The organism is Pedobacter sp. ok626 (assembly GCF_900100435.1).
In the GTDB taxonomy this organism is placed as follows: Bacteria; Bacteroidota; Bacteroidia; order Sphingobacteriales; family Sphingobacteriaceae; genus Pedobacter.
On sequence record NZ_FNEX01000005.1, the window covers coordinates 288,357 to 384,336 of the forward strand.

Genomic DNA, 95,980 nt, shown 5'->3' on the forward strand with positions numbered 1-95,980 from the left:
AAAATGGTGGATGACTGTTACAAAGCAGAGGATCAGCAAATGTTTATCAATGGCTTGAAGAAGTTCGATGCTTTTGCAAAGGGAAAAATAGGTAAGTCTTTTTTAGAAGCTTCAGTTCCCGAACGGGAGGAGGTGTTAAAAGGCATTCAGAAGGATAAGGAAAAGGATAAAGCCATTCATAAGTTTTATCAGATTACTAAAAGTAAAACCATTCAGGGCTATTTAAATTCAGAATATGTGATGACAAATCTGGTTAAGTATGAACTTGTACCGGGTCGTTACAATGGTTATTTCCCAGTTTAATCTGAAATTATGATTTTTTATAAAGAATAGATATATGGCGAACATCGCAATAGACAGTATAAAAGAAAGAACATTTGATGCTATAGTTATTGGTTCAGGTATCAGTGGGGGCTGGGCAGCTAAAGAGTTTACTGAAAAAGGTTTAAAAACATTGGTGTTGGAACGGGGTAGGAATGTAGAGCATATCAAAGATTATCCAACAACCAATAAGTTTCCGTATGAGTTTGAGCATCGTAACGAGATGCCATTTAAAGATAAAGAAGCAAACCCTATCGCCAATCGCTGCTATGCGTATGGTGAAGATTCACAACATTTTTTTGTAAAAGATAATGAGCATCCATATGTGCAGGAAAAGCCTTTTGATTGGATTCGTGGTTACCAGGTAGGCGGAAAGTCATTGCTTTGGGCAAGACAAACCCAGCGTTGGAGTGACTTTGATTTTGAAGGACCTGCCCGTGATGGTTTCAGTGTTGACTGGCCAATTCGGTATAAAGATATAGCGCCCTGGTATACTTATGTAGAGCGTTTTTCGGGTATTGCGGGTAATAAGGATGGACTAGCAGAATTACCTGATGGTGATTTCTTACCTGCATTTCCTTTGAATGCTGCAGAAAATCATTTTAGGGAAGTGATTAAGGGAAAGTATCCCAACCGTCATGTAATCAGTGCAAGATGCGCACATTTGTCTAAACCTAATCAAATTCATTTTGACCAGGGCAGAGGGCAGTGTCAAAATCGTATCCTTTGTCAGCGTGGCTGTCCCTTTGGCGGCTATTTTAGTAGCAATGCGTCAACCTTGCCCTGGGCTCAAAAGACGGGGAAACTAACATTAAGGCCTTTATCGGTAGTTCATTCTATTATTTATGATTCAAAAAAGGGCAAAGCTGTAGGGGTTAAAGTGATAGATACGACTACCAAAGAGGAAATTGACTTTTACGCTGATGTAATTTTTGTGAATGCTTCGGCGATAAATACGAACCTAATTTTGCTGAATTCAGTTTCTGATCGTTTCCCAAATGGCTTAGGGAATGACAATGGGTTGCTTGGTAAATACATGGCTTTTCATAATTATAGTGCGGCAATTACTGCTGAATTTGAAGGTCAGCTTCAATACAAAACTGATGGACGTAATCCTGCAAGCGGCGGTTATATCCCACGATTTAGAAATGTTTATAAACAAGAAACGGATTTTTTAAGGGGATATGCTGCTGCATTTAGTGCAAGGCGTAAGGAGTGGAATGATACTAATGGTGTTGGTGAGGATTTAAAAAAACACTTGATTAAAAAGGAACTGGGTCCTTGGAAAATAGGATCACATATGATGGGTGAAACCATTCCAAAAGAAAACAATCAGGTAAAGCTTGATTCTAGCTTGAAGGATAGCTGGGGGATCCCTCAATTAAGTATTTCTATTGATTACGATGAAAATGATCATAAAATGAGGGCAGATTATTTTGAACAGATGAAGGATATGTTTGAGTCTGCCGGATTTATAAATATTGAAACCCGTATTGTTGACAGAAGGCCGGGCAATGATATTCATGAGATGGGCGGTGTACGTATGGGGAAAGATTCAAATACATCGCTATTAAATGAATGGAATCAATTGCATTCTTGTAAAAATGTATTTGTAACTGATGGGGCATGTATGACATCCACTGGTACACAAAATCCGTCCTTAACCTATATGGCTTTAACAGCGAGGGCTTGCGATTACGCCGTAGCACAATTAAAAAAAGGCAATCTCTGATTAAACCATTTTATGAGCAGGATGTAACAAATATTTTCTTTAAACTTGAGCTTGCATATTTCTGTTTTTATGTAAATTAGGAACAACCAAATATAGAATGCTGACGAGCCAGGAATATGAAGACGATGAACTGCTGGAATTGCTCCGGGAGAATAGCCAAGTAGCTTTAAAGCGTATTTACAGTAAATATTGGAAGCGGCTGTATCTTTCCGCCTATTCGATTTTGAGGGAAGATGCAGCCGTTCAGGATATTGTGCAAGAGGTGCTGCTTCAGTTGTGGCTGCGGAGAAATGAAGCTGTCATTATCACCTTAAAACCCTACTTGTTTACATCAATACGTTATAAGGTTTTAACACATATTAAATCTGCTGCAAGTCGCAAAGTTTTTTTGGAACCCGGTGAGTTGGAATTGCTTGCAGGTAAAGAAGAACTGAATGATACCTTGAACGAAGATGACATTAACAATCTGCTGGATAAAGGTATCTCTGCTCTTCCAGATAGATGTAGACAGGTATTCATCATGAGCAGAAGGGAGTATCTTAGCAATAAGGAAATAGCCGAAAAATTGAATATTACAGTAAAGGCTGTCGAAGCTCAAATTACACTTGCATTAAAGCAGTTGCGGATTTCTATGGGCGAATTTCTGTTTTGGGCTTGTATCATTATCCCCATTTTTTATAATTAGCCAGATCCGAATTTTTGGCATTCATAAATATATTTTATTTTCTTACTAGGGTTAAGCTTATTTTATCAGACGTATAGGTATATAACCAAATATGACCAATAACGAATTTAAAGAGCTGGCCCGCAAGTGTCATGACAATACTGCTTCGGAAGAGGAAAGGATTGCGTTTGAGCAGGCTTATCATTTAATGTTGCGCAGGTATACAGAATGGGATAAAGAGAATATGCGTAACGAACAGACGGTTGAAAAGGAAATCTATCAGTCGTTGATGCAGAAGGTTGCCAACGATCAAAGCAATACATCCTCAGCCAAAAACAAACGTCACTTTTATATAGCTGCAGCTGTGGTCTTTATCATTGCTGCGGCCGGTATTTTTTACTTTTTCAAAAAAGACCAGCAAATACCCCACAAGTTTGCGGTTAATCAACAGGTTACTCCCGGCAAAGAAGGGGCAACGCTAGTTCTGGCAAACGGTAAAAAAATAATTTTATCGGCAGTGAATAAAGGCAAGCTTGCCCAGGAGGCTGGGGTGGTGATTACCAAAACAGCCGATGGACAACTGGTTTATGAAATTAAGGGGCAGGGCCAATCAGTAATCGGACAAATGAATACGTTATCGACAAATAACGGTGAAACTTATAGACTACGTTTGCCTGATGGGTCGTTAGTTTGGTTGAATGCCGCCTCGACAATTAAATATCCAGTGTCCTTTTACGGGCTTAAATCGAGGATGGTAGAGCTAAGTGGAGAGGCCTACTTTGAAGTAGCTAAAAACGCAGTATCTCCTTTTATAGTCCATACAGATAGAGAGGTGGTTCAGGTATTGGGTACACATTTTAACCTGAGTTCCTATAATGACGAAAGTGTTTCTCGGACCACATTAATTGAAGGGAAAGTAAGTCTGTCTCCAAATGCAAGCGAAGAAACAAAGCAAGCTAGAATTCTTAAACCAGGCGAGCAGGGAGTGATACAGTTTGGTAGTATGGAGGTGAAAAACGTAAACACAGAAGAAGTTCTGGCCTGGAAAAACGGGGAGTTTATGTTTAATAATGAGGATATAAAAAGCGTTATGAATAAGATTTCCCGTTGGTATGATGTAGAGGTCATTTATCAGTCGCCGAAAAAACACATACTGATATGGGGATCTATTTCCCGGTTTAAAAGCATTTCTGATGTCCTGAAATTAATAGAATTAACCGGCGATGTTCATTTCAAAGTTCAAGGAAGGAGGGTGATTGTTATGGAATGATTTTACGCCCTTCCTTAAAAACCAGGTGTAGGTAACCGGAGAAAGTTCGCAGCTTTCCCCGGTAAATGACCTGGTTTTCAGATAATAATTATGTGAACTACTCTTAAACTAAATCAATCAAAGGTAATGAAAAATTACATTTTCTATGGCTGGGGGAGAATAGCCTCTCCTATGTTAAAATATCTCGTTATAATGAAATTAATTGTGCTAATCGTTTTTGTCGCCGTTATTCAGGTAAACGCTTCCAGCTATGCCCAAACGATAACGCTATCCCAAAAAGACATTTCACTTGTAGATCTGTTCAGAGAAATTAAGAAACAGACGGGGTATAATGTGCTTTGCAATACTAAGCTCATCAAAGAGACACCAGCGATAAAGGTTAATCTTAAAAATACGGCTTTAAAAGCCGCGCTTGATTTGGTTCTGATACCCAATGGGCTAAATTATACCATTGAAAATAAAACGATTGTTGTACAAAGAATAGCATCGTTTTCAAATGAAGCAGTCTGGCGGGTTGAGATTAAAGGGAAGGTGGTTGATCATAATGATAAACCAATGCCTGGTGTAAGCGTAAAGCTTAAAGGGAGCAGTACTGGGACAATAACGGATGCGGAAGGAAACTTCACGATTCGCAATGCGAAAAGTACGGACATTTTAGTATTCAGTTACCTGGGCTATGAAACTTCGGAGAGAACCATAGGTTCACAAAAGAATATAAAAGTAATAATGGTTGATCAAGCGGCTTCATTAAACGAGGTTGTGGTGGTTGGTTATGGCACTGTAAACCGGAGCGACCTTACCGGATCTGTTGGCGAAGTTAAAATGGATGACTTGAAAAAGGCACCCGTAGCCACATTTGAACAAGCATTGGCGGGAAGGATTGCTGGTGTGCAAGTTAGCTCTAACGACGGACAGCCCGGTTCTACAATGAATATTGTAATCAGAGGTGGAAATTCTTTAACCCAGCAAAATTCTCCTCTGTATGTTGTAGATGGCTTTCCTATGGAAGAGTCTGTCAGTTCCATCTTAAACCCAAGCGATATCGAGTCTATCAATATCCTAAAAGATGCATCGGCAACCGCTATTTACGGTGCCCGCGGTGCAAATGGTGTGATTATTATCGAGACAAAAAAGGGGAAGATTGGAAAACCAGTTGTGGGGTATGATGGTTCATTGGGCTTTAACAATGTCACCCGTAAAATGGATTTGATGAATCCGTATGAATTTGTGAGGTATCAGCTTGAAATTAATCCGGCGATAGCGGAAAATGCTTATCTGACTGTACCTGGAAGAACGCTCGATGATTATAAAACTACACCTGCGATAGATTGGCAAGATAAAATGTTCGAGACAGGGTCTGTTCAAATTCATAATCTTTCCTTAACGGGGGGAAATGCGGATACTAAATATGCCGTATCGGGTTCTATTTTTGATCAGAAAGGCGTAGTTGTAAATTCAGGATACAATCGTTACCAGGGAAGAATCTTATTGGAACAGCGCATTAGCAATAAGGTTAAGGCGTCTTTTAATATTAACGTTGGTAATGAAACTAATTTTGGCGTATCGCCATCCTCTTCCAGATCTTCCAGTTCGCAACCTTATTCTACTTTTCTGATGTATCAGGTCTGGGGTGCGCGACCAGTTAATACCGGGTTAAATATAGAAGATGAACTGCTTGATCCTGATGCCAATGATGCCAGGTTTAATCCATATATATCAGCATTAAACGAAGTTAGGACTCGTACTACCAATACTTTGTTAGCCAATGCAAAAATAAGCTATGTCATTTCAAAGAAATTTGAGCTTACCGTAAGGGGGGGAATCAACAATAACTCCATTAGGAGTGAAGAGTTTTATAATGCTCAAACATCGCGAGGATATCCTTTCCCGGATAATAATTTAGGTGTTAACGGTTCAACTTATAATGCGGAAACAAACAGCTGGTTAAATGAGAACCTCCTTACCTATGATCACAAAATCAACAAAAACAATAAAATTAATGTAATTGGCGGCTTTACCTTGCAAAAGGTTTTAAACCGACGGAGTGGTTATCTGGCTAAAAATGTACCGAATCCTGATCTTGGTGTTAGTGGTATAGATGAGGGGGAATTGTCTTCATTAGCGTCTTCATTGTCTGACTTTACGCAGGTCTCTTTTCTTGGTCGAGTAAATTACAGTTATAAATCGAAGTATCTGTTTACCGCGTCAATGCGGGCTGATGCTTCTTCAAAATTTTCGGAAAATAACAGATGGGGATATTTCCCCTCCGCTGCATTTGCCTGGAATATGCTGCAGGAATCTTTTATGAAGAAGCTGCCATTTGTTTCTAATTCCAAACTGCGATTAAGTTATGGTATTACTGGAAATAATCGGGTAGGTGATTTTTCTTATCTTTCTTCTGTTACTTTTCCTTATGGCTCGTACTATTCGTTTAACAATCAAACCCCACAGCAAGGGGCATTGTTAAGCAACTATGGTAATTATGATTTAAAATGGGAGAGTACTGCGCAAACTGATATCGGTTATGACCTTTCTCTACTCAAAAATAGAATCAGTTTAACCGTTGATCTATACAGAAAAGTAACTTCCGACTTATTATTGAATGCAAATGTTCCTTATAGTACCGGTTATACCAAGATCCTGAAAAATGTTGGTAAGGTGAAAAATCAGGGAATTGAGCTCACACTGAATACGGTAAACATTAAAACCAAAAACTTTGAGTGGAGTAGTGATTTTAATATCGCCTTCAATTCCAATAAAATCCTGGCTTTGGCCGACGATCAGGAATCGATGATCTCTACTGTTGGTTTTCCAGCTCCCTTTAGTGCTGCACAATTGTACCTGGCAAAAGTTGGTGGCCCCGCAGCTGTGTTTTATGGTTACAAATGGTTGGGCAATTATCAGGTAGAGGATTTTGACCAGCAGCCGAATGGAAGCTATTTGTTGAAGCCAGAAATCTCGGGTAATGGCAGTGCAAGGGGGAATATTAAGCCGGGTGACATCAAATACGATGACATCAATGGTGATGGGATCGTAAACGAAAAAGACAGGGTGATTATTGGACGTGCTTTACCCAAACATATTGGCGGATTCAATAATAATTTCAATTACAAAGGATTGGCTCTGAATGTGTTTTTTCAATGGTCGTACGGCAACGATATTTTTAATGCCAACCGCGATATGTTTGAGGGTAATGCCTTTACCAGAAGTAATTTGAATCAATATGCTAGTTATGTGAATCGCTGGACGCCTGAGAACCAAAATAACGAATACTACAGGTTTGGTGGGCAAGGGCCTGCGGGCAGGTTTTCTTCCCGTACCATTGAAGATGGTACGTTTCTGCGTTTGAAAACGGTTTCTCTATCCTATAGTCTACCCTCAGCTTTTATCTCAAAATTAAAGATAAAGTCAGTTAATGTGTTTGCGACAGGGCAAAATCTGTATACCTGGACGAAGTATTCGGGAATGGATCCGGAAGTATCTGTGGCCAATACCATATTAACGCCAGGTTTTGATTATTCCGCATATCCAAGAGAAAGAACGCTGGTGTTTGGCATAAAAGCCTCTTTATAAAGCTAATCAAGAATCACAATATTAAATAGTTAAGATATAGATATGAAAAATAGGTATTTGATCATAATGCTGCTGGTCATAATTACACTGGCATCATGTAAAAAGTTTTTAGATACAAGTCCATCAGACTTTTTAAGTCCTAAAAACTATTACGAAACGGAAACACAACTTAATACAGGTTTAACAGGTGTTTATGTAACCCTAGCCAGCCAAAACCTTTATTGTAACAATATGTTGGCCAGAATGGGACTGGAAACTGATGAGGGATTTTGCAGCAATGCAGCGGAGCTTGTAGGTGTTGCTGGTTATAATGTATCCACAACGGACGCTAAGGTTTTAGGCTATTGGCAGGCACTTTATGCTGGCATCAATAGAGCCAATCTCGTACTTGAAAATATCAACAAACCTAAGATGGACGAAACTAGAAGAGGCAAGATAAAAGGAGAAACCTTATTCCTGCGTGCTTACTTCTATTTTATGCTGGTTAGTACATTTAATGATGTTCCATTGGTTTTAAAGACTCCGGTTACCGCTGCTTCCCAGGATATTCAACTGCCTCCAACGCCGGCCAAAGATGTGTATGTACAGATTTTGAAGGATATGGAAGAAGCATCTTTGCTGGTGGATGATATCAAAACCGTTAATTTTGGAGGGAGAGTAAGTAAATCTGCAGTTTGGGGCGTTATGGCAAGAGTATGTCTTTATATGGCTGGAAATCCGGTTAATGACCTTACTAAATATGCCGATGCAAAAAAATGGGCAGAAAAAGTAATGACTGAAGGCACGCACAGCTTAAATACTTCCTTTCAGGATGTATTTGTGAATTATGCACAAGATAAATATGATGTAAAAGAAAGCATTTGGGAAGTTGAATTTTGGGGTAATAATAGTACTGCCTATACCATTGGTGGTATGGTTGGACGTAATAACGGAATCCGCCAGAATGCTGGTGGGGATCCTTCGATAGGCTATTCGCCTGGGTATTTACACCCTACGTTGTGGATGTTTAATTTGTATGAACCAACTGGAGTCACGTACTCAAATGACTTGCGTAGGGATTGGTCTATTGCAGCCTTTTCTTATTCTGGAAATAACACCAATATCAAAGTCAACTGGGCCACCAATCAGATCTATCAACGTAATTGTGGTAAATGGCGTAGGGAAAATGAAATTATGCTTCCTAAAGCCGATATCCGTACGCCACAAAATTTCCCCTTATTACGTTATTCAGATGTGTTGTTGATGTATGCTGAAGCCGATAATGAGATAAACGGACCTATAAACGAGACCATAGCGGCTGTAAATACGGTGAGGAGAAGAGGGTATGGCAAATTCCTGAATGGTTATGGCGCCGTGTCCGAAAGTGTGAAAACAATTACGTTAGATAATGGAGGTAGCGGTTATACTTCAGTACCTACAGTAGTCATCGCAGGTGGTGAGGGCAGTGGTGCTACGGCTACAGCGACCATTTCCGGTGGAAAAGTTAGTGCCATTACCATTACCAATTCAGGTAGCAAATTTAAAACCATTCCAACAGTAACTATAACAGGTGGTGGCGGGACACTGGCAAGGGCCACTGCAACTTTAACTAGCATCACCGATGCAGATCTTAAGGCTAATAATACCGCATCCAAAGATGATTTTAGAACGGCGATACAGAATGAAAGAGCTAGAGAATTAAATTATGAATTGTTACGGAGGGGTGATCTGGTCCGCTGGGGGAAATTTATCGAAAGGTTAACCGCCATTAAAACAGAGGTAACCGCTTCATCAAGTTCGGTAGACCGGAACAATGCGCTGATCTGTTACAGTAATTTTTCTGAACGCGATGTGCTTTGGCCTATACCTTCTTACGAAATTGGTGTTAATCCCAATCTCATTCAAAATAAAGGTTGGTAACAAATGGTAATCTAAAAGAAAACTCTAATGAAAAGATATAATTTATTTCTGGCCATTTTGGTAATGGTCTGTATTTCCTGTACCAAAGATTTAGCTGTAGCGACGCCTGAATTTAATGTAGAGCTGCAAACACTGATGGTAAAGGCTGGTACGGCCGCTGTGTTTAATTTTAAAGGTAATCCGGATATGCTCTCCTTTTATTCTGGAGAAACCGGGCGTAGTTATGAGTTTGCGAATGCCAATAGGAAATTTGAATCGAAAATAACATTACTTTTTGATTCCCAGATTCTGGATGGTAGCCAGGACAACCAGTTTTCAGTACTCGCTTCTTCAGATTTTAACGGCGCCTATGATCTTGATAATATCCATGCTGCAACCTGGATAGATGTAACCAGCCGGTTCCGTTTGGCAAGTCCAGCTGATAATCGGGTACTGGTATCATCCGGAGAATCTCAGGTAACGGATCTGTTTGCGGGAAATAAACCCGTCTACCTTGCATTTAAATATATAACTAAGCCACAAACCCTAAATGGCAGGTATAACTTATGGCGTGTACAAAATATGTTGCTGCAATCGGAGGATGAAATCAATGGAAAAGTTTTGGTAATGAACCAGGCTGGCGGTGCCTGGAAAATGATACAATCCAGCAATTACGAAGCTAACCGAGGTTCCATCATAACCAATAACATCACATTTATGGGCAATGCGACCAACAAAGATGTAGAGACCGAAGCCTGGGCAATCAGTAAATCGGTTAGTGCGGTGACCAAAACGGATCTTGGTCCAGACCGTCCTACTTCTATTAAAACGCTGTCAGACCCCACTTTAAAGAACTACAGCTATGTCTATACAAAACAAGGCACCTATACAGCAACTTTTGTAGGTATAAATGCCAATCTCAATCAAACAAAAAAAGAAATTAAACAAGTACCAATTGTGGTTAGCCCTTAGTAAGGAGGCTGCGGTTATCAAAAATAAATACATGAAACGACATCAATTTATTCCATATATACTGGTTTTCCTATTGTACCTGATTTCTGGTGCTGTATATGGGCAAAGCCAGGTCCTGGCTTTTAAATTTACCAGTGCGGACAATGGCAAACAGCTTAGTAATACCTCAACCTCTACTCATGCTAACTTGGAAATCTCTACCTTAAGCAGGGGGGCAGGGGCCTCAGGGATCCATGCTACAGCCGGATCTGGTAGGTCTATGGTTGCTAATCTTTCGGTTAGTGCTACAAAGGCCGAGGCGATCAGTTCAGGAGCTTATTACGAATTTTTTATAAAAGCTAAATCTGGACATTTTGTTTCCCTGACCGAATTAAATGTAACGTTAAGGAGGCAAACCGAATCTGCTTATATTTATCGATGGAAGTATAGTATAGACGGGGGGACTACTTTTAAGGAATTAGGTACTGGTGATATTTCCATTCTCGATAATAATAATGAGGGAGTACAGCAGCCTGTTATTCAGCTTTCGGATTATAGTGATTTAAAAAATGTGCCATCCTCCACTACCATTATTTTCCGGATTTATGCCTGGGGTGGTGTAAATACGTCAAGTACGACCACTACAGCATTTGGTATTGGTAAATCGAGTTCTGCTGGAAGCAATGCTATTTCTGTTAAAGGATTTTTGAGTGATGTCGAAATTCCCGGAAAAGTATTGGGACATCGTGCAGCGTCGAGCCAGATCTATCTTGGTTCTCCGAGTATATGTATCCTGCCAAATGGTAATTATATCGCTGCATCCGACTTCTTCGGTCCTAATCCGGAAGCGAGAGTGGATGGTAAATCGGTTACGAGGATTTATCAGTCGACGGATGCAGGGGAGAGTTGGACAGTCCTTACCGATATAGTAGGGCAGTTTATGTCTAACCTCTTTGTGCATCAAAATAGCCTTTATATTTTGGGGCCAGCTGGTAATGAAGGCAATCTAATCATCAGAAAGTCTACCGATGGTGGTCTGAACTGGACATTGCCAACAGATAGTACGAATGGTGTATTAAAGACTGGTCGGTATCACACGGCACCTACTCCAGTAGTACAGCATAATGGCAGGCTTTGGCGAGCCATGGAAGATGCAGAGGGAGCTATACAGACCTGGCCGAAAAAATTCAGAGCCTTTATGTTGTCTGTACCTGAAAATGCCGATTTGTTGGTTGCGGCAAATTGGACAAGCAGTAATACTATGCCATACGATTCTACTTACTTAGGTGGGTATTTTTATGGATGGTTAGAGGGGAACGCAGTTATAGGGCCGGGCGGTAATATGTTAAATGTGATCAGAGTACATACTTTCGACAAGTTAAGAGAAAGAGTAGCGTTGATTAATGTCGATAGTACCGGTACTACAGCTACATTTAGTCCTACAACTGGATTTAAGGATTTTCCAGGTGGAGGGAAGAAATTTACGATACGTTATGACAGTATTTCTAATAAATACTGGACGCTTTCCAATTACGTACCGGAGATTTATCGTGGAGTTATTCCATTGGATCGGGTTCGCAATACGCTTGCGCTGTGCTCTTCAACAGATTTGCTAAGCTGGACTGTAGAATCTACGGTACTGCAGCATCCAGATACGCTTAAACATGGTTTTCAGTACGTAGACTGGCAATTTGCTGGGGAAGATATTATAGCTGTATGCAGAACCGCTTACGATGATGGTTTGGGGGGAGCAAACAGTTACCATAACAACAACCTGTTTACTTTCCATAGAATAAAAAAATATAGAAATCCTTGATGGTAAATAAAAATGCTTGTTGCTGATCTTATGAATCACATAAAATCAGCAACTCATTTAATTATTCTTCCCGGTCTAGGACATGCTTGATTTTGTTCGCATTCTCCATCAATTCCGTAAGATAAGCCCAGTTCTCTTTTTCAATACAGGATTTGAATTTCCTGAGTTGGGTAATGTGTTCATTTAGTACATCGAGCACATTTTCTTTATTCTGTTTAAATATGGGCATCCACATCGCAGGGCTACTTTTTGCCAGCCTTACTGTACTTTCGAAACCCGCACTGGCCAGTTCAAATATGGCATTTTCTTCTTTCTCTTTTTCCAGTACGGTATTGGCTAAAGCAAAGGAGGTAATATGGGAGATATGACTGACATAGGCCACATGGACATCATGATCTTTTCCTTCCATATAGACATTGTACATGCCTAATAAAGTATATAATTGTTCTACTGTTGTTAATGCATCCTTATCGCTTTCTGTAGCATTACAGATCACATTCGCGCGACCATCGAAGGCATCTTCGGTTGCAGCTTCCGGTCCACTGAATTCTGTACCCCACATTGGGTGTGTGGCAATGTATCTGCCTCTTTTGGCATGTCCTTTTACTGCATCCAATAAGGACATTTTAGTGGAACCTGTATCCAATACGATCTGGTGTTTTATTTGATCCAGTACCAAGGGTAATAGTGTTGCACATGCACTTACAGGGGCGCTTAGTATAATGAGGTCGCTATTAGCTATTGCGCTATTGAGGTCGGTTATTTCATCTACAATCCCAAGTTCCAATGCCTTCTGCGTATGTGCCTCTTGGTTGTCCACACCAAATACTTTTGTGGCAAAGCCTTTTTGCTTTAACACCAAAGCCATGGAACCACCAATAAGTCCGAGGCCGACTACTGCTATCTTCATTGTTTAAATATAATTATTAATGTAAGCGTTCTTTTATGTTATTTACTAATTCGACTTATTGCCTGTTCAAACCTCGAGAGATCGCCGCAGAGACTGATTCTAATGTATCGATTGCCTTGGCTTCCGAATATGCCTCCTGGGGTCAGGAAGACGTTTGATCCATAAAGGATTTCGTCGCTAAGGGCATAGGCATCTTTATAATGATCTGGAATTTTTGCCCAGACAAATAAACCAACTTGTTCAAGCGAATAGCTGCAACCCAGGATATCGAGTATACGGTAAACCTGCGCTCTTCTTTCAGCATAAATACTATTGATGTGACTGTACCATTCAGGGCCTAGACTTAAGGCCTTTGCTGCCGCCATTTGTAGGGGCTGGAACATCCCACTGTCCATATTACTCTTGAACCTTAGTACTTCTTCAATCCGTTCTTTGGCTCCGCAAAGCATGCCTATTCGCCAGCCGGCCATATTGTGCGATTTACTTAGAGAATTCAGTTCCAGAACTACTTCTTTAGCTCCAGGTGCTTTCAAAAGACTTACTGGATTGTCATTTAAGATAAAGCTATAAGGATTATCATGCACCAATAGGATCTGATTCTCCTTTGCAAAGCGTATTAGGTTTTCAAACAAACCTGGGGCCATTTGCTGACCTGTGGGCATATGTGGGTAATTGACGAACATCAGTTTTACCTTGCTCAGATCCATTGCTGCCAATGCTTCGAAATCAGGATACCAGTTTAGTTCCTCCTTTAAAAGGTAGCTTACCGGTTTGCCGCCTGCCAGTTTAACGGCACTGCTGTAAGTGGGATAGCCCGGGTCAGGGATCAATGCTTCATCGCCTTCATTCAGGTAGGTCATGCAGATATGCATGATACCTTCTTTGGAACCCATTAATGGTAATACTTCAGTGTCAGGATCCAGAACTACCTGGTACCAGCGTTGATACCAATCTGCAAAAGCTTGTCGCAATGCCGGTATACCTTTATAGCCTTGATAACCGTGAACTCCTGGTTTCGCGGCTTCTTCTTGTAAGGTCTTGATCACATCAGGATGAGGTGGAAGATCCGGACTGCCAATACCTAGGTTAATGATGTTTTTGCCTTCTTTATTTAGGGAATCAATCTCCCTCAGTTTTTGGGAGAAGTAGTATTCACTAATCCCATCGAGTCTTTTTGCAGTCATGGTTGAAAATTTATCAAGGTGTGTGGTCTTCCTAATACCATAATAACACTCATGATACGTTAATTTTGGTTTGTTTATTGGTTTGATGAAATCAAATATAAAAAACCTTTTGAATTGTCACATCTATCAAGACCTTTGATCAAAAAAATATTATCTTTTGGTCATGTCACTGGAGGTATATTATCTGCCGTATCAAATTATTGGAGACCATCTTCGATATTTGGAGCCATGGGGTGAAAAGGTGTAGGGGGCAAAGCTTATACTTCGACTAAATCTTCTATTTTTATTTGAAGTTTAGGATTATTCAGTTTAACCACGGCATTTTTTACCTTGATGATGGTTTGAGCATTTAGGGTTGTTGGCACGAGTTGTTCCATGCTTATGCCTAAAAGTTTGTGAATAAGAATCAGATCATTTAGGGTAAAAGGATTTATTCCATTAATAAGTTCGGATATATAAGTCTCACTGGTATGACCTAAAATAATTCCCAACTGTTTTTGGGTAAGCCCCTTCTCTTTAAGTTTGGCTTTGATGGATTGTTTGCGGGATAGGTTAAACTTATTTTCACATTCAGCAATTTGTTCCGCCAAATCACTTTCCTCAACTTGTTGTTCTGTGATTTCAGCATTAACCCAATGCTTATCCTCATAAGCTACTAGTATGTCACGTAGTCGATCTCTTTCTTTAGTTAATTCTGGGTGTTCTTTAATGAGTACTCTTAGCTTGCGGTCGATGATTGAGGCTCTTTCAAAATCAAGCTCTGAGCTAAGAAAACCTTTTTTTAGTATTTTTTTTAAACCAATTTGTATATCCATCTTTATATGTTTTAAATCCAACAGTTATCACTCAAATACTTCTTAACTGTATTTTTTGTGTTTTTAAAAATCCTTTCGTAATCATCATGCGTGCCCGCCCATACAACGGTAGCTTCATTATCATTCAATTGAATTAAGACTAGCGTACGATGCACATTAATATCAAAAAAATAAAAACCATCTGTATGTATCTGGTCGGCATCCGGCCTATCAGTTTTTATTTCTTCTTTAGTTTTCCAATTTTTCTTTTCAATAGTTAAAATCAGTTGGTCTATGGCTTTGCATAATTTTAGATTTCCTTGATTTTTTAACTTTAGTTTCAGCAATACTTCCTTTCGAGTAAGCCTCATATCTATAAACAAATATAAGTATAAACTTCGGAATTAATCCGAATTATCATTACTTTATCAATATTTGAATGGTAGCTGATGGTTTGGTAATCATGAGTTTGGTTGGCTTGCATAATTATTGTCATATAAAATTAATAGATGCAAGTCTATACCATTAGATGGTTTCGTTGGTTAGAATTTAGCTATTTTATTTAATCCTTTATGATTTTAATTGCGTCGAATTCGACGTAATTAAAAACTTGGTTATAGATTATCTCCCTGGGGTTAACGCGTTTTTGATTAAATTGCACCCATTATGACAGAAAACGAATTTTTAGTGTACTGCCAAGGTCAGGTTTCTGGCCCCTTAAAAGACGAGGATATTGTGCTGATGTTAACAGCCTGGGGAAGTATTAAATATACCCAGGGTTACAATCGCGCGTTAGAAGATAATGAGGGAGTAAAGGAAGATAAATAGTTAGCTCCCTAAATAACACTATTCAAAAGATAAGCTCATTTTGCTGTAACCCAAACCGGTTAGAATAGGCTTTAGAATATTTAAAGCATTTACGCGGGTTTGTTGGAGTATGTCGGACTTACGAACTTCCTCATCGATTTGTTTTTCTGCACTTTTATAGGCCTCATCAACCAAGTCAGCCTCTCTGAAAAAGGCCATTTTTGTATCATAAACCTTTGATGATTTATGGTCTATCTTTATGTAGCAAATCTCGGGCTGAGGTAGTTTTAAAACAGCCGAATCACCATAAACTTGGATATGTTCTGCTTTAACCTTGGCCAGGTCAATGCAACCAACAACATCAGCTTTGATGATCAACAATACACTTGCATCTGGCAAAAATGGAGTTTTGTTTTTATGCTCTAACACATCGCTGATGCGGTATTTCACCAATTCCAGTTTTCCCATTGATTCTACCCGCTCCACTAAAAGCTGATGATTACTTTCTACTGTAGTTTTTAAGGTGAATTTTGTTGCCACAAACCAGCCAATAAATACGAGAACAGCCAGAATTGCTAATACTTTTAATATTTTAACCATGTTTTAAGCTAACCAATTTACAGGCCAAATCTCTTGTGTTGCAAAAATAATACTTTCAAAATATTCGAAGCGAATAAAGAAACCACCATCTCTAATCTCTCAGAAATGGCGGTTAAGCATTTATACGAGTACTTTTTCTGCTGATAGGTATAATGCGTAATCTGCGAAGAATTCATCAAACTTCGCTCTGCTAATTCCAGGCATGCAGATCACATGACTCATACCATCTTCGGTAGCAAGCTGCCATTTTACCTTTAAAGGTAACGAAGGCGCTGGGAATACTACCGTTAAAGCAGATGGATTGCACCAGGCATTAACACCCATTTCTCTGAATCGGTTTAGTACATATTGCGCAGTCTCCAGACTTTCAATTGCACGTTGTTTTAAACCTTCGATACCTAATTTTTTAATGGCATACCACATGAAAATTGGACTATGGCCATTTCTGCTTCCAGTAATTGTGGTATCTACGGTGCCGATATATGGTATAGCTTTACCAATACGTTCCTTATAATTTTTCTTCACCAAAACTACACCACAAGGTATAGGCGAGCCGATAAACTTGTGTCCGCTGATCGCTAAACTATCGCAACCATGTGCGAAATCAAAACCAGGTTCAAGATTTAACAAAGCACTGTAAGTTCCAGCTAGTGCCGCATCACAATGAATGTAATGGTTCTTTACAGCTAAAGAGGCCAGTGTTTGTTTGATACGGCTTAAATCGTCTTTTGCCTCAGTCATCGTAGTACCAATATTGGCTAAAATAATGACAGGCTTATCGCGGTTCATCTGCACCATTTGACGCAGATCCTCATAATCCATTTCACCATTTTCCTGTTTACGGATCACGATGCTCTGGCAATTTAGCAATTGAATGTTTTTTTGTACACTGTAATGGGTGGCCTCCGAATAGTAAACTATGCCGTTTGGATAAAGTTCTCTAGCTACATAAAGACCATAAAGGTTTCCTTCCGAACCACCATTGGTTACATATCCCCACCAATTGTCGGCCGGTGCATGAAATAGATCCGCAAAAAAACTAAGTACTTCTTGCTCAAGAGATCTAGAGTTTAGGTCGTAAGTTGATTCTACCTGAGGATCACCAACATTATTTAAAGGAAGCTTTAATAATGGGTAAAGCTCAGAATAGTCAAAATCCTGCGCTATAGGGTAGCCTATAAAATATTCCGCACGCTCTTTGGCCTTTTCCATATAGGCCATTAATCTTTCATTATCAGGTTTTTTTAACATTGTTCTTTATGATTTGGTATTGCAAAATTGATGAATTGTAGATTAATTATCTATTGATAAGAAAAAATCAGGAAATATATCTTTTTATGGATGCTTTATCAGATCAAATAACTTATTTTGTCGTTTAAAACTTCATTTAAAGGAAATACTATGGCCACTGCATTAGACCTGATGGACACTAAAATCTTAAATCTCCTGCAAAGAGATTCCTCCCTGCATGTAAAAGAGATTGCAGCAAGGATAGGATTGAGCCAATCGCCAACCTATGAGCGTATTAAAAAACTAGAAAATGAGGGCTTTATAGATAAGTATGTTGCCTTGGTAAACCGGGAGAAGCTAGGCAAGCATTTGATGGTAATTTGTACCGTTACGCTTAAAGAACAATCAATTGCTGCTTTAAAGGAATTTGAGCAGTCTATCATTAAATTTAAAGAGGTGTTAGAAGTGATGTGTATTGCCGGAAGTAGTGATTACATCCTAAAAATAGCTGTCGAAGATGTGAACACATACCATACGTTCGTAATTGAGCAAATATCATCTATTGCGAATATCTCTAACCTGAGTAGCAATTTTGTACTCAAAGAACTTAAAAAAGATACCGCGATAGAGATAGGCTAAATCAGTAGATAAAAAATGGAGTGGTATTTTCTTCTACACATTTAGCCGCATATAAGTAAAGTGCTGCGGACCAGGTTTGCCAGTCTTGTCCCATTGGCTCTCCGGTTTGGGCTTTATACCATTCATTAAAGCCATATTCCAATTCTTTGTTATTGGATTTTTTGATCAGGTCAGTAAGCACGAAAAGCTTCTCTTTTGCCAGATGATGCTTGCCGGCCGCTACCAAAGCTGCAATGTGGAGTCCAGAAATGAAAGGCCATATCCCACCATTGTGATAGTCTCCAGGATTGTTATATATTTCATAACGTGAAATCCAGTCCGCATCACCAGGCAAAATAAAGGGAAAGAAATTAGGGGAGAGGGGAAGGGCTAAATCGCCGATATCACTCATTAGACTACATTGTTCTTCTATCCAGGAGACCATGTGTTCTGCTCTGGTTCTTGAGGTAAGACCAGACAAGATGGCTATACTGTTTCCTAAAAGATCGAACCTTTCGCTGCTGTATATTTTGTAAGACCATAATGCATAGTAGGGTTTACGCTTTACCACCATCCCTTCGTGACGATGATGTGGATTAACCCCTTCGGTAATGGTAAAATGCTCCATAGCGATTTTTAGTTTATGTGCACGTTCGTGATAGCCCAACATGCTTAGATAAGCGAATGCTGTTGCGTTTACAAAAAGGCCGAAACCAAGTACCCATTGCTCATCACGCCAGTCGCTGGTTGGTTGCTGTGCAATTAGATAATCATCACTCGGACTTTGGTATTCCATCCAGGTTAATGCCTTTTGAACTTCGACTTCCAGGAAATCTCTTTCTCCGGTATATTTCCTGAAAATACCTACTGCCAGTAAAAATAATGGTGTTGTATCACTTGCACCACGGTTTTCAGGATCATGTACCATTGATGGAATATGGCCTCTTAAGGACTGGTTTTTCGATAATGTTTCCAGTGTTTTTCTGATGGATGCCGTTAATTGCGCATTGTCCGAAACCGCTATTCCAAATATAGATAGCATCAGGTCCCTTGTATAAGGTTCGGGATATCCCCAGCCTGCTGTTCGTGGAAGACCATGATATGGTCCTTTTGAATTGTGAAGCAGCACTGCTAAAGCTGCGTCTTTTGCCTTTTCTATTTCCTGCCATTTTTTTGCGTTCATGATCAAAAGAATTAATATATGTCTAGTCTTTTATTTATGATTTCTATGAAGCGTTTTGCAACCATCCGGTAATCGAAATGACTTAAAACTCTTTGTCTGCCCGCTTCTCCCATTTGTTTTCGCAGGCCTGGATGGGTCATCAATTTGATCAGACTCTCTCTAATGTCATTCACGTTAGCACGGTAATCTACTGTCCTTGGTTCATCAAAAACTATCCGTCTGGTTTCTTCAAAACCAGATTCTATCCCAAGGGTGACTTCATTAGCCAGTATTTTTTGATTTACGCCAGCCATAAAAGCTGTTTCTCCATCTACCAGTGTGTCTAACATGCCCATTGCATTAATCCCAATTACGGGTTTAGCACATGACCCGGCTTCAACCTGAAGCATTCCAAAGCCTTCCAGACGGGAGGGAGCTGCGTAGATGTCGCAAGCACCTAAAAGAAAAGGCACAAAATCTCTGGATATAATACTAGTAGGGAAGGAGACATTTTTACCGATTCCGAGTTGTTCGGCAAGCTCCATATCTAAGCGGTTTTGAATGATCGTTCTTGGTTGCGGCCATACCTTGCAAACGTATTTCCAATCTACTAATGGGAATTCCATTGAGGCGAGTGCTTCCATTACTTCTCTTCCGCCTTTAGAGGCAGCGTCTCCACCAATAGTTAGGATCATTAGCTGCTCAGGATCTATCCCTAAGGCTTCTCGCACAGCCAGTACTTTTGGATGGTTTTTAGGATAGGGTTTAAAATTATCGGTGTCACAGCCCACAGGGAGTACTTCTATATTTTCTCCTTTAATACCATCCCGAACATACATTTCTTTTACCCAATTAGAGGTAACCAAAATCAGGGGTAGTTTATTTAAAACATCCTGATAATTGGCAATATATCCATCAGCTACAAGCCATGGGACACCTTTTATGCCATGTTGATGTGGATGGAGCACAAGTTGCGGAGTATGCCCCCAGTAGCCTGTTCCGACAACAATATCAGGTTTAAACCATTTGTAGTACCATTCTTTCTCTAGCATAGAATCTACATGAGCAGCATGGGCATCTACACCATTTGCCAATAAACCTTTGTATAGCAGGTCGCCTTGTGTAGCCAATCCACCAGGAGTTGGCGGATAATCATATAATACAAGAACTTTCATGACGTTTGGCCCCTTTCCAGCCATTTCAAGGCATCTTCTTTATGGCTCAATTTCCAAAAGGCCTCAGCTTTAGGCGTCGATTGGGCCTCCCAGCTATCTTGTTCAAAACCATATACATTTGTTACTAATTCGTATTTTAAATTCCAGAGGTAGTTAGGCAGATCAAAATAAAGGCCGGTTGTTTTTAGAGCTCTTGGGAAATACATTCTGTTGCCATCTTCGTAAGCAAATACCCAGATTTCCTTGCTGGATAATTTACCTTCATACCATAGACTCAAGACCGTCGTTCCAATTTCTTCATGGCGCAAATGTCTGGTGTACTCGCCAGTAGGATTATGAGTGATGATCAGGTCGTAATTTATATTTGGGAGTAGTTCGAACAGTACTCGTGTGATTTCTTGTTTATCCTGTGGAATTTGTCTTGGGCCATCATCTAAATCGCCCATAGCCCCCTTTGAGTCGAAAACTGTTAAGGCCTTGTGGAATTTTGGTGCCCTGTCTGGATCAGATTTTCTGCACAGACAAGCGATAAAACACTGCCATTCTTGGTGGGCTAGTAAGGTTCCGCCGGCCCATAAAACTTCATCGTCAGGATGTGCCACAATAACGGCTACCTTTTTTGTTTTTTTCTTATGGATCGCTTCAGGCTTCATGATATCAATCTTTAGGTTACAGCGTAACATTGCTAGATGGATATAACATGATAAAGCGCGTTAAGTTTGAACGATATGCTTTTCGATTTTTAATGCTCGAAAACACAAAAGGGAAATCGTTATGATTTCCCTTTTGTGGATATGATGGGGATGATCAGCCCCTAATTAAATTGCGGATTAATTCATGCGAGCCGCAGGAATAGACTTTTTTGTCATCTTATCCAAGCCCACAGCATAGCTGTCGAATTCTGCCGTTAATTGTGCAATTAAAGCTTTTTTGGCTTGTTCATTACCATTGATTTTGGCTCTCCATATCACAGCCGTTTTGCTCTCCTTGGCTTTGATAAATATGGCATATTCTGCCGATTTAATTCCTTTAGGTAAGCTGGTGTCAGAAAAACTTATGGCAATCAATTTATTGTGTGCCTCACTCTGAGTGATATTTTCTTCACGACTAGCGCCATTTGAAAAGACAATTTTTCTGGATACGGGCATATTAGGATTTGTAGCCTCTATAGCGGCTACATAACCATTTGATGCTTTTTTAAGCAGCTCATTGTTATTAAAAACATCCCAAACATTATCCATTTCCATATCGATGAGCACGTCTTTTTCTACGTCCCATTTAACTTTTGTTGCTGCAGCCATTTGAGCATTAGCTTTGATGGTCGATAAACCCGTTAGCAGCAATAATGATAATATGATCTTCTTCATAATTACATTCCAAATATTTTTTTCATGGCTTTATCTAGTGACTCTCCACGAACATTTTTCTCTACAATTTTTCCTTCTTTATCTACAACAACAAGGTAAGGGATACCACTGAATAGGTAAGATGCCATTACTGGTTTAGACTCTACTGCATTGATCTGTGGCCATGTCATTCTCTCTTCAGTCATTGCTTTTTTCCAGTCAGCAGGTTTTGCGTCAACTGATACAGATAAAATCTCCAAACCTTTATCTTTGTATTTTTTGTAAACTTCTTTCAAGTGAGGAATTTCCTGGCGACAAGGACCGCACCATGATGCCCAGAAATCGATAATGAGGTATTTGCCTTTAAAATCTTTAGGACTCATTTTTTTACCGTTTATATCTGGGAAAGAAAAGTCAGGTGCTTTTTGACCATCAGCAATTTTAGCAGTTTGCGCCATGTTGTCAAGAATTTCCTGTTTCTTTTGTTTAGCTTGGGTTAACCAAGGGTATTTCTTTGTCAAGTTATCTAATGTTGACATTAACAATTCACCATCTCTTTTCCAGCTTATACTATTCAAAGCGTAAAGAACCGCAGGCTGGTCTTTGTATTTATTGATGATGTATTTGGTACGGATATTTGCCTCTTTATTGATACGGTCGAAACCATCCTTCATATAATTAATCCAAAGTGTGTCTTTAGAAAGGCCTGCTCTGTATTGCTCCTGACCAACAGCAATCATCTGCTGATAGTTAAGGTAGTTGACAAGGTTCATATCATTGATCAGGTCATTATCGGCTGAAGTGTTTTCCATATAGATGTATGGAGGATTTTTGATCTTCATTTTAGCGGTATCAATACCCCTTACATTCACATGGATATTGTCTTTATCTGCCCAGAAATCAATGCGATCCATATAATATACGCGAACCTGGTAAAAGTCCGGTTTATCTGCAGGTACTTTAAAAGAGAAATTGTTGTTGGCATCAACTTTAGTACTATCGATAGCTTTGAAAGCTCTTTTAAAACCTTCTCCTTCATATTTACCCAGGTAGATAGGGTATTTGTTTTCTGTATCCGGAAACTTAACTGTCCCGGTAAAAGTTACAGTTTTTCCTTTTTGGGCAAAGCTACTGCTTACCATTAACAACGCGGCAATTGCCAGTGTTAAACCTTTTTTAATCATGGTGTTTTGTATTATGTATTTAAGTTAATTTTTAATCTTTCATCATTGGAGGCGTCATCTGTCCTTTTTGGGAAGCTTCTTTCCTCAGGTCTTGTGCTTTAGTCGCCATTACTTCCGCCTCAGCAGTTTTACCTTGTTTTTTTAGTGTTCTTTTTCTCAGGTCGGCCAATTGGATGCTGGCAAATAGATTTGGGTTGTTACGCTCTATCTGATCTGCCCAGCTTAAGGCGTGTTTATAATATTGTGCAGGAGCTGCGGTTACTAAATCATTGGCCGCACCAATTACAAAATTTATTTTGTTTTTAAAATCAGCATCAGCTTGAATAGCCTCTACATTTGCTATAAACTTATCCCATTTGTTTGCAGCTGCAAATTCAATAAGATCCAGCTGAGCAAGCATTGGTTTTGAATAATCAGTTCCATTGCTTAACAACTTCCTTATAGCCGTAGCTTTTTCACTGGCTTCCTTTAGATCAGTTTTTTTCTCATAAGCTCTTTTAATTGAATAGACAGACATGTTCATCGTACGTTGGAAGTACATGTTTACTTTTTCTACACCATGTTTTTTCTCCAGTTCAGCTTTGTTTACATATAAATAAGCAAAGGATTGAGCTGCAGGGTTGTTCAGATATTTTAAGATTATATTCCAATTTTTATCTTCCATTAAAGAAGCTTTTGGCAATCCGTCAAAATATACTTTTGCCACGGCACCCATCTTATCCGATTCGTAAGCTTTCTCCAAGGCTTCCATGTAAGCTACAGCGGTAGCTTCAGAATGGTCACCACCATTGAATTTCTTTGCCAGTCCAAATGCAGTGCTTTCTGGGTTTAAAGCTTTTTTCGCTTCCTCCATAAATTCAGAAGCAGACATACTACCTACAATTTTGTGTACCACTTCTCCGTCACCATTAACAAACAGGTAAGTAGGGTAAGCGCTTACTCCGTATTTGTCTTTTAATGCTGGGCCTTCACCTTTTTCCATATCGTACTTCACATTCAGGAAAGTTTGGTTAAACAGATCGGCTACGTTGTCTTTGGTAAAAACATCTTTTGCCATCATTTTGCACGGGCCGCACCATGAGGTGTAAGCATCAAAAAAGATAATCTTTTTCTCCTTTTTTGCGGTGGCCAGCTGAGTTTTCCAGTCGGCTTCTTTAAAAGATATCTCGCGGTTTTGAGCAGTTGCCCCGGTTATCATACCGAGGCTTAGTGCTAATGTCAATAGTCCGTTTTTCATAATTATTGTGTTTTAGAATTCATCCGTCCAGGACATCTTAATAATACTGATCGCATTCTATTCACCTGATCGAGTGTGAGGGAATTGTGACTACTTGGATTGCGGTTATCGTCCATTGCATTCTCAAGAAAAAACTTTTCCCCATTTATTGCTGTTTGAATGGTAGTTGTAATATCTTGATTAGTAGAGTTGTATTCGGGAGTGTCTTGACAGAAATCTGAGTAAAGGCGGGCGGTCGTAAATGCGGGTGAATATAAACCGTAAAAGATTCCTATAATATTAAAAATTTCTATTCTACGTTCAAAACCAGGTCTAAATACTGTGTATGGCATTAAAACTGTTGTTGATTGCGCCTGCGTAGTCGTTACAAAATCGTCCTCATTTGCTGCAATACCCGTAATCCCAGGGATTGATACTTCGCCTAAACCTGGAGCTAACTGTTTTGGTGGGGACAATGTCCCTAAAAAGGTACCAGAACCAAATGGAAGTAAATGGATATTTAAGTATGATTTAGGATTCCAAATGTACTTAGCTACGTTAGCTGGCGTTTTATTGATGAAACCGGTAAAATCAGCTGGATTAATTGCAAGTACCAAAGGATTGTTTTTAACCTCATCACTGTAAACAATCCTGTCATAACCTGGGTATTGCAAGGTTTGTCCGGCCACATTTTTAGTAGCCAATCTAAACACGATGTTCGCAGTAGCACCATTTGGCGCATTACCTACTTTATTGTTAATGATGTCATTCATAATTTTCACCCCATTCACTATATCCGAATAATTTGTAGGTTGAAAAGAAGAAGGGTCATAGGCTACATTAGTAGGGTTTAATTCCCATACATGGAAGATCACATCAACATATAACGTTGGTAAAACTGGGGGAGTAGCTCTAATGGTTACTTCCTTTACAGGCGATTTGATATTACCCACCTGTGCATAGAACTTGAGTTTGGATCCTGCAACTGCAGTTGAAGTATTATAGGTAAATCCAACTTCTTTGTTGCTTGTTTGCTCATAGATTTTAACCGTTCCAGCGGGTAGCTTTCTATAATCAAACAATTGACTGGCTGTAGTGCCATCAGCATTCTTAATCGTTTTATTGGTTTCTACAATAAATTTTAAGGTAGCTTTACCATCTGCGATTAGCATGTCACTGCCTGTATAAAAGTTTATAGCGCTTACATCCTCAGCACTAACCTCTACCATTTTATAATCAAATTCACTCTGTTTGCAGCCAGAAAAACATGCTGCAGTGCCTATGATTGCACTTATAATAAATTTTTTAATATTCATCTTCGTTGTCATTTGAAATAAAAATTAGTATTCAATTAATGTCCAACCTGGGTTCGGAACCATGTTATTATTTTGCTGTATTTCTACCAAAGGGATCGGTAGGGCATAACGATAGTCATTTGGTGGAACCGTAATGTTATATTGTTTGTTGAAAAATTTGATGTTTCTTGTTATGGTTTTATTGGCATATCGCTTTAAATCCAACCAACGTTTATCGGTATCACCAAAGAGCTCTCTTCTTCTTTCATTGATGATTTCTGTTAATAAGGCTGCGCCACTTAAGCCAGTAAAATTTCCCGCATTTCTAAAAGCACGGAACTTATTTAAGGTAATTAACGCATCTCCCTCAGCACCTAATCGGTATTGCGCTTCCATCAACATCAAATAAGCTTCTTCAGGTTTAAACATAACCGTTTGCCCTGATTTATCACTTCCACTTGTTGTACCGTCAGAAGGCCAGACCGCACTTAAGGTCTTTCCGGCGGCTCCAGCCGCGCTAAAATAATTTGCTACCCGAATATCCGTGCTGGTAAATAAAGCGGCAAAGTCTGCATTTAATGGGATGTTCATTGGGCCAAAGCCTATATATTGATAGCCACTTCCATAAAGACTTAGTACATCAGCATTCGAAAAACTGTTCTGCTGAACGATGACAGGATAATTTGGGTCTTTTCCGCCATAGGCATTGATGCGCGCCGCCGCTGTAGTAGGAATTAATGCATCTACTGCTTCCAATGCTGCAAGGCTATATGTTTTAACATTCGCATAATCACTAGCTTCTTTAGCTGGAGATTCAGCCTTATACCAATATACCTGAGCCAGTAAATGATTGATAAAGCGTTTATTGTACAAAGCGTTAAATCCGACAGCCGGACTGGTGCGGTTCACCATTTCTAATGCTTTATTTAGGTCTTCTAAGATTATTTTATATGAATTGACATGGGTTTCACGCTTTGGTTTGATACCCAATACACCTTCTCCAGTATGCAAATAAATTGGAATTCCCATATCTGCGTTATTGTATATGCCGTAATATTGTAACAGCTTAAACAAAGAGTAGGCGCGGTTGGTATACATTTCGCCAAGTAATTGATCCTGATCTGTATTACTTACATCTTTTATGGTGCCAAGTTGATCTATTAAACTGTTTAAAAAGCCAACAATGTCATAATGGTGCGACCAAAGCATCGTTGAAGTAGCTTGCTGGTTCCATAATAGTATATCGGCATAGCTGCTTTCCGTAGTTTTGATTAGATTAGTAGATGTTAAACCTAAATATGTCGGAAGTGCATTTTCAAAGTCGATATCATCTGAATAAGCTCCAAACATTACTGTTGCAGGCGTTGGACATGCTGGGATTATCTGACCATATAAGGGTTTAATTTTTGGGGTAATAACTCCACGTAATTGGGAAGCCAGAAGGGATTTTACATCTGTAACCGTAATTACAGCGCGTTGATTTTTTGCGGGAAGATCCAGGAATTTCTTACAACCTGTAAATAGTCCAAAAATCAGGATCAAATATGTAATAACTATTTTATGTTTCATGATTTCCAATTTTAAAATCCAACAGTTAATGAAAGGGTATAAGCTTTAGTGTTTGGATACCCAAAAGTGGTTTGAGTTTCCGGATCAGTACCACTATAGTCACTTACCATAAATAAATTGTTTGCCACCAATGTAGCCTTTAGTGTTTTAAGTGCTGTTTGTTTTAAAATGCTTTTTGGCGCTCTCCAGGAGAATGACATTTCATTACATTTTAAATAATTTCCCTTTTCAAGGTCAGTAGAAATCAAATATTGTGTATAACTCGATGAGCTGTTCTTGTAGCCTGGGATATTGGTGATGTCACCGGCTTGGGTCCATCTGTTCAGATTTTCTTTAAGTCTGTTGGTTCTGCTCGCAGTAATGTCATCAGGATTGAGGGTTGGTCCTTCACGTCTGTCTCTGAAACCCAAAATCTGGTTACCTGTAGCCAATACAAAAGTAGAAGCAAACTCAAGAGACTTATAGACTAAACGGGTACTAAAACCACCATAAAGTTCCGGATCTCTATGCCCTAAATAGGAGGCCACATAATCTGATTGAAGTACAGCAGTCGAAGTTTTACTTAAATCTACCAGTTCTTCTCTATAAGAGGTTACCACTTCAGTACCTACCAGTTCTGTTTTTTTCTTTTGGGCATAAACCATTACACTTCCGGTAGTTGGATCAACATTGGCAAACTTATAGCCAAACCATCCATTTACCGGATAACCCTGGATATTTGCGGTTGTTGAACTGGCTAGGTTTGGAACAGTTTTGTTATAAACGTTATCCAAATTATTTTTAACCTGTGTAATGTTTCCACTTACTTCCCAAAGTAAATCTTTGGTTTTAATGGCTTCAAATCTGGCTGAAATCTCAAAGCCTTTATTACTCATTGAGCCAATGTTTACAATTGCTGACGATCTGCCTACAGAAGGAGGGGTGATGCTATTGTCTAATAAATCTTTCACCTTTTCATTAAAGTACCTGAATTCGGTATTGATTCTTCCGTTAAACAAAGAAACTTCAGCGCCTAAATTGGTTTCTTGTTTCTTCTCCCATTTAATCACAGGATTTCCGTAAGCAAAGGCATTTGCTACAGCAATGTTATTGTAAACATCCGTGCCTAAAGTATAAGTATGGAAAGGTAATACACTTCTATTGATACTTCCGCGATAGCCAAATCCAGCTGAAAGTACGAGACGACTGATCACCGAATTGTATTTTTCAAAGAAGCTTTCATTGTGTGCATTCCATTTAACCCCGGCAGACCAAAGCGGGGCGAATTGATTAGCTGAACCAACAATATCCACTCCATCATACCTTAGGTTTCCATTAAATACATAACGATCATTATACGAATAGACTAATGAACCAATATAAGATGCATTTCTATTTTCACGGGTCGATGTGCCACCTAATCTGGAAAGAATAAGATTTTGGAATCTGTTATCAGGAACTAAGTCCCAACTTGGATAACCAGCAATACCATACTCTTGTAAATAAATTGGATTAAAATGATTGAACCTGTCGTTAGTTACGCCACCAAATTCAAAAGCTGTAAATGCTTGAACAAAATGATTTGCTATCCGTTTTGAGTATTCAAGTGTGTTTCGAACGGTGTAATCCATGGTACGTCCGGTCGATTCTTCCAGAAAACCACGGTTATAGTCTGGCAAAACATTGCCAGCTGCAGAAGATTTATTTAGCCAGTTATTAACCCAGGATCTGTAGGTTCCTGCATAGGATTCGTCTTTATCATGTACACTGGTGTAGGATCCAGCTACGTTTCCGGTGTATTTAAATCCTCTTAAAAAGCTGTATTCAAGTGCGAATTGTCCACGTACATTACCATAGTTATTGGTCAACCTATTCTCTTTCAATTCCCGGATCATATTAAAATTAGAATAATACAATGAAGGTGCACTTCCTACAGTAACGGGAATTTCTCTATAAGACATGTCGGAAGCATAAGAGCCATCTTCATTATATGGTTTCTCGTAGGGATTGGCAAATATTGCGTACTTGAATGGGTCAATACCAGTCTGTCCCTGAATACCTGGCACAGTTGCCCGGCCTTCAACATTTTTCTTAAAGGTGGAGTACAGGTTCAGGTTAACCAATAATTTATTAGTAATAAACCTGGAAAGCTTCATATTAAAACCAGCGGTTTGAAACTGATTCTCGATCAAACTACCTTGTGAGTTCTGATAGTTAACTGAGGTAAAATAGGTAGTTTTTGTATTTCCACCACTCATGCTAATGTTGTGCGATTGGCTGAAAGCATTTCTATACAATTCATCAATCCAATTAGTATTGGTTTGACCAAGCTGCGCGATTTGTCGTTCTGCCTCTGCAGATGTCATAGAGCCATTCTCAACCAGGTTTAACAACTGACCAACACGACCACTTCGCTCGTAAGACATGTGGTAATTGTTATATAAATCGCGTTCGAAACCAATCTTTTCCTGACTGTTCATGAAATTGAACTTATTTGCAGGCTTTTCAGTGATACCAAATTTACCGGAGTAATTGATATAATCGCTACCTGCTTTACCTGTTTTTGTCGTAATGACAATTACCCCATTTGCAGCTCTGGATCCATAGATCGCAGCGGCAGTGGCATCTTTAAGAATGGTGATTGTTTCTATGTTTTCTGGCGGGATGTTTCCGATACCATTTGAAATCAGTGAATTCATACCACCGGAAACTTCACCTTCTTGCAAAGGCATTCCATCAAGCACATATAATGGCTCAACGTTACCCGTAAGTGTATTTACCCCTCTGATGATAATTTGTCCGGTTTCTCCTGGACGACCAGTTACACTTCTCACGTAAACGCCTGGAAGCTTTCCTGCCAGGGCTTTATCGAATGTGGTTATTCCAGAATTCTCTAGATCCTTTGCTGTAGCAACCGCAACAGAACCAACAGCGACATTTTTGCTTAGGTGCTGTAAACCAGTACTTATAATCACAGCCTCTTCCAGACGGGTTAAACCTTCAGAAAGGATGATTGTAATTGGCTTTTTTAAGCTATTAATGGCAACTCTTTTGGAATTATAACCGACATAAGAGATCAACAAGACCGCATCTGTAGGAACTGATGCCAATCTAAATTTTCCTTGGCTATCTGTTTTGGTAAATAATTCGCTTTGCATCACTTTAATCGTCGCACCAGGAATAGGGTGCCCTAGAGTATCGGTTACTTTCCCTTCTACAGTGATATTTACCGCCGCCTTTTCGCGTTCATTTTCTCTTAGGATAACGGTTTTGTCTACAAGAGAAAAGGTAAATGGTTGGTCTTTAAAACACTGTTTTAAAACATCAATCAGATCGATATTTTTAACATTTATAGTCACAGGTTTTGCTTTCTTTAATAGGTCTAGCTTGTAAATAAAATCGAAACCGCTTTGTTGACGAATGTCATTTATAACCATATCAAGAGAGGCGTTCTTTTTATTGATTGTTATTTTTTGTGCAAAGCTAGAGGCACTGACTTGCATTACGGTTGCTATTAATAAAACGGTGGTTAGTCGCATAATGAGCAGGAGTTTATGGATATAGCCCGAAGGTATACCCGGTTTTTTGGTATATATTTTATACATTTGATTTGGTTATAAAGTTGATACTGTTGTAGAAAATATTGTTGACTAAATGCCAATCATTGGCCAGGAGTGTTTGCAGCACCTCTGGCTTTTTAGCATTTTAGCCTTTTGATGTTTAGGTAGCTATTTCGTCACGATTATCCTCCTTCCTTCAATTTTGAAATGAACATCTCCGGTTTTTTCTATAATATTTAATAGGGCAGAAAGGGTTTTTTCCCTAGAAATTTTCGCTATAAATGGATCTGATGCTGGTTTTACTTCATAGATCACGTCAACATCGTACCATCTGGATACCTTATTCATTATGCTCTCCAGACTCTCATTGAAATTAAAATACCCATTTTTCCAGGCCACAACCTCTTCAAGGTCTACTTTGCTATTAATGGAAATGGTATTACCTGAAATAATTGATTGTTGACCAGGAATAAGCTTTTTACCGGTTTTCCCTAATGAATTGACTACATAAATACTTCCTTCTAATAGCGTTGTTTTTATGCTTGCTTCATCTTCATAGGCATTGATGTTAAAATGTGTACCTAATACTTTTATATCCTGTCCGGCATTTTTAACAATAAAAGGATGTTTTTTATCCTTCGCTACTTCAAAATAGCCTTCACCGATTAGCTCAACTTTACGTTCAGCTGTATTGGCAAATGTTGAAGGGAATTTTAAACTACTGGCAGCATTGAGCCATACTTTTGTACCATCTGCCAATTGGATTTGGTAAGTACCACCTCGGGGTGTACTCACAGTTGTGAATTCATTCTCCTTGCTGTTCGGTACCGAAGCGAGAGAAGTATTGTCATTATATCTTAAATCTGCACCAATAATTACTCCAGTTTTGGCATTGCTCAATTGTATCGTCTTACCGTTACTTAGTGTAAGGGTCGCCTTATTGGTCCCAGGGGCAATGTCGTTTTGATGTGCGAGTTGAATACTAGGTTCTACGATCTCCTGGCGAGAGGTATAAAGCCAGACACCCATTGAAAGCAAAGCCATAGCTGCAATGGCAACAGAAATGCGTGGCCAAAGTCTGATTCTCTTAGTATTTATGGTTTTGGAAATGGTATCCCACATTTCAATGTGGTTTTGTGGATAGTTCGGATCTTCTTCTTCCGATTCAGTTTTTTCAGTTTCGCGCAATAACCAGTATTGCACTAATGCTTCCTCCTCCTCATTAACTTTACCCTGTAAATATTTATCTAAAAGACTTGTCGCTTTTTTGGTATTCATGCTATTTCTGTGTGGCTTTTGTTTGCCGATTTATAAGTATTACCCACAGACTTCAAAAAGTAGTAGAAAAAAAATAAAATAATTTTTAACGACGTGTTAGGGCGAGAAGAATAAGCCCCGTATGTCCATACTTATCTACATTGCCGCGAATGATCTTGAGTGCATTACTTACTTGTTTTCTGACTGTATTCTCGGCAATACCAAGCTGTGCAGCAATATCTTTGTAAGATAAGTCTCTTTGGCGACTGAGTTCAAAGATGACTCTCATTTTTCCGGGAAGTTGACTAATTTCCTTTTCAATAAGGCTGTAAAGCATTTCAATATCATAATCAGGTCCCTGTTCTTCAATGATTTCATGCTGAAATTGGGCCAGGGAATTTAGATAGTCGCTTTTAAGGCGACCTTTTCTTATGAACTTTAATACGTTGTTTTGGGCAGCTATATATAAATAACCTGCTAAACTACTTTCCGTCCTGATGTTTTGGCACTTGTTCCAAATTGTAATAAAAAGATCTTGAACTACATCTTTGGATGCCTCTCGATCGCGGAGCATTTGGTTTACCTGATAAAATACTTTGGGAGCATGTCTGTCATAAATTTCATTGAAAGCCTTTTGATCACCTTTTTTAAGGAGATCCAGCAACTGTTGATCAGTAAATGCGCTGTAGGTTTCCATGATTATTATTATCCTTGCTTAGTTTAGTCAATGCGTACGCAAGGTTAAATATTTAAACTCATATAATCGCAAAACTTGTGCAAAACTCATCATTATAACGATGTTTTTTGGTTAATGGCGATCTTTTTGCCTGGTAATTGGAAGGATGAGCAGAGCCTAATACTACCAGGTAGATCATTCGTACTTCATGGGTACTTGGTTCGTCCATGGAAGGTGTTTATACCTATCATGTACCTGTGAGGTAGGTGTGAGGTACCTAGAAAGTACCTGTTTGCCTTAGAGCCTGACCGAACCATAGTAGGGCAATAGATCAGCAAGTTTCGGGTGTTTATAACAAAAATTTCTTTCGACCTTTGGGTTATAAGAATTATGATATATGACTGAACAAGAAAATATCAATTATAAGCGAATTGCAGAGGCAATTGCATATATCAAAGAGAATTTTAAAGCTCAACCCAATCTTGAGGAGGTTGCAAAGGAAGTTAATTTAAGTCCATTTCATTTCCAAAGACTTTTCAGCGAATGGGTGGGAACAAGTCCGAAGAAATTCCTACAATATACTACTGTCGAATACGCTAAAATGCTTTTGAAAGAAAATCAAGCGACATTGTTTGAAACTACTTATGAGGCAGGACTTTCAGGCACCGGACGATTACACGATTTGTTTATCAACATAGAAGGCATGACACCGGCCGAATACAAAAACGGTGGAAAAGCGCTGACTATTAATTACAGTTTTGCAGAAAGTCCTTTTGGTGATATTCTAGTGGCATCTACCGAAAAAGGAATTTGTTATATGGCCTTCTCCGATGATGAAGCCGATGCTTTTTCAGTACTGCAAAACCATTTTCCGAATGCTAATTTCAAACAAGACACTGATTTAATTCAGCAAAACGCGCTCTATATTTTCAGTCAGGATTGGTCGAAACTTAACCAAATCAAACTGCATTTAAAAGGAACAGATTTTCAATTAAAAGTGTGGCAAACACTTTTAAAAATCCCTTTGGGCCAACTTACAACTTATGGGGCGATTGCTGATCGGATTGAAAGTCCCAAGGCATCGCGAGCCGTAGGCACGGCGATTGGTCACAATCCTGTCGCTTTCTTAATTCCTTGTCATCGGGTAATTCAATCTACTGGAATGCTTGGCGGTTATATGTGGGGCAATACAAGAAAAACAGCCATTATTGGTTGGGAAGGCGCAAAAAGACATTTGGAATTTTAAGTTGGCAAGCATTGGATTTATGAAAGAAAAAATAGCGTCTATCAATTGGGAAAACATCGTTGAAGAAATGCATGAAAATGGTTATGCTATTGTTCCAAAATTAATATCAAATGAACAATGCAGGGAATTGATAGATAATTATGAAAATCCTGGTGCGTACAGAAAAAGGGTAGTGATGGAGCGCCATCGTTTCGGTTTAGGTGAATATAAATATTACCAATATCCATTGCCAAATCTTATACAAAGCATTAGAGAAAACATATATCCATACCTTGCTCCAATTGCAAATATCTGGATGAAAGTACTAAATATTGCTGCAACCTTTCCTGAAACGCATGAAGCGCTTTTAGAACAGTGCAAGGAAAATAACCAAACAAAAGCAACAGCCTTGATTTTGAAATATGGTAAAGGTGGACACAACACCTTACACCAGGATTTGTACGGAGATGTGTATTTCCCAATTCAGACTGTTTTATTTTTAAACGAACCAAACCAGGATTTTACAGGGGGCGAGTTTGTATTAACCGAACAAACGCCAAGAGCACAATCAAAAGCTATAGTATTAAATCCCGATAGGGGAGATCTATTGATTTTTACAACTCACTTTCGACCTGTTAAAGGTAGTAAGGGCTATTATCGGGTAAATATGAAACATGGGGTAAGTGAAGTGCATTCTGGTGAGCGGCATACTTTGGGAATAATTTTTCATGATGCAGTGAGCTAAGGGAGTGATAAAATACCCTGGTATAAATATCGGCTGTTATTTGGTCATTGCCAGATATATGGCTAGAAATAGGGCGTTGTGTTTTAGTACACTGCGTAGAAAATTACGGGCATAGGCAATTTGATTTTCTACCGTTCTTTTTGATATTTGAAGACGATCGGCTATCTCTTCGGTACTTAGTTGTGCATTCACACTTAATAGAAAAATCTCCTGACAACGTTTAGGAAGCTGGTTAGTGTATTGCTCAATTTCTTTAGATAGATCTGCAATATGTTGTTTTTGCTCAGCCTCATTTAATACATAGGCCCCGTCGTTATTCGTGTAGTCAGCTATGGAAACTAAAGATAGTTTACCGGATCTTCGCCTGTTATATACTTGATACCTAACCGCTGTAAGCAAGTATTCATTAAAAGAATTTACACTCAATAGGAACCTTCTTTTCCAGATGTTTATGAATACATCGTGTAAAATATCCTCACTAATTTCTTTATCTCTTGTTAAATAGAATGCTGTTTTATACAACCTCACCCAGTATCTATCATATAAAATAGAGAAGGCATGGCTATCATCATTTTTGATGGCCTGCCATAATTCACCATCATTAAGATCTGATCTCTTCATCATATTTGGTCAATGCAATTAACAAATAATTTTAAGATAATGTGTAAAACAGGGTATTAAAAAAAACTTACTAAAGTCTGTGAAGATCTCTTGATTTATACACTATACTAATATAGGATCTATTATGACAGAGCAAGAATTTTTAAAACTATCTGAAAAATACCTGGCCGGAAACTGTAACGCGGAAGAAGAAGAACGATTGCGGCTATATAAAGACAATATCACCTTGTTAGATGATAACTGGATGGAGGAGATGGGTGATAAAAAAGAAATTTATGCCAGATCCTTTAACAGACTAAGGGCCGAAATGGAAGTAGAGCCGGCTAAACGGTTTAGTATTGGTTTCTGGCTTAAAGTTGCAGGGGCCATTTTGCTAGTAGCAGGGCTCGGCGCTTTATTTTTTAATAATATCCAAACAGAAGCGTCTAAAAATCATGTGGCAACCTCAAAAGTAAATAAAATAACACCAGGTGGTAATGAAGCTTACCTTACACGTTCTGATGGATCTAAAGTTGCTTTAAAGGATATTCAAATTGGTATTGTTACAGATACTGGTGCAGCCATTGTCAATAAGGCGAAAAATGGCTTGCTGGTTTATAATCTGAATAAGTCCACGCAAAGTAAAGGGAATCGGGCAAAGTTGGCGTATAATACCATAAGCACCCCAGCGGGTGGGCAGTATGCAGTTGTATTGGCAGATGGATCCAAAGTTTGGCTTAATGCTTTATCATCGATTAAGTTTCCTGAGGTATTTAATGGAAACGAACGTAAAGTAGAATTGCAGGGGGAAGCTTATTTTGAAATTGCAAAAAATAGAGCCATGCCTTTCAAGGTTATTTCAAGAAGTCAGGTGGTAGAAGTATTGGGTACGCATTTCAATATCAATGCATATCATGATGAGAAATCGGTAGTTACCACGCTTTTAGAAGGTAGTGTAAAGCTGTCGCTTACAAATAATCATGAGGCAAAAATGCTTAAACCAGGCCAGGAAGCAAGAGTGGTTGACCATATTCAAATCTCCGATGTAAATACAGAACAGTCAATAGCCTGGCAAAACGATAAGTTTAATTTCTCTGGAGATGATATCGGGGTTATTATGAGAAAAATATCAAGATGGTATAATGTAGAAGTAGAATATCAAAATAACATTACGACGGAAACTTTTGTAGGAACAGTTTCTAAGTATGAAGATATTAAAAGAGTATTAGCCTCTTTGGAATTAACCGGTTTAGTACATTTTAAAATTCAAGAAAGGAAGGTAATTGTGATGAAGTGATTTTTTACCAAATGACTTTAAATAAAAAAACAGAAGTGGTAAGCACACTCCTGTTCACGCTCAGTTTAAATTCTAATAAATTAGTTGACTAACCAAATAAACTATAAACCAAACAGTTCAAATGTATGACATTTTCTATTAAAAGAACACAGGTTCTGACCAGGATAATAATGGTCTGTGCTTTTTGTCTATGCTTTAAAAACCTGTCGGCCAAATCGACAGTTCGGGATTCTACTTATATCCCTTCTTTAACCATTGCCCAACTTAGAAGTGGTGCAGCAGGAACCAGCAAAGTGATTTTTATTAATCAGGATTTACAGTCCGGTACCTTTAAATATGATCCAGGTGATACCGTTAGTGCAGATGATGGAGCGATGACGTTGGTGTCGGGCAGCAACAGGTATAAACGATTTACAACTTATGTAACGTTTGAAATGTTCGGGGCTAAAGGCGATTATAATTACAGCACAGGCACGGGGACAAATGATACCCAAGCCCTTCAAAATGCCATTAATTGGTGTTCCCTAAGTGGCACAGAAATTAAGCTTTTGGCTGGAAAAAAATACCTGACCGGCACTTTGTATCTTTATAAGGATAGTGTTAAAAATCCTGGTTTTAAGGCAAAGCCAGGTAGGATAAAAATTACTGGTCAGGCTGGAGGGATTGCTACAGGAAGTTTGGAGCCTCAGGGTAGCGCATTGGTCCATATCAATGGAAGTGCCAGTCGTTTAATTGAATGCATTGGCGAATTTTCCATCGCTCATCCCGGAGAAATGGGAGGGCAAATAGATTTTGAAGAGATGAATTTTATTGGTGGTAACCAAACTACTGATGTGATTTATTTTGAAGCCTGCCAGGGTCAGATCTATCTGAAAAATTATACAGTTCAGATAAAAAATCCAGCAGGAAATGGTATTTCTGAAGTGACAACCTGGGAAACAGAGCATCATAATGGTTTAATACGAGGGCAGGCAAGCGGTACTGGTAGCTGGACTGGTATTGGCTTAAACATCAAATCAAATGAAAGTACTGGGCAGGTTAATATGAAGATATACAGTAATGTAAATGTTTATAAATGCGGTTATGGCATTCGCATTGGGCGTCGTGCGGCCTCTTCAGGAACCTTGGGTCCCCTTATTTTTATGGGTGGACAATGCAGCCTTTCTGATCAACAGAATATGTGGCTTGATGGAGGTTGTTACAATCTGGTTTCTATAGGGCAACAATTTGAGGTAGCACGATTGAATGCTATTTTAATTAACTCGAATGGGGCAAACGATGTAGAACGAAACATTAAATTTATCACACCCTATTTTACCGGCAATGGTAAAATTGAAGATGGAAGTTATAACAGTTATGAGGTGCATATCAAAGATGGTGTTGGTGTGGAGTTTGATGGCCCCTTATTTAATAATCTGGGTAATGGAATTGTATTCGATAGGGCGGCTTCACAAGGTGTGATCATCCGTCGACCTGTGGTAAGAACAGTGCGGACCTATGGAACTTCTTCAGGTACTTTTATTGATGCCTATGGGACGTTTAATGCCAATAATCAAAGCTTTTTGGAGCAGCCATTATTTAATCAAAGCCCTTTAAATCAAGTTACAGATAATGCGCAAACGGTATTTCAAACTTCGGCAGCTGGTGGTAGGGTATCATTTTCTGCTAATGCCACTGTAGTATCAGCTTTACTAGGAGGTGGTAATTTGCAGGCCGCAAAAATTCTGAATTTTAATAATTCCGCTGCAACAACGATAAGTAATATAACCGGCGGACAACTTTACCGTGAGTTACAACTAACCTTTAGCAATGCACAAACAACGATTGCCAATAATGCAAACATAGCCTTGTCTGGCGCAGTAAATTTCGCCGCTGGTAATAAATCATCACTCAGATTGATGTGGATGGGCACTTACTGGCAAGAGGTTGCAAGGAGCCAATAAAATTAAATAGAGAAATCTCGAAAAAAGCCAGGGAACGCTTCCGACGTACCCTGGCAAAATCCAGGTTTTCATACACTTCTGTTAATAAAGCTAATCATGAAATTTTACCTAAACGTTTCAAATATATGAAATTTTATACCTTAACTGTGTGCCGGACTCCCGTCGGCATTCATAAATATTTACTGGTTATGAAGCTTGTTTTTGTTTTAATAATTACAGTTTTTCTTCAGAATTCGCTGGCTGTTAACGCTCAAAAAGTGACGCTGGCTGAAAGGAATATATCCCTGGATCAGATTTTTATAAGAATTAAAGCGCAAACGGGGTACGACTTTCTCTATACGAAAGAAATGCTGAGAAAAAGTCACCCTATTAATGTGAATTTTAGCAATACACCACTTAATGAGGTGCTGAATTATTGTTTTAACAACCAACCTGTTGTTTATAAGATTAGTGACAATCTTATCGTGGTAATTCGCAGGCCGGAGAGTCAGGTTATTGCTCAGAATCTGGAGGTAAAAGGAACCATTACCGATGATAAAAATCGTCCTTTGCCCGGTGTAACGGTTAGGCTAAAAGATGGTAATCTGACTTCAATTTCGGATGCCAAGGGGAATTATCTCATCAAAAGTCCAGATTTGAAACGGAGCTTAACATTTTCATTCATTGGTTTTGAAACCCAGGAAATCCCAATAAATGGACGCAATACCATCAATGTTGTTTTGAGACAGAAGAGCACAGATTTAAGTGATATTGTGGTCATTGGCTATGGAACTGTTGCTAAATCGGATTTAACAGGAGCTGTTGGGCAGGTTAAAATAGAAGACTTGAATAAAGCTCCTGTAAGGTCTTTTGAGGAGGCCTTAGCCGGTCGTACTGCAGGTGTACAAGTCAGTTCGCCGGAAGGACAACCAGGAGCTGCCAGTAATATTGTAATTCGTGGTAATAACTCCATCACACAAGACAATTCGCCCTTATATGTGATTGATGGCTTTCCTATAGAAAATCCCAATAACAACATGATCAATCCTTCTGAAATTGCAACCATTAGCATTTTAAAAGATGCGTCGGCAACTGCGATCTATGGTGCGAGAGGGGCGAATGGGGTAATTATTATCACTACAAAAAAAGGGAAGCAGGGACCACCCATTGTTGCGTACGACAACTATTTTGGAATTCAGCAGAACATCAATAAAATGAAAATGATGAATCCATACGATTTTGTGAAACTGCAAATAGATTTAATTGGTCCAACAGCCCAAACGATTTATACACCTGGTGATCCATCATTGGCAAATCCGCAGGCAGGCGGGCGCACACTGGATTATTATAAAACTACTGAGGGAACCGATTGGCAAAGTCAGATTTTTAGGAACGCGGCTATGCAAAACCACAATTTATCCGTTAGAGGTGGTACTGATAAAACCAAGTATTCTTTATCGGGATCGGCATTTCTGCAAGACGGGATCATCATAAACTCTGGATATGATCGGTATCAGGGGCGTTTTAATCTGGAGCAAACCATTAATGATAAACTTAGGATCAATGTAAATGTAAATTACTCGGCTTCTAAAACGTTTGGCACTTTACCCTCTAGTTCAGGCTCCATGTCTTATGGATTATTGTATAGCACCTGGGGATTCAGACCGGTTACGGGTGAAAATGAATCGGACCTGGCGGATTCTTCGCTTGATCCGAATATAACCAGCGACTACCGATATAATCCTGTCCTTTCTGCTAAAAATGAGAAGGTGATGAGTGAAGATAAAACGATGATTTCATCTGGAATCATAGATTATAAGATCACAAAGGATCTAATTCTTAAAGTTACAGGTGGTATTTATTCAAGAACGTTGGAGAATTCTACATTTTATAATAGCCAAACCAAGTATGGCGATTTTAGAACATATCCGGGTACAAATGGACCAAATGGAAGCATTGACAACTTTGAAATCACCAATTATACCAATGAAAATACGCTAAACTACAACAAGGTTTTTAATAAAATCCATACGGTTAGCGCTGTAGCAGGCTATACTATTCAACATGCAAAATCTGCTAATCATGGCTTAACCGCCAATCAATTGCCTAATGAATCTTTGGGTTTGGACGGATTGAGTCAGGGTATTCCTTTGGCCATCCGAACCGGTTCTACAGGTAATTATTTAGAATCTTATCTGGCGCGCGTTAATTACGGCTATAAATCTAAATATCTTTTTACAGCCTCTTTTCGTGCAGATGGTTCTTCCAAATTCGCAGATGGACACAAATGGGGATATTTCCCTTCTGCAGCTTTTGCCTGGAACGTGATGAAGGAGACATTTATGAAAAAGATAACGGTAATATCTGATGCAAAGCTACGCACCAGCTATGGTGTAACGGGTAACAACAGGGTAAACGATTTTGCCTATCTCTCCAGAATTACTTTTCCCATCATTAACAATTATAGTTTCGCAAATGCCTTTGTGACCGGTGCGGTCCCAAGTACTTTGGGTAACACAGATTTGAGATGGGAAACTACGGCTCAGTTTGATGCTGGTTTGGATATTTCGTTCTTTAAAAACCGGATTTCTGCTTCTGTTGATTATTACAACAAGAGAACTTATGATTTATTGTTAAATGCACAATTGCCAGCATCAAGTGGTTATACTACGGCATTTAAAAATATTGGTAAAGTGGGCAATAGCGGTTGGGAATTTGAACTCAATACGAAAAATTTGACGGGTAAGTTTTCCTGGGGCTCTAGTTTCAATATCTCATTTAACCGGAATAAGGTATTGGCGTTAACCAAGGATCAGGAAAGTTTAACAACGGCCATAGGCTGGGAAACCAGCTATAACAATCTATTTCCCTATATCGCTCAGCTTAATGCACCAATTGCTCAGTTTTTTGGCTACAAATGGACTGGCGTATATCAATATTCAGATTTTAATAAGATGCCGAATGGTAGCTACGTTTTAAAAAGTACTGTTCCTGATAATGGTAGTGGACGGGCTGTAGTACAACCTGGAGATATTAAATATGCAGATTTAAATAATGATGGTACGGTAAATACTTTAGACAGAACCATTATCGGTAATCCCAATCCTAAATTCACTGGGGGTTTTTCAAATAACTTTGCTTATAAAAATTTCGACCTGAATGTATTTTTCCAGTGGTCGTACGGAAATGATATTTTAAATGCCAATCGCCTGGTATTTGAAGGTAGCAAGAGTCCGGGTTTGAATATGTTTGAAACTTATGCAGATAGATGGACTGCCAATAATCCTTCAAATACCTATTTCCGGACTAATGGTAATGGGCCGTATGCTTATTCTTCTCGTATCATAGAAGATGGATCTTTTTTGCGCTTGAAAACAGTCTCTCTGGGATATTCAATTCCATCAGCTTTATTGAAAAAAATCAGTTTAATGGCGTTGAGATTCAATGTATCTGCCCAGAATTTAATAACGTGGACCAATTATTCAGGTTCTGATCCGGAAGTTTCTACTCGTAATACGGCATTAACGCCTGGCTTTGATTACTCCGCCTATCCAAGAGCCCGGACAATTGTATTTGGTTTAAATGCTACATTTTAACACTGAAAAAATGAAAAAGATCACTTTTTTTATCTTAACAATAATGGTTTTAGCATCATCATGCAATAAGCTGGATACTAACCCAACTGAATTTTTATCACCCGTAAATTACTACCAAACCGAACAACAATTGTCTAACGCTTTAAATGGTGTCTATGACCCTTTAGGGAGTGAGGCTATGTACGGTAATGCTTTACTGACCTGGCTTTCTTATGGTAATGATGAGGCTTATTGGGCATTTTCGGCTTTTATTATACCAACTACCCAGATCTTCAATTATGATTCGTCGAACTCAGATATTAATGGATTGTGGACGGCTCTTTATGATGGGATCAATCGTGCAAACATATTACTTGAAGCCCTTGATAAGGCTAGTATTGGAGAAACTGCTAAAAAAAGCTTTAAAGGGCAAGCACTTTTCTTGAGAGCCTATTATTATTTTATGCTGGTAGATAATTGGGGAGGTGTTCCACTAAAGTTAAGTTCAACGAAGTCTGCTAATGAGGTTGATATTCCGCGTACTGATGTTAAAGTTATTTACGATCAGATTTTGAAAGATATGCAAACAGCAGAGGAACTTTTGCCTTTGGCAAGTACTTTGGGAGCTAATTCATCAGGTAGGATCTCTAAAAATGCTGTCCAGGGTATTTTAGCAAGGGTATGTTTAACTATGGCTGGAAGTCCAATAAATGATGTTTCAAAATATGCAGATGCATTAAAATGGTCTAAAAAGGTAATAGATCAGGGGCAAAATTCTCTGAACCCTGATTTTGCACAGATTTTCACAAACCAGGCGCAGGATAAATATGATATTCAGGAGTGCATCTGGGAAGTAGAATTTTATGGTAATCAGGGTGATTCTCATCGTGAAACGGGATTTAACGGCATAAGAAATGGCAATAGAACACCTACTACCGCAGCTTACCTGGCAGAGCCTGGATTTGGATATGGTTTTCTGGGTATAACTGGTAAATTATTTGGTTTGTATGCGGTTACAGATCCTGTAAGTCAGGCTACCAAGGATTTACGTCGGGATAGGAGTATCGCTAACTATACCTGGGCAAATACCGCGATTCCCAGTAAAACAATTTTTCCTGTGACTACCATTTGGGGAAGGTATCCTGGCAAATGGAGAAGAGAAGAAGAAACCTTTTTGCCGAGAAATAAAAATGCTTGTGGGACTAATTTCCCATTGTTACGTTATGCAGATGTATTGCTGATGTACGCTGAGGCAGAAAATCAGATCAATGGGCCTACAACATTGGCTTATGAAGCGATTAATAAAGTTAGACAAAGAGCTTATGGCAATGGTAGTCGAGTGGCAACAATAACCATTAATAATGCTGGTTCGGGCTATACTGCTGCACCAGAAGTAACAATAGCGGCAGGTACGGCCAGTTATACCGCAACGGCCACTGCAACCATTACTGCGGGAAAGGTGACTGCAATTACAATTACTTCTCCGGGTGGTTTTTATAATGCTGTCCCTATTGTTTCTATAGCCGCCCCAACCGGTACCGGGGGAGTGAGAGCAACAGCCACAGCAACAATTGAAACTATTATAGCCAGCGATGCCAATCTCGTTGCAGGGCTAGATCAGAAAGATTTCTTTACTCAAATACAGAATGAAAGAATGCGGGAGCTGTCTTTTGAATGCCTGCGGACGCATGACTTAAAAAGATGGGGTACATTGATCACTACACTAAAAGATTTTGCGATAGATGTAAGGGCAAATGCTCCGGCAGCTTATAAAAGTGTAGCCCTTCTTGGCGAAAATATTCAGGATAAACATACGCTATATCCAATTCCAAGTCGGGAACTCTCATTAAATGCAGCAATTACTCAAAAGGACCAAAATCCCGGCTGGTAAAATTTATTTAAATAAAAAATAATGATCATGAAACTACATTATATATTTCTTTCATTTTTAATCATTTCTAGCCTTCTTTTTTCTTGTAAAAAAGAAGGTGTTAAATCTCCTGAGTTTGATGTTAAAACTGATAAAGGCACCTATAAAGTTGGCGAGCAAGTGGTGTTTAATTTTTCAGGAAACCCAAATTTTATATCATTCTATTCGGGCGAAGTCGGTAATAATTATGCAAATCGGGCGAGAACCCGCGAAAATGGCAAGGCCATTATGCAGTTTACCTCTACCCAGGCAGGCGGTTCTCAAGTAGGTAATTTGAAAATGATGATTTCAAACGACTTCAATGGAGTTTATGATGCTCCAAGTATTGCTAAAGCAACTTGGACGGACATCACCAACAGGGCGATATTATCACCAGGGGGAACGGCCGGAAACAATACGCCATCTGGAAATGTTGATTTGTCTGATTATGCAGCGCTCAATAAACCAGTATACATAGGTTTTTATGATCTTGCTCCCCAAAATACCTTACAACCCAGAGGCTGGACGATTGGAGGTCTAACTATTAATAATACACTTACTGATAAAACGATATTCGCCGTAGTTCCTAATTTTTTGGCTGCAGGATTTGTTGCTGTAGATCTCCAAAACCCAACCTATAAATGGACTATAACATCAACACAGATGCAAGTGCCAAGTATTGTTCCGGGACAGGCAACTAATGAAGATTGGTCTATATCGACTGCAATTGATCTTAATACCGTAAATCCTGACTACAGTATTCCTATAAAAGGGATTGATACGCGAGTTGCTAATTACTCTTATGTTTTTAAAGCAGCCGGCACCTACACCGTCACTTTCCTGGCTTCAAATATCAATGTCGATGATGAGAAAGATATTGTTAAAACCCTTGTGCTGACCATTAACCCTTAGCGATATGAAATTTTATAATTCCATAGTTGTTTTTCTCTTTACTGTTAGCGCAGGTTTTAGCCAAATCCAAATGCCGACAAAAATTACCCCAATAGGTAAAGGATGGGCTAATAATTCTATCAATGTGGTGCCTTACAGGAAAAATTCACTAGTAACTTTTCAGGGTATCCAATACACTGCTTTTTATGATAGCGCACATTATGTAGTCTTAGCCAAACGCAAATCAAATTCCCCTGTTTGGGAAATAGCAAAAACACAATACAAGGGCGATGTTTTTGATGCACACAATTCGATCAGTATTGGCGTGGATGGGCAGGGGTATTTGCATGTATCATGGGATCATCACAGCTGGGGCAAGCACCTTACTCCCTTAAATTACTGCAAGAGCCTATCTCCCGGATCGCTGAAGCTTTCAAAAAAGCTAATGATGACTGGCTTGAAGGAGGATAAAATTACTTATCCTGAATTTTACAGGCTGATAAATGGTGATCTACTATTCTTTTATAGGGACGGTGAATCGGGAAGCGGTAATGTGATGTTAAACAGATATGCCGTAAAAACCGGAAAATGGACACAAGTTCAAAGCAGTTTTATTGATGGCGAAAACCTTCGCAATCCTTATTGGCAAATTGCACTGGATAAAAAAGGAGTGATTCATATGTCCTGGACCTGGCGTGAAAGTCCAGATGTAGCAACCAATCACGATGTGTGTTATGCGCGTTCGGCAGATGGAGGAAAGACCTGGACCAGATCCGATGGAACAAAATATCAACTCCCAATTAAGGAGGCAAGGGCAGAGTGTGTTGCTAAAATTCCACAAAAAAGCGAACTTATCAATCAGGTGTCGATGACGACTGACCATAATGGTAACCCTTATATTGCGAGCTATTGGAAGGAAAAAGGAGCGAAGGCACCTCAATATCATTTGCTCTATTTAAAACAGGGACGGTGGATTAATTTAAATCTAAATTTTAGGGAAAGGGATTTTTCGTTAAGTGGTGGTGGCACAAAAGGCATACCGATAGCGAGGCCACAGGTACTGGTTTGGGATAACGGAACCCATACTGCGGTAGCCCTAATATTTAGAGATGTTGAACGACAGAACAGCGCTTCCATTGCTATATGTAAGGATCTTGATAAACCGGTATGGGTGTGTGAGGACCTTAGTTTGCAAGATCTTGGCGCCTGGGAGCCTAGTTATGATACTGAACTTTGGAATAGTAAAAATGTTTTGAATTTGTTACTTCAAAAAGTACAGCAAAAGGACAATGATGGTCAAATAGCAATGGCTCCTCAAATGCTCTCTGTATTGGAATGGAAGCCTCTTAAATAGTGAAATCTTATGAAATTGTATAAAATAATTGGAGCCATTTTTTGGTCGATGTTTATCTATATGGGCGCAATGGCCCAGCAGTTGGAGAAATTTCCAGCTAAATATGACCCTCAAACAATAGGTTTAAAGGTAACGTCTAAGTTTATCAACTCTCCTTATTTGTTGTATGGATCAACGATTGCTTATTCAGAAGTGTGTACCTGGTATGGAGCGCTTAGTTTTGCCGGAATTACTAAGAATGCAGAAATTAAAACGCAACTTGTCGCCCGTTTTGAGCCTTTTTTTAAGGACAAAAAACGAATGGTGCCCATACATGATAATGTAGATCATTCTGTATTTGGTGCGCTACCCTTAGCGCTGTATTTACATACAGGTGTAAAAGATTATCTGCCCTTTGGCAAGCTGTATGCCGATAATCAATGGCAGGTACCTGAGGGTGTGAAGCTTGCAGATTCTATAAAAGGCTATGTAAAGCAGGGTTTAAGCTGGCAAACAAGATTGTGGATTGATGATATGTATATGATCACATTGTTGCAGGTTCAGGCTTTTAGGGCTACTGGTAATAAAGAATATATCAACCGTGCAGCAAATGAAATGGTATTTTACTTAAAGCAGTTGCAAAAGCCAAATGGATTGTTTTATCATGCACCAGATGTGCCGTTTTATTGGGGGCGGGGTAATGGTTGGATGGCGGCGGGAATGACAGAATTGCTTAAGTCTCTGCCCAAAGATAATCCTGATAGGGCCTTCATACTCACAAAATACAAATTGATGATGCGTTCCCTGCTAAAATACCAATCGTCGGATGGGATGTGGCGACAATTGATTGATGATCCTGCTTCCTGGGTCGAATCATCCTGCACGGGAATGTTTACCTATGCCATGCTCAGCGGTGTAAAACATGGGTGGCTGGCCGGTAAACGGTATAATGCAGCGGCAAGAAAAGGTTGGTTTTCACTGGTAGAACATTTAGATGAAGCAGGTAATATAACCGGTGTATGTGAGGGAACCAATAAAAAAAGTGACAGGCAATATTATCTGGATAGAAAACAGATAACAGGCGATTTCCATGGGCAGGCGCCTGTTCTTTGGTGCGCTTTTGCTTTGTTGGAGAAATGATATCAGGCTCCTTTGAAGACTGTGTGGTTCAATTGGATAATTATTCAAGTATAAATAAACAGAAATGACTAAGAAATTTTATGTGTTGATTATTGCTTTTTGCTTACTAGCTATAGTGGGTCTTAAAGCAGAAGTTCGGTTGCCTGCTGTGTTTAGCGATAATATGCTATTGCAGCAAGAATCTAATGTGCTGATTTGGGGCTGGGCTGATAAAGGAGCTTTAGTCCGCTTAGTGGCTTCATGGGATAATAAGGTGAATGAGGTTCATGCTGATGATCAGGGTAAATGGAAATTGAATATCCGGACACCGAAAGCAGGTGGGCCATATACCATTCTTATTAATGAAGGAAAGCCGGTGACGATCAAAAACATTTTGATCGGAGAGGTTTGGTTATGTGCCGGACAGTCCAATATGCTGATGCCTGTTAAAGGTTTTCCCGGTAATCCGGTAAAGGATTCTGAGACGGAGATTGCTCAGGCCAAAAATACGAAAATACGATTTTTTGATGTAGGGAGAGCTTCTGGAACTGAGCCTATGGAACATTTCCGCGGACAATGGAAGGAAGTTTCGCCAGAGGCGGTGTCTAATTTTAGTGCAACAGCCTGGTATTTTGGTAAAATGTTGCAAAAGCAATTGGATGTTCCTGTTGGTTTGATCACAGCGAGTATAGGTGGTTCTTATATAGAGCCTTGGATGAGCAAGAATGCGCTTCAGTCCTTCCGAAACTTTAAAATCCCGAATAAAATGGATTCAATAAAAGTCCCAAGTCAGACACCCACAGTTTTGTATAATGGAATGATTCATCCAATTATAGGTTACAACATTGCCGGATGTATTTGGTACCAGGGAGAGTCTAATAGGAATAACCCGCAACAGTACCCGCTTCTTATGCAGGCCATGGTTAAAGATTGGCGTAGTTTATGGGGCTTGGGGGATTTTCCGTTCTACTACTTGCAGATCGCCCCCTTTGACTACCAGGTTAACGGATATAAAGGGACTAATTCGGCCTACTTGCGTGAGGCGCAGTTAAAAGCGCAAAAGTTGATTCCCAATAGTGGCATGGGAATATTGCTGGATGTGGGTGAGAAAAATTGTATTCATCCTAGTGATAAGCAGGCAGCGGGCACGCGTTTAGCAAATTTAGCGCTCAGCAGAAAGTATGGGATTAAAGGACTTTCGGAAACGGGCCCGATATACAAGGGGATGAAGATTGACGGAAATGTCGCTACAGTTGGCTTTGATTATGCAGAAAGTGGACTGACAAGTATGGGGAAGGAGCTTACTTTATTTGAAATAGCAGGTGCAGATAGGAAATTTTATCCGGCTAAAGCGTCTATTGTTTCTAAGGAAGTGCGGGTAACTAGTTCGGCAGTACCAAACCCGGTAGCTGTACGCTATGGATTTAAAGATTTTGTGGTTGCCGAACTATTTAATAAAGGAGGCCTTCCTGCATCATCATTCAGATCCGACGATTGGTCGATGGATAAAGTAGTAAACAGTTATAAAAGGGTATTTATTTTTGGAAATAGCATTACCAGGCATGGACCTAAAGCTCAAGTAGGCTGGTTTGGTGACTGGGGAATGGCAGCTTCGGTAAAAGACAGTGATTATGTACACCTGCTGATACAAAAGTTAAAAACGGTAAATCCGCTTGTCTCTGTATATTTTAAAAATATTGCAGATTACGAAAGAGGTTATTGGAATTATGATTTGTCACAATTAGATAGTTTAAGGCAGCTAAAACCTGACCTGATTATCTTCAGATTGGGTGAAAACGTAGCTGCTGAGCGTATAGCTGAGCACGACTTTAAGAAATATTACAAAGGACTTGTTGATTATTTTAAGGCAAGCAATCCGAAAGTTAAAGTCCTGAATGCATCATCTTTTTGGAAAAATGAATCTGTAACTCTTGCCATTCGTGAAGCAAGTGAGGCTGGGGGTGACCAGTTTTTAAGTTTGAGTGATCTGTCTAAAGACCCCGTGAATATGGCATTAGATAAATTTAAAGATAAAGGAGTTGGATCCCACCCTTCTGATAAAGGAATGAAAGCCATTGCTGAAATGATATGGACGGAAATAGTAAGAATGTATGAGAAATAGAAAAATAATGCTGGTTACGCTATTGTCTTTAACCATGATTTATGCTGAACTATTAGCGCAAAAAAAAGGTAGTGCTTCGGTCTCTGATGTGCTTGAAGCTACATCGGAAATGCATTTAACTGGATATTTAGGAGGTAAATTGGAAGAGTCTATTGCCAATCGCATCCTGGCTCAGGATGTGGAGCGGCTTATCGAGCCATTTAAAGTTGAAAACAGGAATGAAACCCGGATGTGGCAAAGTGAGTTTTGGGGCAAGTGGTTTACGTCGGCTGTGCTTGCGTATAAGTATCATCCTTCCGCTCAACTTAAGCAGGTATTGGATAAAGCCGTTAAGGGCTTACTAGCTACACAAACACCCGATGGTTATATTGGCAACTATGCAGTTTCTCATCGGTTGGAGCAATGGGATATTTGGGGTAGAAAGTATTGTATGCTGGGTTTACTTTCCTACTATGATCTTACAAAGGATGAAAAAAGTCTCGTTGGGGCAAGCCGTATTGCTGATAATTTAATAAACGATCTAAACAAAAAAGACGGTATTATCGTAACTAAAGGGAATTACAAGGGGATGGCAGCGTCGTCTGTGCTTGAACCAATATGTTTGCTTTATAATTATACGGGCAATAAAAAGTATCTGGAATTTGCAGAAAGGATTGTTCAACAATGGGAAACGCCAGAAGGGCCGCAGTTGCTAAGTAAAGCTGATAAAAATGTGAGTGAACGTTTTCCTAAACCCAAAAATTGGTATAGTCCTGAACAAGGACAAAAGGCTTATGAAATGATGTCCTGTTATGAAGGTCTGCTGGAGCTTTACCGGATTACGGGCAATAATGATTATTTGAAAGCGGTTAAAGATACCTGGGAGAATATTCGCAATACGGAGATTAATATTGTTGGTTCGGGTGCTTCGACGGAGATGTGGTTTGGTGGTAAAGCGAAGCAAAATATTCCAGTACATCATTATCAGGAGACCTGCGTAACTGTAACCTGGATTAAGCTTACCGAGCAGTTATTAAAGCTTACGGGGGAGGTTAAGTATAGTGATGAGGTGGAGCTGTCTTATTATAACGCGCTGCTTGGTTCATTGAGTTCGCATGGAGCGGTTTGGGCAAAATATACACCACTAAATGGACAACGGTTGTCTGGAAGTGAACAATGTGGTATGGGAATGAATTGTTGTGAGGCTAGCGGCCCGCGTGGACTTTTTAATTTACCGATGCATATCATCATGAAAAGTAAGGATGGGATACAGGTAAACTATTTTGCTGCGGGAACGTATAAACTCCACGCGCCTAAGAAACAGGTGATTACCCTGAATCAACAAACAGAGTATCCCAAAAATGGAAAGGTAGAGTTGAAGATTTCGGTGACAAAACCTGAAGATATGGAAGTCAGTATAAGAATACCAAATTGGAGTAAGGAAACGAAAGTTTCTGTAAATAATGAGTTGATCACTTGTTTGCCTGGTAGTAATGTTAAAATAAAACGTGTATGGAAAACAGGTGATAAGATTAGTTTGGAGCTTGACATGCGGGGAAGAATTATTGAAACGGGAACTGATATGCATAGTGCTGCTATTATGTATGGACCTATCGTACTGGCACGTGATTCGAGATTTGAGGGGGCTGGAATTGAAAGTGTAATGAAGCCTGTGCTTAGTAAGCCGGGATTTGTTACGCTTACTGCATTGCCTGCAAATTCAGGCGATGATTACTTGCGTTTTAAAGCAGATTTTATTCCTGAATCTTATGCAGAAGATGCTAAGGGACCATTAAGCTTGATGCTTTGCGATTATGCATCTGCAGGTAATAATGAGTTAAAATCCTATTTTAAAGTGTGGTTCCCACTATTGTTCAATCCGAGAGGAAATTGATAAAAATTAAGGGCTATCTATCCAGATAGTCCTTAATAACGATATATAAATTTAACAAATAAGCTTAATCATTTTTTTGAAAATTAAGCCCCCAGATTCTTTACAGAGACTTTAAGATCTTTAATTTATCCTATGCTCCATGAGGTAGGCCAGTGCTTCTTTCACTGCTTGCTCATTATTTTTCGGATTAAATCCTAATTCATTTCTTGATTTAGAAATATCAAAATCCTGTTGCAATCCTGAAAACATAGCAATGTCTTTGGTGGTCAGTAAAGGTGGCTTTCCGCTTATCTTCGCCGAAAACTCCATAAAACCTGCAATAGCATACAACATAAATTTTGGTACAGATCCAGGTATTTTTAGTTTCAGTTCGGGATAAAGCTTTTGAGCTAATTTAGTTGTATCGGTAATGGTCATACATTTTTCGTTGGCGAGAATATACCGTTCTCCAGGACGACCTTTTTGTGCGGCCAAAAAGCAACCTTCTGCAACATCTTTCACATCAATCCAGTTCAGGGTAATTTTGGTATCCATCGGAATTTTTTTATCCAAAATCATCTTTAGTACACCATAAGACACACTCAAAGGTAAAAATGCTTCGCTTCCTATCATTGCTCCTGGCATAACGGATACCAATTCAATTCCTAATTCTTTAGCCAGTTGAAAAGCGAGCTTTTCACCATCATTTTTAGAATTGTAATACATATCCCTGCGGTCGGGGTTGTAGCCATTGCTTTCTTTTGTAGGTAAATTGGTATAATCCAAAGCAGCAATAGAACTCACATAGACAATTCTTTTTACACCAGCTTCGGCCGCTGCTTCTATGGTGTTGCGTGTTCCCTGCATATTCACATCGTAAATTTCCTTTTTGGGGTCCTTAGCCCACAATTTGAAGGCTGCACCAACGGCATAAAACGTATCAACACCTTGCAAGGCTCTTTTAAAGGAAGCGCTGTCTGTAATATCTGCTTGAACCACCTCACAGTCTAAATCTTTGAAACATGTTGCGTTTTTGATATTGCGGACCGATGCCCGCACTGGGATTCCTTTTTTAAGCAGTAATCTAACTAAGTTATTGCCCAAATGTCCATTGGCACCCGATACCAGTGCTAAATTTTTATGTGTCATATCCTTTGATTTTAAATGATACGTCAAAGTTCGGCCTTGCTCATTCAAAACCACTTCACAAATGTTACCTAATAATCTGTTTGCGGATGCGGCTCAGACTTTTAGGGTTCATACCAAGAAAAGAGGAGATGTATTGCATGGGAACATTTCGGAGAACTTCGGGATATTCTTCCATCAGTTTTAAATACCGTTGTTCTGCATTGAGAGTAGCTAGTTCTTTTGCACGGGTTTCATTATAGGATAAAGACTGTTGGAATACCAGGATACTGAAATCTTTAAAAGCGGGGCTTTGTCCGATAATTGTATCAAGATCAGATTTCGTAATCCGCAATAGTTCACATTCGGTAATACATTCCAAATTTTCATCAGATTTCTTCTGATTGGCAAAATTAGAATAGGAAGTAATGAAACCAGGTGGACAATTTATGTGTGTTGTCACCTCATCGCCCTTATCATTATAATGGAATAGACGGACAAAACCTGAAACTACAAAATACAGATAGCCAGGTATTTTTCCTTCTTCTTCAATCACCCGATTTTTAGGGTATAAAACTGGTTCAAAATATTGCACGCACAAATCCTTTTCTAAATCAGAAAGTGCTACACTTTGTGTAATAAGATGGATAAGTTGATTGTGCATACTGCAAAGATAAAAAAAGAGAATGGTGTTTTGATTACCTGATCCCTAAGACAGATCAGGCAGGTCTCAATACAGATTATTTTTCCAGAATTTTTAAACGTATAACCGGACTAACGCCAGGTGCGTATCGGAAACAGAATAAAACAATGAACTTTATTGATGGATGAAGCTGCCAATTTATCAAATACTTGAGAACTGATTTTTATATTCCGATGGTCTTTTGTTCATAACTTCCTTAAACTGTTTGTTGAAATTGGACAGTGTAGTAAATCCAGACTCATAGGAAATTAAAGATACAGGCATGTCAGTTTCTATCAATAGTTTACAGGCGTACTTGATACGTAACTCCATAATAAACTTGGAAAATGTCCTGTTATTCCTCATCGAAAAATACCTGCTGAACGAAGAAGAAGTCATGCACAACATTTCTGCCAGTTCCGGCAAGAAAATTTTGCTCCTAAAGTTTGCCAGTGCATATTCGTAGACTTTGTTCATGCGGTCGGTCTCATTCTCATTAACAGGGTCGCTATATTCTGTATGTGAGATGTAATGATAGGTTTTCGAATTTGCCAATACCTGGAGGATCTTGAGTAGTTGGATTAAGCTCTCTAATCCATTCATAAGCATGAGCTCCTTCATCATACGAGTCACCAGGTCTTTGCACTCCCCGTAGAACTCCAATCCTCTGGCCGATTTTTTAAATAGCTTTTTGACTAGCAGCATTTCTTCCTTTTGCATCATCTGTTCACCCATAAAGTTTTCCTGCAAGTAGATAACAATCCCTTGAATACTCAATTGGCTATCCTTTTTGAAATAAGCCTCATCACTTCGCCAAAGATGTGGCAGATTTGCACCTGTGAATACCAGGTCTCCATGTTCGAATGATTTAATACTATCGCCGATAAATCTAGTCCCTGTACCTTCTAAAACCACAAATAACTGGTACTCGCAATGCGAATGCCAAACTGGATCAAAATGTTTGTCCTCCAGTTTTTTGATGATAAACATTTGTGTTTCCGGGATAGTAGATTTTTGAATAGCTGCTTTCATATTCGACACAATAATAGTAGTAAATCCTTTTTGTTGACATGCTAATCGTTAAATGTAATAAATCGATTGATAAAATACAGTCAGTATTGGGCAAAAAAGTAGAAGGCATTGTAAGCTTATTTCTAGAGATTAGCTTTTGAATGCTAACCAAAATAAACACACACAATGAATAAGTACTTTGCGATAGGCATTATTTGTCTGGCCGCGTTGTTCAGCTTAAGAGCTAGTTTGATAAAAGATACACAATCACGACGACTGGAAATCTTGCTCCTGGGTCATGACAGCCAACATCATAATTCCGAGAAATTTGCTGAAATCATTTCTCAGGAATTCTTTAAAAATGGAATTAATATTTCCTATACAACGAATGTAAATGATTTGAATACAGAAAACCTGTCTAAATACGACGGCCTAATGATCTATTCAAACCATGAGCAAATCACAGCGACGCAGGAAAAGGCCCTTTTGGATTATGTGAAAGGCGGTAAAGGATTTATTCCTGTTCATTGTGCATCCTTTTGTTTCCAAAACTCTGCCGCTTATATTGATATGGTAGGTGGACAATTTAAAACCCATAAAACAGGTGATTTTTCTGCAACAATTGTAGATGCCCAACATCCCGTTATGGAAGGCATAACGTCGTTTAGTACCTGGGACGAAACTTATGTACACGATAAGATTGCCAAAGATATTCATGTACTTACGGAGAGAGTAGAAGGGGATCTTCATGAGCCTTATACCTGGGTTAAGAACTATGGTAAAGGCAAAGTATTTTATACCGCTTATGGCCATGACGAACGCAGCTGGAAAAATCCATCCTTCCTTAAATTACTGGAAAATGGAGTACTATGGGCAGTAAATGATGAGGCAAAAAAGGAATGGGAAAAAATATCTAAACCTGCTCCGGAATACACGGATGCTAAACTTCCAAATTATGAAAAAAGACCTGGTGGCTTTAAATTACAGGCAGCCCTGAATCCTGCGGAATCTCAATTGATGACCCAGGTCCCGGTCGACTTTAAGTTAGAGTTATTTGCTTCGGAGCCTGATATATTGAAACCAATTGCCATGGCTTGGGACGAGCGTGGTAGGTTATGGATCGTAGAGACAGTTGACTATCCGAATACCGTTAGAGATGTTAAGGGCGAAGGGCATGATAGGATCAAAATTTGCGAGGATACAGATGGAGATGGCAAGGCTGATAAATTTACCATTTTTGCAGACAAGTTAAATATCCCGACTGGTATTGTTTTCGCTAAGGGAGGCGTCATTGTTGCTCAGGCACCTGATTTCATTTTCCTGAAAGATACGGATGGGGACGACAAGGCTGATATCAGGGAAACGATTATAAGTGGGTGGGGTACATTTGATACTCATGCCGGTCCTTCAAGTCTGCATTATGGATTTGATAATAAAATCTGGGGTACAGTAGGCTACTCAGGGTATAATGGAACCGTTGGCGGTAAAGCAACAAAATTTGGTCAGGGAGCCTTCCGTTTTGATAGTGACGGAAAAAACCTAGAGTATCTGGGTGGTACCAGTAACAACACCTGGGGATTGGGATTCTCTGAAAACAATGATGTATTCCTCTCTACAGCAAACAATACCCATAGTGCTTTTTTAGGTATTCCGAGCACTTACCTTAATAAAATTGGTGCTCCGGTTAACGAGGCAATTGATAAGATAGATGGGCACTATGCTATGCATGTTGTGACCAAAAACCTACGTCAGGTAGATGTTTTCAACGGATTTACCGCTGCGGCAGGACATAACCTCTATACAGCCAGAAACTTTCCTAAAGCTTACTGGAACCGGATTGCTTTCGTGAATGAACCAACCGGACGTGTTGTACACCAGGCAATACTGGAACCTTCGGGATCAGGATTTAAAGAAAAGGACGGCTGGAACCTGGTAGCTAGTGCAGATGAATGGTTTGGCCCTGTGCAAACTGAGGTTGGTCCCGATGGCGCTGTTTGGGTTCTTGATTGGTACAACTTCATTATCCAGCATAATCCAACTCCTCCCGGTTTTGAAAATGGTAAAGGAAATGCTTACGTCAATCCACTGAGAGATCGCGTACATGGACGAATCTACAAAGTAGTGTATAAGAAGGCCAAGCCGTCGTCAATAAAATCGCTTGACAAAAATGATTCGAAATCCCTATTGAATGGTTTGCAAAGCGATAATTTATTCTGGCGTATGACTGCGCAAAGGTTGATTGTTGAGAAAGGTGATAAAACGTTGGCTCCAGATCTGTACAAAATGATTGGAGATGCTAAAGTAGACGAATTGGGTATTAATGCGCCAGCTATACATGCCTTATGGACATTATATGGCTTGGGTATGTATGCCACATCTGAAGCTTTTCTAGTTGCAGTACATGCCTTACATCATCCTTCCGCGGGAGTTCGAAAAGCAGCATTACAGGTACTCCCTAACAATTCTGCTACGCTGGCTGCGATTCACGGAGCAGGCCTGTTAAAGGATAGAAATCTAAATACACGTCTGGCTGCATTTTTAAGAATTGCTGATCTGCCATTATCGCCATCACTTGCAAACGAGCTGATCGCTGCACAAAAGGATTCAATAAACAATGGCGATAGATGGATTAAAGAAGCGCTTAAAATTACAATTTCAAAACATGTTAAAGCTATTAATGCGTCCAAAATACCAATTGCAAAACCTGTAGTTAAAGCGAAAGCAGATCAGGTAGTCATCATAAAACCTATTGTAAATGCAATGAAGTTTGATAAAAAAAACTTTACTGTAAAAGCCGGGACGACGGTTGAGCTGGTGTTCGATAATATTGATTTTATGCAGCACAATTTGCTCATCCTTAAAAAAGGAAGCATGGACAAAGTAGGTGCAGCCGCAGATAAAATGGCACAGGACCCTAAAGGTGCAGCAATGCAATATGTACCTAAAATGCCTGAAGTATTGTTTTACACACCATTGGTAAATCCGGAAGCGAAGTTCAAATTGAGGTTTAAAGTGCCGGATGTACTGGGCGATTACCCATATATCTGCTCCTTTCCGGGGCACTGGAGAATTATGAATGGCGTAATGAAAGTAATAAAATAACCAAAATATAACCTAACCAACTCACCATGTCAAAAGTTAGTTATGAAAGTACAGGAAATCAGCCTGTTCCGGATATGAAACTCTTTTATGTATGTTTTATATCATTGGTCACCACTGCATTTGGATTTATCCTGAGAGCATTGATTTTACCTCAATGGGGTATCGACTTCAATTTAACCCAAACTCAGCTAGGGGAAATAGCCGGGGTGGGTTTGTGGCCTTTTGCCATCAGTATCGTGCTTTTTAGTTTAGTCATAGATAAAATAGGCTATAAAACTGCCATGATATTTGCTGTGGTATGTCATATATCCTCAGCATTTCTGACCATATTTGCTAATGGATACTGGATGTTGTATCTGGGCTCTTTCATTGTGGCAATTGGTAATGGTACTGTTGAAGCGGTAGCCAATCCGGTAGTGGCTACCATGTTTCCCAAACAAAAGATCAAATGGCTTAGCATCCTTCACGCAGGATGGGCAGGTGGCTTAGTCTTGGGAGGTGTAATGGCATTGACTTTAGGTGTTGAAACTAGATGGGAATACAAAATTGCCCTGATCTTAATCCCGACACTCATCTATGGTATAATGACACTTGGCCGTAAGTTTCCTTTAAATGAGAGGGTTCAGGCTGGCGTGTCTTATAAAGAGATGCTTCAGGAAGTAGGGGCAGGTGGAGCACTGATTATTGTCGCACTGATTATCTTTCAACTTGGTGCCGTATTCGGTTGGTCTATTCCTACCAATGTAATAATTACCCTGTTGATTACGGGAGGATTTTGGTATTACACCAGAAGCTTCGGCCGTCCTTTGTTTATCATTCTACTGTTGGTGATGATTCCACTGGCTACTACAGAATTGGGTACAGATAGTTGGATTACTGATCTGATGACTCCGGAAATGACCAAAATCGGACTTCAAGCTGGTTGGGTACTCGTCTATACCTCAGCAATCATGTTTGTATTGAGGTTTTTTGCCGGTCCACTCGTCCATAAAATTTCCTCATTGGGCTTGTTGTCATTATGCTCCGGAGTTGCTGTAATTGGCTTATATATGCTTTCTGCATCTACAGGAATTATGATACTCATAGCTGCAACCATTTATGGATTAGCTAAATCTTTCTTTTGGCCTACCATGTTGGGACTCGTTTCAGAACAATTTCCTAAAGGGGGGGCGCTGACCTTAAATATTACCGGTGGACTAGGAATGATTGCAGCAGGCGTAATCGGTGCAGGAATTCTTGGTTTTATCCAGGATAAATCTGTAGATCGGAAAATTGCACAATATGATGTCGTAAACAACACGGTTATCCATAATACCTATGTAACAGAAAAGAAAACCAGTTTATTTGGCGACTACGAAGGGTTGGACCAAACTAAGCTTTCAGGAGCAAGTCCTGAAGATCAGCACACTGTAACTGCCATACGTGATGGCGCAAAGAAAGAAGCCCTTCGCTACATTGTCATCTTTCCGTTAATCATGTTAGGTAGCTATCTTTTGTTGATGCTGTATTTTAGGTCAAAAGGAGGATATAAGGTTGTTCTATTAGAAAATCGAACGACACAGGAGAATTAAGTATGTCAATAAATATAAAATATGGAGCAAGTACCTGGTTGTGGACTTCTCCATTCCAGACCTCGTCTGTCGAAGAACTATTTTCTAAAATTTCGGCGCTCGGATTTGATGCGGTAGAGATTGCGGTCGAAGATCCATCCCTTATTGACGTAGAGACGGTACGTTTATCGCTTCAAAAATATAAGTTAAAGGCAGTTGTTTGTGGTGCTTTTAGTACTGCTCGTGATCTGACCAGTGAAGATTCTGATGTCCAGCGAAACTGCCTTAAGTACATTGAAACCTGCCTGGATTTATGCGTCTCCTGGGGTGTTTCCATTTTCGCTGGACCAATGTATTCTGCCGTAGGGAAAGCCAGGATGGTGCCGCCGGAACAACGAGAAAGGGAATGGAAGCTAGCAGTTGCTAACCTCCAAATTGCATCTGAAATGGCCGAGCGTAGGGGAGTATACCTTGCCATAGAACCGCTTAACCGATTTGAGTCGGATCTGGTAAACACTGCCGAAGATGTAGTGCGCCTGGTAAAGGATATTAACCATCCTTCCGCTGGAATATTGCTTGACGGATTTCACATGGCCATAGAGGAAAGGAATATAGAAAGTGCGATTAGGTTGGCTGGTGATCAGCTGTTGCACTTGCAGGTCTCTGAGAATTACAGGGGATCACCTGGAACAGGGCAAACACCATGGGATGCCTATAGGGCGGGACTAGAAGCTATAAACTACCAGGGCATAGTCTCGATAGAAAGTTTTACGCCAGCTAATCAGGATTTAGCAGCAGCCGTATGTATCTGGCGTCCATTTGCTAATAGTCAGGATGATTTTGCCAGAGAAGGACTTGAATTTTTAAAATCACATTTCAATAAATAATGGAGCAAAGAAAAATAAATATTGCCATAGTAGGCCTCGGTTTCGGTGCGGAGTTCATACCGATTTATCAGAAACATCCCAACGCTAACATGTATGCCATTTGTCAAAGAGACATTGAGAAACTAAACAATATTGGGGATGCCTTTGGAATTGCTAAAAGGTATACCGACTATGATGAACTACTGAAAGATCCTGATATAGATGCGGTACATATCAATACGCCAATTCAAAATCATGCTGAGCAGTCGTTGAAAGCACTTAGAGCTGGTAAACATGTAGCCTGTACTGTTCCTATGGCCACAACTATAGAAGAGTGCAGACAAATTGTAGCAGCGGTTCAAGAAACCGGACTAACATATATGATGATGGAAACGGTGATTTACAGTCGCGAATTTTTATTTGTAAAGGAGCTTTACGAAAGTGGTGAGCTAGGCAAACTACAATTTTTACGGGCTTCACACCAGCAGGAAATGGCTGGGTGGCCAGGGTATTGGGAAGGTTTGCCTCCAATGCATTATGCTACACACTGTGTTGCCCCTGTTCTGGCACTAGCCAAAGCCGATGCCGAATATGTATCTTGCTTTGGTTCAGGAACAATTGATGCACATCTGATCCCTAAATATGGATCTCCTTTTGCTGTAGAAAGCTGTCATATTAAGTTTAAAGACTCAGATCTGGCAGCGGAAGTAACCAGGTCATTGTTCAATACTGCAAGACAATACAGGGAGAGTTTTGATGTTTATGCGTCGAAAAAGAGCTTCGAATGGACGCTGATAGAGCACGAGCATTCTGTGATCCATACTGGTGAAACCCCTGAAAAAGTAACTATCCCTGATTATGCACATTTGCTTCCAGAAGGGATCCAACACTTTACTACCGGTGGTGTATATGATGGAGATGACAATCAGCACTTGTCATTTATTCAGGGATCCGGGCACGGAGGATCTCATCCTCACCTGGTGCATGAGTTTATCTCGGCATTGACACAGGAGCGTGCACCTTTCCCAGATGCCAGGCAGTCGGCAAATATTACCTGTGTAGGTATACTTGCTCACGAAAGTGCGATGGAAGGCGGTATTAAAATAAAACTCCCAGACTTCACATTGTGAAGTACCCCGATACATGATGGCACCATCCTTGCATGTAATGATCAGGGAGTTGCCTTCACCAGTCATCTCCCCTAAAATGAACATCAAGAGCCCGTAACAATTAATCACTCCTTTTAACAAGAGATTAATTAAGCCAGCGCAAATTATTTTCACGGTGATTAGGAAATGTAATATGTTAACGCTAGAAAATGTAACATCTGTTTTTAGATCTTCACCAAATGGTTATATGGTGCTGTTACCCAACAAGCCTTATTTTACAATTGCAGCTGTAAACAAGCCCTTTCTCGATGTACTAAAGGCTAATCGTGCCGATCTCATTGGAAAAGGGATTTTTGAAACCATTTACCATAGGCCATCCATTTGGGGACCAAAGGGAATGAAAAGCCTCAAAAATGCATTGGAACATACAATGTCATCCAAGAAAGCCTCCAATTATAACGTTGCAGACTGGGAAATTAATACCTTTCCATTGTTGGATGAAGAAGAAAAGATAAAATTTATTGTTCACAATTTAATGGATAGCACTCCAGCAATAACTGATTACCACTATAGGATATCGGACATTCTGGAGAGTATTACGGATGGCTTTATCGCGCTGGATAGAGAATGGATGGTGACTTATTGGAATAAGGAGGCAGAGCGACTATTACTCATGCCGCGAGAGTACATGATAGGAAAAAATATCTGGGAGGTGTATGAGGATGCCATACCAACAAAGTTTTATTCCGAGTATCACCGGGCAGTTGATAAAAATATTTCAGTAAGGTTTGAAGAATATTTTTCTCGCTTAAATATTTGGATTGAGGTATCTGCATTTCCTTCTGATGAAGGTTTGTCGCTTTATTTTAGAGATATCACGGAAAGAAAACATGGAGAAGAACAGCTGCAGCGGGAAAAAGAAAAATATCTGGAACTGTTTAATTTAAGCCCCTTGCCCCAATGGGTGTTTGATATGGAAACCCTTCAGTTTTTAGATGTGAATAATGCCGCTGTTAAGCACTATGGTTATAGTAAAGACGAATTTCTTGAGATGACCATAAAAGACATCAGGCCGGCAACAGATGTTAAAGAGTTAGATGAAATACTAAAAGAGACGTTTCAGGCGGGGATATTCCCGGCGAGAATGGTAAGGCATCAAAAAAAATCCGGAGAACTCATGCATGTTTGTATAGAGGCCAACGCAGTAACTTTTGAAGGGAAGGCTGCTATGCTGGTACTGGCAATTGATTACACAGAAAAATTGAAATCTGAACATGCCCTGGCCGCAAGTGAGCAACGGTTTAAAGCACTCGTGCAGGATGGATCTGATTTAGTAGCTATACTTGATCCTGCCGGCAATTATAAATATGTTAGCCCTACCTCGAAATCTATTTTAGGAATAGATCCTGAACAGCTTATAGGAAAAAATGTATTTGACTTTATTCATAAAGATGATAAAGAAAAGGTCATTGCTGACTTTGCTTTGCTGAACGAACAAAAGAGGGTTAAAATTATGCCTTTCCGTTTCAAAGCTCTTAATGATCAATACCATTGGATAGAGACCATCATTACAGACTTGACAGAAGATCCGGTTGTTGCTGGTATCGTCGCCAATTCAAGAGATGTAACCCAGCGAATGGAAGAAGAACTCAAAACCCAGGATGGTATCGACCGTTTGAGGGAAATTGCCTGGATGCAGGCGCATGAAGTCAGGGCCCCTTTAGCCTGTGTGATGGGATTATCCAAAATTCTGTTGGATAATAATGAAGACGAGGGTTCTAAGAGGGAATCTTTGGAGCGTCTTATACGTTCGGCCGGAGAGTTGGATTCCATTGTCAGGGAAATCATAAAGAAAGCGGAAGATTTAAGTTGAACCATTTTACTCCCTATTTCTCTTTTTATTAATAATTGGTTAATCTTGTATTATAAATCTTCTTACATAGGTAAAGATATCATGATTAGCTACGACTCACTTTCTGAACAAGAACTTGTGGTTCTTTTAAGGGCTCATGATCATGCTGCGTTTACTGAAATTTATAAACGATTCTGGGATAAGATTTATGTGGTGGCTTGCCATCGTCTGGATAATGAATTGGAGGCTGAGGAGGTGGTTCAGGATGTTTTTTTCAGTGTATGGAAAAGAAAGGAAAGTTTGGAAATACAACATAGCCTTAATACTTACCTAAGCGCAGCGGTAAAATACCAAATCATCAACAGACAAACGCGGCAGTACAGAAAAGCGGCAGAAATTTCCGCCCATGTGTATGCCATATCTTCCGAAGAGGGGGTAGATAGCACCCAGTTATGGTTCTCTGAAAAAGAATTGAAACAACAACTCGATCATCATATCGACAAATTGCCGGAAAAATGCCGAATCATTTTTAAAATGAGTAGGAAATCGTATAAAAGCAATGCTGAAATCGCTAAAGAATTGGGCGTTTCTGAGAAAAATGTAGAAGCTCATATCACAAGGGCTATAAATACCTTGAAAAATAAGCTTGAAATAGGTATCCCACTGATTTTATATCTATTAAAAAAATAATTACATTTTTTTTAATAGAAATGTAGGGGGAAGTCTTTTTGTTGTGACTATATAGTAAATGTCATAACTGTGAATCATCAAAATCCTATATATTCTATACCTGAACTTGCTGATAAATGGCAAAGAGGAACAATCACGGCCGAAGAAAAGGCTCACTATGAACAATGGTATGCTTCATTTAATGATGAAGAGTTGTTCGTTGAAAATCCTACAGCTGAGCATCAGGAACAGCTTGCAGCGCGCCTATACACTAAAGTCATGCATCGGATTGATCATGATGAGCGGAAACCGCTGAAAATGAATTCATGGTCCAAGTGGTACAGCATTGCTGCTGTACTGATACTGATGTTGACCGGCTTGCTGGTATTTAATCGCTTGTCTGGGCCAGCGCCTGTAATCAGCCCAGGTAAAAACACAGCAATCTTAAAGCTGTCTGATGGCAAGGTAATTACACTTAGTGATCGAAAAAATGGAGTAGTAATAGATGCCGCTAAATTAACCTATAATGATGGTACTAACCTGAATGAGGCCGATGTACATTCCGATCCTAATACAAAAATGACTGTGAGTACCCCGAGGGGCGGAACTTATCAGGTTAGCCTGCCAGACGGGTCTAAAGTCTGGTTGAATGCAGCAAGTAGCCTTACTTTTCCTTCAAGTTTTGATGGTCTGACCAGTAGAAGGGTAGAGCTGAAAGGAGAAGCGTATTTCGAAGTTGAAAAATCTTATGGGATGAGCAAAGGGCATACTCAGCGACGCGCTTTTATTGTTGTCGCCAATAATCAGGAGATTGAGGTACTGGGTACCCATTTTAACGTAAAGAGCTATTCAGATGAACCTGGTGTGCGCACAACCTTGCTTGAAGGAAGTGTTAAAGTGATGACTGGCACGGATCGCAAAATTATTGCTCCGGGGCAACAAACTTTTAGTAATGGTAAAGGAATTGAAGTATCCAGCGTGAATGTGAGTGACGCGGTGGCCTGGAAGAATGGAAACTTCCAGTTTAATGATGAAAACATTGAAAACGTAATGCGGGCCATAAGTCGCTGGTATGATGTTGATATTGAATACCGGGGTACGATTACTAAAGAGAAGTTCGGTGGGACAATTTCAAGATCAAAACCAATTTCGGAGGTGCTTGCATCACTGGAGGAAACCGGATATGTTAAATTTAAAATTGAAGGGAGGAGGGTGATGATTATGCCATAATGCTACACATGATGGCCTGAACATAGAAACCGGGGAGTGAGTCGAAGCACCCCCGGTCGAAAGTATTGGGCCAAACTATAGATATAATTGCTTGAATCAACTTAACCACTAACCCAAACTTACATGCTCGTGCTTTTAAAGGCATGGTGCATGCTTCTCAAATATATGAAATATTCCATATTCTCAAGGGATAGGCTATGTGCGTATCCCCTAAGTCCAATAGTTCGAATAATGAAACTGACATTTATTCTGCTCGCTCTATTCGTTTTCCAGGTAAAGGCGACCACCTTTGGGCAGGTAGTAACCATTTCAAGATCTAATGCTAGTCTGATAGACATTTTTACGGAAATCAGAACACAGACAGGCTACGATTTTGTGTATACTTCTTCGCAAATCAAAGATGCAAAGCCGATCAGCATCAATGTGAAAAAAGTGCCCTTAAATGAAGTGCTCGCTATGTGTTTTGCCGGGCAGCCCTTTAATTACGCCCTTAAAAATAAAATGATCATTGTAAAGCGAAAAACGGATCTGACCAATTCGGACTTAGCTTTCCCGGTTAAAGTGATTTATCGCTTGGTAACAGGTACAGTACGTGATCAGAATAAACGGCCTATGCCAGGTGTGAATGTACTGTCGAAAGAACTGAATATTCGAACCACCACTGATAAAGACGGGCGCTATAGAATAGATGTCCCGGATCAGGCGCCAGCTACACTAATCTTCTCTTATATCGGTATGGTGACCAGGGAGGTAAGTTATAAAGGTGAATCTGTACTAGATGTGACCCTTCAGGAAACTGTAAAAGAAATGGAGGAAATGGTCATTACCGGTTACCAGATACTGAAAAAGAGTGATGTCGTTGGATCTACCGCTTCTGTCAAAGCAAAGGATTTGTACCTGAATGGTGTAAATACGATAGAACAGGCCCTGCAGGGTAAACTTGCTGGTGTGGTAGTGACCAATACCAGCGGTTTAACAGGTACCAGGCAAAGGGTTCGCGTCAGGGGAACTTCCACCTTAGTAGGAACTCAAGAACCCATCTGGGTAGTTGACGGGGTGATCCAGGAAGATCCATTGCCCTTTAATGCACAAACGTTGAACACAAACGGAGACATTAATCGCGACAACATTGATTTCATCAGAACATTCGTAGGAAATTCCATCCGATGGCTAAATCCTATGGATATTGAAGACATTACCGTGCTGAAAGATGCGGCTGCTACCGCTATCTATGGAGTCAGGGCTGCAAACGGGGTCATTGTAATCACCACAAAAAAAGGTCAGGTCGGCCCTCCTGTGATCAGTTATTCTACCAATTTCAGCACCACAGAAAAGGTAACTTATGATAAGCTGAATCTGATGAATTCCAAAGAGCGGGTAGCCGTATCAAAGGAAATATACAGCCGTGGACTGACTTCAACTTTTGTAAACAGCAACATTGGTTACGCTGGTGCGCTGAATGATTATCTGTACAAAAAAACAATATCTGCAGAGGAGTTTACCGCAAAGGTTAACGATCTCGAAACCGCAAATACTGATTGGTTTGATCTGATGTTTCGTAACCCGATTAGTACTAATCAGAACCTGAGCATATCTGGTGGAAATGCGAACACCAGGTATTATAGCTCTTTCGGATACAACAGCAATAAGGGGACCGCAATAGGCAATGACGCTTCTGGTTTTACCGGCAATTTATCAGTGAGTTCTCAGTTGTCTAAGAAATTTAACATCTCCGCACGTTTATCAGCCTCAAAAAATAAAACGAATGGATTTTATGTGATAGATCCTTATGCATACGCCAAGGAAATCAACCGTGCCATACGTGCTTACACGCCAAGTGAGGAGTTGAATTTTTACCTGAATAAAAGTGGTTATTTATTCAATATGATCAATGAGCGTGACAATACAGGCAACGTAAATAATGTCTTGTCTGCAAACGCAAGCATTAACGCTTCTTACGAAATTATCCCAGGATTGAGGTTGCAAAGTTTATTCAGCTACAATGCCACATCTACTGTTGGGGAAGCCTTTGCTACAGAAAAATCGGAATATATTGCCCGTACCTACCGGTTTTTTGAATACGGACAGTACAAAGCTACGGATGCTGGTTATAAAGTAAGTAAAATGCCGATAGGCGGAGAATATATTTTAGACCAGAATAATGGCAATTCCTGGAGCTGGCGCAATAGCTTGTCTTATAGCAAGGTCTTTAATAAAAAGCATGTTGTCTCCTTTATGCTGGGTGAAGAAACCGTCAGTACAAGGTATTTAGGCTATTCAAATACCTCATTGGGTTATTTGAGATACAGGGGCAAATCATTTGCTGCCTTGCCTGCGACTACCTCATTGGGAACAATTACTACTATTAGTGATTTACCAACCAAGTTCTCGCCTAAAGTTACAGACCGGCTCACCAATACAATGGGCCTATACCTTACTTCCAGTTATTCCTATGATAGCCGTTACGTTGTAAATATGAGCGTCCGTAATGACAGGTCCAACCGGTTCGGTCAGTTCACCAATGAAAAGTTTAACCCGGTGTGGGCAGGTGGTTTAAGATGGAACATGGCAAACGAAAAATGGTTTGAAAAGAGTTACTGGTTGTCTAACTTAAGTGTAAGCGGAACCTTTGGTTACCAAAGAAATATCGCTAGTAATGTCGGCCCTGATTTGATTATTAAAATTCCAACAGGTGCGACAGCAAACAATACAGATACCTTTACCGGAGAATCATTGCTGACCATCAGTTCGCTGCCTTATGCGGATTTACGCTGGGAGGAAAACTCCAGTATGAATCTTGGTTTGGACTTTAGTTTGTTCAACAGCAAGGTTTCCGGCTCATTTCAATATTATGAAAAGCGAGGCAGGGAACTGATTACCACTTTAGCTGTGCCGAGCGAGTATGGAATACCCAGCATGTTGGTAAACGGGGGGGCGATGAAAAATACAGGTTATGAAGTATCGGCTAGTTTTGTGCCGGTGCGAACTAAAAATTTTACCTGGGGCCTAAGTTTAAATACGTCTAAAAATAACAATACCATCACTAAAACAGGCGCGCAATTGCTAAGCTGGAAAACCGCTGCGTCGGGGGCAATAAATAAAGTTGGGCAGCCTGTCTCTGGTTTTTATGCCTTCAGATATACCGGGATTAATCCCGTAAACGGTTACCCGATGATTGATCTTTCTGTTCCGCCCGGTGCCGATCCTAAAGATCCTACCTCTTTTATGACTTATGTAGGTAAACTTGACCCTGATTTTACTTCAGGCGTAGGCATCAACCTAAGGTATAAAATGCTTACCCTTAATACTGGCCTTTACCTGCAGGTGGGGGGTAAAAAATTCCTTTCCCCCTTGTACGAACTCCCTCAAAACCTGCCTACGGAGTATCAGAACTTGTCGCGTCAGTTGCTTAACCGCTGGACGCCGACAAACCCAACAGGTACTGTTCCCGGCTTACCTGACAGTTCAGTGCCTACAGTAACTTTACCAAATGGAAGCGGAATTGGATCAAATGTATATGAAATGTACAATTTTAGTACCGATCGTGTAGTAAGCGCTTCCAGTTTAAGATGCAATAACATTGGTGTAAGTTATTCATTGCCAGAGCATTTAGTGAAACTTTTAAAATGTAAAAATGTTTTTATTGGCGGCGGGGTGAGCAATCCGTTTGCCATCAACAGCAAAGATTTTAAAGGCCTGGACGCAGAGGTAGCCTCAGGGCAACAACCCAGAACCAGGACCTATACCATCAATTTAAATTTAAGTTTATAACGAAGGATATGAAACAACGTATGATATTTTGCCTGATACTGTTAACCACCGTATTGGGTTCCTGTAAAAAATTCCTCGCTGAGTACAGTCAGGATGAAATGAGGCCTGGTTCAACTGAAGATCTTGCCGCTTTAATGTACAGCGACGCCTATCCTTACCTGCAATCCATGGATAGTTTTGATTTGCTGACAGACGATGTACAGAATAACGGACTGGCTGTTGTAAACGGTGTTCAGGTAGCAAATTATATCGCCCCCTTCACTGCCGGAACACCTATTTATACATTCGATCCAAGTATGTTTGACGCCAACAATACCATTCCGGGCTTTGCGAATATATACCAGATCTGTTATAATAAAATTAAAGGCTGTAACGTGGTGATGGACCACTTGAATAAGGTTAGCGGCACAGAACAAGCCAAAAACGCCATCAAGGGCCAGTGCTTGTTTTTACGGTCTTACTATTACTTCAAACTGGTAACCAATTATGGTTTGCCTTATACCGCACCCGGGGTTAATCCGGAAACCAACCTCGGCGTTCCCTTGGTACTGTCTAGTTTGGTAAGTGACGGCGGCTTAGCAAGAAATACGCTTAAACAAACCTACGATCAGATAGAGAAAGATTTATTGGAAGCCGCAACCTTATTGAGAGAAAGTTATATACCTCCCAGTTCCTATCGGATTGGTGCTATCGCAGCAAATGCGCTATTGTGCCGTTTCTACTTATATCGGGGCCTGGATACAGATCAGGATAAAGTGATCAGTCTGGCTAATACAGTACTGGCAGAACGGAGTACACTAACCCCGCTGTCAACATTTTTTACCGCAAATAATTCCTTTACTCAAACAGGAATCTTTGATCCCGCAAATACCGAAGTATTGTGGGTATATGGTGGCAACAATAGAAATGACAGTTATTTCCCTTTACTGGCAAGTTTGTCGACTCCCCCGTATACAGCCTCCACCGCACTTGCTTCTCAATATGAACAAGGGCCAGGCACCACAAATTATGGGGATTTGAGGTACCAGATGTATTTTACCAAATATACCAACGGGGGTACATTTTTATATTTTTCGGCTAAATCAACCGCTACCATAACAGCATCGGGATCAAGAGGTTTTAGGTTGTCAGAAATCTATCTCAACCGGGCGGAAACATTAATCAAGCGCTTTATAAAGAATGGAAATGCGGCAGATCGTATACAGGCGCTTTCAGATCTGAATTATCTGAGGTCAAACAGATATGATACCCGTAATACAACCTATACTCCGGTTTCCATCACGGACGGCGCGGCATTGTATACATTTTACCAGCAGGAACGCAGAAGGGAACTGGCTTTGGAAGACGGGCACAGATGGCAGGACATCAGAAGATGGGCGATCCCGGTTACGCACGTTTACACCAGCGCAGATGGCGTAAGCAGCACATTTACACTTCCGGCGAATAGTCCGCTATATGCACTGCCTATTCCTTATACGGCACTAGCAACAAATGTTGACCTGCAACAAAACGCAAGATAACCGACTTGTTTTACTTAAATTTTAACTAACAATGAAAGTATATATTTTAGGCCTCCTGGTGCTTTGCACAATGCTGACTTTAAATTCCTGTAAAAAATCTGAAGAAATACTAACGCCTTCAGACAATACAATTGAATTGTATTCTTTACCACAGGGTAATGCTGCGTTCGACCAAAATATCGTAGATTACTATGGTAAATACGGTGCATACATGCTGTACAAGTTTACAGAGAAAGATGCCTACTGGACACCCACAGCCTTCAAAAAGCCTGCTCAAATCGTTCCTGGTGGTTTATGGAGTCCCGGTGCGGAAGTCGAAGCTTCAGATCCAGCTTATATTCCTGCCCAGCTTGCCCTTATTCAAAGCAAATGGTTTGGATTTTATACCGATAAATTTTTGAAGAAATTTCTTCCAACTAAAATCCTGCTTTGTAGAAGGGTGGATTCTATTAGTAACAGTTTTGTTTTTGGCGGACCTACAGTAGTTTATGTTAAGCAAGCTAAAAAGGTTCCTGCATTTTACAATTATGATAACATTCAGGTCAATTACGGAGATGCAACTGTAAATACCATGACCGCCGCAGAGCAAAGGTTATTTATCTACAAAACAAACCTGATTTTTGTTCAAAGCATGATGGCAAGGGGATTAACTGTACCCACCACAGAGTTTGCCACCAGTGCAGATTATGTAACCGCAATGACTACCTACGCACAATCGTATGGAAAAGGAATCATTGTTCCTTATAATGCCGCTTCCGCCCAAGCGGATTGGAATGCTTATATGACTGCAATGGTTACCTATTCTACCGTTCAGCTAAATGCCCCTACAACAATTACGGACTCAACGCCAATAGGTATCCTTGGTGCAACCAAAGACACGAATAGTCAGATAAAAAAGCGCTATAACATTGTCAGAAATTATTATATCAACGAGTACGGGGTAGATTTGCAATTGATAGGAAACGCAACAAGAGGACTTTAATACACCTATATAAATCGCATCTGGAGTGTGGTGCCTGATTGAAGTGCATCCACTCCTGATCTATCATTAAATACACATATGAAGCCTATAAAAAAAATATTCCTCAGCCTTGGGCTGACGGTAACAGCATTTTTTTGTGCGAATGCGCAGACAGAAGTAAAGGTGCCGACTATAAGTTCCTTTACTAAACCTGCCGCAAAACAATACAAAGGAATGTTTAATGTACTTGTACAAGACGATAAGTACTTCATCGAAATTCCCGATCAGTTACTGGGACGTGACATCCTCACCAGCATCACCATCATCAGGGGCTCTGCACAGCGTAAACGAAATCCTGCTATGCGTTATGGCTTTGCCGGAGATGCGGTTAATGACCGGGTGATCCATTTTAGTAAGGGTATCAATGGAAAAATGAACCTCATCGCTCCTGAATTTGAAATGGAAACAGATACCATGAGCATGCATTTTAATGCGCTTAAAGCGAAATTAGTGCCGAGTCTGCTAGCCTTTGAAATAGTGGCTACTGGAAATGCAAGCTCCCTTATTGACATCACCAATTTGTTTTCTGGCGACAATGACTTGTTTTCGCTAAAAGGGGCTGCAGTTGACTTGAAATTAGGTGCTTTTGAACCTCAGAAATCAAAGATTCTTGGTGTAAGCGCATTTGAAAACAATGTGATTTTCCGCTCTATAAAGAGTTACGGTGAAGCTGCAGCAACGCCGGGACCGCCTTCTCCAACAGGGAAGCCGGCAAAAAAAGAAGAAACAAACCCAACTATGTGGGAAGTTGGAGCTTCCTGGTTTCTGTTGCCAGAAGTACCTATGGCAAGAAGATTTGCAGATAAAAGGATTGGCTACTTTCAGACGGGGTTAAAAAATTATGACGATAATGCTAAAAAAAATGAATATACAATTGTGGCAAACAGGTGGCGTATCGAGCCTAAGCCAGAAGATTTTCAGAAATTTAAGAATGGAGAACTGGTAGAACCTGCAAAACCCATTGTATTTTACATCGATCCTAATACGCCTGCTTACCTGATCCCTTATATGATTGAGGGGGTAAATGCGTGGCGAAAAAGTTTCGAAAAAATTGGCTTTAAAAATGCCATTACAGGCAGGTTGGCTCCAACCACAACCGAAGATCCGGATTATACCATGGAGGATGCAAGGTACTCTTACATATCTTACAAGCCGTCTGAAATGGCCAATGCCTATGGTCCACAAATTGTAGATCCTCGCTCAGGGGAGATCCTTAGTTCTCACATTGCTGTTTTCCACAATATTCAGGAACTGCTGCAGCGCTGGTATTTCTCTATGTGTGCCGTCACAGATCCCGGAGCACGTAAAATTCCTATGGATAAATCACTCATGGGTAAGCTCATCAAGAACGTGATTACCCATGAAGTTGGGCATACCCTGGGCCTTAGGCACAATTTTGCAGGGAGTTCATCCTATTCGGTAGATAGCATTCGCAACAGGGATTTTGTACGTAAAAATAGTTTCGGGCCATCTGTAATGGATTATATGCGCTTTAACTATGCTGCCCAGCCAGAAGATAAGATGACACCCACCGACCTACTTCCGGTTATTGGGGTATATGATGAGTATGCCATTGAATGGGGCTATAAATTTATGCCCGATAAAGATGCAAACGCTGCGGCTGAATACCTTACCTCATGGGTCTCGGAAAAAAGAAAAGACCCACGGTTCTTTTACTTCGAGGAAGGCGACTTTTTCGATCCGAGGGTGCAGAGTGAAGATATTGGAGATAACAATATGAAGGCGAACGCACTCGGTGTGGAAAACCTTAAGAGAACTATGGCCAACCTTAACAAATGGGGAGCAGGTGAGGACAACTCGTACCAAACATTGAGGTCAATGTATCGTGCTGTGCAAGGCAGGTACTATCAATACCTGCAACACGTAGTGAAAAATATTGGCGGCGTGCTTGCAGATAATGCTTTGCGGTCGGAGAATAAGAGTAATTATGTAGCGGTAAGCCGTATCCAGCAAGAAGAAGCCATGGACTATTTAAAAAAATACATGTTTATAGAACCAAAATGGCTATACCCTGAAGATGTGATGGCAAAAACTAAATTTAGTTTTGATACGGATGTTGAGGAGAGTTACAACGACCTGCTCGGCCGATTAATGTCTAAGTACTCTGCCTTGTCGAGGGTAGAAAATATTACCGGGGATAACGATTATACCGCTGCAGGTTTTTTAACAGATCTGCATCGCGCTATTTTCAAAGACATCGAAAATGGAAAAGCGATATCGCGCTACGACAGGATGCTGCAGCGGTCGTTTCTGAATTCCCTGCTTAGGCATGTAGATTATCCAGGTGCGTTTCCAAATAACGTCGACTTAAAAATGACCGAATTGCTACTCATTACCTCAAAAAAAGCTGAAGATGCTGCGGCTCTTCAAACCGACTTTATTTCTAAAAGTCACCTTACTGCCATTGCAAACATGGTGAAAGTCTGGAACACTGGAAAGAATGATGCTTATCTAATTAAATAACCTATAATGATGAAATATATATATACTACCCTGTTCACTGCCGCATTATTATTCCACGGAACATTTACAAAGGCACAGGTGATTAGTCAATCTTCAATAGCTGCTCCCCTGAAACCTGCAGCACCTGCGCCCGCAGCAGAGGGCGATGCAACCAAGAAAGAACCCATGGCTTTCGACAAGTTCTTTAAAAATAATATGACGATTACTCCTGGGGAGTTTCCTGTTTATCAGGATGGCTCAAAATATTTCCTGGAAGTACCCGCATCGGCATTAAATTCAGATCTTTTAATCATTGGCGATATTGCCCGTGGATACGGTAACAATATCGCCCAATCCTCGGGTGTGATCCGCTTAAGTAAAGGAACAGGCAACAACATCAATGTCACTAAAGAGATTTATAAAGAAGCAGCTTCACCCGATTTCAATCAGGGGATAGAAACGCTGGTTCAAAACTCGAACCTTGTTCCAGTTAGTTTTGTGATGCCGATAGAAGCTTTTGGTAAAACAAAAGGCAGTTACATTATCAATATTACCAGGCATTTGCTGGAAAGCGGTGAGCTGTTTTCTTTCAAAGAAGTAAGCGGGCTTAGCAGTTCTGATGCTGCACGCTCCGGTGTGCAAACCGTAAGGGCTTCAAAAAATGGTGTGGTGTTTAGCGTGCTTCGCACTCAAACTACACCGGGACAAAGTTACAATGGAAGCAAAGCGATAGACAAAGCTGTCGCTTTTGTGCTGGATCTTGTGATCCAGCGTTTGCCAGCTGCCCAGATGAACGTTCGCGAAGCAGATCCTAGAATCGGCTTTGGAACGGTTAATTATAATGATTTTGGGAAGAATCCCTACGGCGTAAGAAATGTAAAAGCAATTACAAAATGGAATGTTGGTGTCAAAGCTGTGGATCGGAAGCGTTATTTTGCTGGTGAACTGGTAGAACCAGAAAAGCAAATCAGGGTAATCATTGATCCGGCAACGCCTGCACTGTTTGTACCTTACATCAAAAAGGCCATACAGCAATGGAACAATGCTTTTGGGTCAGCGGGATTTAAGCAGGTATTGGTAGTGGCCACGGATCAAAATGACAGCTGGTTATCTTCGGGCAAGATGCTAATCAAATGGGGAAGTGCACAAAATGGACTAATAACCAATACCGTTACAGATCCACGTACAGGAGAGATTCTTGCAGCAAAAATGAATATTGATGTAAATGTATGTGATGATTTACTGCCATCTTATTTTGCCAAATGTGGTTTTAAAGATCCGCGGGTTATGAAAAATCTGTACGATCCCGCAGTAAGAGGGGAAATAATGGAATGGAAAGTGGCCCAGGGTTTAGGTCAACTCCTGGGTATGACTGCCAACCTGCATGGTAGTGCAGCTTATAGCCCACAACAACTCCGCTCGGGGGCCTGGTTAAAAGCCCATGGTTTTACATCTTCGATAACAGATGACCTGCAATTCAACTATGTGATACAGCCGGAAGATCAGGTCGAAATTTCGGGCCTGATACCACATGTTGGCGCATACGATAAAATGGCAATTGGTTGGGCATACCGGATATTCGCTAATCCTGCGGCAGAAAAGAAAACGCTGGAATCGCTGAAAATAGCTAATGCCGAACTACTTTTCCTCGAAGAAAATAAAAGCGATCCTTTTACCAGTAAGGGTGATTTATCATCAGATCTGTTAGCCGCTTCCGAACTGGGTATGAAAAACGTTCAGCTTTATTATCCGCAATTGGAAAAGCTTACATCTGCGATGGACGATAAGGATGAAGATTGGTCCAATTTTAAACTGCTGTCTAAAGCTTTTCAAATCAGCTACCAGTTGTATACCGATAATGTAGTCGGATATATTGGAGGGCTGTCTGTGCGTCCGGTACTTAAAGGTTATAATGATATTGGCGTGGTATATACACCCAAAAAGGATCAGCAAAAAGCAATGGCTTTGTTAAATCAGTGGTTTTTTAATGGTGCCCCTGACTGGATGCAAAGTAAAAAGCTAAACCAACTAAATTCAGAATCTGAATCTTTAAAGATGGGGAAAAGTACACAGGATGCCCTGAAGAAATTTATCACTCCTGAAGTGCTGAACAATCTGATCCAGGCAGAATATGCCTTGGGCGAGGAAGCTTATAGGGTAAGTGATCTTTTTAAAGACATAGATCATTACATTTTTAAAGATTTTAACCTAACAGCACCAGTAGATGAGTATCGCATGCTGATGCAAACCAATTTCATCTATGATCTTTCAGCGGCAGTGGCAAAGAATAATATTACCAGCGGATTAACAGATTCAAACGAAGTGCTTCACCTTTATTTCCTCCGGACCATGGAACAGCTCAATGTACTTGCGGTGAAACACCAGGATGTTTCCGCACGTGAACATTACAAAGTAATGAGACAACGAATCCAACGAAGCATGAATCAAAAAGCAAACTAGAACTAATGAAAAGATATAGCCTATTAATAATGTTCATGATGGCCACTGCCAGTTATGCGCAAAACAGAAGCATTAATTTTGCCACAACCTCTCTGAAGGAAGCTTTTAAACTGGCAAAAGCACAACACAAAATGATCTTTACAGATTGTTATACCGTATGGTGCGGACCGTGTAAAGGAATGGATAAATTGGTTTTTACGCAAGACAGTGTGGCCGACTTCTTCAACAGCCATTTTATCAATGTAAAAATGGATATGGAAAAAGGAGAAGGTCCCGAAGCATTAAAAAACTATGCTGTAGGTGCGTTTCCAACCTATTTATTGTTTGATGAAGACGGAAATCAAATTTATAAATTTGTGGGTGGGATGTCGGCAAATGAGTTTATGGCAAAAATCAGAATTGGCATGAATCCTAAAAACGAGATTGCCACAAGAGAGAAACGGTATACTGCGGGTGATCGCGACCATGCGTTGTTAAGGGCACTCATTAAACAAAAATTTAAGCAAAAAGAAGCAAAGGCTGGTCAGCGTATCACTGCAGAGTACTTTGCGTTGATGACCTCAGCAGAAAAGGTAAAACCTGAAAGCTGGTTCCTGTTTGGCGAGGGCTTTGATTCGCAGTTTATCTCTGATATCGGAAGCGTTAATTTTAATTACCTGTTGGCACATTACAAGGAATTTGCAGCTTCAAACAGCAAAGAAACTGTTGATAATAAGATCAATGCGACATTTAAAAAACTTGCTGGCAACTGCTTGGCAGGCTACTACTTTAAAAACCATCCTTATAACGAAGCTGAGTTTGAAGCGTATAAAAAGCAAATTAATGCCAGTCAGGTACCCGATAAAAAACAATTGATTGTCCTGGTTGATATTGCTATAGCAGCAGGTCAAAAAGATGTAAAAGCTGCGGGTAAATTACTTGCAGCTCATGTGGCTGAGTTTACCCAGAAAAACAAAGATGTGGTATTTGAGTATACTAATTTCTGTGCTTCTTTAGACCGTAGTTATCCCTATATGAAAGAGATTTATGAACAGGTGGCCAAAACCTCTAAAAATCCGTTTTTGGTTAAACATTGCGAGGATTATGTTAAAAGGATATCATTAAAACAAACTGCCAAAGATGAATAGACTAGGAGCATTTTTATGTTTGTTTTTATCCCTTTCCGGTCTTGCGCAAGTACCCGATTTTAAAGCTGCGGAAAAGTATGATGTACCAAACCTGCAAAAGCTGGTTGGATCTACCCAGGTTATTCCTTTTTTCTTAAAGAAAAGTAATAAATTTTGGTTTGCCACCAGCAAACCTTCGTCCCGCGCGCAATTATTAAATGAGGACAACCGATTTAAGGATTTAGCTGCTGCAAATAGCGGCGGAGAGGAGGTTGTAACAGTAAGTGTGAAAGGTGGGGCCTCGACCTCTTTGAATACAATAGACCTGGATCGGGGTAACTATTATATCGTTGACCCGGACAAGAAAAAAAAGCAACCACTATTTGACAAGGTGTCTATTGCTTACAGTTTGCAGAAACTTACTAAAGCTGCGCCAGTTAAAGCGGTTGTAAATTATAATCCGCAGTTTTCTGATGATGAGGAAACGGTGCAGGTTGGGTATAATGGCGAAACCTATGATTATAATTACACTACAAAAAAACTGGTAAAGCAGGTTAAAAAAGTAGTAGAAAAGCGCATCAGCTACGCTGTTGGTGCCTATTCTATGGATAAAAAGTGGTTATTATATGCGCGTAATCACAATTTAATCCTTAAAAACACCTTAGACACAACAGAATATCAATTGTCTGCTGACGGGGTGAAGAACTTTACTTTTTCGATCAATGACGATGATCGGTTTGCCAAATCCAACACCCCAACAGATGCAGTATGGTCGCCCAATTCAAAAACATTCTATGTTTTGCGCAAAGATATCCGCAAAGTAGAAACTTTAACGGTTGTCAACTCTTTAACAAGTATGAGCAGGCCTTATGTGAATACCTATAAATATGAGCTCCCGGGAGATAAAAACGTTGCACAATACCATTTTTATGTGGGTAATGCCGAAACGCATACCTTGAAAGAAATAAATATAGACCGTTGGCCAGATCAGGAAGTAGAAGTTTTGCGCAACCAAAATATTGACAAAGAAGTATTCTTGTTACGTAAAAAGAGAAGTCGTGAAGAGATGGAACTCTGTGCGGTGGACTTAACAACTGGATCACTTCGTGTGGTTATTAGTGAATTGAGTAAACCTTTCATCAACCAGGATCTTTTCAATGTGTCGGTTTTGAACAAGGGAAAAGACATTCTTTGGTGGAGCGATCGAACCGGATGGGGGCAATATTACCATTATGACAATTCAGGTAAGCTGTTAAACGCAGTTACTAAAGGTGACTGGACGGCAGGAAAAATTGCAGCAATAGACACCGCTAAACGCGAGCTCTATTTTTATGGATATGGCAAAGAGAAAGGGCGTAACCCCAATTATGCTTTTGTATATAAGACAGGGATTGATGGCGTTAAGGAGCCTCAGCTATTAACTCCTGAAGATGCTACACACGCAGTTTTTATTTCACCATCGAGAGCTTACTTTGTCGACAATTTCTCGCGGATAGACCTGGAGCCAAGTACCGTGCTCAGAGATAAAAATGGCAAGTTTGTGATGGAGGTATTAAAACCAGATATGAGCGAGTTGTATGCCTATGGATGGAAGAGACCGGAAATGTTTACTGTAAAAGCGAAAGATAGCATTACCGATCTTTACGGCTTGATGTGGAAACCCTTTAATTTCGATCCCAGCAAAAAGTACCCCATCATTTCTCAAGTATACCCGGGGCCTTTTACCGAAACCGTTTGGAATGATTTTACCATTTTTGACCGATACAACAATACCGCTCTGGCGCAAATGGGCTTCATAGTGGTGGTAATGGGGCACCGCGGAGGTTCACCTTATCGCAACGCTAAATATTACAAGTTTGGCTATGGAAATCTGAGGGACTATGCCCTTGAAGATGATAAATATGGATTGGAGCAGCTTGGAGCACGTTTTGACTATATTGATTTAAAAAAGGTCGGTATTTTTGGACATTCTGGTGGAGGAGCGATGTCTACCACCGCCTTGTGCACTTATCCTAATTTTTATAAGGTGGCGGTTTCTTCTTCCGGAAACCACGACAATACAATTTACAACCGTACCTGGGGCGAAAGCTACCAGGGCCTTGAAAAAAAAATGGATCTGAATCAAACATTGGCTAAAAATCTAAAAGGGCATTTATTATTGGTTACGGGAGAATCAGATCAAAATGTTAATCCCGCCGGTACTTACAGAATGGTCGATGCATTGATCAAAGCCAATAAAGATTTTGATTTACTGGTTCTACCTGGCCAAAGCCATACTTACGAAGAACCTTATAAAACCTATTTTCAACGGCGGCTTAGGAAGTATTTTGCAAAATATCTTTTAGAATAACACAAACAAGTGCTTTATGTCGAACACCCGCCATGTTATAAATGTTTGATCTTAATTTATTGATAATGAGTGGGAAATACTTGTTTTTTATGAAAAAAAAGGGGGAATCATAAGTGATTCCCCTCTGGGTGGAGTCGAAGGGTTTCGAACCCTTGTCCAGTTGTGTGATAAATTATGCCTTCTACATGCTTATTTTCCAATTAATTGTAGGGATCTGGCGGGCTGGAAACCGACCTAACCGTTCACCTTAGGTACTTTATCTCGCAACTGTACCGTACCTTACAATTGCCAGCGTTGTTATTTCGATGCCCCATATTCTAACCTAACATCGCAGCAGTCAGAGGGACAAAAGCTATTTAATTCTAAATTAAGCAGCTAAGGCGTAGTTATTTTCGCCAATTATAGTGTGAACGTTCTCTTTTAAGTGCTCTCCGTACAACGCACTGCATGCTAACATACTTAGCTTCACCCTGTCAAATCCATACGACCCCAGTAACGCCCTGATGGTGTGTGGTTAACTACTCCTTTCCAACCATCAGGACACAAATATACGAAAAATTATACCATAGTTCTACCTGGATACTGTTTTAATGCAATATCCAGACAATCCATAGCTTTATTCAAATCGTCGGTATTCAGCACATAGGCCATTCTTACCTGGTTTTTTCCGGAACCTTCAGTAGAGTAGAAGCCAGTTGCCGGAGCCATCATAACGGTCTCCCCATTGTTGTTGAAACTTTCCAGCATCCATTGACAAAACTGATCGGCATCATCAATAGGCAATTTAGCAACTACATAAAATGCGCCACCTGGATTAGGACAAAATACACCTTCCATCGCATTTAACCTTTTTACAAGGGTATCTCTACGTAAAGTGTATTCTTTGTTTACTGCCTCGAAATAACTATCTGGTGTATCAACAGCAGCTGTTCCAGCGATTTGTTCAACCATTCCCGGGCTTAATCTTGCTTGTGCAAATTTTAATCCTGATTTAATGATCTCTTTATTTTTAGTGATTAAGCAACCTAACCTTGCACCACAAGCACTGTAACGTTTAGATACAGTATCCAGAACGACTACATTTTCGTCCAGACCATCCATGTGCATAGGCGAGATAAATTCTCTGCCGTCATAGCAAAACTCACGATAAGCTTCGTCAGATAACAAGAACAGATCGTATTTTAGGCACAAAGCTTTTAAAGCTTCCAGTTCTTCTTTTGAATATAAATAGCCAGTAGGGTTATTTGGATTACAAATGATGATTGCTTTTGTGCGATCAGTGATCAGCTTTTCAAATTCTGCAATTGGAGGCAATGCAAAACCATTTTCAATATGAGATAAAATTGGTTTTACAACCACATTACTCATACACGCAAAACCATTGTAGTTGGCATAAAAAGGTTCAGGAATGATGATTTCATCACCTTCATTTACGCAGGTTTGCATGGCAATGGTAATGGCTTCAGAACCACCAACCGTTACCAGGATATCTTCGGGTGTAATGTTATACCCTAATTTATTGTAGTATTCAGTAAGTTTTGTTCTGTAGCTTAAAGTTCCTTCGGATGGAGTATAAGCCCAAACATTAAAGTCAATGTTCTTAATGGCATTCAACATGCCCTCAGGAGTCGCAATGTCTGGCTGACCGATATTTAAATGGTACACTTTTTTGCCTTCCTTTTTTGCCTGATCAGCAAATGGAGTTAGTTTTCTTATAGGCGAAGCAGGCATTTGTAGCCCTTTTTCTGAAATATTTGGCATGGTGGAAAATAAAGTCCCGTAATAATAAGTTAGTTTTTTTATGGGTACAAAAATAAAAAAAACCTCGTTGATTAACGAGGTTTTAATCAAATGTATCTTTTTGAATTCTATTTGCTGGCCGCCGCTACTGTTTCACCTTTAATGTACAATACTTTAGTTGTAGTTTTTGCATTAGAAGTAATGGTAATGCTTTTGCTAAATGGAAGTGCTGCACCAGTTGGATTGTAAGTAACTTTAATTACACCCGAATCACCTTTTTTAATTGGTGTTTGCGTATACTCAGGAACGGTACAGCCACATGTAGTCTCAACTTTAGTAATAATCAAAGGCTGATCTCCAATATTTGTGAACTTAAATTCAACCGTAGCCGGCTTGTTCACTGGGATTTTTCCGAAGTCATGACTTTCTTTGTCAAACTTGAATTCAGCAGGTTTAGACTGAGCATGAGTAGCCACACTTATACCAAGGATTAACGTGAATAGCAGAATTATTTTTCTCATTTTAATGTAGTTTTAGAACAAATTTAATGTTTTCATTTAGAATACAAAAAGTATTCCATGATATAAATTACCATTCACTGTTAAGTCATACTTTAGATTTTATGTATCTTTGCCGCATAATTGATTTGCTTATGATGCCAAATAGTAAACTTACCACAAATCCAATAGACGCCTCGGAGTTAAGTTTTGATGACTTCAAAACTATAGTCGTAAACGACTATAAAATAGCTTTTGAAAGTAGACAGGCTAGTTTATTGGGACGAAAGGAAGTGTTGACCGGCAAGGCTAAATTTGGGATTTTTGGTGATGGTAAGGAGCTTCCTCAGATCGCCATGGCAAAAGCCTTTAAAAATGGCGATTGGCGCTCTGGCTATTACAGGGATCAGACATTCGCCTTTGCAGCCGGTATTTGTACAATAAAAGAATTTTTTGCGCAGTTATACGCTAATCCAAGCGTTGAAGCAGATCCTGCATCCGCTGGAAGACAAATGAACTGTCACTTTGCAACCCGCTCAATCAACGAAGACGGTAGTTGGAAAGATTTAACAGAGATGAAGAATTGTTCTTCAGATATTGCGCCTACAGGTGGACAAATGGCAAGGTTAGTTGGACTGGCCTATGCTTCTAAATTATACAGACAGAATCCAGAACTGGAATATTTAAAGAATTTCTCAGTAAATGGAAATGAAGTCGCATTTGGTACAATAGGAAATGCATCTACATCTGAAGGTGTATTTTTTGAAGCCATTAATGCAGCAGGTGTTTTGCAGGTGCCTATGGCAATGTCTGTTTGGGATGATGGCTACGGAATTTCGGTTCCAGCAAAATATCAAACAACAAAAGAAGATATTTCTGAAATATTGAAAGGTTTTCAGCGTGATGAAAATGCCGCTGGTTACGAAATATTTAAAGTAAAAGGCTGGGATTACCCTGCATTATGCGAAACGTATCAGCGTGCAATAGATGTATGTAGGGATGAACATGTTCCTGTATTGATTCACGTCACCGAAGTGACACAGCCGCAAGGCCATTCTACTTCTGGTTCTCACGAACGTTATAAGGATAAAGCAAGATTAGAGTGGGAGAAAGAGTTTGACTGTATTGTTCAGATGCGTAAATGGATGCTGGAATCAGCAATCATAACGGAAGAAGAAATCGTAGAACTCGAAAACACGGCTAAAAAAATGGTTCGTGAAACCCAGAAAGAGGCCTGGAACGAATTTTTAGGTTCTATAAAGGCCGAAAAAGATCAGGTGATTGAGTTAATTAATGGTATGGCCAATGGCGATCCTGCGATTGTAAAAATTTCAAGTCTATTAGCCAATACTCCAGACGCTCAAAGAAGAGAAGTGATTTCTTCGGCAAGAAAGGCATTGCGTTTAACTGTAAAAGATTCTTCTACAGCAAGACAAAACCTTTTAACCTGGTACGACGCTCAAATTGGACTAAACGAGGACAGATATAATTCTAAATTGTTTACTGAAGGGGTTGATAGTCCATTTTTAGTAAATGAACTGAAACCAGTATTTAACGAGGAAAGTAAAATGGTTGACGGGCGCGAATTGTTAAACGCCTGTTTTGACTCAAACTTTGCACGCGACCAGCGATTGGTAGCCTTCGGTGAAGATTTAGGCGCCATTGGTGATGTAAATCAAGGTTTTGCAGGGTTACAAGCTAAATATGGTGATTTAAGAATTACTGATACAGGTATCAGAGAAATGACGATAGTAGGGCAGGGAATCGGCTTGGCTATGCGTGGTTTACGCCCTATTGCCGAAATCCAATACCTTGATTATTTGTTGTTCGCGCTTAATGTGTTAAGCGATGATTTGGCAAGTTTGTCATACCGTACTAAGGCAGGACAAAAAGCGCCTGTAATTGTCAGGACACGTGGACATAGATTAGAAGGAGTATGGCACTCAGGTTCGCCAATGGGCATGATCCTTGGCTCGCTTAGAGGCTTACATATATGTGTACCGCGCAACATGACGCAAGCGGCCGGTATGTACAATACCTTATTCAGATCTGACGAGCCCGCATTAGTGATCGAATGTTTGAATGGTTACCGTTTGAAAGAGAAATTACCTGAAAATGTAGGTGAGTATACTGTTCCACTTGGAAAAGCCGAGGTGATTAAAGAAGGAACTGATATTACTGTGGTTTCTTATGGTTCTACTTTAAGAATCGTAGAAGAAGCAGCTGAAGAGTTGGCACAATTGGGTATTTCTATTGAAATTGTCGATCCTCAAACGCTATTGCCATTTGATACAGATCAAATTTGTGCACAATCCTTAGCCAAAACAAATAAGTTATTGGTGGTTGATGAAGATGTGCCAGGTGGTGGAACAGCTTTCTTATTGCAACAGATTCTGGAAGAGCAAAAAGGTTATTATCATTTAGATGGACAGCCTAAGACGCTGAGTGCAAAAGCACACCGTCCGCCTTATGGATCTGATGGTGATTATTTCAGCAAACCATCTGTGGATGACGTGATTGAAACCATTTATAGTATGATGAATGAAAGTAACCCTGGTAAGTTTCCAGCTATTTTTTAAAGGACGTGACGTATAAATAAAACAAAACGAGCAAGCTATTAAAGCTTGCTCGTTTTGTTTCTAAGCAAATGATCTGCAAGTACCAGTGCAGCCATTGCCTCCACAATAACTACCGCTCTTGGTACAACACATGGATCATGTCTGCCTTTCCCCTTAATTTCCGCGGCTTCGCCAGCAGCATTAATGGTTTGTTGGTTATGCATAATCGTAGCAACAGGTTTAAAAGCAACAGTAAAGTTGATTTCCATTCCATTAGAAATGCCACCTTGTATACCACCAGAAAAATTAGTCAATGTTTTCGGCTGACCTTCATTCGCTAGAAAAATATCATTGTGTTCTGATCCTCTCATTTCACTACCCGTAAAGCCAGATCCATATTCAAAGCCATGTACGGCATTAATGCTCAACATCGCTTTGCCAAGATCTGCATGTAGTTTGTCAAATACAGGATCTCCTAATCCAACCGGACAATTTTTTACGATACAGCTTACCTTTCCGCCAACAGTATCACCATCTTTTCTTACGCTATCAATAAACTCGATCATCTGGTTAGCTGTAGCCGGATCAGCACAACGAACAATGTTGTCTTCTCTGGTTGCCAATAATTCAGCAATATTGCTGCCCTCTAAATTAGGCGCATCAATTTTTCCGACAGCAGATACGTGTGCAAAAATCTCAATGCCATGATGCTTTAGTAGCAATTTGGCAATCGCTCCTGCAGCTACACGAGCTGCGGTTTCTCTTGCTGAAGAACGGCCGCCACCGCGATGATCTCTGATCCCGTATTTGGCATCATAAGTGTAATCTGCATGAGAAGGACGATAAACATCGGTATTATGACTGTAATCTTTACTACGCTGATCTTCATTAGGGATCAGCATGGCTATTGGTGTGCCTGTACTTTTACCTTCAAATGTTCCGGATAAGATCTGAACAGTGTCGCTTTCTTTACGCTGTGTCGTGATTTTTGATTGTCCAGGTCTGCGCTTATCCAATTCTGACTGGATAAATTCCAGATCTATAGGTAGCTGTGCCGGACAACCATCAAGGATAACACCTATGGCTACTCCATGAGATTCACCAAAGGTTGTAATGCGAAATAATTGACCGAATGTATTACCTGCCATTTTAGAATTATTTAATATTTTGTTAAAATTAAACTTCTGTTACTGTAAAACCAGCTTTCTCCAAATCTTTCCAGAAATCAGGATATGACTTCTCCACCACCTGATAATCCTCCATTTCTACTTCATCGATAAACAGACTTAATGGCGCAAAAGCCATGGCCATCCGGTGATCGTCGTAGGTGTGGAATTGTACCTTTTTAGGGAAGCTTAGGTTGTCGCAATTCAAAGTATACACTTCATTATCCTCTATCAGGGAAACACCAATTTTAGCTAGTTCCTGCTGTAAAGCAAGTACACGGTTGGTTTCCTTTATTTTTAAGGTTTCTAATCCGGTAAAGGAAAGATTTAAGCCCTTTGCTGCGGCACAAACGATAATAGTTTGTGCTAAATCCGGACAGTCCTTTAAATTCAATACTTCTGTTATAGCAATAGAAGTCCCCGATTTTAATGCAATTCCATTGGCAGTTTGCGAACTGCGTACACCAAAAGGAATCATAATATCCCTGATCTTACTATCGCCTTGTAGACTTTTCTCCTTTAGATGTGGTAAAGCGATGCTACCTTGATCTGCCAATGCAACAATGCTGTACCAATAAGAAGCAGCGCTCCAATCTGGCTCTACAGTTAACTTGCAGGGTTTGAAAGGTTGGTTGTCGATGTGGATGGTATTGTTATCCCAGGAGTGTTTAATTCCTGCTTCTTCGAGCATACTTAAGGTCATTTCCAAATATGGTCTCGAAGTTAACTCACCTTCAATTTCTAAAGATAAGCCCATTGGCAAAGAAGGGGCGATCATTAAAAGTGCAGACAAATATTGACTGCTAATGTTCCCCTGAATTTTAACAGTTCTATTGATTTGCCTGAAATTATTGCTGATGTCGAGCGGAGGGAAGCCATCCTGCCCGGCATAACTAATACCAGCGCCAAGTTTTTGTAAAGCTTCAACCAATAGTTTTATTGGTCGTTCTTTCATCCTGCCAGAACCTGTCAGGTGATATGTACCGTTTGCAATGGAGAGGTAAGCGGTTAAAAAACGCATTGCTGTACCTGCATGGCCTACATTTACTGTCATGTAGGCATCTCCATTGTGTGCTTTTACCTGATTAAGTATATTATTCAAGGTCACTGTATCCACCGCATCAGATAAATTATTGACCTCAACGATTCCTTTTGACAGGGCGCTGATGATCAGCGCCCTATTGCTTTCGCTTTTAGAACCGGTTAAGGCAATTTCAGCATTTATATCTTTAATCCCTTTAAAAGAAACAATTGCGTTTTGACTCATTGTTAAGCTTTAACTTCTGCGTGTGCTTCTGCTGCAATGCCTTTTTCAGCTTTACCAGCATTCATAATTTCAGTTTGTTTACGAATAGATTCTCCATGAACCAATTCCAGGAACTTCTCAGTAAAGTTTAAATCTAGTTTTAAAGCTTTAGCAAATGCAGCGCCTTTTTGAATGATGGCATCCCAACGGTTTACTTGTAAAATGGTTACCTGGTTATCGCGTTTAAATTCACCGATTTTACCAACAATAGCCATACGCTCACCTAATTTTTGCAATAAAAGGTCGTCAATTTTGTCGATTTGCTTACGTAAGTCAGCCAATTGATCTATAAAAGCTTCGTTTTTAGATTCTGGTTCACGAACAGTTAAGCGTTCAGCCAGTTCACCAAGTGCAGCAGGAGTAACTTGTTGTTTAGCATCAGTCCATGCTACCGAAGGATCTACGTGCGACTCGATCATTAAGCCTTGCATATCTAAATCCAATGCTTTCTGAGAAATGTAAGGGATCAATTCGCGGTTACCGCAGATATGACTTGGATCGTTGATGATTGGAAGATCAGGACATAAAGTTTTCAATTGAATAGCCAGTTCCCACATTGGTTCGTTACGGAATGAGCTTTTCTCGAATGAAGAGAAACCACGGTGAATAGCTCCTAATTTAGTGATACCAGCACCGTTAAGGCGTTCTAGAGCACCAATCCATAGTTGAAGATCAGGGTTAACCGGATTTTTAACCAATACAGGAACGTCAACACCTCTTAAAGCATCAGCAATTTCCTGAACACAGAATGGGTTTACAGTAGAACGTGCACCAATCCAAAGGATATCCACACCTGCTGCCAATGCTTCTTCAACGTGTTTTGCGTTAGCTACTTCCACTGCTGTAGGCAATCCAGTTTCTAATTTTGCTCTTTTTAACCACTCTAATCCTATGCTACCAATTCCTTCAAATTCTCCCGGACGAGTACGTGGTTTCCAGATACCAGCTCTTAAAACAGATACTTTACCTGTTGCAGCCAATAAATGTGCAGTGGTTAACAATTGTTCTTCAGTTTCTGCACTACATGGTCCAGAAATGATTAGTGGTTCGTTTTTCGTGTCAAGCCAAGTATTTAATGGCTGGATGTTTAATTGTAGTTTCATTTTTTTGGGGTTTAAATTGTTGTTTTTGTATTTTACGAAGGACTGTTTTTTGAAGACTATACTTGATCGTTCTTCTTGTATTCGCCCATGATGTTAAAGTTTACTGTGTATTTTAATGCCTGACGGATGGCCTTGTCATAATTTTCTGTGCTGGTCCACTCCATGTCTACATAGAAGTAATACTCGTTGCGTTTTCCTAAAACCGGCATACTTTGGATCTTAGTTAAGTTTACCTGTTGCTCAGCAAATATGTTAAGGACTTTAGATAAGGCGCCTACATGATTGCCAACCTGGAAACAGATGGAGGCTTTATTACTATCTTCCATTTCGGCAGTTTTGTCTAGTTTAAGAATCAGAAAACGGGTATAGTTCTTTTTGTTCGATTCAATTCGTCTTTCGATGATGTTTAAGCCGTATAATTCTGCTGCAAGCGTGTTGGCAATCGCAACGGTATCCGTTAATTGCTCTTCTTTGATTTTTTTAGCACAAGCAGCAGTATCGTTGCCTTCAATCACCTGAATATGTGGGTAATCGTAAAAGAAATCTACACACTGGCGAATCGCAATGGGGTGGGAGGTAGCAAATTTTACATCTTCAAATTTTACACCAGGCAAAGCCATCAAATGCAATTGTATAGGCAGGTATACTTCGCCTACTACTGCAAAATTGTATTCACGGATTAAGGTGTAATTCGGCAATAGACTGCCTGCGATAGAGTTTTCGATGGCCATGACAACAAAGTCTGATTCCCTTTTTTCTAAACTCTCGCAAGTCTGCTTAAATGAGTTACATTCAATAGTTTGAATGTCCTTTCCGAAAAATTTGAATGCAGCTTCTTCGTGAAAAGATGCCTTGATGCCTTGAATTGCTACTCTTGTTGCTTGCTTCATTGGATTAGTTTTTGCCTTTTTTTATTGGTTTCTGGTTGCGTTAAAACAAAAAAAAAGTCCCGGCGTTTGGCCGGGACTTTCGTATACATTTATCGTGTTGATATCAGTGCATATTAGTCCCGGCTCTTACTAAAATAGTAGAAGTAACCAAACCAATATGTAGTGATATTATTCATCTTTTCTTTTTGTCGTTTTGTCAAATGTACAAACAAAATTTTATTTGTCAATAGTTAATTAAAAAAAATATTTTTTTGTTGCACATGTGCGCTATCGTGGTAGTCAAAACTTTAGCGATATCTATTAACCCTGAATGGCATTAAAGTAAGCAAAACTTGCTAATATGTCATTTTCCGATACTCTACAGTTATAATCACATTTACCAATGCTGCTTAGCAATGAAAACATGATTTGACCATTTTCATTCTTCTTATCACTCTGCATAAACTCCATCAGATCCTTAAAACTATCTTCTTTGATGTGGTACGCAGGGTAGAGCTTGCTGATATAGCTGGTCACATCTTCCAGGTCATCCGCGCTTAGCGTATTGTTTTTGCTGGATAAGAAAGCCTCGCAAATCATTCCTATAGCAATGGCTTCCCCATGTGTTAATGGCTTTTCATCGTTAATCAAGGCATAAGTCTCCACAGCGTGCCCGATGGTATGTCCAAAGTTCAGGATCTTTCTTAATCCTTTTTCATGTGGATCTTCGGTAACGACTTCGTTCTTTATCTCTACCGAACGGTAAATGGCTTGAGATTCAATGTTCTGGTAATCACTGTTTTTTAGCTCATTGTAATAATTGCGGTCTACAATTAAACCATGTTTAATCATTTCAGCAAAGCCTGATAGCAATTCCCTTTGTGGCAATGTTTTTAAAAAGGCTGTTTCAATGAAAACGGCTTGTGGTAGGGTAAAGGTTCCTACCATATTTTTAACATTGTCTACATCGATACCCGTTTTACCACCTACAGAAGCATCAACCTGCGAAAGTAGGGTAGTTGGGATATTAATGAAGTCGATTCCTCTCTTGTAGGTTGAAGCTACAAATCCACCCATATCAGTAATTACGCCACCACCGAGGTTAATCATTAAGCATTTACGGTCTGCACCAAAATCAAGTAATGTTTTCCAGATGCCGATACAGAAATCTATATTCTTATTTTCTTCACCTGGATCGGTCTCTATGAGGTCAAAACCATTATAATCATCCAGCATTTCCTGGAATAGGGGTAAACAAACTTCCGAAGTGGTGCTGTCGGCAAATACAAATATCTTACTGTATTTTCCCGATTCTAGTATCTCTGCAAGAGGCGCCAACTGTGTTTCGAAATGAATCGTATGGCCTGCGCTATCTAATTTATTCATTAAACTACTGTTATTTTTTGTCCCATAAAATCAATTACATCGCCAACGCGAACTTTTAATCTTTTACGGTAATCAACTTCTCCGTTGTATTTTACCAAACCATCTTCAACAACGGTCTGCGCTTCTCCGCCACTCTGAACCAGTCCTGTTGCTTTTAATAATTGAATAAGGGGAATAAATTCGCCTTCTAATTTAAATTTTATCATCGCAAGGCAAACTTACAATTAATTATAAAGTGTTTTACCACCAATAGCATGGGAATTTATACTTTTGCAAGCAAAATGACTAACTGATATTCGTAAATGGAACTATCCCCCAAAAAATCATTGAATTTTGATGATACTGAAATTGCTTTCCGCAATAAATCAAATAATGAATTAAATGCTGCCTATTGGTTATTCAAGTTGATTAGCAGTAACTTTTTAACAAAAATCGGCCCTCCAATCACTAATTTTTTCCTTAACATAGGCTTACCAATTAAAGGGGTAATTAAAGCTACTATATTTAAACACTTCTGCGGTGGTGAAACTATTGCAGAGTGCGAGCATACCATCGAACAGCTTGCAATTGGCCAGGTTGGGACCATTTTAGATTATTCTGTAGAAGGAGAAGAGGAAGAGGCTGTTTTTGATTTTACATGTGCCGAAATTATAAGAACGATTGAGCGCGCTGCCGGGGACAAGCGGATTCCTGTTACCGTATTTAAAGTTACGGGTATTGGCCGCTTTGGTTTGCTGGAGAAATTGGATGCGAAAAAAGAATTGACAACTGCTGAACAGGCAGAATTTGAAAAGGTGAAAGCGCGCTGCGAGAGAATCTGCAGAATGGCCTATGATAAAAATGTCCCAATCATGGTTGATGCTGAGGAGACCTGGATTCAAGATACGATTGATGAATTGGCTATAGATATGATGCGTTTATTTAACCAAAAAAGCATCATCGTATACAATACTTATCAAATGTACCGTCATGATAAGTTGGCTGATATGAAAGCGGATCACTTGATTGCTAAAGCTTCTGGCTTTATTTTAGGTGTGAAAATGGTGCGTGGTGCTTACATGGAGAAAGAACGTAAAAGGGCAGAGGAAATGGGTTACCCGTCACCGATACAGCCTGATAAAGCAGCTTCTGATCGTGATTATGATGCTTCTTTAAATTACTGCATGGAGTATATTAATGAGATTGCTATTGTTTGTGGAACGCACAATGAAAATAGCTGTCGCGTTTTGGCTCAATTACTAGACAAACATGGAATAGCTCACAATCATCCACACGTTTATTTTGCTCAATTGTTGGGGATGAGTGATAATTTAAGTTTCAATTTGTCTGATGCAGGTTATAATGTGACCAAGTATGTTCCATATGGTCCAATTGAAGCCGTTATGCCGTACTTGTTTAGACGAGCGCAGGAGAATACTTCAGTAGCGGGGCAAACGAGCAGAGAGCTTGGTTTAATTGTGAAAGAGAAGCAACGTAGAAGACTATAATAAAGGTTTAACCTTTATTATAGAAAAGGCAGCTGAGATATCATCAGCTGCCTTTTTTTTTGAATTCTCTATACTGTTTTATAAGATTTGATGCTCGATCAATACCTGTTCTAATTCTTTAGGGTGTTTGGTCATGAGTAGTGTATTTAATCCTGCTAGCTTGGCACCTTCAATATGTTGTGGACTATCATCTATAAATAAAGTCTCGGCAGGATTTAGGTTATTCTCGCGGATTACCTGTTCAAATATTTCTACGTTTGGCTTACGCAGAAACATGTGTTGAGAATAGTAAGCCTTTTCAAACAGACCGCTATTGTCGGGCATGTTAAACTCTCTTTTCAGATAGTCTACAATGTAGTTGTAATGGGTTTCGTTGTTATTACTCAATAAAAAAGTGCGGTATTTTTCTTTTACTTTCAGCAACACATCGTGAATTCCGGGGGGAACGCCAATTAATAAACTGTTCCATGCAACATCAATTTCTTCGTCCGTTAGATTATTATTTCCTGCGGCTTCACGAATTCCTACTCTAAATTGGGCAGGAGTAATGGCGGCGGTCTCAAAATCGTTAAAAAGATTGTGGTGACTTTTATGTGCGAAAAATTCTGTGCTGTTTGTAATACCTAGTTGTAATAGAGCGTCTTGTGTCCTTTTGAAGTCTATTTCGAAAATAACATTGCCGTAATCGAATATAATATTTTTAATTTTTTGCATAAAAGTGTTTCAAATTTGAATGTAAATATGTAACATTGCACTCGCAAAATCAAACAGATTTTCGCGGGCCATTAGCTCAGTTGGTTAGAGTAGAAGACTCATAATCTTTTGGTCGATGGTTCGAGCCCATCATGGCCCACAAAAAAAACCTCGGTAGTACAGAAAACTACTGAGGTTTTTTGCTTTATTTTTCTAAAGACTAATCAGCTTAGAAGAGGAGGTTTATAATATCTATTAAAAAAGATGAGATAGGCAATAGTCAGGCAAACAAAAGCTATTAAGTCACTTCCTCCGCAGACAAGTCCGTAAAATAGCAGTACAAAAAAGGCGAAAACCCAGATTAGGTATCTGAAAATTCTGAGCCCGGTAAGTAATGGAAGTGAATTAAAAAGCAGCGCAATGCTCAACCCTGTAAAAACACTATACAAGGCAGTCCATAAAGGAAATTTAGAAAATAGCCAAAGTGTTTCTGGTATGGTTAACAAAACCCAAATCATGGAAAAACTTATAAAACGTTGAAAGCGGCCGATAGGTAAGTTGCGCATCAAACGGAGTTTGTTCTCCTGAAAATAGTTTGACTGGTAAATCAAAAAACTATGCACAGTAACTATTGCAAGTATAAATATTAAGGGTAATCTATCGTCATTTAATGCCATTGTGGAAATATTGATCATTCCCATGATGATTAGACATGAACAGAGTTTGGTAAGCGCAAAAGAAAGCTTGCCGCTGTTTAATAGCTGATAAAGAAATAACGTGGAGATATTCTTTTTGCGACCTGAGATAAGTTGAAGTAGTACGCTATTTGAATTTGATCGCTCTAATTGGTTTATGAATTTTAAATATACAAGTGCACTCAGGCAAATTAAGATCAAAATAAAAACAAAGGTGATCGCTGGAATTAAAAAGGAATCATATATCAGGCCAAGGATTGTTGCAAATAGCCAATATCCAATCAGTGGTAACGAAATCATCAATTGGACATAACACCAGGCAAAAAACTGAGCTGCTTTGCTAGAGGATGTAATACTGTAATAAAGAAACTTGAATTGATTTTTCTTTAGTTCTTGCCCGATGAACTGCCAACTCTTAACGGTATAAAATATCCAAAGTACAAAGACTGCAACCATAATAGCTGGTGAAGTCAGGAAAGTCATCATTAACATCAAGTGGTAGAAAACAGATTCCTCTTTTTTGTAAATCCCTGCTGTTTTGATAAAAAAGCAATAGCTGATTACTGTTACAAAAAAGAAAATGAGTATTCCCGAATGTTCTTTGTAAAACCTCCAGGCAAAAGATTTTGTCAAAACAGTTATGATTGGTGACTTCATTTGCTTAACGATAATTGCTTGTCATTAATGGAGAGTATGGCATCTACCGGGATACCTGATCCATCCAGAGACTGGTGTGAAGCCAGTACAAAACTAGTGTCTTCTGATTTGTTTCTTTCAATAATCCAGTTGTAAAGTACTTCCAGAGAAGTTAAATCTACTGTGATCAGTGGTTCATCTAGTAAAATGAGTTTTGGCTTCCCCATAAAAGCCAATATCAAAGAAAGTTTTTTCAGCATACCACTAGAGTAAGTGACTAAAGGTTGGTCCAGATATGGTTGAAGACCAATTGTCTGAGTGTAAAATTCCTTTTGTTCGTTTGTTCCACTCTTAGCTTCAGCAAACATATCGATTAGCTCTTTTCCAGTAAGAAATTCAGGGAAGACAGGTTCAGCTTCGGCGAAATTTACCAACCTGCGATATTCGCGCTTATTTTTTTTTACACTAACTAGCTTGTCCAGTAAAACATCACCTTCAAAATGTAAAATACCGGCTAAAGATTTCAGTAAGGTGCTCTTTCCTGAGCCATTTGCACCTTTAAGCCAATAAATCCCTTTATTTAAGCTCATTTCGTGTATATCTAGAACCTTTGTTTCCTGATATTTCTTTATGAATTTATTGAAAGTTAGCATGATTTTGAGACACAGAATTATTGCATTTGTTACAATGTGGCTTATTTGTCAGTTACTTACATGTGATTCTGTACTATTTTTCATAGTCGAATAAAAGAGTGGAATTGCTTTATTTATTTAGGTCGTTTGAAAGAAAATCACCATTATTTATTTTTTCAAAAAAATCGGCCATTAAAGCTAAATCAGATAGGGAAAAGTTCGAAATTTGTGCACTAGCGACCACAGCTTAAAAAGCCGTTTTTCAGAAAAGAAGAACGGCTTTTTTGTTTGTGGTATTTTAGGTAGGTTTATGCATCCTATAAAATACTTATGACTACTCAAGAGTTTATAATTGAAATTAACAAGGTGATGATCAAAAGTCTTGATGACTTTATAACTCTTGAACGAATTGATAAATTGACAGATCTTTTAAGAATGAATAGTGACGGGTATTTAACTGAAGAATAAATAGTATAAGAAGGGCAGTATAGGTTTTCTACCTCATCTGCCTTGGTTTCTAGTGCTCAGTCGTAAATAAAAAAGTAGACTGTCCCTGGTCAGGATACAAAGCACTTCTAAGGTGTAATTTATATATTAGTATAATGAAATATGCTCTAATGAAATTAAACCCCGCATTCCTTTTTCTGTCAACAGCATTTTTTTCTTTATTAATTGGCTTTTGGACTAAGAAACAAACAATTGATGTTAACATTCACGACACGTATTATGTCATTGGACACTTATATATTGCTGTTTTGCTATGTCTCTTCACAGGATTAACTGGTTTAATTTATCTTGGATTAGAAAGGATTAAACGACCCATCAAATTAAAAACGGGATACTGGCATTTTTGTTTTTTTACAGCTGGATTTTTGATTTTAGTCCCCGCGTTTGGTTTAAAAATATTAACGAACTCACCTTCTGTAGCACCAATATTTGTGTTAGCTGGCATTCTTCTGGTTTTTACAAGCATGGTTATTTTTCTCTTCGGGCTAGTACGAGCATTTTTTTACGCAAACTAATATGAAATTGGTACAGAACGTTACCTAATCATTTATCAAACAAATTGCTGATACAATTTTTAAAAAGTTGTGACGAAATCGTTAAAAAATATCCTTTAAGCGGAAAACGAAAATAGTTTTTTACATTTGTAAATATATCAACTGTTTAAGTCTTGAGTCATGTAATATCATTTCGCATATAATGTTAAATGACCTTTCCCAGCCGGGGAGGGAGTAATTACTATTTTTTTAATTTTACTTATTACAATATGGCTATTTCACAAAAATATGGTCGTACTTTTCACTATCCGTTTTCGCCGGGGACAACGAGCGATGATAGGATTCAGCACGACTATTGGAAATATTTACAACAAATACCGACGCTAATACATACTGAGAAACTAGACGGAGAGAATAACTGTTTGTCAAAACATGGTGTATTTGCCCGCTCACATGCCGCTCCAACTACATCGCCCTGGACAGAGAGTCTCAGACGGTTTTGGCAACTCGTTAAATATGATCTTGGCGATCTGGAGTTCTTTATGGAGAACCTGTATGCAATCCATTCTATAGAATACCGGAATTTAGAACATCATTTTTATGTATTTGGGATTCGCGAACATGATCGTTGGTTAAGTTGGGAAGAAACTCAGTTTTATGCTAATCTAATCGATTTGTCCACAGTTCCGGTTATTAAAACGGAACAGAAACCGGAAAATAAAGAGCTGTTTGAAAGAGAAATGTTGACCTTGGTTAATGGTTCAGGTACGTTTGATCCTTATGATGTTCAACACAAAGTAAAAGCGACTATGGAAGGGATCGTTACTAGGAATGCTGACGGATACACCGCAGATGATTTTGCGCAAAATGTATTTAAATATGTGCGTAAAGGACATGTTAAAACAGATGAACATTGGACAAGAAACTGGAAACGTGCATCATTAATATACGAAGGAGGTAGTTATGT

General features: G+C 39.6%; 73 protein-coding genes, 1 tRNA gene and 1 other RNA gene (1 of these 75 running past the window's edge). 41 read left to right on the top strand and 34 right to left on the bottom strand.

Annotation, left to right across the window (positions count from 1 at the left end; all coding sequences use genetic code 11):
• The 8 genes from BLS35_RS09560 to BLS35_RS28050 all read left to right on the top strand — a co-directional run.
• Positions 1–303: the 3' portion of a gluconate 2-dehydrogenase subunit 3 family protein gene (locus BLS35_RS09560; RefSeq protein ID WP_254778791.1), read on the top strand. 231 nt of this gene lie to the left of the window's left edge; 303 of the gene's 534 nt are visible here — the last part of the coding sequence; its start codon lies beyond the left edge, outside the window; it ends in the stop codon at positions 301–303.
• A 34-nt stretch (positions 304–337) separates the two neighbouring features.
• Complete coding sequence (locus BLS35_RS09565; protein WP_090780242.1) at positions 338–2,053, top strand: GMC oxidoreductase; 1,716 nt, start codon at positions 338–340, stop codon at positions 2,051–2,053.
• A gap of 97 nt (positions 2,054–2,150) precedes the next feature.
• Entirely contained in the window at positions 2,151–2,738 is a 588-nt protein-coding gene (locus tag BLS35_RS09570; RefSeq protein ID WP_090780244.1) for an RNA polymerase sigma-70 factor, read from the top strand.
• A 91-nt stretch (positions 2,739–2,829) separates the two neighbouring features.
• On the top strand, positions 2,830–3,987 hold the full coding sequence (locus BLS35_RS09575) for a FecR family protein (protein ID WP_090780247.1): 1,158 nt from the start codon (positions 2,830–2,832) through the stop codon (positions 3,985–3,987).
• A gap of 192 nt (positions 3,988–4,179) precedes the next feature.
• Entirely contained in the window at positions 4,180–7,560 is a 3,381-nt protein-coding gene (locus BLS35_RS09580; protein ID WP_090780420.1) for a TonB-dependent receptor, read from the top strand.
• A 42-nt stretch (positions 7,561–7,602) separates the two neighbouring features.
• Positions 7,603–9,459, top strand: a complete 1,857-nt coding sequence (locus BLS35_RS09585; RefSeq protein ID WP_090780248.1) for a RagB/SusD family nutrient uptake outer membrane protein — start codon at positions 7,603–7,605, stop codon at positions 9,457–9,459.
• 27 nt (positions 9,460–9,486) lie between these two features.
• Complete coding sequence (locus tag BLS35_RS09590) at positions 9,487–10,410, top strand: DUF5017 domain-containing protein (RefSeq protein WP_090780250.1); 924 nt, start codon at positions 9,487–9,489, stop codon at positions 10,408–10,410.
• A gap of 31 nt (positions 10,411–10,441) precedes the next feature.
• A complete protein-coding gene (locus tag BLS35_RS28050; RefSeq protein WP_207909095.1) occupies positions 10,442–12,205 on the top strand; it encodes a hypothetical protein in 1,764 nt (587 codons plus the stop codon).
• Positions 12,206–12,266: 61 nt separating this feature from the next.
• Here the strand turns inward: BLS35_RS28050 and BLS35_RS09600 are convergent, their stop codons facing one another.
• From BLS35_RS09600 to BLS35_RS09615, 4 genes are all read right to left on the bottom strand, one after another.
• The gene (locus BLS35_RS09600; protein ID WP_090780253.1) at positions 12,267–13,115 is read right to left on the bottom strand and encodes a prephenate dehydrogenase; all 849 of its coding nucleotides are present in this window, start codon (positions 13,113–13,115) and stop codon (positions 12,267–12,269) included.
• A gap of 38 nt (positions 13,116–13,153) precedes the next feature.
• Complete coding sequence (locus tag BLS35_RS09605; protein WP_090780255.1) at positions 13,154–14,299, bottom strand: pyridoxal phosphate-dependent aminotransferase; 1,146 nt, start codon at positions 14,297–14,299, stop codon at positions 13,154–13,156.
• A 257-nt stretch (positions 14,300–14,556) separates the two neighbouring features.
• On the bottom strand, positions 14,557–15,114 hold the full coding sequence (locus tag BLS35_RS09610; protein WP_090780257.1) for a helix-turn-helix domain-containing protein: 558 nt from the start codon (positions 15,112–15,114) through the stop codon (positions 14,557–14,559).
• Positions 15,115–15,125: 11 nt separating this feature from the next.
• Positions 15,126–15,464 (bottom strand): type II toxin-antitoxin system HigB family toxin, encoded by a 339-nt coding sequence (locus BLS35_RS09615; RefSeq protein ID WP_090780259.1) that lies wholly within the window; start codon positions 15,462–15,464, stop codon positions 15,126–15,128.
• A gap of 295 nt (positions 15,465–15,759) precedes the next feature.
• Between BLS35_RS09615 and BLS35_RS27720 the strand changes: the two genes are divergently transcribed.
• Positions 15,760–15,921 carry a hypothetical protein gene (locus BLS35_RS27720; RefSeq protein ID WP_165973273.1) on the top strand — a complete coding sequence of 54 codons (162 nt, stop codon included), beginning with the start codon at positions 15,760–15,762 and terminating at the stop codon, positions 15,919–15,921.
• 18 nt (positions 15,922–15,939) lie between these two features.
• Here BLS35_RS27720 and BLS35_RS09620 read toward each other — a convergent pair whose 3' ends face one another.
• Both BLS35_RS09620 and BLS35_RS09625 read right to left on the bottom strand, forming a co-directional pair.
• Entirely contained in the window at positions 15,940–16,500 is a 561-nt protein-coding gene (locus tag BLS35_RS09620) for a DUF4230 domain-containing protein (RefSeq protein WP_090780260.1), read from the bottom strand.
• Positions 16,501–16,620: 120 nt separating this feature from the next.
• On the bottom strand, positions 16,621–17,751 hold the full coding sequence (locus BLS35_RS09625; protein WP_090780263.1) for a histidine decarboxylase: 1,131 nt from the start codon (positions 17,749–17,751) through the stop codon (positions 16,621–16,623).
• Positions 17,752–17,901: 150 nt separating this feature from the next.
• Between BLS35_RS09625 and BLS35_RS09630 the strand changes: the two genes are divergently transcribed.
• Positions 17,902–18,369 carry an Lrp/AsnC family transcriptional regulator gene (locus BLS35_RS09630; RefSeq protein ID WP_090780265.1) on the top strand — a complete coding sequence of 156 codons (468 nt, stop codon included), beginning with the start codon at positions 17,902–17,904 and terminating at the stop codon, positions 18,367–18,369.
• A gap of 1 nt (position 18,370) precedes the next feature.
• Here the strand turns inward: BLS35_RS09630 and BLS35_RS09635 are convergent, their stop codons facing one another.
• The 12 genes from BLS35_RS09635 to BLS35_RS27725 all read right to left on the bottom strand — a co-directional run bounded on the left by BLS35_RS09635 (position 18,371) and on the right by BLS35_RS27725 (position 32,996).
• Entirely contained in the window at positions 18,371–19,531 is a 1,161-nt protein-coding gene (locus BLS35_RS09635) for a glycoside hydrolase 100 family protein (RefSeq protein WP_090780267.1), read from the bottom strand.
• A gap of 11 nt (positions 19,532–19,542) precedes the next feature.
• Entirely contained in the window at positions 19,543–20,685 is a 1,143-nt protein-coding gene (locus BLS35_RS09640; protein WP_090780269.1) for a glycosyltransferase family 4 protein, read from the bottom strand.
• Positions 20,682–21,338: a PIG-L deacetylase family protein gene (locus tag BLS35_RS09645; RefSeq protein WP_165973272.1), complete on the bottom strand. Its 657-nt coding sequence runs from the start codon at positions 21,336–21,338 to the stop codon at positions 20,682–20,684. Before BLS35_RS09645 ends, BLS35_RS09640 begins: the two co-directional genes overlap by 4 nt.
• A gap of 177 nt (positions 21,339–21,515) precedes the next feature.
• Entirely contained in the window at positions 21,516–22,052 is a 537-nt protein-coding gene (locus tag BLS35_RS09650) for an SRPBCC family protein (protein ID WP_090780271.1), read from the bottom strand.
• A gap of 2 nt (positions 22,053–22,054) precedes the next feature.
• A complete protein-coding gene (locus BLS35_RS09655) occupies positions 22,055–23,215 on the bottom strand; it encodes a TlpA disulfide reductase family protein (protein ID WP_090780274.1) in 1,161 nt (386 codons plus the stop codon).
• Between the two features lie 31 nt (positions 23,216–23,246).
• Entirely contained in the window at positions 23,247–24,452 is a 1,206-nt protein-coding gene (locus tag BLS35_RS09660) for a thioredoxin family protein (protein ID WP_090780275.1), read from the bottom strand.
• A gap of 2 nt (positions 24,453–24,454) precedes the next feature.
• Positions 24,455–25,747: a M43 family zinc metalloprotease gene (locus BLS35_RS09665; protein WP_165973271.1), complete on the bottom strand. Its 1,293-nt coding sequence runs from the start codon at positions 25,745–25,747 to the stop codon at positions 24,455–24,457.
• Positions 25,748–25,771: 24 nt separating this feature from the next.
• Positions 25,772–27,295 (bottom strand): RagB/SusD family nutrient uptake outer membrane protein, encoded by a 1,524-nt coding sequence (locus tag BLS35_RS09670; RefSeq protein ID WP_090780279.1) that lies wholly within the window; start codon positions 27,293–27,295, stop codon positions 25,772–25,774.
• A gap of 11 nt (positions 27,296–27,306) precedes the next feature.
• The gene (locus BLS35_RS09675) at positions 27,307–30,879 is read right to left on the bottom strand and encodes a SusC/RagA family TonB-linked outer membrane protein (protein ID WP_090780280.1); all 3,573 of its coding nucleotides are present in this window, start codon (positions 30,877–30,879) and stop codon (positions 27,307–27,309) included.
• 123 nt (positions 30,880–31,002) lie between these two features.
• The gene (locus BLS35_RS09680) at positions 31,003–32,112 is read right to left on the bottom strand and encodes a FecR family protein (RefSeq protein WP_090780283.1); all 1,110 of its coding nucleotides are present in this window, start codon (positions 32,110–32,112) and stop codon (positions 31,003–31,005) included.
• A gap of 85 nt (positions 32,113–32,197) precedes the next feature.
• Positions 32,198–32,788 (bottom strand): RNA polymerase sigma factor, encoded by a 591-nt coding sequence (locus BLS35_RS09685; RefSeq protein WP_090780285.1) that lies wholly within the window; start codon positions 32,786–32,788, stop codon positions 32,198–32,200.
• Positions 32,789–32,846: 58 nt separating this feature from the next.
• A complete protein-coding gene (locus BLS35_RS27725) occupies positions 32,847–32,996 on the bottom strand; it encodes a hypothetical protein (protein WP_165973270.1) in 150 nt (49 codons plus the stop codon).
• Between the two features lie 168 nt (positions 32,997–33,164).
• Here BLS35_RS27725 and BLS35_RS09690 point away from each other — a divergent pair, with 168 nt between their 5' ends.
• Complete coding sequence (locus BLS35_RS09690) at positions 33,165–34,013, top strand: bifunctional helix-turn-helix domain-containing protein/methylated-DNA--[protein]-cysteine S-methyltransferase (RefSeq protein WP_090780288.1); 849 nt, start codon at positions 33,165–33,167, stop codon at positions 34,011–34,013.
• Between the two features lie 19 nt (positions 34,014–34,032).
• The gene (locus BLS35_RS09695) at positions 34,033–34,737 is read left to right on the top strand and encodes a 2OG-Fe(II) oxygenase (RefSeq protein WP_175459586.1); all 705 of its coding nucleotides are present in this window, start codon (positions 34,033–34,035) and stop codon (positions 34,735–34,737) included.
• A 36-nt stretch (positions 34,738–34,773) separates the two neighbouring features.
• On the opposite strand, the gene BLS35_RS09700 is transcribed toward BLS35_RS09695, so the two are convergent.
• Entirely contained in the window at positions 34,774–35,361 is a 588-nt protein-coding gene (locus BLS35_RS09700) for an RNA polymerase sigma factor (RefSeq protein ID WP_090780291.1), read from the bottom strand.
• A gap of 121 nt (positions 35,362–35,482) precedes the next feature.
• Between BLS35_RS09700 and BLS35_RS09705 the strand changes: the two genes are divergently transcribed.
• The 9 genes from BLS35_RS09705 (at position 35,483) to BLS35_RS09745 (ending at position 51,378) form a co-directional block, all read left to right on the top strand.
• Positions 35,483–36,634 carry a FecR family protein gene (locus tag BLS35_RS09705; protein WP_090780293.1) on the top strand — a complete coding sequence of 384 codons (1,152 nt, stop codon included), beginning with the start codon at positions 35,483–35,485 and terminating at the stop codon, positions 36,632–36,634.
• A 125-nt stretch (positions 36,635–36,759) separates the two neighbouring features.
• Positions 36,760–38,577: a hypothetical protein gene (locus BLS35_RS09710; protein WP_132225963.1), complete on the top strand. Its 1,818-nt coding sequence runs from the start codon at positions 36,760–36,762 to the stop codon at positions 38,575–38,577.
• 188 nt (positions 38,578–38,765) lie between these two features.
• The gene (locus BLS35_RS09715) at positions 38,766–42,152 is read left to right on the top strand and encodes a TonB-dependent receptor (RefSeq protein WP_090780298.1); all 3,387 of its coding nucleotides are present in this window, start codon (positions 38,766–38,768) and stop codon (positions 42,150–42,152) included.
• Between the two features lie 10 nt (positions 42,153–42,162).
• Positions 42,163–44,022 carry a RagB/SusD family nutrient uptake outer membrane protein gene (locus BLS35_RS09720; protein WP_165973269.1) on the top strand — a complete coding sequence of 620 codons (1,860 nt, stop codon included), beginning with the start codon at positions 42,163–42,165 and terminating at the stop codon, positions 44,020–44,022.
• A gap of 27 nt (positions 44,023–44,049) precedes the next feature.
• The gene (locus BLS35_RS09725; RefSeq protein ID WP_165973268.1) at positions 44,050–44,952 is read left to right on the top strand and encodes a DUF5017 domain-containing protein; all 903 of its coding nucleotides are present in this window, start codon (positions 44,050–44,052) and stop codon (positions 44,950–44,952) included.
• A 4-nt stretch (positions 44,953–44,956) separates the two neighbouring features.
• Positions 44,957–46,285 (top strand): BNR repeat-containing protein, encoded by a 1,329-nt coding sequence (locus tag BLS35_RS09730; protein ID WP_090780305.1) that lies wholly within the window; start codon positions 44,957–44,959, stop codon positions 46,283–46,285.
• Between the two features lie 9 nt (positions 46,286–46,294).
• Positions 46,295–47,404, top strand: coding sequence for a glycoside hydrolase family 88/105 protein (locus tag BLS35_RS09735; protein ID WP_090780307.1), 1,110 nt, complete (start codon positions 46,295–46,297; stop codon positions 47,402–47,404).
• Positions 47,405–47,468: 64 nt separating this feature from the next.
• Complete coding sequence (locus BLS35_RS09740) at positions 47,469–49,505, top strand: SGNH/GDSL hydrolase family protein (RefSeq protein ID WP_090780309.1); 2,037 nt, start codon at positions 47,469–47,471, stop codon at positions 49,503–49,505.
• Positions 49,495–51,378, top strand: coding sequence for a glycoside hydrolase family 127 protein (locus BLS35_RS09745; RefSeq protein ID WP_207909094.1), 1,884 nt, complete (start codon positions 49,495–49,497; stop codon positions 51,376–51,378). Before BLS35_RS09740 ends, BLS35_RS09745 begins: the two co-directional genes overlap by 11 nt.
• 120 nt (positions 51,379–51,498) lie before the next feature.
• Here BLS35_RS09745 and BLS35_RS09750 read toward each other — a convergent pair whose 3' ends face one another.
• Positions 51,499–52,506: an NAD-dependent epimerase/dehydratase family protein gene (locus tag BLS35_RS09750; protein WP_090780311.1), complete on the bottom strand. Its 1,008-nt coding sequence runs from the start codon at positions 52,504–52,506 to the stop codon at positions 51,499–51,501.
• A 64-nt stretch (positions 52,507–52,570) separates the two neighbouring features.
• Entirely contained in the window at positions 52,571–53,146 is a 576-nt protein-coding gene (locus BLS35_RS09755; RefSeq protein WP_090780313.1) for a Crp/Fnr family transcriptional regulator, read from the bottom strand.
• Positions 53,147–53,187: 41 nt separating this feature from the next.
• Here BLS35_RS09755 and BLS35_RS28370 point away from each other — a divergent pair, with 41 nt between their 5' ends.
• A complete protein-coding gene (locus BLS35_RS28370) occupies positions 53,188–53,313 on the top strand; it encodes an AraC family transcriptional regulator (protein ID WP_371328241.1) in 126 nt (41 codons plus the stop codon).
• Between the two features lie 13 nt (positions 53,314–53,326).
• Here BLS35_RS28370 and BLS35_RS09765 read toward each other — a convergent pair whose 3' ends face one another.
• Positions 53,327–54,196 (bottom strand): AraC family transcriptional regulator, encoded by an 870-nt coding sequence (locus BLS35_RS09765; protein ID WP_090780315.1) that lies wholly within the window; start codon positions 54,194–54,196, stop codon positions 53,327–53,329.
• A gap of 165 nt (positions 54,197–54,361) precedes the next feature.
• On the opposite strand from BLS35_RS09765, the gene BLS35_RS09770 reads away from it, so the two are divergent.
• The 14 genes from BLS35_RS09770 to BLS35_RS09835 all read left to right on the top strand — a co-directional run bounded on the left by BLS35_RS09770 (position 54,362) and on the right by BLS35_RS09835 (position 79,244).
• Positions 54,362–57,277 carry a PVC-type heme-binding CxxCH protein gene (locus BLS35_RS09770; protein ID WP_090780317.1) on the top strand — a complete coding sequence of 972 codons (2,916 nt, stop codon included), beginning with the start codon at positions 54,362–54,364 and terminating at the stop codon, positions 57,275–57,277.
• A 26-nt stretch (positions 57,278–57,303) separates the two neighbouring features.
• Complete coding sequence (locus BLS35_RS09775) at positions 57,304–58,848, top strand: MFS transporter (protein WP_090780319.1); 1,545 nt, start codon at positions 57,304–57,306, stop codon at positions 58,846–58,848.
• A gap of 2 nt (positions 58,849–58,850) precedes the next feature.
• Positions 58,851–59,714 carry a sugar phosphate isomerase/epimerase family protein gene (locus BLS35_RS09780; RefSeq protein ID WP_090780321.1) on the top strand — a complete coding sequence of 288 codons (864 nt, stop codon included), beginning with the start codon at positions 58,851–58,853 and terminating at the stop codon, positions 59,712–59,714.
• Positions 59,714–60,823: a Gfo/Idh/MocA family protein gene (locus BLS35_RS09785; protein WP_090780324.1), complete on the top strand. Its 1,110-nt coding sequence runs from the start codon at positions 59,714–59,716 to the stop codon at positions 60,821–60,823. The genes BLS35_RS09780 and BLS35_RS09785 overlap by 1 nt, the downstream gene beginning before the upstream one ends.
• Positions 60,824–60,995: 172 nt before the next feature.
• Positions 60,996–62,675: a PAS domain S-box protein gene (locus BLS35_RS09790; RefSeq protein ID WP_090780327.1), complete on the top strand. Its 1,680-nt coding sequence runs from the start codon at positions 60,996–60,998 to the stop codon at positions 62,673–62,675.
• Positions 62,676–62,756: 81 nt separating this feature from the next.
• Complete coding sequence (locus tag BLS35_RS09795; RefSeq protein WP_132225962.1) at positions 62,757–63,344, top strand: RNA polymerase sigma-70 factor; 588 nt, start codon at positions 62,757–62,759, stop codon at positions 63,342–63,344.
• A 69-nt stretch (positions 63,345–63,413) separates the two neighbouring features.
• Entirely contained in the window at positions 63,414–64,553 is a 1,140-nt protein-coding gene (locus BLS35_RS09800; protein ID WP_090780332.1) for a FecR family protein, read from the top strand.
• A 231-nt stretch (positions 64,554–64,784) separates the two neighbouring features.
• A complete protein-coding gene (locus BLS35_RS09805; protein WP_254778794.1) occupies positions 64,785–68,324 on the top strand; it encodes a SusC/RagA family TonB-linked outer membrane protein in 3,540 nt (1,179 codons plus the stop codon).
• 8 nt (positions 68,325–68,332) lie between these two features.
• The gene (locus BLS35_RS09810) at positions 68,333–69,844 is read left to right on the top strand and encodes a RagB/SusD family nutrient uptake outer membrane protein (RefSeq protein WP_090780337.1); all 1,512 of its coding nucleotides are present in this window, start codon (positions 68,333–68,335) and stop codon (positions 69,842–69,844) included.
• Between the two features lie 31 nt (positions 69,845–69,875).
• Complete coding sequence (locus tag BLS35_RS09815; protein ID WP_132225961.1) at positions 69,876–70,826, top strand: zinc-binding metallopeptidase; 951 nt, start codon at positions 69,876–69,878, stop codon at positions 70,824–70,826.
• 78 nt (positions 70,827–70,904) lie between these two features.
• On the top strand, positions 70,905–73,349 hold the full coding sequence (locus BLS35_RS09820; RefSeq protein WP_090780341.1) for a zinc-dependent metalloprotease: 2,445 nt from the start codon (positions 70,905–70,907) through the stop codon (positions 73,347–73,349).
• A 6-nt stretch (positions 73,350–73,355) separates the two neighbouring features.
• Positions 73,356–75,788 carry a zinc-dependent metalloprotease gene (locus BLS35_RS09825; protein ID WP_090780343.1) on the top strand — a complete coding sequence of 811 codons (2,433 nt, stop codon included), beginning with the start codon at positions 73,356–73,358 and terminating at the stop codon, positions 75,786–75,788.
• Between the two features lie 5 nt (positions 75,789–75,793).
• Positions 75,794–76,915, top strand: coding sequence for a thioredoxin family protein (locus BLS35_RS09830; protein WP_090780345.1), 1,122 nt, complete (start codon positions 75,794–75,796; stop codon positions 76,913–76,915).
• Positions 76,908–79,244 (top strand): S9 family peptidase, encoded by a 2,337-nt coding sequence (locus BLS35_RS09835; protein WP_090780347.1) that lies wholly within the window; start codon positions 76,908–76,910, stop codon positions 79,242–79,244. Before BLS35_RS09830 ends, BLS35_RS09835 begins: the two co-directional genes overlap by 8 nt.
• Positions 79,245–79,370: 126 nt before the next feature.
• On the opposite strand, the gene ssrA is transcribed toward BLS35_RS09835, so the two are convergent.
• The 3 genes from ssrA to BLS35_RS09850 all read right to left on the bottom strand — a co-directional run bounded on the left by ssrA (position 79,371) and on the right by BLS35_RS09850 (position 81,505).
• Positions 79,371–79,735, bottom strand: a transfer-messenger RNA (tmRNA) gene (gene ssrA, locus BLS35_RS09840).
• Positions 79,736–79,802: 67 nt separating this feature from the next.
• Entirely contained in the window at positions 79,803–81,005 is a 1,203-nt protein-coding gene (locus tag BLS35_RS09845; RefSeq protein WP_090780350.1) for a pyridoxal phosphate-dependent aminotransferase, read from the bottom strand.
• Positions 81,006–81,112: 107 nt separating this feature from the next.
• Entirely contained in the window at positions 81,113–81,505 is a 393-nt protein-coding gene (locus BLS35_RS09850; RefSeq protein WP_090780352.1) for a DUF1573 domain-containing protein, read from the bottom strand.
• Positions 81,506–81,636: 131 nt separating this feature from the next.
• Here BLS35_RS09850 and BLS35_RS09855 point away from each other — a divergent pair, with 131 nt between their 5' ends.
• On the top strand, positions 81,637–84,060 hold the full coding sequence (locus tag BLS35_RS09855) for an alpha-ketoacid dehydrogenase subunit alpha/beta (RefSeq protein WP_090780354.1): 2,424 nt from the start codon (positions 81,637–81,639) through the stop codon (positions 84,058–84,060).
• A gap of 38 nt (positions 84,061–84,098) precedes the next feature.
• Here BLS35_RS09855 and aroC read toward each other — a convergent pair whose 3' ends face one another.
• The 6 genes from aroC to BLS35_RS09885 all read right to left on the bottom strand — a co-directional run bounded on the left by aroC (position 84,099) and on the right by BLS35_RS09885 (position 90,075).
• Positions 84,099–85,187 (bottom strand): chorismate synthase, encoded by a 1,089-nt coding sequence (gene aroC / locus BLS35_RS09860; protein ID WP_090780356.1) that lies wholly within the window; start codon positions 85,185–85,187, stop codon positions 84,099–84,101.
• A 28-nt stretch (positions 85,188–85,215) separates the two neighbouring features.
• Entirely contained in the window at positions 85,216–86,472 is a 1,257-nt protein-coding gene (gene aroA / locus BLS35_RS09865) for a 3-phosphoshikimate 1-carboxyvinyltransferase (protein ID WP_090780358.1), read from the bottom strand.
• A 2-nt stretch (positions 86,473–86,474) separates the two neighbouring features.
• Complete coding sequence (locus BLS35_RS09870; RefSeq protein WP_090780360.1) at positions 86,475–87,614, bottom strand: chorismate mutase; 1,140 nt, start codon at positions 87,612–87,614, stop codon at positions 86,475–86,477.
• Positions 87,615–87,670: 56 nt separating this feature from the next.
• A complete protein-coding gene (locus tag BLS35_RS09875) occupies positions 87,671–88,504 on the bottom strand; it encodes a prephenate dehydratase (protein WP_090780363.1) in 834 nt (277 codons plus the stop codon).
• A gap of 300 nt (positions 88,505–88,804) precedes the next feature.
• Complete coding sequence (gene aroB, locus BLS35_RS09880) at positions 88,805–89,869, bottom strand: 3-dehydroquinate synthase (RefSeq protein ID WP_090780366.1); 1,065 nt, start codon at positions 89,867–89,869, stop codon at positions 88,805–88,807.
• The gene (locus tag BLS35_RS09885; RefSeq protein WP_090780368.1) at positions 89,869–90,075 is read right to left on the bottom strand and encodes an RNA-binding S4 domain-containing protein; all 207 of its coding nucleotides are present in this window, start codon (positions 90,073–90,075) and stop codon (positions 89,869–89,871) included. The genes aroB and BLS35_RS09885 overlap by 1 nt, the downstream gene beginning before the upstream one ends.
• 96 nt (positions 90,076–90,171) lie before the next feature.
• Between BLS35_RS09885 and BLS35_RS09890 the strand changes: the two genes are divergently transcribed.
• On the top strand, positions 90,172–91,356 hold the full coding sequence (locus tag BLS35_RS09890; protein WP_090780371.1) for a proline dehydrogenase family protein: 1,185 nt from the start codon (positions 90,172–90,174) through the stop codon (positions 91,354–91,356).
• A gap of 78 nt (positions 91,357–91,434) precedes the next feature.
• Here the strand turns inward: BLS35_RS09890 and BLS35_RS09895 are convergent, their stop codons facing one another.
• Entirely contained in the window at positions 91,435–92,070 is a 636-nt protein-coding gene (locus BLS35_RS09895) for an HAD family hydrolase (RefSeq protein WP_090780372.1), read from the bottom strand.
• A gap of 65 nt (positions 92,071–92,135) precedes the next feature.
• On the opposite strand from BLS35_RS09895, the gene BLS35_RS09900 reads away from it, so the two are divergent.
• Both BLS35_RS09900 and BLS35_RS27730 read left to right on the top strand, forming a co-directional pair.
• A tRNA-Ile gene (locus BLS35_RS09900) sits at positions 92,136–92,209 on the top strand.
• Between the two features lie 692 nt (positions 92,210–92,901).
• Positions 92,902–93,057, top strand: a complete 156-nt coding sequence (locus BLS35_RS27730; protein ID WP_165973267.1) for a hypothetical protein — start codon at positions 92,902–92,904, stop codon at positions 93,055–93,057.
• A 340-nt stretch (positions 93,058–93,397) separates the two neighbouring features.
• Here BLS35_RS27730 and BLS35_RS09910 read toward each other — a convergent pair whose 3' ends face one another.
• Together BLS35_RS09910 and BLS35_RS28055 are read right to left on the bottom strand one after the other, a co-directional pair.
• Positions 93,398–93,970 carry an ABC transporter ATP-binding protein gene (locus BLS35_RS09910; protein ID WP_207909093.1) on the bottom strand — a complete coding sequence of 191 codons (573 nt, stop codon included), beginning with the start codon at positions 93,968–93,970 and terminating at the stop codon, positions 93,398–93,400.
• Positions 93,971–94,802: 832 nt separating this feature from the next.
• Positions 94,803–94,964, bottom strand: a complete 162-nt coding sequence (locus BLS35_RS28055; protein WP_217634946.1) for a hypothetical protein — start codon at positions 94,962–94,964, stop codon at positions 94,803–94,805.
• A 318-nt stretch (positions 94,965–95,282) separates the two neighbouring features.
• Here BLS35_RS28055 and BLS35_RS09920 point away from each other — a divergent pair.
• On the top strand, positions 95,283–95,980 hold a 698-nt coding region (locus BLS35_RS09920; protein ID WP_090780382.1), incomplete at its 3' end, for an RNA ligase family protein.

What these genes read in the sequence shown, in the direction of transcription:
- BLS35_RS09565 (WP_090780242.1), top strand. Translation starts at nt 338, where the DNA reads ATGGCGAACATCGCAATAGACAGTATAAAAGAAAGAACATTTGATGCT.
- BLS35_RS09570 (WP_090780244.1), top strand. Translation starts at nt 2,151, where the DNA reads ATGCTGACGAGCCAGGAATATGAAGACGATGAACTGCTGGAATTGCTC.
- BLS35_RS09575 (WP_090780247.1), top strand. Translation starts at nt 2,830, where the DNA reads ATGACCAATAACGAATTTAAAGAGCTGGCCCGCAAGTGTCATGACAAT.
- BLS35_RS09580 (WP_090780420.1), top strand. Translation starts at nt 4,180, where the DNA reads ATGAAATTAATTGTGCTAATCGTTTTTGTCGCCGTTATTCAGGTAAAC.
- BLS35_RS09585 (WP_090780248.1), top strand. Translation starts at nt 7,603, where the DNA reads ATGAAAAATAGGTATTTGATCATAATGCTGCTGGTCATAATTACACTG.
- BLS35_RS09590 (WP_090780250.1), top strand. Translation starts at nt 9,487, where the DNA reads ATGAAAAGATATAATTTATTTCTGGCCATTTTGGTAATGGTCTGTATT.
- BLS35_RS28050 (WP_207909095.1), top strand. Translation starts at nt 10,442, where the DNA reads ATGAAACGACATCAATTTATTCCATATATACTGGTTTTCCTATTGTAC.
- BLS35_RS09600 (WP_090780253.1), bottom strand. Translation starts at nt 13,115, where the DNA reads ATGAAGATAGCAGTAGTCGGCCTCGGACTTATTGGTGGTTCCATGGCT.
- BLS35_RS09605 (WP_090780255.1), bottom strand. Translation starts at nt 14,299, where the DNA reads ATGACTGCAAAAAGACTCGATGGGATTAGTGAATACTACTTCTCCCAA.
- BLS35_RS09610 (WP_090780257.1), bottom strand. Translation starts at nt 15,114, where the DNA reads ATGGATATACAAATTGGTTTAAAAAAAATACTAAAAAAAGGTTTTCTT.
- BLS35_RS09615 (WP_090780259.1), bottom strand. Translation starts at nt 15,464, where the DNA reads ATGAGGCTTACTCGAAAGGAAGTATTGCTGAAACTAAAGTTAAAAAAT.
- BLS35_RS27720 (WP_165973273.1), top strand. Translation starts at nt 15,760, where the DNA reads ATGACAGAAAACGAATTTTTAGTGTACTGCCAAGGTCAGGTTTCTGGC.
- BLS35_RS09620 (WP_090780260.1), bottom strand. Translation starts at nt 16,500, where the DNA reads ATGGTTAAAATATTAAAAGTATTAGCAATTCTGGCTGTTCTCGTATTT.
- BLS35_RS09625 (WP_090780263.1), bottom strand. Translation starts at nt 17,751, where the DNA reads ATGTTAAAAAAACCTGATAATGAAAGATTAATGGCCTATATGGAAAAG.
- BLS35_RS09630 (WP_090780265.1), top strand. Translation starts at nt 17,902, where the DNA reads ATGGCCACTGCATTAGACCTGATGGACACTAAAATCTTAAATCTCCTG.
- BLS35_RS09635 (WP_090780267.1), bottom strand. Translation starts at nt 19,531, where the DNA reads ATGAACGCAAAAAAATGGCAGGAAATAGAAAAGGCAAAAGACGCAGCT.
- BLS35_RS09640 (WP_090780269.1), bottom strand. Translation starts at nt 20,685, where the DNA reads ATGAAAGTTCTTGTATTATATGATTATCCGCCAACTCCTGGTGGATTG.
- BLS35_RS09645 (WP_165973272.1), bottom strand. Translation starts at nt 21,338, where the DNA reads ATGAAGCCTGAAGCGATCCATAAGAAAAAAACAAAAAAGGTAGCCGTT.
- BLS35_RS09650 (WP_090780271.1), bottom strand. Translation starts at nt 22,052, where the DNA reads ATGAAGAAGATCATATTATCATTATTGCTGCTAACGGGTTTATCGACC.
- BLS35_RS09655 (WP_090780274.1), bottom strand. Translation starts at nt 23,215, where the DNA reads ATGATTAAAAAAGGTTTAACACTGGCAATTGCCGCGTTGTTAATGGTA.
- BLS35_RS09660 (WP_090780275.1), bottom strand. Translation starts at nt 24,452, where the DNA reads ATGAAAAACGGACTATTGACATTAGCACTAAGCCTCGGTATGATAACC.
- BLS35_RS09665 (WP_165973271.1), bottom strand. Translation starts at nt 25,747, where the DNA reads ATGAATATTAAAAAATTTATTATAAGTGCAATCATAGGCACTGCAGCA.
- BLS35_RS09670 (WP_090780279.1), bottom strand. Translation starts at nt 27,295, where the DNA reads ATGAAACATAAAATAGTTATTACATATTTGATCCTGATTTTTGGACTA.
- BLS35_RS09675 (WP_090780280.1), bottom strand. Translation starts at nt 30,879, where the DNA reads ATGTATAAAATATATACCAAAAAACCGGGTATACCTTCGGGCTATATC.
- BLS35_RS09680 (WP_090780283.1), bottom strand. Translation starts at nt 32,112, where the DNA reads ATGAATACCAAAAAAGCGACAAGTCTTTTAGATAAATATTTACAGGGT.
- BLS35_RS09685 (WP_090780285.1), bottom strand. Translation starts at nt 32,788, where the DNA reads ATGGAAACCTACAGCGCATTTACTGATCAACAGTTGCTGGATCTCCTT.
- BLS35_RS27725 (WP_165973270.1), bottom strand. Translation starts at nt 32,996, where the DNA reads ATGGACGAACCAAGTACCCATGAAGTACGAATGATCTACCTGGTAGTA.
- BLS35_RS09690 (WP_090780288.1), top strand. Translation starts at nt 33,165, where the DNA reads ATGACTGAACAAGAAAATATCAATTATAAGCGAATTGCAGAGGCAATT.
- BLS35_RS09695 (WP_175459586.1), top strand. Translation starts at nt 34,033, where the DNA reads ATGAAAGAAAAAATAGCGTCTATCAATTGGGAAAACATCGTTGAAGAA.
- BLS35_RS09700 (WP_090780291.1), bottom strand. Translation starts at nt 35,361, where the DNA reads ATGATGAAGAGATCAGATCTTAATGATGGTGAATTATGGCAGGCCATC.
- BLS35_RS09705 (WP_090780293.1), top strand. Translation starts at nt 35,483, where the DNA reads ATGACAGAGCAAGAATTTTTAAAACTATCTGAAAAATACCTGGCCGGA.
- BLS35_RS09710 (WP_132225963.1), top strand. Translation starts at nt 36,760, where the DNA reads ATGACATTTTCTATTAAAAGAACACAGGTTCTGACCAGGATAATAATG.
- BLS35_RS09715 (WP_090780298.1), top strand. Translation starts at nt 38,766, where the DNA reads ATGAAGCTTGTTTTTGTTTTAATAATTACAGTTTTTCTTCAGAATTCG.
- BLS35_RS09720 (WP_165973269.1), top strand. Translation starts at nt 42,163, where the DNA reads ATGAAAAAGATCACTTTTTTTATCTTAACAATAATGGTTTTAGCATCA.
- BLS35_RS09725 (WP_165973268.1), top strand. Translation starts at nt 44,050, where the DNA reads ATGAAACTACATTATATATTTCTTTCATTTTTAATCATTTCTAGCCTT.
- BLS35_RS09730 (WP_090780305.1), top strand. Translation starts at nt 44,957, where the DNA reads ATGAAATTTTATAATTCCATAGTTGTTTTTCTCTTTACTGTTAGCGCA.
- BLS35_RS09735 (WP_090780307.1), top strand. Translation starts at nt 46,295, where the DNA reads ATGAAATTGTATAAAATAATTGGAGCCATTTTTTGGTCGATGTTTATC.
- BLS35_RS09740 (WP_090780309.1), top strand. Translation starts at nt 47,469, where the DNA reads ATGACTAAGAAATTTTATGTGTTGATTATTGCTTTTTGCTTACTAGCT.
- BLS35_RS09745 (WP_207909094.1), top strand. Translation starts at nt 49,495, where the DNA reads ATGAGAAATAGAAAAATAATGCTGGTTACGCTATTGTCTTTAACCATG.
- BLS35_RS09750 (WP_090780311.1), bottom strand. Translation starts at nt 52,506, where the DNA reads ATGACACATAAAAATTTAGCACTGGTATCGGGTGCCAATGGACATTTG.
- BLS35_RS09755 (WP_090780313.1), bottom strand. Translation starts at nt 53,146, where the DNA reads ATGCACAATCAACTTATCCATCTTATTACACAAAGTGTAGCACTTTCT.
- BLS35_RS09765 (WP_090780315.1), bottom strand. Translation starts at nt 54,196, where the DNA reads ATGAAAGCAGCTATTCAAAAATCTACTATCCCGGAAACACAAATGTTT.
- BLS35_RS09770 (WP_090780317.1), top strand. Translation starts at nt 54,362, where the DNA reads ATGAATAAGTACTTTGCGATAGGCATTATTTGTCTGGCCGCGTTGTTC.
- BLS35_RS09775 (WP_090780319.1), top strand. Translation starts at nt 57,304, where the DNA reads ATGTCAAAAGTTAGTTATGAAAGTACAGGAAATCAGCCTGTTCCGGAT.
- BLS35_RS09780 (WP_090780321.1), top strand. Translation starts at nt 58,851, where the DNA reads ATGTCAATAAATATAAAATATGGAGCAAGTACCTGGTTGTGGACTTCT.
- BLS35_RS09785 (WP_090780324.1), top strand. Translation starts at nt 59,714, where the DNA reads ATGGAGCAAAGAAAAATAAATATTGCCATAGTAGGCCTCGGTTTCGGT.
- BLS35_RS09790 (WP_090780327.1), top strand. Translation starts at nt 60,996, where the DNA reads ATGTTAACGCTAGAAAATGTAACATCTGTTTTTAGATCTTCACCAAAT.
- BLS35_RS09795 (WP_132225962.1), top strand. Translation starts at nt 62,757, where the DNA reads ATGATTAGCTACGACTCACTTTCTGAACAAGAACTTGTGGTTCTTTTA.
- BLS35_RS09805 (WP_254778794.1), top strand. Translation starts at nt 64,785, where the DNA reads ATGAAACTGACATTTATTCTGCTCGCTCTATTCGTTTTCCAGGTAAAG.
- BLS35_RS09810 (WP_090780337.1), top strand. Translation starts at nt 68,333, where the DNA reads ATGAAACAACGTATGATATTTTGCCTGATACTGTTAACCACCGTATTG.
- BLS35_RS09815 (WP_132225961.1), top strand. Translation starts at nt 69,876, where the DNA reads ATGAAAGTATATATTTTAGGCCTCCTGGTGCTTTGCACAATGCTGACT.
- BLS35_RS09820 (WP_090780341.1), top strand. Translation starts at nt 70,905, where the DNA reads ATGAAGCCTATAAAAAAAATATTCCTCAGCCTTGGGCTGACGGTAACA.
- BLS35_RS09825 (WP_090780343.1), top strand. Translation starts at nt 73,356, where the DNA reads ATGATGAAATATATATATACTACCCTGTTCACTGCCGCATTATTATTC.
- BLS35_RS09830 (WP_090780345.1), top strand. Translation starts at nt 75,794, where the DNA reads ATGAAAAGATATAGCCTATTAATAATGTTCATGATGGCCACTGCCAGT.
- BLS35_RS09835 (WP_090780347.1), top strand. Translation starts at nt 76,908, where the DNA reads ATGAATAGACTAGGAGCATTTTTATGTTTGTTTTTATCCCTTTCCGGT.
- BLS35_RS09845 (WP_090780350.1), bottom strand. Translation starts at nt 81,005, where the DNA reads ATGCCAAATATTTCAGAAAAAGGGCTACAAATGCCTGCTTCGCCTATA.
- BLS35_RS09850 (WP_090780352.1), bottom strand. Translation starts at nt 81,505, where the DNA reads ATGAGAAAAATAATTCTGCTATTCACGTTAATCCTTGGTATAAGTGTG.
- BLS35_RS09855 (WP_090780354.1), top strand. Translation starts at nt 81,637, where the DNA reads ATGATGCCAAATAGTAAACTTACCACAAATCCAATAGACGCCTCGGAG.
- aroC (WP_090780356.1), bottom strand. Translation starts at nt 85,187, where the DNA reads ATGGCAGGTAATACATTCGGTCAATTATTTCGCATTACAACCTTTGGT.
- aroA (WP_090780358.1), bottom strand. Translation starts at nt 86,472, where the DNA reads ATGAGTCAAAACGCAATTGTTTCTTTTAAAGGGATTAAAGATATAAAT.
- BLS35_RS09870 (WP_090780360.1), bottom strand. Translation starts at nt 87,614, where the DNA reads ATGAAACTACAATTAAACATCCAGCCATTAAATACTTGGCTTGACACG.
- BLS35_RS09875 (WP_090780363.1), bottom strand. Translation starts at nt 88,504, where the DNA reads ATGAAGCAAGCAACAAGAGTAGCAATTCAAGGCATCAAGGCATCTTTT.
- aroB (WP_090780366.1), bottom strand. Translation starts at nt 89,869, where the DNA reads ATGAATAAATTAGATAGCGCAGGCCATACGATTCATTTCGAAACACAG.
- BLS35_RS09885 (WP_090780368.1), bottom strand. Translation starts at nt 90,075, where the DNA reads ATGATAAAATTTAAATTAGAAGGCGAATTTATTCCCCTTATTCAATTA.
- BLS35_RS09890 (WP_090780371.1), top strand. Translation starts at nt 90,172, where the DNA reads ATGGAACTATCCCCCAAAAAATCATTGAATTTTGATGATACTGAAATT.
- BLS35_RS09895 (WP_090780372.1), bottom strand. Translation starts at nt 92,070, where the DNA reads ATGCAAAAAATTAAAAATATTATATTCGATTACGGCAATGTTATTTTC.
- BLS35_RS27730 (WP_165973267.1), top strand. Translation starts at nt 92,902, where the DNA reads ATGAATTTTAAATATACAAGTGCACTCAGGCAAATTAAGATCAAAATA.
- BLS35_RS09910 (WP_207909093.1), bottom strand. Translation starts at nt 93,970, where the DNA reads ATGAGCTTAAATAAAGGGATTTATTGGCTTAAAGGTGCAAATGGCTCA.
- BLS35_RS28055 (WP_217634946.1), bottom strand. Translation starts at nt 94,964, where the DNA reads ATGCCAGCTAACACAAATATTGGTGCTACAGAAGGTGAGTTCGTTAAT.